This is a genomic window from Luteibacter sp. OK325 (assembly GCF_003050935.1).
GTDB lineage: Bacteria > Pseudomonadota > Gammaproteobacteria > Xanthomonadales > Rhodanobacteraceae > Luteibacter.
Genome location: NZ_QAOX01000004.1, coordinates 285,596 through 400,938 on the forward strand (window position 1 = coordinate 285,596; position 115,343 = coordinate 400,938).

At 63.4% G+C, this 115,343-nt stretch carries 86 protein-coding genes, 2 tRNA genes and 3 pseudogenes (2 of these 91 running past the window's edge); 37 read left to right on the plus strand and 54 right to left on the minus strand.

Annotation, left to right across the window (positions count from 1 at the left end; all coding sequences use genetic code 11):
- Positions 1 to 29, minus strand: partial view of a LysR family transcriptional regulator gene (locus C8J98_RS11330; protein WP_233260197.1) — the 5' portion only. It extends 937 nt beyond the left edge of the window; only the first 29 of its 966 coding nucleotides appear in the window; its start codon is at positions 27 to 29; the stop codon falls past the left edge of the window.
- A gap of 187 nt (positions 30 to 216) precedes the next feature.
- On the opposite strand from C8J98_RS11330, the gene acnA reads away from it, so the two are divergent.
- A complete protein-coding gene (gene acnA / locus C8J98_RS11335; protein WP_107913297.1) occupies positions 217 to 2,967 on the plus strand; it encodes an aconitate hydratase AcnA in 2,751 nt (916 codons plus the stop codon).
- Between the two features lie 269 nt (positions 2,968 to 3,236).
- On the opposite strand, the gene C8J98_RS11340 is transcribed toward acnA, so the two are convergent.
- Positions 3,237 to 3,668, minus strand: coding sequence for a hypothetical protein (locus C8J98_RS11340; RefSeq protein ID WP_107913298.1), 432 nt, complete (start codon positions 3,666 to 3,668; stop codon positions 3,237 to 3,239).
- Between the two features lie 124 nt (positions 3,669 to 3,792).
- Here C8J98_RS11340 and C8J98_RS11345 point away from each other — a divergent pair, with 124 nt between their 5' ends.
- Positions 3,793 to 5,490: an AMP-binding protein gene (locus C8J98_RS11345; RefSeq protein WP_107913299.1), complete on the plus strand. Its 1,698-nt coding sequence runs from the start codon at positions 3,793 to 3,795 to the stop codon at positions 5,488 to 5,490.
- A gap of 170 nt (positions 5,491 to 5,660) precedes the next feature.
- On the opposite strand, the gene C8J98_RS11350 is transcribed toward C8J98_RS11345, so the two are convergent.
- Positions 5,661 to 5,990 carry a PilZ domain-containing protein gene (locus tag C8J98_RS11350; protein ID WP_343125722.1) on the minus strand — a complete coding sequence of 110 codons (330 nt, stop codon included), beginning with the start codon at positions 5,988 to 5,990 and terminating at the stop codon, positions 5,661 to 5,663.
- A gap of 132 nt (positions 5,991 to 6,122) precedes the next feature.
- The gene (dinB, locus tag C8J98_RS11355; RefSeq protein ID WP_107913300.1) at positions 6,123 to 7,310 is read right to left on the minus strand and encodes a DNA polymerase IV; all 1,188 of its coding nucleotides are present in this window, start codon (positions 7,308 to 7,310) and stop codon (positions 6,123 to 6,125) included.
- A 393-nt stretch (positions 7,311 to 7,703) separates the two neighbouring features.
- On the opposite strand from dinB, the gene C8J98_RS11360 reads away from it, so the two are divergent.
- From C8J98_RS11360 to C8J98_RS11370, 3 genes are read left to right on the plus strand one after another with little or no spacing between them, the layout of a single operon-like run.
- The gene (locus C8J98_RS11360) at positions 7,704 to 8,510 is read left to right on the plus strand and encodes a ScpA family protein (RefSeq protein WP_199229897.1); all 807 of its coding nucleotides are present in this window, start codon (positions 7,704 to 7,706) and stop codon (positions 8,508 to 8,510) included.
- A gap of 40 nt (positions 8,511 to 8,550) precedes the next feature.
- Positions 8,551 to 9,402 carry an SMC-Scp complex subunit ScpB gene (gene scpB / locus C8J98_RS11365; RefSeq protein ID WP_107913302.1) on the plus strand — a complete coding sequence of 284 codons (852 nt, stop codon included), beginning with the start codon at positions 8,551 to 8,553 and terminating at the stop codon, positions 9,400 to 9,402.
- On the plus strand, positions 9,399 to 11,030 hold the full coding sequence (locus C8J98_RS11370; protein ID WP_107913303.1) for a pseudouridine synthase: 1,632 nt from the start codon (positions 9,399 to 9,401) through the stop codon (positions 11,028 to 11,030). Before scpB ends, C8J98_RS11370 begins: the two co-directional genes overlap by 4 nt.
- Positions 11,031 to 11,161: 131 nt before the next feature.
- On the opposite strand, the gene hisIE is transcribed toward C8J98_RS11370, so the two are convergent.
- Genes hisIE through C8J98_RS11415 form a run of 9 tightly spaced genes read right to left on the minus strand, consistent with a single transcriptional unit; the run spans position 11,162 to position 18,503 of the window.
- Entirely contained in the window at positions 11,162 to 11,770 is a 609-nt protein-coding gene (hisIE, locus tag C8J98_RS11375) for a bifunctional phosphoribosyl-AMP cyclohydrolase/phosphoribosyl-ATP diphosphatase HisIE (protein WP_107913304.1), read from the minus strand.
- On the minus strand, positions 11,767 to 12,537 hold the full coding sequence (gene hisF / locus C8J98_RS11380) for an imidazole glycerol phosphate synthase subunit HisF (RefSeq protein ID WP_107913305.1): 771 nt from the start codon (positions 12,535 to 12,537) through the stop codon (positions 11,767 to 11,769). Before hisF ends, hisIE begins: the two co-directional genes overlap by 4 nt.
- A complete protein-coding gene (locus C8J98_RS11385) occupies positions 12,531 to 13,283 on the minus strand; it encodes a 1-(5-phosphoribosyl)-5-[(5-phosphoribosylamino)methylideneamino] imidazole-4-carboxamide isomerase (RefSeq protein WP_107913306.1) in 753 nt (250 codons plus the stop codon). Before C8J98_RS11385 ends, hisF begins: the two co-directional genes overlap by 7 nt.
- Positions 13,280 to 13,870, minus strand: coding sequence for an imidazole glycerol phosphate synthase subunit HisH (gene hisH, locus C8J98_RS11390; RefSeq protein ID WP_107913307.1), 591 nt, complete (start codon positions 13,868 to 13,870; stop codon positions 13,280 to 13,282). The genes C8J98_RS11385 and hisH overlap by 4 nt, the downstream gene beginning before the upstream one ends.
- Positions 13,870 to 14,934, minus strand: a complete 1,065-nt coding sequence (hisB, locus tag C8J98_RS11395; RefSeq protein WP_107913308.1) for a bifunctional histidinol-phosphatase/imidazoleglycerol-phosphate dehydratase HisB — start codon at positions 14,932 to 14,934, stop codon at positions 13,870 to 13,872. The genes hisH and hisB overlap by 1 nt, the downstream gene beginning before the upstream one ends.
- Positions 14,931 to 15,995, minus strand: a complete 1,065-nt coding sequence (hisC, locus tag C8J98_RS11400; protein ID WP_107913309.1) for a histidinol-phosphate transaminase — start codon at positions 15,993 to 15,995, stop codon at positions 14,931 to 14,933. The genes hisB and hisC overlap by 4 nt, the downstream gene beginning before the upstream one ends.
- Entirely contained in the window at positions 15,992 to 17,299 is a 1,308-nt protein-coding gene (gene hisD, locus C8J98_RS11405; protein ID WP_107913310.1) for a histidinol dehydrogenase, read from the minus strand. Before hisD ends, hisC begins: the two co-directional genes overlap by 4 nt.
- The gene (hisG, locus tag C8J98_RS11410; RefSeq protein WP_107913311.1) at positions 17,296 to 18,189 is read right to left on the minus strand and encodes an ATP phosphoribosyltransferase; all 894 of its coding nucleotides are present in this window, start codon (positions 18,187 to 18,189) and stop codon (positions 17,296 to 17,298) included. Before hisG ends, hisD begins: the two co-directional genes overlap by 4 nt.
- Entirely contained in the window at positions 18,186 to 18,503 is a 318-nt protein-coding gene (locus tag C8J98_RS11415; RefSeq protein ID WP_107913312.1) for a YerC/YecD family TrpR-related protein, read from the minus strand. The genes hisG and C8J98_RS11415 overlap by 4 nt, the downstream gene beginning before the upstream one ends.
- A 148-nt stretch (positions 18,504 to 18,651) precedes the next feature.
- On the opposite strand from C8J98_RS11415, the gene C8J98_RS11420 reads away from it, so the two are divergent.
- Positions 18,652 to 19,350: a response regulator gene (locus C8J98_RS11420; RefSeq protein WP_158272682.1), complete on the plus strand. Its 699-nt coding sequence runs from the start codon at positions 18,652 to 18,654 to the stop codon at positions 19,348 to 19,350.
- A gap of 7 nt (positions 19,351 to 19,357) precedes the next feature.
- On the opposite strand, the gene C8J98_RS11425 is transcribed toward C8J98_RS11420, so the two are convergent.
- The gene (locus tag C8J98_RS11425; protein ID WP_107913314.1) at positions 19,358 to 21,247 is read right to left on the minus strand and encodes an aromatic amino acid lyase; all 1,890 of its coding nucleotides are present in this window, start codon (positions 21,245 to 21,247) and stop codon (positions 19,358 to 19,360) included.
- A gap of 43 nt (positions 21,248 to 21,290) precedes the next feature.
- The gene (gene hisS, locus C8J98_RS11430; protein WP_107913315.1) at positions 21,291 to 22,676 is read right to left on the minus strand and encodes a histidine--tRNA ligase; all 1,386 of its coding nucleotides are present in this window, start codon (positions 22,674 to 22,676) and stop codon (positions 21,291 to 21,293) included.
- Between the two features lie 170 nt (positions 22,677 to 22,846).
- On the opposite strand from hisS, the gene C8J98_RS11435 reads away from it, so the two are divergent.
- Positions 22,847 to 22,923, plus strand: a tRNA-Pro gene (locus C8J98_RS11435).
- 196 nt (positions 22,924 to 23,119) lie between these two features.
- Here C8J98_RS11435 and C8J98_RS11440 read toward each other — a convergent pair.
- The 4 genes from C8J98_RS11440 to C8J98_RS11465 all read right to left on the minus strand — a co-directional run bounded on the left by C8J98_RS11440 (position 23,120) and on the right by C8J98_RS11465 (position 27,899).
- On the minus strand, positions 23,120 to 23,422 hold the full coding sequence (locus C8J98_RS11440) for an antibiotic biosynthesis monooxygenase (RefSeq protein WP_107913316.1): 303 nt from the start codon (positions 23,420 to 23,422) through the stop codon (positions 23,120 to 23,122).
- A gap of 412 nt (positions 23,423 to 23,834) precedes the next feature.
- Complete coding sequence (locus C8J98_RS11450; RefSeq protein WP_107913318.1) at positions 23,835 to 24,251, minus strand: hypothetical protein; 417 nt, start codon at positions 24,249 to 24,251, stop codon at positions 23,835 to 23,837.
- 344 nt (positions 24,252 to 24,595) lie between these two features.
- Positions 24,596 to 27,136 carry a 7TM-DISM domain-containing protein gene (locus C8J98_RS11460; RefSeq protein WP_107913320.1) on the minus strand — a complete coding sequence of 847 codons (2,541 nt, stop codon included), beginning with the start codon at positions 27,134 to 27,136 and terminating at the stop codon, positions 24,596 to 24,598.
- Entirely contained in the window at positions 27,123 to 27,899 is a 777-nt protein-coding gene (locus tag C8J98_RS11465; protein WP_107913321.1) for a response regulator, read from the minus strand. The genes C8J98_RS11460 and C8J98_RS11465 overlap by 14 nt, the downstream gene beginning before the upstream one ends.
- 433 nt (positions 27,900 to 28,332) lie before the next feature.
- On the opposite strand from C8J98_RS11465, the gene C8J98_RS11470 reads away from it, so the two are divergent.
- Entirely contained in the window at positions 28,333 to 31,908 is a 3,576-nt protein-coding gene (locus tag C8J98_RS11470; RefSeq protein ID WP_233260198.1) for an autotransporter outer membrane beta-barrel domain-containing protein, read from the plus strand.
- Between the two features lie 652 nt (positions 31,909 to 32,560).
- Here the strand turns inward: C8J98_RS11470 and C8J98_RS11475 are convergent.
- The 7 genes from C8J98_RS11475 to C8J98_RS11505 form a co-directional block, all read right to left on the minus strand.
- The gene (locus C8J98_RS11475) at positions 32,561 to 33,595 is read right to left on the minus strand and encodes a site-specific integrase (protein ID WP_107913439.1); all 1,035 of its coding nucleotides are present in this window, start codon (positions 33,593 to 33,595) and stop codon (positions 32,561 to 32,563) included.
- Between the two features lie 367 nt (positions 33,596 to 33,962).
- Positions 33,963 to 34,055 (minus strand) — tRNA-Ser (locus C8J98_RS11480).
- Positions 34,056 to 34,128: 73 nt separating this feature from the next.
- Positions 34,129 to 34,350, minus strand: a complete 222-nt coding sequence (csrA, locus tag C8J98_RS11485; protein WP_107913323.1) for a carbon storage regulator CsrA — start codon at positions 34,348 to 34,350, stop codon at positions 34,129 to 34,131.
- Between the two features lie 301 nt (positions 34,351 to 34,651).
- Positions 34,652 to 37,285, minus strand: coding sequence for an alanine--tRNA ligase (gene alaS / locus C8J98_RS11490; RefSeq protein ID WP_107913324.1), 2,634 nt, complete (start codon positions 37,283 to 37,285; stop codon positions 34,652 to 34,654).
- 71 nt (positions 37,286 to 37,356) lie between these two features.
- Positions 37,357 to 37,863, minus strand: coding sequence for a regulatory protein RecX (locus C8J98_RS11495; protein WP_107913325.1), 507 nt, complete (start codon positions 37,861 to 37,863; stop codon positions 37,357 to 37,359).
- Positions 37,850 to 38,890 carry a recombinase RecA gene (gene recA / locus C8J98_RS11500; RefSeq protein ID WP_107913440.1) on the minus strand — a complete coding sequence of 347 codons (1,041 nt, stop codon included), beginning with the start codon at positions 38,888 to 38,890 and terminating at the stop codon, positions 37,850 to 37,852. The genes C8J98_RS11495 and recA overlap by 14 nt, the downstream gene beginning before the upstream one ends.
- Positions 38,891 to 38,988: 98 nt before the next feature.
- On the minus strand, positions 38,989 to 39,498 hold the full coding sequence (locus tag C8J98_RS11505; protein ID WP_107913326.1) for a CinA family protein: 510 nt from the start codon (positions 39,496 to 39,498) through the stop codon (positions 38,989 to 38,991).
- 1,098 nt (positions 39,499 to 40,596) lie between these two features.
- Between C8J98_RS11505 and C8J98_RS11510 the strand changes: the two are divergent.
- The 26 genes and pseudogenes from C8J98_RS11510 to mutS form a co-directional block, all read left to right on the plus strand.
- Positions 40,597 to 40,941, plus strand: a pseudogene (locus C8J98_RS11510) (hypothetical protein); the annotation flags it as partial.
- A 155-nt stretch (positions 40,942 to 41,096) separates the two neighbouring features.
- Positions 41,097 to 42,107: a type IV secretion system protein gene (locus tag C8J98_RS11515; RefSeq protein WP_107913327.1), complete on the plus strand. Its 1,011-nt coding sequence runs from the start codon at positions 41,097 to 41,099 to the stop codon at positions 42,105 to 42,107.
- 98 nt (positions 42,108 to 42,205) lie between these two features.
- Positions 42,206 to 42,925 carry a TrbG/VirB9 family P-type conjugative transfer protein gene (locus C8J98_RS11520; RefSeq protein WP_233260209.1) on the plus strand — a complete coding sequence of 240 codons (720 nt, stop codon included), beginning with the start codon at positions 42,206 to 42,208 and terminating at the stop codon, positions 42,923 to 42,925.
- The gene (locus tag C8J98_RS11525) at positions 42,922 to 44,190 is read left to right on the plus strand and encodes a TrbI/VirB10 family protein (protein ID WP_107913328.1); all 1,269 of its coding nucleotides are present in this window, start codon (positions 42,922 to 42,924) and stop codon (positions 44,188 to 44,190) included. The genes C8J98_RS11520 and C8J98_RS11525 overlap by 4 nt, the downstream gene beginning before the upstream one ends.
- Positions 44,191 to 44,197: 7 nt before the next feature.
- The gene (virB11, locus tag C8J98_RS11530) at positions 44,198 to 45,238 is read left to right on the plus strand and encodes a P-type DNA transfer ATPase VirB11 (protein WP_107913329.1); all 1,041 of its coding nucleotides are present in this window, start codon (positions 44,198 to 44,200) and stop codon (positions 45,236 to 45,238) included.
- A 49-nt stretch (positions 45,239 to 45,287) separates the two neighbouring features.
- A pseudogene (locus tag C8J98_RS22325) lies at positions 45,288 to 45,722 on the plus strand (lytic transglycosylase domain-containing protein); the annotation flags it as partial.
- A 772-nt stretch (positions 45,723 to 46,494) separates the two neighbouring features.
- The gene (locus C8J98_RS11540; protein WP_107913331.1) at positions 46,495 to 46,926 is read left to right on the plus strand and encodes a TrbC/VirB2 family protein; all 432 of its coding nucleotides are present in this window, start codon (positions 46,495 to 46,497) and stop codon (positions 46,924 to 46,926) included.
- Complete coding sequence (locus tag C8J98_RS11545; RefSeq protein ID WP_107913332.1) at positions 46,919 to 47,233, plus strand: VirB3 family type IV secretion system protein; 315 nt, start codon at positions 46,919 to 46,921, stop codon at positions 47,231 to 47,233. The genes C8J98_RS11540 and C8J98_RS11545 overlap by 8 nt, the downstream gene beginning before the upstream one ends.
- Before the next feature lie 57 nt (positions 47,234 to 47,290).
- Positions 47,291 to 49,756, plus strand: a complete 2,466-nt coding sequence (locus C8J98_RS11550; protein ID WP_107913333.1) for a VirB4 family type IV secretion/conjugal transfer ATPase — start codon at positions 47,291 to 47,293, stop codon at positions 49,754 to 49,756.
- Entirely contained in the window at positions 49,746 to 50,591 is an 846-nt protein-coding gene (locus C8J98_RS11555; protein WP_146171632.1) for a hypothetical protein, read from the plus strand. The genes C8J98_RS11550 and C8J98_RS11555 overlap by 11 nt, the downstream gene beginning before the upstream one ends.
- 75 nt (positions 50,592 to 50,666) lie before the next feature.
- On the plus strand, positions 50,667 to 51,737 hold the full coding sequence (locus tag C8J98_RS11560) for a type IV secretion system protein (RefSeq protein WP_107913335.1): 1,071 nt from the start codon (positions 50,667 to 50,669) through the stop codon (positions 51,735 to 51,737).
- A gap of 1,817 nt (positions 51,738 to 53,554) precedes the next feature.
- A complete protein-coding gene (locus tag C8J98_RS11580) occupies positions 53,555 to 54,064 on the plus strand; it encodes a hypothetical protein (protein ID WP_107913338.1) in 510 nt (169 codons plus the stop codon).
- 84 nt (positions 54,065 to 54,148) lie between these two features.
- Positions 54,149 to 54,817, plus strand: coding sequence for a hypothetical protein (locus tag C8J98_RS11585; protein WP_107913339.1), 669 nt, complete (start codon positions 54,149 to 54,151; stop codon positions 54,815 to 54,817).
- 17 nt (positions 54,818 to 54,834) lie between these two features.
- Positions 54,835 to 56,040, plus strand: coding sequence for an XVIPCD domain-containing protein (locus C8J98_RS11590; RefSeq protein ID WP_107913340.1), 1,206 nt, complete (start codon positions 54,835 to 54,837; stop codon positions 56,038 to 56,040).
- A gap of 86 nt (positions 56,041 to 56,126) precedes the next feature.
- Complete coding sequence (locus tag C8J98_RS22040) at positions 56,127 to 57,437, plus strand: XVIPCD domain-containing protein (RefSeq protein ID WP_158272685.1); 1,311 nt, start codon at positions 56,127 to 56,129, stop codon at positions 57,435 to 57,437.
- A gap of 66 nt (positions 57,438 to 57,503) precedes the next feature.
- Positions 57,504 to 58,817, plus strand: a complete 1,314-nt coding sequence (locus tag C8J98_RS11600; RefSeq protein ID WP_107913341.1) for an XVIPCD domain-containing protein — start codon at positions 57,504 to 57,506, stop codon at positions 58,815 to 58,817.
- Between the two features lie 32 nt (positions 58,818 to 58,849).
- Positions 58,850 to 59,461, plus strand: a complete 612-nt coding sequence (locus C8J98_RS11605; protein ID WP_107913342.1) for a hypothetical protein — start codon at positions 58,850 to 58,852, stop codon at positions 59,459 to 59,461.
- A 156-nt stretch (positions 59,462 to 59,617) separates the two neighbouring features.
- Positions 59,618 to 60,136 (plus strand): hypothetical protein, encoded by a 519-nt coding sequence (locus tag C8J98_RS11610; RefSeq protein ID WP_107913343.1) that lies wholly within the window; start codon positions 59,618 to 59,620, stop codon positions 60,134 to 60,136.
- Positions 60,133 to 61,626, plus strand: a complete 1,494-nt coding sequence (locus tag C8J98_RS11615; protein ID WP_107913344.1) for an XVIPCD domain-containing protein — start codon at positions 60,133 to 60,135, stop codon at positions 61,624 to 61,626. The genes C8J98_RS11610 and C8J98_RS11615 overlap by 4 nt, the downstream gene beginning before the upstream one ends.
- Before the next feature lie 15 nt (positions 61,627 to 61,641).
- Entirely contained in the window at positions 61,642 to 62,235 is a 594-nt protein-coding gene (locus C8J98_RS11620) for a hypothetical protein (RefSeq protein WP_107913345.1), read from the plus strand.
- Positions 62,232 to 63,704 (plus strand): XVIPCD domain-containing protein, encoded by a 1,473-nt coding sequence (locus C8J98_RS11625; protein ID WP_107913346.1) that lies wholly within the window; start codon positions 62,232 to 62,234, stop codon positions 63,702 to 63,704. Before C8J98_RS11620 ends, C8J98_RS11625 begins: the two co-directional genes overlap by 4 nt.
- A gap of 31 nt (positions 63,705 to 63,735) precedes the next feature.
- Positions 63,736 to 65,418, plus strand: coding sequence for a type IV secretory system conjugative DNA transfer family protein (locus C8J98_RS11630; protein WP_107913347.1), 1,683 nt, complete (start codon positions 63,736 to 63,738; stop codon positions 65,416 to 65,418).
- Positions 65,419 to 65,499: 81 nt separating this feature from the next.
- A complete protein-coding gene (locus tag C8J98_RS11635) occupies positions 65,500 to 65,757 on the plus strand; it encodes a hypothetical protein (protein ID WP_107913348.1) in 258 nt (85 codons plus the stop codon).
- Positions 65,758 to 65,986: 229 nt separating this feature from the next.
- A complete protein-coding gene (locus C8J98_RS11640; protein WP_107913349.1) occupies positions 65,987 to 67,339 on the plus strand; it encodes a HipA domain-containing protein in 1,353 nt (450 codons plus the stop codon).
- A gap of 532 nt (positions 67,340 to 67,871) precedes the next feature.
- Complete coding sequence (locus C8J98_RS11645; protein ID WP_107913350.1) at positions 67,872 to 68,099, plus strand: hypothetical protein; 228 nt, start codon at positions 67,872 to 67,874, stop codon at positions 68,097 to 68,099.
- Positions 68,100 to 68,220: 121 nt separating this feature from the next.
- A complete protein-coding gene (mutS, locus tag C8J98_RS11650; protein ID WP_233260201.1) occupies positions 68,221 to 70,806 on the plus strand; it encodes a DNA mismatch repair protein MutS in 2,586 nt (861 codons plus the stop codon).
- Between the two features lie 109 nt (positions 70,807 to 70,915).
- Here the strand turns inward: mutS and C8J98_RS11655 are convergent, their stop codons facing one another.
- The 5 genes from C8J98_RS11655 to htpX all read right to left on the minus strand — a co-directional run bounded on the left by C8J98_RS11655 (position 70,916) and on the right by htpX (position 76,338).
- Complete coding sequence (locus C8J98_RS11655; RefSeq protein ID WP_107913351.1) at positions 70,916 to 71,830, minus strand: hypothetical protein; 915 nt, start codon at positions 71,828 to 71,830, stop codon at positions 70,916 to 70,918.
- Positions 71,831 to 71,832: 2 nt separating this feature from the next.
- Entirely contained in the window at positions 71,833 to 72,231 is a 399-nt protein-coding gene (locus C8J98_RS11660) for a S4 domain-containing protein (protein ID WP_107913352.1), read from the minus strand.
- A 38-nt stretch (positions 72,232 to 72,269) separates the two neighbouring features.
- Positions 72,270 to 73,175, minus strand: a complete 906-nt coding sequence (locus C8J98_RS11665; protein ID WP_107913353.1) for an AEC family transporter — start codon at positions 73,173 to 73,175, stop codon at positions 72,270 to 72,272.
- Between the two features lie 135 nt (positions 73,176 to 73,310).
- Positions 73,311 to 75,176 carry a molecular chaperone HtpG gene (gene htpG, locus C8J98_RS11670; protein ID WP_107913354.1) on the minus strand — a complete coding sequence of 622 codons (1,866 nt, stop codon included), beginning with the start codon at positions 75,174 to 75,176 and terminating at the stop codon, positions 73,311 to 73,313.
- Between the two features lie 271 nt (positions 75,177 to 75,447).
- Complete coding sequence (gene htpX, locus C8J98_RS11675; protein ID WP_107913355.1) at positions 75,448 to 76,338, minus strand: protease HtpX; 891 nt, start codon at positions 76,336 to 76,338, stop codon at positions 75,448 to 75,450.
- Between the two features lie 204 nt (positions 76,339 to 76,542).
- Here htpX and gluQRS point away from each other — a divergent pair, with 204 nt between their 5' ends.
- Both gluQRS and phbB read left to right on the plus strand, forming a co-directional pair.
- Positions 76,543 to 77,415, plus strand: coding sequence for a tRNA glutamyl-Q(34) synthetase GluQRS (gluQRS, locus tag C8J98_RS11680; RefSeq protein ID WP_107913356.1), 873 nt, complete (start codon positions 76,543 to 76,545; stop codon positions 77,413 to 77,415).
- 57 nt (positions 77,416 to 77,472) lie between these two features.
- Complete coding sequence (gene phbB / locus C8J98_RS11685; RefSeq protein WP_107913443.1) at positions 77,473 to 78,213, plus strand: acetoacetyl-CoA reductase; 741 nt, start codon at positions 77,473 to 77,475, stop codon at positions 78,211 to 78,213.
- Positions 78,214 to 78,220: 7 nt separating this feature from the next.
- Here phbB and C8J98_RS11690 read toward each other — a convergent pair whose 3' ends face one another.
- The 14 genes from C8J98_RS11690 to C8J98_RS11755 all read right to left on the minus strand — a co-directional run bounded on the left by C8J98_RS11690 (position 78,221) and on the right by C8J98_RS11755 (position 93,069).
- A complete protein-coding gene (locus C8J98_RS11690) occupies positions 78,221 to 79,327 on the minus strand; it encodes a catalase family protein (protein WP_107913357.1) in 1,107 nt (368 codons plus the stop codon).
- A gap of 82 nt (positions 79,328 to 79,409) precedes the next feature.
- Positions 79,410 to 81,077 carry a POTRA domain-containing protein gene (locus tag C8J98_RS11695; RefSeq protein WP_107913358.1) on the minus strand — a complete coding sequence of 556 codons (1,668 nt, stop codon included), beginning with the start codon at positions 81,075 to 81,077 and terminating at the stop codon, positions 79,410 to 79,412.
- A gap of 80 nt (positions 81,078 to 81,157) precedes the next feature.
- Entirely contained in the window at positions 81,158 to 82,669 is a 1,512-nt protein-coding gene (locus C8J98_RS11700) for a collagen-like triple helix repeat-containing protein (RefSeq protein ID WP_107913359.1), read from the minus strand.
- A gap of 454 nt (positions 82,670 to 83,123) precedes the next feature.
- Positions 83,124 to 83,429, minus strand: a complete 306-nt coding sequence (locus tag C8J98_RS11705; protein WP_233260202.1) for an STAS domain-containing protein — start codon at positions 83,427 to 83,429, stop codon at positions 83,124 to 83,126.
- A gap of 11 nt (positions 83,430 to 83,440) precedes the next feature.
- Positions 83,441 to 84,619 (minus strand): methyl-accepting chemotaxis protein, encoded by a 1,179-nt coding sequence (locus tag C8J98_RS11710; protein WP_107913360.1) that lies wholly within the window; start codon positions 84,617 to 84,619, stop codon positions 83,441 to 83,443.
- 15 nt (positions 84,620 to 84,634) lie between these two features.
- Entirely contained in the window at positions 84,635 to 85,735 is a 1,101-nt protein-coding gene (locus tag C8J98_RS11715) for a chemotaxis response regulator protein-glutamate methylesterase (RefSeq protein WP_107913361.1), read from the minus strand.
- 56 nt (positions 85,736 to 85,791) lie between these two features.
- Positions 85,792 to 86,451, minus strand: coding sequence for a chemoreceptor glutamine deamidase CheD (gene cheD, locus C8J98_RS11720; RefSeq protein WP_107913362.1), 660 nt, complete (start codon positions 86,449 to 86,451; stop codon positions 85,792 to 85,794).
- Complete coding sequence (locus C8J98_RS11725; protein WP_107913363.1) at positions 86,448 to 87,323, minus strand: protein-glutamate O-methyltransferase CheR; 876 nt, start codon at positions 87,321 to 87,323, stop codon at positions 86,448 to 86,450. The genes cheD and C8J98_RS11725 overlap by 4 nt, the downstream gene beginning before the upstream one ends.
- A 3-nt stretch (positions 87,324 to 87,326) precedes the next feature.
- Positions 87,327 to 89,042, minus strand: a complete 1,716-nt coding sequence (locus C8J98_RS11730) for a methyl-accepting chemotaxis protein (RefSeq protein ID WP_107913364.1) — start codon at positions 89,040 to 89,042, stop codon at positions 87,327 to 87,329.
- Between the two features lie 48 nt (positions 89,043 to 89,090).
- Entirely contained in the window at positions 89,091 to 89,606 is a 516-nt protein-coding gene (locus C8J98_RS11735; RefSeq protein WP_107913365.1) for a chemotaxis protein CheW, read from the minus strand.
- A 214-nt stretch (positions 89,607 to 89,820) separates the two neighbouring features.
- Entirely contained in the window at positions 89,821 to 91,800 is a 1,980-nt protein-coding gene (locus C8J98_RS11740; RefSeq protein WP_107913366.1) for a chemotaxis protein CheA, read from the minus strand.
- 52 nt (positions 91,801 to 91,852) lie between these two features.
- The gene (locus C8J98_RS11745) at positions 91,853 to 92,215 is read right to left on the minus strand and encodes a response regulator (RefSeq protein ID WP_046968490.1); all 363 of its coding nucleotides are present in this window, start codon (positions 92,213 to 92,215) and stop codon (positions 91,853 to 91,855) included.
- Between the two features lie 10 nt (positions 92,216 to 92,225).
- Positions 92,226 to 92,543 (minus strand): STAS domain-containing protein, encoded by a 318-nt coding sequence (locus tag C8J98_RS11750; protein ID WP_107913367.1) that lies wholly within the window; start codon positions 92,541 to 92,543, stop codon positions 92,226 to 92,228.
- A 295-nt stretch (positions 92,544 to 92,838) separates the two neighbouring features.
- Entirely contained in the window at positions 92,839 to 93,069 is a 231-nt protein-coding gene (locus C8J98_RS11755; RefSeq protein WP_107913368.1) for a hypothetical protein, read from the minus strand.
- 166 nt (positions 93,070 to 93,235) lie between these two features.
- Between C8J98_RS11755 and C8J98_RS11760 the strand changes: the two are divergent.
- Positions 93,236 to 93,589 (plus strand): annotated as a pseudogene (locus tag C8J98_RS11760) (RNA 2'-phosphotransferase); the annotation flags it as partial.
- A 584-nt stretch (positions 93,590 to 94,173) separates the two neighbouring features.
- Here the strand turns inward: C8J98_RS11760 and C8J98_RS11765 are convergent.
- The 9 genes from C8J98_RS11765 to C8J98_RS11815 all read right to left on the minus strand — a co-directional run.
- Positions 94,174 to 94,467 (minus strand): hypothetical protein, encoded by a 294-nt coding sequence (locus C8J98_RS11765; RefSeq protein ID WP_146171633.1) that lies wholly within the window; start codon positions 94,465 to 94,467, stop codon positions 94,174 to 94,176.
- Between the two features lie 1,133 nt (positions 94,468 to 95,600).
- Positions 95,601 to 106,550, minus strand: coding sequence for a hemagglutinin repeat-containing protein (locus C8J98_RS11780; RefSeq protein ID WP_158272686.1), 10,950 nt, complete (start codon positions 106,548 to 106,550; stop codon positions 95,601 to 95,603).
- 46 nt (positions 106,551 to 106,596) lie between these two features.
- Complete coding sequence (locus C8J98_RS11785; protein ID WP_233260203.1) at positions 106,597 to 108,255, minus strand: ShlB/FhaC/HecB family hemolysin secretion/activation protein; 1,659 nt, start codon at positions 108,253 to 108,255, stop codon at positions 106,597 to 106,599.
- Positions 108,256 to 108,455: 200 nt separating this feature from the next.
- Positions 108,456 to 109,490, minus strand: a complete 1,035-nt coding sequence (queA, locus tag C8J98_RS11790; RefSeq protein WP_107913374.1) for a tRNA preQ1(34) S-adenosylmethionine ribosyltransferase-isomerase QueA — start codon at positions 109,488 to 109,490, stop codon at positions 108,456 to 108,458.
- Between the two features lie 141 nt (positions 109,491 to 109,631).
- Positions 109,632 to 112,094 (minus strand): hypothetical protein, encoded by a 2,463-nt coding sequence (locus tag C8J98_RS11795; RefSeq protein WP_107913375.1) that lies wholly within the window; start codon positions 112,092 to 112,094, stop codon positions 109,632 to 109,634.
- Positions 112,091 to 113,311 carry a DUF3142 domain-containing protein gene (locus tag C8J98_RS11800; protein WP_233260204.1) on the minus strand — a complete coding sequence of 407 codons (1,221 nt, stop codon included), beginning with the start codon at positions 113,309 to 113,311 and terminating at the stop codon, positions 112,091 to 112,093. The genes C8J98_RS11795 and C8J98_RS11800 overlap by 4 nt, the downstream gene beginning before the upstream one ends.
- Positions 113,312 to 113,366: 55 nt before the next feature.
- On the minus strand, positions 113,367 to 113,969 hold the full coding sequence (locus C8J98_RS11805) for a response regulator transcription factor (RefSeq protein ID WP_107913377.1): 603 nt from the start codon (positions 113,967 to 113,969) through the stop codon (positions 113,367 to 113,369).
- Positions 113,966 to 115,102, minus strand: coding sequence for a sensor histidine kinase (locus tag C8J98_RS11810; RefSeq protein WP_107913378.1), 1,137 nt, complete (start codon positions 115,100 to 115,102; stop codon positions 113,966 to 113,968). Before C8J98_RS11810 ends, C8J98_RS11805 begins: the two co-directional genes overlap by 4 nt.
- Positions 115,099 to 115,343, minus strand: the 3' end of a protein-coding gene (locus tag C8J98_RS11815; RefSeq protein ID WP_233260205.1) for a sensor histidine kinase. It continues 973 nt past the right edge of the window; only the last 245 of its 1,218 coding nucleotides appear in the window; its start codon lies beyond the right edge, outside the window; its stop codon occupies positions 115,099 to 115,101. Before C8J98_RS11815 ends, C8J98_RS11810 begins: the two co-directional genes overlap by 4 nt.

Consider the following 115,343-nt stretch of genomic DNA (forward strand, 5'->3'; position numbering starts at 1 on the left):
TGCGTGCCATCAAATACGTTTGCGCCCATCGTCCGCCCGCTCCATCCTTTCGCCGCCGAATTCGCGCGGCATGCTGCGCCACGAACCCGCCATTCTAGCCGGACACCGGTCTCATGGCGGTCGCAAGTGGAGGCCAGACTGCGCGATAATCGACGCTTTGGCGTCCCCCAGGGGGCGTCAGGCCTCCCCAGCTTAAGAACACGCCAGGAGTACAGCATGAAAGACTCGTTCTCAGTCCGAGACAGCATCGAAGTCAACGGCAAGCGCCACACCATCGCCAGCCTGGCCAAGTTCGGCGAAAAGTTCGACATCAAGCGCCTGCCCTACTCGATGAAGATCCTGCTGGAGAACCTCCTCCGCCAGGAAGACGGCCTGAACGTCACCTCGAAGGAAATCGAGGCGGTGGCCAGGTGGGACGCCAAGGCCGAGCCGGAGATCGAAATCTCCTTCATGCCTGCCCGCGTGGTCCTGCAGGATTTCACCGGTGTGCCCTGCGTGGTCGACCTGGCCGCCATGCGCGATGCCGTCGCCAAGCTCGGCGGTGACCCGAACAAGATCAACCCGCTGGCGCCGGCCGAACTGGTCATCGACCACTCGGTGCAGGTCGACGCGTTCGGTTCGGAAGGCGCGCTGGAACAGAACGTCGAGATCGAGTTCGAGCGTAACCAGGAGCGTTACTCGTTCCTGCGCTGGGGCCAGAAGGCGTTCAACAACTTCAAGGTCGTGCCGCCGCGCACGGGTATCGTCCACCAGGTGAACCTGGAGAACCTCGCGCGCGTCGTCTTCACGGCCGACGTCGACGGTGAATCCTTCGCCTATCCGGATACCGTCTTCGGTACCGATTCGCACACCACCATGATCAACGGCCTGGGCGTACTGGGCTGGGGCGTGGGTGGTATCGAGGCCGAAGCGGCCATGCTCGGCCAGCCGTCGTCCATGCTGATCCCGCAGGTCGTCGGCTTCCGCCTCACCGGCAAGCTGAGCGAAGGCGTGACCGCGACCGACCTCGTCCTCACGGTCACCCAGATGCTGCGCAAGCTCGGCGTCGTCGGCAAGTTCGTCGAGTTCTTCGGCGAAGGCCTGCCGAACCTGCCGCTCGCCGACCGCGCGACCATCGCCAACATGGCTCCGGAATACGGCGCCACCTGCGGCATCTTCCCGATCGACCAGGAGTCGCTGAACTACATGCGCCTGTCCGGTCGCGACGAGGCCCTGATTTCCCTGGTCGAAACCTACGCCAAGGCACAGGGCCTCTGGTACGACGCGAATACCCCGGAAGCCGAGTTCACCACCACGCTCGAGCTCAACCTCGCCGACGTGCGTCCGTCCATGGCCGGCCCGAAGCGTCCGCAGGACCGCGTGCTGCTCGAAGGCGTGCAGGAAAGCTTCCTCGACGCCGTCGGTCCGCTCACGGCGAACCGCAAGCGCAAGAACGGCGACGACGTCGACAGCTTCAGCAATGAAGGTGGCGCCACCGCCGTCGGCAACCCGGCCAACACCGTCAGCAAGAGCGAAGGCGTGCTGGTCGAGAAGGACGGCAAGCAGTTCCATATCAACGACGGCTCGGTCGTGATCGCCGCGATCACCTCGTGCACCAACACCTCCAACCCGGCCGTCATGCTCGCCGCCGGCCTCGTCGCGAAGAAGGCGGCCGCGCGTGGCCTCACCTCCAAGCCGTGGGTCAAGCCCTCGCTCGGACCAGGCTCGCTGGTCGTCACCGAATACCTGAAGAAGACGGGCCTGCTCGAGGAACTGGAGAAGGTGAACTTCTTCGTCGTCGGCTACGGCTGCACCACCTGCATCGGCAACTCCGGCCCGCTGCCCGCTGAAATCAGCAAGGGCATCGCCGAGGGCGACCTCGCCGTGGCGTCGGTGCTTTCGGGCAACCGTAACTTCGAAGGCCGCGTGCACCCCGAAGTGAAGATGAACTACCTGGCGTCGCCGCCGCTGGTCGTCGCTTACGCGCTGGCCGGTACGCTCGACATCGATCTCACGAAGGATCCCATCGCCAACGGTAGCGATGGCCAGCCGGTGTACCTCAAGGACATCTGGCCGACCAACAAGGAAGTCTCCGATGCGATCGCCGGTGCGATCAATCCGCAGATGTTCAAGGACAGCTACGCCGACGTGTTCAAGGGCGACAGCCGCTGGAACGCCATCGCTTCGCCGGATGGCCAGACCTACGCCTGGGACGACTCCACGTACATCAAGAACCCGCCCTACTTCGACAACATGACCGCCGAAGCCGGCACCATCGAGGACATCCACGGTGCGCGCGCCATGGGCATCTTCGGTGACTCGATCACCACCGACCACATTTCGCCGGCCGGCTCGATCAAGAAGGACTCCCCGGCGGGTCGCTTCCTGATCTCCAAGGGCGTCGAGCCGAAGGACTTCAACTCCTACGGTTCGCGTCGCGGCAACGACGACGTCATGGTCCGCGGCACGTTCGCCAACATCCGCATCAAGAACCTGATGCTCGACGGCGTCGAGGGTGGCTTCACGAAGTACATCCCGACCGGCGAAGAAATGGCGATCTACGACGCCGCCATGAAGTACAAGGCCGACGGCACGCCGCTGGTGGTCCTGGCCGGCAAGGAATACGGCACCGGCTCGTCGCGTGACTGGGCTGCCAAGGGCACCCTGCTGCTCGGCGTCAAGGCCGTGATCACCGAGAGCTTCGAGCGCATCCACCGCTCCAACCTGGTCGGCATGGGCGTGCTGCCCTGCCAGTTCCAGGAAGGCGAGAACGCGCAGACGCTCGGCCTGAAGGGCGACGAAGTGTTCGACATCACCGGCCTCAACGGCGGCGAGTCGAAGACGGCGACGGTCAAGGCCACGCGTCTGGACGGTTCGGTCAAGGAGTTCACCGTGAAGGTGCTCCTGCTGACCCCGAAGGAGCGCGAGTTCTTCCGCCACGGCGGCATCCTGCAGTATGTGCTTCGCCAGCTGGCGAAGGCTGCTTAAGCAGCCCTGAAAAACGCCCCGGGAAACCGGGGCGTTTTTTTGTGCCTGTCTGTGTGGGCCAGGTGGGCCCGCTTTTTGTGGGAGCCGCTTCAGCGGCGATGGATCTTGCGACAACCTGGCCATCGCCGCTGAAGCGGCTCCCACACAGGACCTGCTTACCCCTGTGGGACCCGCTTCCCCCCTGTGGGACCTGCTTACCCCCTGTGGGACCTGCTTCCCCCTGTGGAGCCGCTAACCCCTCTGTGGGAGCCGCTTCAGCGGCGATGCTCTTAAAGTGCTTTTTTCCAGGAAGCGGTAAAGCAGCGCCACTCGCCGCTCTCCTTCCGCCAGCCCGTCTCCACCTGGTACGCCCCGGCGTCATCCGGCAGCACCCCCGCACCCGCCGCCAGCGTCACGGTGAATGTCGCGACCATCCGATCGCCACGCGGCTCGAGGGTCGTGGGCCCCATCAGGACGCGGATCGATTGCCCCCGTAGCGCATAAGCGCGCACGAGGTTGCCCAGCGACCGTTTGTCGAGCTGACCCGCGTCGCCATCGAAGTCGTCCGTGAGCGCTTCGACGGTGTCGCTCGCCTTGCCCGCTTCCGCCCCCGCGACCGTCGTCGCGATGGCTTTGCGCACCTGCTCCTCATCCGGCGTGTGCCGGCAGCCGGCGACCGCCGCCGTCAGCAGAAATGCCAGCGCTATCCAGGCTTTCGACATCGTGTTATCCCTTGTGCTGTCTCGTTGCGTTGCGGCTTGCCGCTATACGCGCGCGTATGCTCCAATGCCGCGATCGTACGACAGGCCGCCGTACGACGGCCCTTTGAAGGAGTTCGTCCGATCCATGAGCATTGAGCGTCCGTGGCTTGACCACTATCCGGCCGGCATTCCCGCCGACATCGACGTCAACGCGTACCGCTCCGTGGCGGCCGTCTTCGAAGAGTCCTTTCAGAAATTTCGTGACCGCCCTGCCTACAAGAACTTCGGCAAGGTCCTTACCTATGGGCAGATCGACGAACTGTCGACGGCTTTCGCAGGTTACCTGTCCGGCGAACTCGGCCTGAAGAAGGGCGACCGCCTCGCCATCATGCTGCCGAACCTGCTGCAGTATCCGATCGTGCTGTTCGGCGCCCTGCGCCTCGGCCTGACCGTAGTGAACACCAATCCGCTGTACACCACGCGCGAACTGCATCACCAACTGGAAGATTCCGGTGCGAAGGCGCTCGTCGTCCTCGACAACTTCGCCGCCACCGCCGAGAAGGCGCTGGACGGCACCCAGGTGAAGAACGTCATCACCACCGCGGTGGGCGACATGATCGGGTTCCCCAAGGGGAACATCATCAACTTCGTGGTGAAGTCTGTTCGCAAGGAAGTGCCGGCCTACAAGCTTCCGATGGCCGTCCGCTTCAAGGACGCCCTCGCCCGCGGCAAGTCGCACCCGATGCCGAAGACCGACGTCGGCCACGACGATATCGCCTTCCTGCAGTACACCGGTGGCACCACCGGCGTCGCCAAGGGCGCGATGCTCACCCATCGCAACATGGTCGCCAACATGCTCCAGGCCGACGCATGGATCAGCGGCTCGGCCAAGCCCGGTGAGGAAATCATCGTCACCGCGCTGCCGCTGTATCACATCTTCTCATTGACGGCGAACGGCCTGGTCTTCACGCGCATGGGCGCGCTGAACCTGCTGATCACCAACCCGCGCGACATGAAGGGCTTCGTCAAGGAGCTCTCGAAGGAGCGCTTTACGGCCATCACCGGCGTGAACACGCTTTTCAACGGCTTGCTCAATACACCGGGCTTCGCGGATCTCGACTTCTCCGCCCTGCACCTCTCGCTCGGTGGCGGCATGGCCGTGCAGCGCAGCGTGGCGGAGCGCTGGAAGAAGACCACGGGTATCACGCTTGCCGAGGCTTATGGCCTCACCGAGACCTCGCCGGCAGCCTGCATCAACCCGCTGGACCTGAAGGAATACAACGGCTCGATCGGCCTGCCGATTCCCTCGACGTATGTACAGATCTGGACGGACGACGGCCAGGTGCTACCCATCGGCGAGGTGGGCGAGCTGTGCATCAAGGGCCCGCAGGTGATGAAGGGTTACTGGAACCGTCCCGAAGAAACCGCACAGGTACTCGACGCCAACGGCTGGCTGCGTACGGGTGACATCGCCCGCATGGACGAAAACGGTTACGTCTACATCGTCGACCGCAAGAAGGACATGATCCTGGTGTCGGGTTTCAACGTGTACCCGAACGAGATCGAAGACATTGTCATGGCCCACCCCGGTGTGGCCGAAGTCGCCGCGGTCGGCGTCGATGACGAGCACTCGGGCGAAGTGGTGAAGATCTTCGTCGTCCGCAAGGATCCGGCGCTTACCGAAGAGATCCTCCGCGAGTACTGCCGCGAAAACCTCACCGGCTACAAGCGGCCGAAGCAGATCGAGTTCCGCGACACGCTGCCGAAGACCAATGTGGGCAAGATTCTTCGACGCGAGTTGCGTGATGAGGACCGGGCGAAGCGGAAGGCTGCACAGGTTTGATCAGGGCTGCGATGGCCTGATCAAAGGAAAAACCCCGCCTTGAGCGGGGTTTTTCTTGGACACCCATCGCCGATGAATCGGCTCCCACATCGCCGATGAATCGGCTCCCACAAAAAGCGCCTGCGCAGGCCTTGTGTGGGAGCCGCTTCAGCGGCGATGGGTGCTGGCGATCACTCGTCCGTCCACGCCTCAAGCGTATCCGCGTACCCACCAAGCAGCTCCCATAACGGCGCCTGCTTGTCCTCGGGAATCAGCGTATAGGCCATCCCGATCTGACGCGCGGAAACGCGCGCCACCATCGCTTCCATATGAATATGCAGGTCATGGCCAAACACCATGTCCAGAATCCAGGTCTGGCCGGGTTCGCCGCGCCAGCCGAGCGGGCGGCGCAACATGGCACCGGTCGCCGAGATGTCGACCAGGTCGGTGGGGTGTGCCTCGCCGCCACGGCTCATCAGCACCGCGGTCTGTACTTTCATTCGCGCGTGGCGATAGCGCATGTTTGGACTCTCCTTGTCAGACATCTGCATTCCCATCCATTCCGATTCCTGCTGGACCTTATACGTCGAGTTCGGCACGACCGCACCCCGCACGACTTACCCTACGTGTCACAAACGGACACATTAGCGCAGTCACTCGCTGCCGCGCGTCTTCAGTACACCCGCGCGGACCAGGGCTCCGGCGCCGAAGCGCTCGTTGATCCGGTCCTGCACGCCATCGGAGCGTTTTTCCGAGACCGGAGCGGCGAACATGTCCTGTTGTTCATCACCGTGCCGGGCATCGAACCCCGAAAGCGTCACGCCGAGCAGTCGAAGCCTCGGCCGTGGATGCTGATTCCACCAGACGTGAAGCAAGCGACGTGCCACCGCATAAATATCGGGCGTAGCGTTGCCGGGAACGGGCAATTGCGCCTGGCGGCTGTGGGTGACGAAAGGAGGCTCGCGCAGTTTTACGGACACCGTGCGCGCGTCGACGCCACGCGACCTGGCCCTCGCGCCGACCCGCTCGCACTGGCGCAGGAGCCACGCCTCGGCGATCGGCAGCTCTTCCACGTCGATGTCGAAAGTCCATTCCGAACCGATCGATACCTCCGGCGCGTCCGTCACCACGGCACGCCGGTCCTCACCGAGACACAACTGCCGCAGCTGGGCGGCATGACGTTCACCCACGGACTTGTTCAGCCGCCAGGCATCCGCGCGGATCAGGTCGCCGATGGTCCGGACGCCAACCTTGTGCAAGGCCTCCTCGGCCACCTTGCCCACGGTCCACATGCGCCCGATCGGCAGGGGATCCAGGTAGCCCTGCACTTCCTCGGGATGGATGTGCAGGAAGCCGTCCGGCTTGGACAGCTCACTGGCTAGCTTGGCCAGCAGCTTGTTATGCGCCATGCCGACCGAGGCATTCAGGCCGGTGCGCTCACGGATGGCCTCCTTGACCCTGCGGCCAATGGCCTCGATCGAATCGAACAGGCGGAGGCTGGCGGTGACATCGAGAAAGGCTTCGTCCAGCGAGAGGCCCTCGATCATCGGCGTGACCTCGCCGAACACCGTAAAGACGATCTCCGAAATTTCTGCGTAGCGCGCGTGCCGGGGGAAGATATAGATGCCGTCCGGACAGCGGCGGCGCGCTTCCGAGGTGGGCATGGCCGAACGGACCCCGTACGTGCGGGCCACGTAGTTGCACGTGGAAACCACCCCCCGACGCCCCAGTCCGGCCACGATCACCGGCTTACCGACCAGGCTGGGATCGTCCAGTTCCTCCACGGACGCATAAAAAGCGTCCATGTCGACATGGATGATCGCGCGGGGGGCCTGCTGCATGAGCGATATTGTGCCGGAACCGCAGGGCGCCCGGCAGGCGGGCCGCTGGACTTGGGCGGGCGCAGGCGATACCCTGTGCTCAATCGGGTGAACTTATTCGGGCGTCGCGCCCTCACCGGTCCGTGGTTTGGGACCGGCAGCGGACCGCTCCCGACGATCTTTCACAGGCGGTGACCCTCCTGGGGTGTCCAGCGGCAATGCCCTTCGCTCGTCGGCGACGATGCGTGGCATGCCGGGCGAGGTGGCGGTATAGCCGCCGGACGGCATCGATTGTTACGTTCCTGGTCGCACTCGCGACCCTTCTGACGTGTGCCGATGACTAACGAGACAACCGAAGTTCAGGTAGTCGAAAAAGCCCAGGGTGCCTTCGCAGGTGTCCCGCAGCAGCAGGAAATGCCCCTCGCGCTCGTGCGCGGGCAGCCTGTGCTGCAAATGCCGCAGGATCTGTACATCCCGCCGGACGCACTCGAGGTCATCCTCGAATCGTTCGAAGGGCCGCTCGACCTGCTGCTCTACCTGATTCGTCGGCAAAACCTGGACATCCTCGACATCCCTGTCGCCGAAATCACCCGGCAGTACATGGACTACATCGACATGATGCGCGAGGTCATGCGACTGGAGCTCGCGGCGGAATACCTGCTGATGGCCGCAATCCTCGCGGAGATCAAGTCCAGGTTGCTGCTGCCCCGGCCGCCGACCGAGGAAGGATTAGAGGACGACCCGCGCGCGGAGCTGGTTCGCCGCCTGCAGGAGTACGAACGGTTCAAGCGGGCCGCGGCCGATATCGAAGAGATGCCGCGCCTGGAACGCGATACCACCGTGGTGCATGCCTTCGTCGGCGAACACAACGTGGTGCGCGTGCCGCCGCCGCTGGATCTCAAGGAGATGCTGCTCGCGCTCAAGGACGTGCTCGGTCGTGCCGACCTGTTCACGCACCATGCGATCCAGCGCGAACCGCTCAGTGTGCGCCAGCGCATGGGCGACCTGCTCGAATCCCTGGGTCGCGGCGGGTTCCACCGTTTTGAAACACTGTTCGACGTGACGGAAGGTCGACTCGGGGTCGTTGTCACCTTCCTTGCCATGCTCGAACTGGCCAAGGAAATGCTCGTCGAGATCGTCCAGGAAGAAGCCCTCGGGCCGATTTATCTGAAGACGAAGGTACTCAGTAGTGATGCCGAGCCCGAAGAGGCGCTCGCCTGAAGGCCCTTGAGGGCCGCGAACATCGAACCACCGAAGGCCTATGCAACCCGAACAACTGAAACCCATCGTGGAAGCGGCGCTGTTGGCGTCGACCCAGCCGATGACGATCGCGCAGTTGATGGCGATCTTCGGCGACGAGGACGAGGTCACCACGGACGACATCGTGGTCGCGCTTGCCTCCCTGACGCATGACTGCGACGGTCGCGGCGTCGAATTGATTGAAGTCGCTTCGGGCTGGCGTTACCAGGTCCGTCGGGGCGTGCATGGCTGGGTGTCGCGAATGTGGGCAGAAAAGCCCAGCCGCTATTCCCGCGCCCTGCTCGAAACGCTGGCACTCATCGCGTACCGCCAGCCCATTACCCGCCCGGAGATCGAACAGATCCGCGGCGTCGTGGTTTCCTCGAACATCATCAAGACGCTCGAGGAACGCGAATGGATCCGCGTCGTCGGCCATCGCGATGTACCGGGCAAACCGGCCCTGTTCGGCACCACGAGGGGGTTCCTCGACTACTTCAGCCTGAAGTCGCTGGACGCCCTGCCCCCACTTTCCGAGATCCGCGACCTCGAGGACATCAACCCGCAGATGCGGTTCGATGGTGACGGCATCCCCGCGCACGCCCGCGTCGGCCTGACCCTGTCGACCGATCCGGACAACGAAAGCCCCGCGAATACCGAAGACACCGATGATGTCGTGGCCGAGGCCATGACGATCGAAGAGACACCCGCCACCGAGACCCCGTCCGCAGAGGACGACACGGTCGAGGTCGCGAACCAGCTGCCTGCCGGCGACGACGTCGCCGCGGCTTCCGCCACTGCCGAAGAGGCAGAGAACCCCGAAAGCGACGTCAATAAAGACGACGCCGAAGAAGATACCGAGGAGTCACGCGCATGAGTGCGCCGCAACGTTCCGTTCTATCCCTTAAGCGCGGCGAAGGCCGTCCCGACGATGGTGCCGTGCTCGAAGAGCGCCTGCACAAGGTCCTGGCCAACGCCGGCCTCGGCTCGCGCCGCATGCTCGAGCAGCGCATCCAGGCAGGCGAGGTCGAAGTCAACGGCACCGTCGCCACCATCGGCGCCAGCGTGCATGCCGGTGATCGCGTGGTGCTCGACGGCAAGCAGTTCGTCGTCGCCACCGACAACCGCAACGACGCCGAGGTGATCGTCTACCACAAGCCGGAAGGCGTGGTGACCACCCGCGAAGACACCGAAGGCCGTCCCACCGTGTTCGAACAGCTGCCGCGCCTGAAGGGTGCGCGCTGGGTCGCCGTGGGTCGCCTGGATATCAACACCACCGGCCTGCTCCTGCTCACCACCGATGGCGAACTCGCCAACGCGCTGATGCATCCGAAGAGCGGCCTCGAACGCGAATACCTCTGCCGCGTCCACGGCGAAGTGCCCGACGAAACCATCGAACGCCTCAAGGCCGGTGTCGAACTCGAAGACGGCCCCGCCCGCTTCGACGAGATCGCCACCATCAGCCGCGGCGGCAGCCACAGCTGGTTCCGCGTCACCATTCGCGAGGGCCGCAATCGCGAAGTCCGTCGCCTGTGGGACTCGCAGGGCTTCCTGGTCAGCCGCCTCAAGCGCATTCGCTATGGCACCGTGGAACTGCCGCGCGCCCTGCGCCGCGGCGACAGCGACAACCTCGACGAAGCCGCGATCAAGGAGCTGCGCACGCGCGCAGGTCTCGGCGCCCCGGGCGCGGTACTCACCCTGAGTGCCGTCGTGCACCAGCGTCGCGCCCCGCGTCATGTGACCGAATACAAGCCGGACGGCCGTCCGGCGGGAGCCTGGAGTTCGGGTCGCCACGACGAAGCACGTGAGCTCACTGCCTTCGATCGCCTGCGTGACGACAACCCGCGTGGCGGCCGTGGTGGCGCCGGCGGTGGTCGTGGTCGCGCCGGTGGTGGTGGTGGTGGCCAGGGCGCTCCGCGTCGCGAAGTGAACGGCAACGTCGCCCGTCCCGAGCGGGGCGGTGGCGGCGCGGCCGGTGGCCAGCGCTCGCGTCGTGTCGCGCCGGGCCAGGAACTGCCGTCGCCACGCACCTGGTTTGCCGGCGACAGCCGCACCGGAGGCGGGAACGCAGCGGGCGGCGCACCGGGCAACCGTGGTCCGCGTCCAGCCGGCCGCAGCGGCGGCCCGGGTGCCGGCGGCGGCAATCGCGCGTCGGGCCAGGGTGGTCCGGGCCGGGCCGAAGGAAATCGCGGTCCTCGCACGGGCGGCGCGCCCGGTGGTGGCGGCAACCGCGCCCCGGGTGGCGGTGGCGGCTTCGGCGGCAACCGCGCAGCCGGTGGTGGCGGTGGCAACCGCGCAGCCGGTGGTGGCGGTGGCAACCGCGCCAGCGGTGGTGGCGCCAACGGCAACCGTAGCGGCGGCGGTGGCAATCGCGCGCCGGGCGGCGGCGGCGGCGGCGGTGCGCGTCCGGGCGGTCGTCCCGGTGGCCGTCCCGGCGGCGGTGGCGGTGGCGGTAATCGCAGCGGTGGCGGTGGCGGTGGCGGAAACCGCGGCGGCAACCGATAACAAAAAATGTAGGAGTCGATTCATCGGCGAATGGGTGCTGGCCGCGCGCTTGCACCCTGCCCCGCTGGTCCGCTGCCCCGCTGGTCCGCTGCCCCGCTGCCGCGGGATCGCCGATGAATCGGCTCCTACTCTTAGCCGCTTGTGTGCCGGGCGGCTAGCTTCCCGGCAACGGCATCGAATCCGATGCCGCGCGCGCGCAGCACCACCATCAGATGAAAGACCAGATCGGCGGCCTCGCCGATCAGGGCATCGTCGTCTTCGGCGACCGCGGCAAGTGCCGCCTCGACACCCTCCTCTCCCACTTTCTGTGCCATGCGGCGAATGCCGCCTTCGAACAGCTTCGTCGTGTAGCTGCCGTCCGGGCGTTCGGCATAGCGGGAGGCGACCAGCGCATCGAGTTCGGCGAGAAAACCCATCGACGGCTTGACGTCATCACCGAAGCAGCTCGACGTACCGGTATGGCAGGTCGGTCCCGCCGGAACCGCACGCACGAGGAAGGTATCGGCGTCGCAGTCCAGGCGAATGTCGACCAGGGCGAGCGAATCGCCGGAGGTCTCGCCCTTCGTCCACAAGCGCTGCTTGCTGCGGCTGAAGAATGTCACCAGGCCGCTCGCGCGCGTCTTCGCCAGCGCGGCTTCGTCCATGTAGCCGAGCATCAGCACTTCGCCCGAGCGGGCATGCTGCACGATCGCCGGCAACAGGCCATCGCCCTTGGCGAAATCCGGAATCGCGTCGTTCATAGCCTTACCTCGATACCCTGCGTGCGCAGTTCGCGCTTCAGCGCGGGAATGCCGATGTCACCGGTGTGGAAGACACTCGCGGCGAGCGCCGCGTCCACGTCGGCTTCGCGAAACACTTCGGCGAAATGCATCGGTGTGCCGGCGCCGCCGGAAGCCACCAGCGGCACGTGGCTGATCGCGCGCGCCGCCTTTAGTTGCTCGATGTCGTAGCCGCGACGCACGCCATCGGTGCCCATGCAGTTCAGTACGATTTCACCTGCACCCAGCGCCTGCACTTCTTCGATCCATTCGAGCGTGCCTTTGCGCAGGGCTTTCGTGCGGGAAGGATCGCCGGTGTACTGGCGCACGCGCCACTCACCGTCGTCGTCGCGCAGGCTGTCGACGCCGACGACGACACACTGCACGCCGAAGGCATCGGCAATTTCACTGACGAGCGCCGGGCGCTCGAGGGCAGGCGAGTTGATCGAGATTTTGTCGGCGCCTGCATGCAGCACCTCGCGTGCATCGTCCACGCTGCGGATGCCGCCGGCCACGCAGAAGGGGATGTCGATCTCGCGTGCCACGCGCTCCACCCAGTCACGGTCCACGCGCCGCCCTTCCGGACTTGCCGTGATGTCGTAGAACACCAGCTCGTCGGCGCCCTCGTCGCGATAGCGAAGGGCCAGTTCGACAATCTCGCCGACGACGACGTGGTCGCGAAAGCGAACGCCCTTGACGACCTGCCCATCGCGGACATCCAGGCAGGGAACGATACGACGGCTCAGCATGTCGCGTTGGCCTTCTCGGCAGTGGCGATGGCTTCGGGCAAGGCAAACGCACCTTCGAGCAGCGAACGCCCGAGAATGATGCCGGCCACGCCTTGCAGGGAGAGATCGGTCACGTCGCTGAGGGACTTCACCCCGCCCGAGGCCTGGACATCCAGGCCGGGTGCCAACGTTGCCAGGTGGCGATAAAGCGCAAGGTTGGGACCGCTCATGGTGCCGTCGCGGTCGATGTCGGTGCACAGCAGGTGGCGCGCACCGGCCGCTTCGTACCAGGGCACGAGATCGTCGAGCGTATGAAGTTCATCAGCCGTCCAACCCGCGCTGGGTAGCTTCCACAAGCCGTCGCGAAAACGGGTATCCAGGGCGAGCACGACGCGGTCGCAGCCGTAGCGGCCGATCCACGCGGCAACCGCTTCCGGGTCGCGGATAGCCACGCTGCCGACGACGACGCGCTCCACACCTGCATCGAGAAGTCGGCGCACCCCTTCTTCGTCGCGAATACCGCCACCTGCCTGCACGCGAAGGCGACCGCTCGATGCGATGCCGGCGATGGTGGACAGGTTCTCAAAATGGCCCGAACGCGCGCCATCGAGATCGACGACATGCAGCCATGTCGCACCTTCGTCGGCGTAGCGCGCGGCCAGCACCTCGGGCTCGAAAGCGAAGGTGGTCTGTTGCGCGTAATCGCCCTTGAACAGGCGGACGACCTTTCCTTCGCGCAGGTCGATGGCTGGGATCGGTAGGGTCATAAGGAAAGGAAATTCCGCAGGAGCTGCGCACCCACGCCGGCCGAGCGCTCGGGGTGGAACTGCATGCCCATGAAGTTACCGGAGGCGACCACGGCCGAGAACGCTTCACCGTGCTCGCTCGCGGCCAACGTGTAGTCGCCTGTAGGGACGGCGAAGCTGTGGACGAAGTACGCCGCGTCGCCCTGACGCAGCCCCGCGGTGAGGCGATGCGCGGTGGTCACCTCAAGCGTGTTCCAGCCCATGTGCGGCACGCGCAGGCCGGGCATGTCGACGAAACGTCGTACCATGGCCGGAATGACGCCCAGGCACTCGGTGTCGCTTTCTTCCGAGCGGTCGCACAGCAGTTGCATGCCCAGGCACACCCCAAGCACGGGTTGCTTCAGCTCACGCAGCACGTCGACCAACCCGGCCTCGCGCAGCATCCGCATGCCGGGTGCGGCAGCACCGACGCCGGGAAGGATCACGTGGCTGGCCGCGCGAATGCGCGCCGCGTCCGACGTGAGTTCGGCATCGGTGCCCAGGCGCTGCAGCGCGTAGCGTACCGAACCGATATTGGTGCCGCCCGCATCGACGAGAACCACCTTCATCAGAGGCTTCCCTTGGTGCTCGGCAATTCGGCGCCCTCGCGGCGAATGGCCTGGCGCAGCGTACGGGCGACGACCTTGAAGCAACCCTCGACCATGTGATGGGCATTCTCACCGTGCACCGTGAGGTGCAGGTTGGCGCCCAGGGTTTCGCAAAGCGAGCGGAAGAAGTGCGGCACGAGTTCGGTCGGTACGTCACCCACACGGTCGCGGGGGAAATGGCCATCGAAGACGAAATACGGCCGTCCCGAGAGGTCCAGCTCGGCACGTGCCGCACTTTCGTCCATCGGCAGGGCAAAGCCGTAGCGGCCGATGCCACGCTTGTCGCCCAGCGCCTGGCGCAGCGCCTGGCCGAGGGCGAGCGCGGAGTCCTCAATGGTGTGGTGCTCGTCGATGTGAGTGTCGCCGTCGCAGGTGAGGCTCAGCGCAAAGCCGCCGTGCTTGCCGATCTGCTCCAGCATGTGATCGAAGAATCCCAAACCCGTATGCACGTTCGGCTCGGCTACGCGGTCGAGATCCACGGACACGCGAATCGACGTTTCCTTCGTCTTGCGCAGTACCTCGGCGGTGCGCGGCGCATCGAGCAACGCGTGCGCGACCTCGGTCCAGCTCGCGCCTTCGGCACCCACGCGGAATCCGCGTACGCCGAGGTTTGCGGCGAAAGCGAGGTCGGTCTCGCGATCGCCGATCATGGCGGACTGCGCGCGGCTCCAGCCATCGTCGGCCAGCCAGTGCCTTGCGAGACCTGTCGCCGGCTTGCGCGTGTCCCGGCTCTCATGCGCGAAACTGCGATCGATCAGCTGTTCGCGGAAGGTGATGCCCTGCGAGGCGAGGATGTTCAACAACAAGGCGTGCGGACCGTCGAACGATGCCTGCGGAAACGAAGGCGTGCCGAGGCCGTCCTGGTTGGAGACCATGACCAGTTCATAGCCTGCGGCCACGCAGCGCTGCAACGCGGCGATCACCCCCGGCATCAGGGCCAGCTTCTCGTAGCTGTCGATCTGCTGGTCGGCCGGTTCTTCGATGAGACAACCGTCGCGATCGACGAAGAGGATCTTCCGACTCATGCGGGCGCTCCCGCGCGCAGCACGGACAGCACGCGATCGTTCTCGTTGCCGGTGCCGATGGTAATGCGCAGCGCGTCTTCCAGTCCCGGATACTTCGATACGTCGCGAACCACCACGCCGGCGGCAAGCAGGCGACGGTAGGTGCCTGCGGCATCGTCGAAACGCACCGCAAGGAAGTTGGCATACGAAGGCATCACTTCCCTCACCCCGGGCAGCTCCCGCAGGGCGACGACCATGCGAGCGCGCTCGTTGAGGATCTCGTGCAGGTGGTGACGCTGCAGGCGGCGGCCTTCATACGAAAGCGCGCCCATGGCGGCATCCACGCACGGCGACGGCAACGGATACGGCGGAATGATCCGGCGAAGCAGGCCGATGACCTCGGCACGCGCGATGCAGGCACCGACGCGCGCGCCAGCTAGCGACCAGGCCTTGGACAGCGTGCGCAGTACCGCGACATTGTCGTAGGTGTCGATCAGTGAAGCGGCGCTGTGAAGGCCGCTGAATTCCGCGTAAGCCTCGTCGATGACCAGCAGCGCACGCCCTTCGAGTGCCTTCGCGATGCGCTCGAGGTCGCTGCGATCGACCAGGTTGCCCGTGGGGTTGTTCGGCGTACAGACGAAGACGATCCGCGTGGCGGGTGTCACCGCGCCGAGCAAGGCGTCGATATCGAGCACCCCCTGGCGGCTGAGCGGCGACTCGATCACCGCCGCGCCCTGGATGCGCGCGCAGACCGCATACATGCCAAACGTCGGCGGCGATATGAGAACGGCATCCTGGCCGGCGCGGCAGAAGGCGCGCACGAGAAGATCGATCGACTCGTCGCTTCCCCGCGTTACAAGGACGCGATCGGGCGTGCTGCCGTAAAGCTCGGCCAGCGTTTCCACCAGGGCGGGCGGCTGCGGATCGGGATAGCGGTTGAGTCCCTCCCCGCCCGGAATATTCGGCGGCCGCGACGCCTCGTTCGCGTTGAGCAGCACGGTGCCGCCCTGGGCCTCCATGCGGGCACTGGAGTACGGCGCGAGCGCGCGGATATCGGGGCGTGCAAGATCGAGGATGCTCATGCGGCGGCGTCCATGGCGGCCAGTCGCAAGGTGACGGCGCGGCGGTGGGCTTCGAGCTGCTCGGCTTCGGCAAGAATGGCCGCGCAGGGACCGATGTTGCGCAGGCCCTGCGCCGAAAGCTCCTGCACCGTGACCTGCTTCTGGAAACTGGCGACCGAGACGCCGCTGTAGCTGCGCGCATAGCCATAGGTAGGCAGCACGTGGTTGCTGCCGCTGCAGTAGTCGCCGACCGACTCCGGCGTCCATTCACCGAGGAAGACCGAACCGGCGGATGCCACGGCGTCGAGCAAGCCTCGTGGATTGGCTGTCTGGATGATGAGGTGTTCGGGGGCATAACGGTTGCTGACGTCGACCGCTTCGTCGAGATCGGCGACGAGGATCAGGCGGCTTTCGCTCAACGCTTTGGCTGCCACCTCGGCGCGCGGAAGTGCGCGGCGCTGTTGCTCGACCTCGGTTGCCACGCTATCGAGCTGCTGCGCCGAAGGGCTGACCAGGAGCACCTGCGAATCCGGACCGTGCTCGGCCTGCGACAGCAGATCGGCTGCGATGAACCGTGGATTCGCCTCGGCATCGGCGATAACGAGCACCTCGGAAGGGCCAGCCGGCATGTCGATCGCGGCACCCGCCGGATCGCCAGCGACCTGCAGCTTGGCTTCGGTGACCCAGGCATTGCCTGGGCCAAAGATCTTGTCGCAGCGTGGGACGGAAGCGGTGCCATAGGCCATCGCGGCAATCGCCTGAGCACCGCCGAGCTTGAAGACACGGTGCACGCCGGTGGCCTTCGCCGCGAACAGGACGGCGTCGTCGCAACGGCCGTTGGCCTGTACCGGGGTGCAAAGCACCACCTCGCGGCAGCCGGCGATGGCCGCGGGGACGCCGAGCATGATCGCGGTCGAGGGCAACGGCGCGCCGCCGGCAGGTACATAGAGACCGACGCGGCCGATCGGCCGCAGCACGCGCTCGACGGTGACACCGGGCGCTGTCTCGACACTCACCGGTGTCGGCGCGGCGGCGCGATGAAAGCGTTCGATACGGGCCGCCGCTTCGAGGACGGCGGCTTTGAGTTCGAGCGGCAGGCGTGCTTCGGCGGCCGTGAATTCCGCTTCCGTCACCGCCAGGGCGTCGAGTGCACTGCCGTCGTAGCGAGTTGTAAGTTCGATGAGGGCGACATCGCCGCGGCTGCGCACGTCCGCGACGATCGATGCGACGCCTTCGCGCAAGCTGCTTGCCCGCGATTGGGTCGGTCGTGCGAGCGCCGCGTCGCGACCGGCCTCGTCGAGGCTTTTCCAGTCGATTCGTTTCATGCCAGCATCTTCTCCACCGGCAACACCAGCATGTCGCGGGCACCGGCGCGTTTCATGTCTTCGAGCTGGCGCCAGCTCACCGAGCCGGCACACAGGGCCTGCAGCACGACCTGGTCAGGGGAACCATCCACCGGGGTAAGCGTAGGCACAGGCAGCCCCGGCAGCAGACGCGTGATCGCCGCGAGTGCGTCGCGCGGCGCCTGCATGAGGATCAGCCGTGAGTCACGCACCTGGATGACGCCGTCGAGGCGACGCAGGAGCAGTTCGGCGATCTCGCCACGCTCGTCCAGCGGGAGTTCGCGGCGACCGGCCAGCACCGCTTCGCTCTCGACCACGACAACCGCTTCGCGCAACTGGTTGGCGACGAGGGTCGCGCCGCTGGAGACCAGGTCGCAGATCGCGTCGGCCGTGCCAAGACGAGGCGCGATTTCGACCGAACCGGCGAGCATGACCACCTTCGCGTCGACGCCGTTACTCCTCAGCCATTCGCCGAGGAGACCGGGGTACGACGTGGCGATGCGCTGACCGTGAAGCTGCGCCGGACCGTCGTAGGCGTCTTCCTGGGGCACCGCGATGGACAGGCGGCAGTGACCGAAGCCGAGCGGACGCAGCTCGTCCATGCCGTCGCCCGTCTCCGGATTGGAGAGCTGGAACTCGCGCAGCACGTTGCGGCCAACGATGCCGAGGTCACAGACGCCTTCGGCGATCAATCCCGGGATATCGTCGTCGCGAACCAGCAGGAGGTCCACCGGCTCGCCCTCGCCGAAGCAAAACAGCTTGTCGCGGCTCTGGCGAAATTTCAGGCCGCAGCGCGCGAGCAATTCCTGAGCCGGCTCCGTCAGCCGACCGGACTTCTGCATGGCGATGCGCAGGCGATCGCGCGGCTTCATACGGCACCTGCGGGGGCGCGGCGGGCCGCGGCAGCCATGTAACCGCCACTGCCCTGGTTGAGATAGCGCGCCACGCGGCCGATGGTGGTGATGCTTACCGAGGTGCGCTCGTGAATCTCACGGTAGGACTTCCCTTCCAGCAGGTAAGGCACCACCCGCCAGCGGTCGACCATCACCTCGATCTCCGCCGGCGTGCAGAGATCATGCAGGAAGGCCCGCATCTCATCGACGCCTGAGAGCCCCAGGAGGGCCTCACAGAGACTGGTTTCGGCCGAGTCGGCCGGCATTTCGGGATCGAGCGTGCGACGCTTCATAGTGTACTAACGCGTTAATACGATAGTTCATCGTAACGCGGCAACTTCGGCGTGGCAAGCACCGACACGCAATTGCGCTTTTCTTCCATATACCCCGCCCGGGCCGGTCGACAAGATGGCGGCATTTCCACCGTCGCGAGCCCCTGCCATGTCGAGCACCGTGATCATTGCCGACGATCATCCGGTCGTTGTCGCGGGCGTCGAGACCATCCTGAAGTCGCACCGCTACCAGGTGGTCGCGCGCGCCCACGATACCGACGCCCTCTTCGACGCCCTCGCGGATCACCCCTGCGACGTCGTCGTCACCGATTTCTCCATGCCCGAGGGAAGCCAGCCGGACGGCATGCCGATGATTCGCCGCATCCGCGCGCTCCGGCCGGACACCGGCATCGTCGTGCTCACCATGCTGTCCAACCCGGCCATCCTGCGCACCCTGCTCGACATGGGCGTAGCGGCCATCTTCGACAAACGGACCAGCCTGCGCGATATCCCGGTAGCCGTGCACGCGGCGGATGTCGGCCGCACGTATCTCAGCCCGGCCATTCGCCGGCTGTTCCACCAGACGGATTGCGCTCACAGCGCCGACGAACTCGCCACACGGCTCTCACCGCGCGAAGTGGAGGTCCTGCGCGCCTACGCCCAGGGCTATGGACTGGTGGACATCGCCGCCTCGATGGGGCGCAGCCTGAAGACAATCAGCCGGCAGAAGCGCTCGGCCATGGTCAAGCTGGGCCTCGTCAACGACGCCCAGCTTTACCAGTATCTGGCCGGCATACGGGCCGGCACGCTCGACGACTGGTCGCCTGCCATCGAGGCGGCGGCCAGTCTGCGCTTCTTCGCGCTCTAGCGCCTGCTCAGGCGACCAGGCGGCCGGAGGCCACCAGTTCGCATATCAGGCGCACCTCGCCATCCATAGCGCGGTCACGCTGCATGAAGGCGATGTGCTCGCGCAACGTGGCCAGGGCGGCACGGACAGCGACACCACCGTGGAAATCCTCGGCGCGCGCCAGCGCATCCATGAGCGCACGCACTTCGGTCTCGAAGCGGGCGTAATGCGGAGAATCGCTGCGCGGCGCGCCATTGATCTTGGCCGCCAAAGCTTCCCAGTCGCCACGGTGAGCCAGCGCGCGCGCGGCATTGAGCATGTCCTGGCGGTATTCCAGGGCCTGAGCGGCCGTGTAAAGCTCCATCGCCAGCACGTGGCCGAGGTCCTCGGTCATCTCGAGCACGTGGCGTGCCTCGTTGGCGCCCATGGACACGTGGTCCTCGGCGTTGGCGCTGGTCGGCACGGAGTAAACCGAAGCCGGGTGCGCGCGCGTGGCGAGGTCGTTGACCAGGGCCGCAGCGGTGTACTGCACGATCATGAAACCGGAATCGGTCGCGTCCTCGTTGCCGATAAGGAAGGCCGGCAGGCCGTCGTTATTGGCCGGGTCGACCAGCTTCGCCGTGCGACGCTCGGAAATCGAGGCGAGCACAGGAATCGCCGCCTTCACGTAGCTCATCGCCAGCGCCAGCGGCATGCCGTGGAAGTGGCCGGCCGAGATCACCTGGTCTTCGATCACCTGGGCGTTCTCGGCGTCCGGGAAGACCAGCGGATTGTCGGTAACCGCATTCAGTTCGATGTCGAACACGCGGCAGGCCTGTTCCCAGGCATCGCGCACGGCGCCGTGCACCTGCGGCGCGCAACGCAGGCAATAGGCGTCCTGCGGCTGATGCTTCTTGCCGCCCTTGAACGGCAGGAAGCGCGAATAGAACGCTTCCTTGCCATGGCGCTGCGTCGCCGGCACCCAGTCCCAGCTGATGTCGAAGCGGTACGCCTGGTCGGAGGGCTCGGACCAGGAATCCGCCAGCCACGGCTTGAAACGCGGGACCATGTGGTAGGCGATATCCGCCAGCGTCGAGCCTTCGAGGAGGCTACTGATCTGCTTCGCCGTCTCGACCTGCCCCGGATGCGGACGCAAGGCATGAACCTGCTCGGCGTAGGCACCGGTACGGCCGGCGAAGGCGTCCAGCGTCATCGCGGCGGCGAGGTCGGCCGTGCGGATCAGCATGTCCATCGTGTCCAGCGCGAGCACGCCCGTGGCGAGCATCTGCGTGGTGCCGTTGTTCAGGGCGAGGCCTTCCTTGAAGGACAGGCGCACCGGCTCGAGGCCGGCCTTGGCCAGCGCCTGGGCGCCGGGCATGCGCACGCCCTCGTAGAACGCTTCGCCGCCACCGAGCAGGACGATGGCCAGGTGCGAGAGCGGCGCGAGATCGCCACTGGCGCCGACCGAACCCTTCTCCGGAATGACCGGGATGACGTTGCGGTTGAGCAGCTCGGCCAGGGCGCGCAGGGTCTCCACGCGGATACCCGAATGCCCCTTCATCAGCGTGTTCACGCGAATGGCGAGCATCGCGCGCACGACGTCCTCGCCGAACGGCTTACCCACGCACACGGCATGGGTGATGATCAGGTTGTGCTGCAGCTCTTCCAGCAGCGTGCCTTCGCGCGGCTCCGGGTTGCCACCCGGCAGCTCGTCGCGCACGCGATGCGCGCCGAGCAGCTTGTCGGCGTTGCTGCCGAAGCCGGTAGTTACACCGTAGATCGGCTCACCACTGCCGACCTTCTCGGCGAGGAAGTCCGCGGCGCGCTTCACCTTGACGAGCTGCGCCTCGTCCAGACGGATGGTGAAGCCCTTGCGAGCGATAGCGGCGACCTGGCCGCGTGTGAGGCTACGCCCGTCGAGGAGAATGCTGCTGGTCATGGGGACTTAGGCCGTGCAAAAGGAAGGTGGGGGATGGAACGGCTCAGCGACCGATGTCGGCCTGGGCCAGTTCGACGCGCAGGGTCTTGACCAGCTCCGTGCGGGCGACTTCAAACTGGTCTTCGCGGCGAAGATCTTTTACCGTGACGACGCCCTTGGCGATCTCGTCTTCGCCCAGGACGATGACGAAGCGGATACCCGCGCGATCGGCGTACTTGAACTGCTTGCCCAGCTTGCTGCCTTCGAGAACGACCTCGGTGGCGATGCCGGCATTACGCAGTTCGGTGGCGAGTGTCAGGTAGGCCGGCAGCTGGGCGGCATCCATCTGGGTGACCAGCACGTCCACGGTGCTCTGTGCGGTGGAGATCAGGCCGGCGTCGCGCAACTGCCAATACAGCCGCGTCAGGCCGATCGAAATGCCCACGCCCGGCAGGTGCGACTTGGTGTACTGGCCGGCCAGGTTCTCGTAGCGGCCGCCCGAGCAGATCGAGCCGATGCCCGGGTGATCGTTCAGCGTCGTCTCGTAGACCGTGCCGGTGTAGTAATCGAGGCCGCGGGCGATGGAAAGGTTCAGGGCGAAATGCGTCTCCGGTACGTCGAAGTCGCGAATCATCGCCAGCACTTCCTTGAGCTCGGCACGACCCTGTTCGAAGGTCTCCGAACCGCTGCCCAGGGCGTCAAGCTTGGCGAATGCGTCGTCCACCGTGGCCGAACGCACCTGGACGAACGCGAGGATCTTCTCGGCCACATCTGCCGACAGGCCAAAGGCCTCGCCCGTGAGCGTCTCGCGCACGTAATCGGCGCCGCGCTTGTCGAGCTTGTCCACTTCGCGCAGCACCAGCATCTGCTGCTCGGCATCGCTCACGCCGAGGTTCTCGAAGTAGCCGCGCATCAGCTTGCGGTTATTGAGCTGGATGGTGAACGCGCCGATGTTCAGTTCGCGGAACACGCTGTAGATGACGGCCGGGATCTCGGCGTCGTAACGCACCGACAGCGAATCCTTTCCGATCACGTCGATGTCGCACTGGTAAAACTCACGGAAGCGACCGCGCTGCGCGCGCTCACCGCGATAGACGCGCTGCATCTGGTAACGGCGGAACGGGAAGCTGAGATCGTGCTCGTGCTCGGCCACGTAACGCGCCAGCGGCACGGTAAGGTCGAAACGCAGGGCCAGCTCGGGCACGCCGCCCTTCTCCGCCGCCGCGCCGAGGGCGCCGGTCGACTGGACGAAGTACACCTGGCGCTCGGTCTCACCGCCGCTCTTGGTCAGAAGCACATCGCTATACTCGATCACCGGCGTTTCGATCGGCAGGAAGCCGAATCGCTCATAGTTGCGGCGAATCGTGTCCAGCATGCGCTGGAAGGCGATCTGGTCGAGCGGAAGAAGCTCGAGGACACCGGGCATGGTGCGGGCCGGGGTGAGTGCCATGCAATTCCTCTTCGGACAGGCTAGTCGGGCGCCGCCACGCGGCAGCCGCATAGATTAGCAGATGGCCGCCGGCCGCCCCTCGCTCATGGCGCCCTGTCAGGCATTTGTAAAAAAGATGCGACGACCTGTTGCGAATCGGCAGGGTCATGGCTAATATACGCGGCTCCCGTCGGGGTGTAGCTCAGCCTGGTAGAGCGCTACGTTCGGGACGTAGAAGTCGCAGGTTCGAATCCTGTCTCCCCGACCAATATTCAAGTAGTTACCTCGCTTGACGATGAAAGGTCCGCCCTCAAAGCGGACCTTTTTTCGTTCTATATGGCCGGAAAATGGCCGGGGAACATCTCGGCGATATCTCCGGCATGTCTACGCGTTCGGACGAAATTTGGACGGGCTCGCCTTTGACTCCAGGTCGGCCGGCGCGCGTGTTCCACACCGTGGAGTAGTCAGCCCGGCAGCTTGTCGGCCAGTACGTCGGCCTTGCGGATCTGGGGCACACTGGCGAGCAGCTCGCTCGCATTGGCCATCAACGCCGCGGCGACCTTGCCGTTCAGATGGGCGTCGCGGCCTACGTCGTCGCCGAATGCATCGAAAATCGCAAACGTGCTCTTGTCGAAACGCACGGCGAACCAAGCGGTGGTGCAGGGTTCGGCATCGACAAGACCCCTGGCGCTTTCGAGGAACGCTGCGACGTCTTCTTCGCGGCCGGGCTTCGCGTGCAGTTCGACGTAAAGGCTCTTGGTGGTCATGGCTATCTCCGATGGCGGGTGCGGAACGATCGGATACTGCGCCGAGGACCGGCAGGGCAATGTTAAGGCGGGAAGACCGTCGCGTTGCGCGTGAGGCCGATGCCCTCTCGGTCGTTAGCAGGACCCTCTAAAGATCAATCCTCCCCGGGCCAGGCTGTACTCGACATAGCCCAAATCCAGCCACAAATCCTTTTCCACAATGTCAGCCGTATCAAAGATGAAGCCAGGGTGCGCCACGTCCCCCCTCCTATCGAATGTGATCGGGATTTCAAGCTCGACTTCCTCCTCGCCCTCAACCGACATACCCGGGAGATCCACATAGTCACGATCGATTGGATCTCGAATACTCACGCTGAGATTCGCGTCGTAATGGATCTTAGCCTGAGCCGTCCAGCTTACGACCAAGCTCCCGTCAGTGATTCGAATGGCCCTGAAGTCGGACCCATCGGCTGCTGGCTCGGGGAGATATGTCCTTATCTTCGGATACCACAAGGATGCAACGCTGCATCTCATCACCGAACGCCTCCAGCGCTAAGAGCGTCAAGGCATCAGGGAACTCGGATTTCTTCTTGCTAATGGCTGCAAAGGGCGGCAGAGAGGAAAAGTAGTCGTCTTCCGTTTTGCTCGGGAGATGAGCTCGCACCTCCCGCTCGACGACGTCAACCATGAGGAGTCGAAGTCCCGACTCCCGTATGCCTGGGCACTGAGCCAATAAGCTCTTGTCGAACGCAAAGGCGTTCTTCTCGTACGTGCTCGTGTCAATACAAATAGCGCCGATGCCATGAGCCAGCATTTGACCGGCGAGGTCGTTACCGTCGATGAGGGGCATTGCCGGTGTCCTGCGAAGTCTTACAGATGCAGAGGATGCCCGATGACCGAGTTCGGCAACTAGAAAACGCTATAAGCGGAGAGGCGAGCGTCGTATGTACATAGTAGGCGCGAGACGCTCCGCGATAGCTTACTCAGCGCTTACTTTCTGGCCGTTGGGCATAGTAGACACGTCACCCAGCTTCCGAGACCAACGCTGCTCGTCTTCGACATCCCCTTTCGTGTCCCCGACGACGAGGCGTGGCGCATTGCGCTCCCCTCGGGTGAACAGCACATGTTTCCAACGCGCCATGATGCCATCCACTCTCATGTCGCCGTACGAGGTGGATGCCTTGTGAAAAAAGCTCAAGCGTGAGTTTCCCCCCGCTCTCGTGCATCGCGGTATTGGCGATCGACAGGATGATCTCCCGCCGGAAGCCTGCCGGCCATGACGCACATCTTGAGTAGCCGCTCGACCATGGCGAGCAGCTCCCCGCTGCCGGCCGGCTTCAACAGAGTGGTGGTGAATGCCAGCGTCGGATCCAATGCTGTCGGACGACGTGGCGGCAGTGCCGAATAGAGCAGCACGGGCAGTTCTGGGTGCTGCACACGTATTGCCTGCAGCAGACCCCAGCCATCCATGCCGGGCATGCTCTGGTCGGTCATTACCAGCTCTACAGACCTTCGCTGCAGCAGTGTCAGTGCCTCATGGCCGTCCGCGGCGGCAATGCTGTGGAAGCCGCTGCCATCGAGCAGGTCGCATAGCAATTCGCGACTCTGCAACTGGTCGTCCACCACCAGGATGACGCGGCCGGCGCCATCCACCGCGACACTGGCGAGAGCGCCGATCTCGGGCTCCAGGTCCTCTTCGGTGGCCAGCGGCAACGGCAGCGTGAAGCTGACGCGGCAACCTCCGAGTTTGGTATCGTCGATCTGCAACTGGCTGTCCATCAATTGTAGAAGCTGGGTAACAATGGACAGACCCAGTCCACTGCCGTCGTGGCGCATCGCATTGGTGCCGCGGGTATAGGGCATCAAGAGTTGCTCGCGCTCGGCCGGCACGATGCCGATACCGCTGTCGTCCACCACGACGTGCAGGCAGACGTGGCCCGGCGGCGGCGATGCCAGCGCGGACACCGTGAATACGATATGGCCGTCATGAGTGAACTTGGCCGCATTGCCGAACAGGTTCATCAGCACCTGACGCAGGTGGCGGAAATCCGCACTGACGATCGCCGGAAGGTCCGCAGCAAGGTGGCAGGAAAGCTGGTTGCCGTTCCGCTCAGCCAGCAGTGCGGCATGCTCCACGATATCCATCAGGAAGGCATGCAGGTAGCCGGGTGCCGAGCTGAGTTCAAGGTCGGCCAGTTCTTCGCGCGAAAACTCCAGCAACTCGTCGATCAGTTCTATCTGCTGATGTACGTTGCGCTCGATCAGGTGCGCATAGTCGTGGCGGCTTTCACCCGCCTGCCACTGTCGCGCGGCGTCGACAATGCCCGTCAGTGGCGAGCGCAGGTCGTGACTGATGCGCGCCAGCAGCGTACGGCGGCCCTGTAGCGCGCGATTCAACTGCTCCGTGCGCTGCGCAACGACCTTTTCCAGACGTTCATGCTCGGAGGCTCGCTGCTGATCGAGTTCGGTGCGCGCCTGCATCTCCTGCCGGCGGCCCTTTCCGACTTCCACGACGAGAGTCACGGACAGCATCAGAAGGTCGGGCAGCACGGTGGTCGAAAACAACCGGTTGTTGACCGAATAGCCAAACAGGTAGCTCGCGAAATGCAACAGGAGATCCGACCATGCAAAGGCAACCAGCAGCAGTGGAAACCACGAACGCACGATCCCACGAAGCAGGCTGTGTATCGCGGCAATGGCAAGAAGCGCTTCACCGACCAGGCACAACGATAGGGCTATCCTTATGTAGTGCAGGTCGCCCAAGAGCGGGTTGAATAAGCCGACCAGCACATAACCCGCGCCGATCACCCGAAACACCCAGCGCCACCACGCTCCGAGCCGATCCACCCCGATCGCGGCGCAACAGTAGATGTTTGTCATGAACAGCGTCATGCATGTCATCAGGCACATGGCCCAGGTGTTCAGCGCCGAACCTTCCGGCCAAAGATAAACGAAGGCGTAGTTGTCCACGATGCCCGCGTAGATACTGTGGCATAGCATGCCCAGCGCCATGTACGTGAGGACACGGCGGTGAAAGATGCGTCCCAGCACCATACCGAAGATCGCCAGCAGCACCACGCCGCCGAACATCGCGCCGTCGAGCACGCTCGTGCGGACATACATGTGCTGGAAAGCCAGCGGTGACCACAGCTGTGGCGCAAGAATTACCAGGGTCCTCGGGGTGCTCACGCGCAGCAGTAGCGTGGTCGAAGTGCCTGGCGCCAATGTCAACGGAAACATCGGCTGACGGGGCGGCAGCGCCCATTCGCGCAGCGGGTAGTTGACGCCTGCGTGCATCGCCTGCCATTGACCGGGACTTCCGATGTACAGCTGCACATCGCGCAATCGCGCCGGGCCCGCTTGTAGCCAAGTCTCGCAGGACGTAGCGCTCGCGTTGCGCAAGGTCAAACGCAACCACCAGGCCGAGTCGCTATAGCCGGGCTCCAGCGTGCGCCGGTTTGCCGGCATGAAACGTTGTGGCGAAAGGCGCATCAACTGGTCCGGATCGAGCGTGCCACCCGAGTCTTCCACGATCTGCGCCGAGGATGCCAGGTTCAGCATGCCGGTCGGGCAGGCAGGCAGCACGACCTCTGCCGCGCGCACTGCAGACAACGAAAATAGCCAGATGGCTGCGATGCACAGCGCGAGGCGCATGCACCATCCCTGCGTGCGCGCACGATACTCACGCGCACGCGACATGGACGAGGGCATCAGCATCCGGCTAATCCACGGCATGTGCCGCGCCTTCCCGCAGGCCACGCCGAAAAGCGCTCGGTGTGACACCCATGCGCTCGCGGAATGCGGTCGTGAAGTTGCAGGCACTGCGAAAGCCGATGTGCTCGGCGATGTCCTGCATGCTCAGGTCGGTGCCGGCGAGCAGCTGGCGGCCGCGCTGAAGCCGCTCTTCGCGGATCCAGGCGAACACGGTTGTGCCCAGGTGCTGGCGGAAGATCGCGGAGAGCTTTTTATCATGGGTGCCGACCTTGTTGGCGATCACCTCCAGCGACGGCAGTCCGCCAAGCTGATGGCTGATCAGCCGCACCGCCGCACGCAGGATGACCTCGTCCTGTGACAGCCGTGTGTCCTGGTCTTCCGCTGTCGCCGGCTCAGCGCGGCGCATCAGCCGCAGATGAATCTGCACACGTGCCAGCAACTCGGCTGGCTCGCACGACTTCATGATGAAATCGACCGCGCCGTGGGTGAGCCCCTCCAGCCGCTCGTCAGCTTCGCCGGCAGAGGTGAGAAACAACACGGGGATGTCCCGTGTGTGGGGTGACTCCTGCAGCAAGCGGCATACCGCGAAGCCATCCATACCCGGCATGCGCACATCCAGCAGGATCAGGTCCGGACTCAACAACTGCGCACGTTGGTAGCCCTGGCGACCATCACTGGCCAGCGTCACCTTCCATGACTTCGCGCGCAATGCGAGCAACAGCGAGCGGATCATCTCCGGCGCATCGTCAATCACCAGGATATGTGGTGATTCCTTGGCGAGCATGCAGTTCCCCCTGCGATGAATGACGACGGCTCCAGACGCCCGGCCAGCCGTTTCACTTTATCAGACCCGGACGCCCCCCTGCCGTCAGGGCAAAAGAATTCGGCCCTCGCGCAAAGCCGCTCCTTGCGCGCCAACCGGATACTGCGCGTTGCGCGTAATCCTCACGGTGAGGTTGCACCCGCAAGGCAATTTCACTGCAGCCGGAAGAATTTACGAATCTCTATCGAGACTCGCCTGAAACAGGGGATAACTTGTGAATACGGTTTTTCGCATCGTATGGAATGCTGCCCGGCATTGCTGGGTCGTCGCCTCGGAGATCGCCAGGGGCAGAACCAAGTCGGGTCGACGCGTGCGCGATCAAGCTCGATCCTTCGGATCGAAGAGCCGACACGCTCGGCTACTGACGGGCGGAGCACTGCTATGGCTTGCCGTTGTGTTGTCACCGCAGGCGCACGCGGCTGATTTCGCGGTCGCGACCGAACAGCAACTTATCGACGCGATCAACTCCGCCAACGCGAGCGGTGATGCAAGTTCGACCATCACCCTGAACGGCAACTTCACGATCACGGGCGGCGGACTGCCATCGGTTGCCAAGACGCTGACCATCGACACGGGCGGCTTTACGCTCACGTCGTCAAGCGACCTCACCTTCGGCGTGAACACCGGCGCGGAGCTGACGGTGAACGGCGCGGTAAAGATCAACGGCAACCCCGGTTTCAGCGGTGGTCGCCTAATCAAGAACGGCGACGGAACGCTCAACGTGACCGGCGGCCCCAGTTCCTACGTGTGGTACATCCAGAGCAACGACGGTGCGCTCGTCTTCAAGGATGGTGCTCAGGTCACGACCAACAGCACGGTAGGCCCGCCCTCCTCCCTGAGCTCAGGCGCGAGCAGCGTCACCGTGACGGGTACAGGCACCGTACTCACAGACCTGTCAGCTGGTTTTTTGGGAACCGCAACCGGCGGCACGCTGAATATCGAAGATGGCGGTACCTACAAAGCCAGCACCAGTTTATTCGGATTGAGTGCTTCAGCCGGCAGTCGGGGTACGGTGAACGTCACTGGCAGTGGCTCGTTGTTCCAGGGGTCGATCGAAGTGCTGCGCGGCGTGGGCAATGTCAATGTGCTCGATGGTGGCCAGATATCGAGTACAACGGTTCAGATCGGCGGAGTGGCACCCACAATTAACGGTGGTGGCATCGGAAACCTGCTGGTGTCGGACCTCGGATCGCGGTGGGACAACAGCGGCGCGTTCTTTTTGAGCAACGGTTCGCTATCGATTCTTGCGGGCGGCGTTGTCCAGACATCCACCATGGGTGTCGCGTTGATCAACACGACCACACCGGTGCCAACCGCCAGCGTTCTGGTTTCTGGAGCAGGCTCGCAGCTCATCACCACCAGTACCGCCGCCACGGCGTTTCAGCTTGGTGGTGGAAGCGGTGCGAAGAACGCCATCCTCACCATCGCCGATGGGGGCGAGGTGATGCTAAACGGCGGTGCGGGCACACTCAACATCGCGAACTCGGCGACCAGCAATGCCGTGCTCAACATCGGTGGCGCGGTCGGTGACGCCGCCACCGGCGCAGGCATCCTCGATGCGGCACTGGTCCAGTTCGGTCCCGGCACGGGCGCGGTCAATTTCAACGAGACAGATAGCGCCTACCAGTTCGACGCCCTGATCGCGGGCAACGGCACGGTCAACCAGACCGGTCCTGGCACGACGATGTTGACGGCGAACAGTACGTATACCGGCGACACCACCATCGCCGAAGGCACGCTACAGCTTGGCAATGGCGGCGGCACGGGCAGTATCACCGGTGACATTGCCGACGACGGCACGCTGGCCTTCGATCGCAACGATACGGCGCTGACGCTGGCCGGCGTGATTTCCGGCACCGGCGTGGTCGACCAGATCGGCAGCGGCACGAGCACCCTGACCGGTGCCAGCAGCTACACCGGCATCACCACCATCAGCGCCGGTACGCTAGCACTGGCTGGCAACGGCTCGATCGCCGCATCCAGCGGCGTGGTGGACAACGCCACGTTCGACATTTCCGCGATCACCACACCCAGCACCTCCATCACCACCTTGTCGGGCAACGGCCTGGTGCAGTTGGGCAGCGCCACTCTGAACCTGAGCGCCGCGCAGGACACCTTTACCGGCACCATTGAGGGGCCGGGCGGGCTAACGGTGTCCGCTGGCACCGAAATCCTGACCGGCAGCAACACCTATACGGGCATGACGACCATCGGCGCCGGCACGTTGCAGCTGGGTGATGGCGGCATGACCGGCAGCGTGACCAGCCCGATCATCGACAACGGCACGCTGGCCATCGATCGTATCAATGCCGCATCGCTTGGCGCCATTTCCGGCACGGGCGGGTTAAACCAGATCGGCAGCGGCACCACCACCCTGACCGGACCCAATACCTACACCGGTGCGACCAACGTCGATGCCGGCACGCTGGTGGCAGGTGCCGATCATGTGTTAAGTGCAGCCTCGAACACTACCGTCGCGGCCGGCGCCACGCTGGATCTGGCCGGTCATGACCAGGAAACCGGTTCGCTGGACAACAGCGGCACCGTGGCTTTGTCGGGCACGGTCGCGGGAACCACGCTGACCGTGCACGGCGACTACACCGGCCATAATGGCGTGCTGCGGATGGGCACGGCATTGGGCGCCGACGCCAGCGTGAGCGATCGCCTGATCATCGATGGTGGCACGGCCAGTGGGCATACCGCGATCCAGCTTGCCAATCTGGGCGGGCTGGGTGCATTGACCAAGGGCGACGGGATTGAACTGGTTGGCGCGATCAACGGTGCTACCACCACCGTGCATACCACGGCCGATGCGTTCGCCCTGGCCGGCGGGCACGTCGATGCCGGCGCGTTCGAATACCGCCTGTATGCGGGCGATGCCAGCGGTGCCGGCGAGAACTGGTATCTGCGCTCGACCGTCGATGCGCCGCCGGTCAATCCGCCGCCGGATGGTGGCGGTACACTGCCATCGAATGCGGGTGGTACCCCACCGACGAGTGGCGGTGGCGTGGTGACCTACCGGCCGGAGGTGGCGTTGTATTCCGCACTTCCCGATGTGTTGCGGCAAGCGGATCTGAGCATGCTGGGCAACCTGCACCGACGCCAGGGTGACGAGAGCCAGCCGGACAATGCCGATGGACAGCGCGCCTGGGCCCGGCTGGTCAGCGAGAATCTGCAGACCCGGCAAAACGGTACCGTCGCACCGTCCACCGATGGCTCGCTGCAAGGCGTTCAGGCCGGCGTGGATCTGCTGCAGAACAGCGGGTTCAGGGCCGGTGTGTATGTCGGCCATCTGCAAGGATCCTCCCGAACCGAAGGTTTCGTCGGTGGCGTCGAGCAAAGCCGGGCCGGTGATCTCGATGTGCGCAATACCTACAGTGGCGCATACGGCACGTATATGAGTCCTGGCGGCTGGTACGCCGATGCCGTGCTCCAATACGGCTGGTACAACGGACGCATTGATGTCGGTGCGGGTCAGCGCGACGATGCCTCGGGCACCGGTGTGCAGGGCTCGCTGGAGCTGGGCAAGGACTATCCGCTGAGCACGCACTGGAGCGTGGAGCCGCAAGCACAGATCAATGTCGACCACATGAATCTGGATAGTCAGACGATTTCGGGCTCCTCCGTGGGCATGCCGTCCGGCAGTACCGTCACGTCGCGCCTGGGTATCCGCCTCAAGGGGGCGTACGCCACCGAACACGGGGAGTTGCAGCAATATGCCCGCGTCAACATCTGGCATGGATCGGCGGGCAGCGACGAGGTGATGTTCGCAGGCCCTGCGGGCAGCACTGACGTGGTGGCGGAGCATGGCTATACCTCCGGAGAGGTCGCTGTGGGTGCCACCTGGACGATCAACCCGCGCTTGAGTGTCTACGGCGAACTGGGCCATATTTTCTCGATGGACAAGATCATCGGCGAGCAGGTCAAGAGCAACCTCACCGGTTCCGCTGGCGTCCGCGTCAACTGGTAAGCAGCGAGGCGAACCGCACCAAAGCAGGTAAAAGGGGGCCGGTAAAAGGGGCGGAGGTTCCCCGGCCCTTTTCCTCGTAAAGCTTGAGTAACTGGCTAATCGTCCGGGTCGAATTGGCAGACAAGTTGAGGGTCTGCCGATCGGGTTCAGCTCGGTGGGAAGGTTCCCGCCCCAAACCATCGCATTGCTTCACGCCTGTACCCCCGCTCGTGTTCGGATCGGGACCTCGTTAAGTACGGAGAACTACGCTAGCACCTGCGCTGCCAGGTCGACGCGGTCAAAGCGCTGCCGAGTTCATCGAAAGGGGCTTGGTGGGTCGCATGGTGGCCGGCGACCGCGCTGCATTAGGGACGTTTTTCCGTCGCCATCACGCTTCGTTTTGTCGTTTCATTTCGCCCTGACGTTGGACCACGACCTCATAGAGGGCGTCATCAATGACACCTTCTGGACCGCATGGCAGCGCGCCGCCGAGTTTCCCGGTGGCTCCCGGGTACCTGAGCACCCCCCGACATCACCGCAAGGGCGTAGAGCGCCTCCTGTTTCGTCGTCGGCCGGTCCATATCACCACCTGAGTCGATTAACTGTATCCCTGCCCTCACCGCCTTCCTACCGGACATCAAGTGTGGCCTTGCCCATGTTGAGACGGGCTAGTTCAACCTAGTTTCTTCGCCAAGTCCTCAGCGCGCGGGTGGTAGTAGCGTTTGAGCTGCCGCAGATCCTTGTGACCGGTGACGCTTGCCAGTTCTATGAGGTTGGGCAGCTTTTCCGCGAGCCGTGAAGTCGCTTCATGCCGCTGGTCGTGGAGGCGCAGGTCGCCGAGATTCGCGCGCGTTCTAGCGCGACGCCACGCCTGCTGAAGTGCGCTCTTGGTGATCGGAAATACCCTGGGCTCATCTTCTTGCCGTGGCAACGATTTCAAAATCGCAACGGCCCGGGACGACAACGGTACAGCGCGAGACTCGCCATTTTTCGTTTCGGGCAAGAAAGCGGTCTGCTGCTTCAGGTCAACGTTTTGCCATAGTAATCGGGAAAACTCCCCTAGGCGCATCGCCGTTTCGATGGCGAACTGAACAGCCGGTTTCACCCACGGATTTCGCGTACCCACACGGTAGTTTCCTGCACGCTTGTCGCCCTTGGTCGGAGCTGCGTGGTCGACCAGTGCCTCCAGCAAGCGCTCTTCCTCGCCCTCTTCCAGTCGCCTGTCCCGTGCCTTGCTAGCGGCCGGCAATCGAATGGCGCTCACCGGGTTCTCTGGTAGCGCGATCAGTAGGTTCTTGCGGACCCACGTAATGAACGAGCTTAGGGTTTGCAACTCGCGCCGTACCGTCCCCGACTGGACGGACTTCAGACGCCCATCACGCCAGCGAATCAGTTCCTCAGCGGTGAGCCCTGACAGCCGAAGGTGACCGAAGTCGGTGATGAAGCGCGCCAGGTGGTAGTGCAGGACCGCCGCCGACTTCATCTTGGCGGCGACCTCACCTTCGTAGCGCGTCAACAGCTCTTTGACCGTTGTGCGTTCGGCTACTCGGAAGTCGCGATGCACGCGGCGGTGAATATTGTTCTCAGTTTGCGCCGCCCATGCCGTGGCCTCTGCTTTGGTACGGAAGGTTGCAGAGCTCTGGCGGCCCCCAGTACGGCGGACCCGTACGCGATAGGTGCCTTCATCGGTCTTTGAGATCGACGCCATTGCAACCCCAGTTGGACGGAATTTGGACGGAATGGCGTACATAATATCCGCAAACCCGCATGGCAGCTACATTATCTTTGACGTTTAGGACGTAGAAGTCGCAGGTTTGAATCCTGTCTCCCCGCCCAACGAATTCTGTTCGTTACAAAAACGCCGGCCTAGCGCCGGCGTTCTTGTGTGTGCGTTTTGTGAGGTTTTTTTGTGGGAGCCGCTTCAGCGGCGATGGGTGCTCGCGGCAACCTGGCCCGCTAGCGCGGGATCGCCGATGAATCGGCTCCTACATGGCTGGGGAAAATTGATACCACGGCTGTAGAAAATCGATGCGGCCAAAACGCAAAACGCCCCAAAAAGGGGCGTCTTGCGTAACTGGCGGAGAGTGAGGGATTCGAACCCTCGATAAGGCTTTTGACCCTATACTCCCTTAGCAGGGGAGCCCCTTCGGCCACTCGGGCAACTCTCCGTGAACGTTCGTTGAGGAACGTGCCTTAACGAGCGAGCAAGGATACTGGTCCTTGCTTCAGCCGTAAAGAGCCTTACTGGTCGTGGTCGTCCCCGGTGTGGCCGGCATGACCGGCATCGCCGCTGGAATCGCCCTCATTCTTGATGCGCTGGTAAATCTCTTCGCGGTGAACCGCGACGTTTTTAGGTGCATTGATACCGATGCGCACCTGGTTACCCTTCACACCCAGAACAGTGACGGTCACCTCGTCGCCGATCATTAGGGTTTCACCGACCCGGCGGGTCAGAATCAGCATGATTGATACTCCATAAAATCAGGTATTGGCTTCCCCACCAACGACAACTCACCCCGAGTGCTTGCCGTCAATGGATCGACGTTTCGACCATCGAAGGCCGAACTGCCTTCCCCGGCTCTAGTTGTGTGTGTCGCTGACCAGCTGTCCTGCCTCTACGATCACGAGGATCGATGCCGAAGAATGCATTCGGCATTCGGATCATACTAGCCGAGCCAAACCAGCGGGCGCAACGCACGGCACCAAAAAAACGCGTGGCGGAGCGCCTTTACAGCATGCCGCCGTTCACGCTGGCTGGTTTCGTTCAGTGCAGCCGGGCTTCGATCCAGCCCGGAATGCCCGCAAGGATCTGCGGGAGCGCCGGCGAGTCCACGCCGCCACCCTGTGCCATGTCCGGGCGACCGCCGCCCTTGCCGTCGATCTGCGACGCGACTTCGGCGACCAGATCGCCCGCCTTGACGCGCCCCAGCGCCGCACCGCCGACGCCCGCCACCAGCGAAACGCGGCCGTCCAGCGCGCCTGCGAGGATGATGGCGCAATCGCCCAGCTGTTGCTTGAGGACGTCTACGCTATCGCGCAGCGACTTGGCGTCGAGACCTTCAAGACGCGCGGCCACAACTTTGATACCGGCAACGTCGACGGCCGAAGTAGCAAGATCCGCCGAGGCGGAACTGGCCGCCTTCGCCTTGAACGATTCGATCTCGCGTTCGAGCTTCTTCTGCTTGTCGAACAGCTGACGAAGTTTCTCGACCACGTCGTCGCCACTGGCTGCGAGCAAACCGGATACCTCACCCAGAACGCGCTCTTCATCGGCGACCCGAGCCAGCGCACCCGCACCCGTCACGGCTTCGATACGGCGCACGCCGGCGGCAACGCCGGACTCCGAGACGATCTTGAACAGGCCGATATCGCCCGTGCGCGACACGTGCGTGCCGCCGCAGAGCTCGGTGGAGAAGTCGCCCATTTTCAGGACACGCACTTCGGCACCGTACTTCTCGCCGAACAGCGCCATCGCGCCGAACTCGATCGCTTCGTCGTAGCCCATGTTGTGGATTTCGGCCTGGTCGTTATGACGCACTTCGTCGTTGACCATGCGCTCGATCAGCGCGAGTTCTTCCGCAGTGACCGGCTTGAAATGCGAGAAGTCGAAACGCAAGCGCTCAGGTGCCACCAGCGAGCCCTTCTGCGAAACGTGGTCACCCAGCACGGTGCGCAGCGCGGCATGCAGCAGATGCGTCGCGGAGTGGTTGAGTACGGTCGCCTGACGCTGCGAGGCATCCACCAAAGCACCCACCACATCACCCTTGTTCAGCGGCGCCGAACCTTGCCAGCTGCCGAAGTGTGCGAAGAACGCGCCACCGACCTTCTGCGTGTCCTGCACCGCGAGGGCACCCGATGTATTGCGGATCATGCCAGTGTCACCCACCTGACCGCCGGATTCCGCGTAGAACGGCGTGCGATCGAGCAGGAGGAAAGCTTCCTCGCCATCGGCGAGATGGTCGACGGCCTTACCATCGCGCACGATGGCGACGACTTTCGCGTCGGCCAACTCGAGCGAGTCGTAACCCGTGAAGACGGTCGGGGACACGGCGCTGGCCACGTCCGCCGGAAGCTGGGCCTTGCTGCCGAAATTACTGGCCGCACGGGCACGCGCGCGCTGCTCGCCCATGGACTGCTCGAAGCCGTCCATGTCCACGCTCATGCCACGCTCACGGGCGATGTCGGCCGTGAGGTCGACCGGGAATCCGTAGGTGTCGTACAGGCGGAAGGCATCGGCACCGGGAATGACATGGCCCGACTTCGCAGCGATGTCGTCGAACAGACGCATGCCGTGCTCGAGGGTCTCGCCGAAGCGGTCTTCCTCGGTCTTCAGCGCCTGCTCCACGAAGGACTGCTTCTTCGCGATATCCGGATAGGCGTCGCCCATCTCGGAAACCAGCGGCGCGACCATCTTCCAGAAGAAATCACCGCGCACGCCCAGCATCCAGCCGTGACGAAGTGCGCGACGGATAATGCGACGGAGCACGTAGCCACGGCCCTCGTTCGACGGCAGCACGCCGTCGACGATGAGGAACGAACAGGCACGGATGTGATCGGCGATGACGCGCAGCGACTTGTTCGAGATATCCGCCGTGCTGGTGAGACGCGAGGCCTCGGCGATCAGGTGGGCGAACAGGTCGATCTCGTAGTTGGAATGCACGTGCTGGAGCACGGCAGCGAGACGCTCCAGGCCCATGCCCGTGTCGACACAGGGCGCGGGAAGCGGCGACAGCGTGCCGTCCGGCGCGCGGTCGAACTGCATGAACACCAGGTTCCAGATCTCGATGTAGCGGTCGCCGTCTTCGTCGGGCGAGCCCGGCGGGCCACCGGCGACGTCCGGACCGTGATCGAAGAAGATTTCCGTACACGGGCCACACGGGCCGGTATCGGCCATCTGCCAGAAGTTGTCGGAAGCAAACGGCGCGCCCTTGTTGTCACCGATGCGGACGATACGGTCCGCCGGCACGCCGACTTCCTTGTTCCAGATGTCGTAGGCCTCGTCGTCCGTGTGATACACGGTGACCCACAGGCGCTCGGCCGGCAGTTTGTAAACCCCGGTGAGCAGTTCCCACGCGTAGCGGATGGCATCGCGCTTGAAGTAGTCACCGAACGACCAGTTGCCCAGCATCTCGAAGAAGGTGTGATGGCGGGCGGTATAGCCCACGGCATCCAGGTCGTTGTGCTTGCCGCCCGCACGCAGGCAGCGCTGGACGTCGGCCGCACGAACGTAACCCGGCTTTTCGCTGCCGAGGAAGACGTTCTTGAAGGGAACCATGCCCGAGTTGGTGAACAACAGGGTGGGATCGTTCGACGGCACCAGCGATGCCGACGGCACGATGGTGTGGTCCTTGGAACGGAAGAAGTCGAGGAAGGTCGAACGGATTTCGGCGGTTTTCATGAGCTATCGTGGCTTGGGAGCTGCGAGACATGTCGCGGAGACGCTCCGTCCAGAATCAAGGCTCGCTGCCTTCAATCGTCGTCGGTGTCTTCCGCATCGGCGTGGGTTAGAACACGTACTGTGGCGGCGGCGAAGCCTCGACGCAAGAGGAATTGCGCCCGTCGCACCCGCTCCGCGGGGTCGGCGGAGGGCCCGCCGTAACGTCGACGCAGCTGACTTGAGGCCAGATCATGCCAATCCACGTCGGCGGACTCGATCAGCCGGCGTATCACGGCGTCGGCAATGCCCTGGCTGCGGAGTTCGGCGCGGATGCGGACTGGCCCGTAACCCTGCCCTATCCGGCTACGCATGAGGGATGCGGCGAAGCGGTCGTCATCCTGATAGCCCTGGTCACCGAGCTGCGCGACGGCATCCGTGGTCTCCTCACGAGCAAAACCGCCACGATCAAGCTTCTGCTTGAGTTCGCGGCGGGAGTGCTCGCGCCGGGCCAGGAGCCCAAGCGCCTTGTCGTACGCGGTACGGGTGGGGCGATCGGCCTTGCCGTCGCCCTGCCCCGTGCCTTTATCAGACTTCCTCAAGCTCGTCTGCCTCGGTCGAGGCTTCGGCCTTCGGACCCGCCTTGACCAGCAGGCGCAAACGCAGCTCGGCGTCCACTTCGTTGGCGATGGCCGGGTTGTCACGCAGGAACTGGCGGACGTTTTCCTTGCCCTGGCCGATGCGGTCGCCCTTGTAGCTGTACCAGGCGCCGGACTTGTCGATCAGGTTCTCGCGCACGCCCAGCTCGATGATCTCGCCTTCGCGCGAAGTACCTTCGCCGTAGAGGATCTCGAATTCGGCCTGGCGGAACGGCGGCGCCACCTTGTTCTTCACGACCTTGACGCGGGTCTCCGAACCGATGACTTCGTCGCCCTTCTTGACCGCGCCGATACGGCGGATGTCGAGACGGACCGAGGCGTAGAACTTCAGCGCGTTACCACCGGTGGTGGTTTCCGGGCTGCCGAACATCACGCCGATTTTCATGCGGATCTGGTTGATGAAGATGACCAGGCAGTTCGTCTTCTTGATGTTGGCGGTGAGCTTGCGCAGTGCCTGGCTCATCAGACGGGCATGCAGGCCGACGTGGGAGTCGCCCATTTCGCCTTCGATTTCCGCCTTGGGGGTGAGCGCGGCGACCGAGTCGATCACGACCATGTCCACGGCGCCGGAGCGCACCAGCATGTCGGCGATCTCGAGGGCCTGCTCACCGGTATCCGGCTGGCTGACCAGCAGGTCGGCCACGTTCACGCCGAGCTTTTCGGCGTAGCTCGGGTCCAGTGCGTGCTCGGCGTCGACGAAGGCGGCCGTGCCGCCCGCGCGCTGGCAGGACGCGATGGCCTGCAGGGTCAGCGTGGTCTTACCCGAGGATTCCGGACCGTAGATTTCGACAACGCGACCACGCGGCAGGCCGCCGATACCGAGAGCGATATCCAGGCCGAGCGAACCGGTCGAGACGGTATCGATCGTATCGTCGGCGCGATCGCCAAGACGCATGACGGCACCCTTGCCGAACTGCTTTTCAATCTGGCCGAGGGCACTCGCCAGCGCCTTGCGCTTATTGTCGTCCATCGTCATATCCGGGTCTCGTGTGTAGGTAAGTATCTTGCCCGACCGTGGTCTCAGGGACTGCGATCCGCAATCACCAAGTGTGCCACAGGGGACGCAGCTCAGCCCCTGAGCTCGGAGGCCATTCCAGCAAGTGCGCGGGCCACCGTCTGTCGGCGAACTGCCTCGCGATCACCCGAAAAGTGGAAGAGTTCGGCACGGGCGTACCCGCCCCGGCGCTTCCAACCAATCCAGACCGTCCCGACCGGTTTATCCGGCGTCCCGCCGGACGGGCCCGCGATACCGGTGACCGCCACGGCGACGCCGGCGCCGTACCTGGCCAGGGCACCCGAGACCATCTCAAGGACGGTCTCCTCGCTGACCGCGCCGGTCCTCTCGAGGGTGCGCGGATTGACTCCGAGCAGGGACTCCTTCGCGCTGTAGCTATAAGTAACGACTCCCGCCTCGAACCACGCCGAGCTGCCGGCCAGATCGGTGAGGGTCTTGGCGATCCAGCCACCGGTGCACGACTCAGCCGTCGCCACCATGACCCGGCGCTCCTGGGCGGCGGTGGCGACGTCCTGGGCCAGCGCCATGAGGTCGGCGTCGGAGGGAATGGTTGCGGAATCCATGGGGGGGGCCTGTGGGGAAAGGGAGAGGTTCTACTCCCGACGATTTGCGATGTCGATGCGATAGCGGTCGTGGCTGAGAATTTTTGAGAAAACTTCTATGCGTGCCTGCGTTGTTGCAGCGGCGCTTCACGGCTATCATGACAACCTACTGGTGCCAATTTAATGCCACTTATAGATTGCCATACATAACTGTCACCGCCTCATCCCACAGCTCGCTTTCACTTCGCGGGAAAAGCACGCGGGCGAAGCCGCGGTCAGGTGGCGATAGGCCCCTACAGCTCGCCATGAGCGAGGGCGACTCATCCGTTGTGGTTCGTTCAGTCACCATCTCTCCGCTCGAGTCACTGGCGCGCCGACCGATGTTCGATCGTCGCTCGCAACACACTGAAAACATCGAGGTGACGCACGCCTGACACGGAGGGATGACAACTTACGGACCGTGGAGCCGTTGCCGAAAATGGTTTCAACGGCAACATTCACGAGCCTTACACAATTACGGCAATTGAGTGCGCCAATGCACACTTGTGCAGTGACGTACGTCGCGCCGAAACGCGTTTCACGCATGTTACATGCCAGAAATGTGTGACAAAGGCCACAAAAACACGCACATGGACCACTAGTCAGAAAATTCTTGTTGCGTTATGTTTACGTCGCGGACCGAGTTCCGCCAAAAGGGGTGGGGATACATAGTCGGTAAGACGCAACTATAAGTGGGCGATGTGCTTATCGCTCCTGAGGCACACGACCATTCTTCGCTGGCACGTTATGCAAGGGCGCATCTGCGCTCGTACAGGATGTTGTATGGATGATTTGCATGTCGCTCGGGGCCGGTTGGCCCGCCGTTCCAGTCAGTTCCAGGGGTATCGCTCAAGCCGCGCGTCTCGCGTGGTGGCACGTCGACAGGCCGCAGCCGATCCGCTCCCCCGGCTCAGCGTCCCTGCCCATTTCGTAGCGCCGTAAACGCGTTCCAGCTTCGCCTTCGGCGATAAGCCGTGATGCCTGCTGCCTACGTTTTCACTTTGCCTTTCGATGACTTACGAGCCAAGCGTGAATAGAACCCTGAATCCCCTCGCCCTCGGCCTTGTTTCCGCACTCGCCATGCTCCTTTCCGCTTGCAGCACGCCCGCGGCGAAGGACTTCGGCGGCAGCTGGAAGCCGGTCAATCGCTACGACGACAAGACCGTCGAGATTCCCCTCGCCGTGCCTTACACCTATTACGCGGCGCCGATGGATGCCACGTTGAAAACAATGCTGACGCGGTGGACCAGTGACACCGGCATGAAGCTGTCGTATCGCCTAAGGTCGGATTTCACCCTTTCGAAGGGTACGTCACAGATTCACACCTCCGAGCTTCGCGACGCAGCTGCGCAGCTGAGCAAGACGTACGCACAGCAAGGCGTGGCGGTCATCGTCGATGGACCTACGCTCGTGATCGAAGAAGTGAGTGCCGTCACAACTGCGCCGCCGGTGGCGAACGGGGGACCGGGACCGGCCCCCACCACGCCAGCACCTGCTTCGGCCGAGAACACCGCCGCGAGTGCGGATACGAAGTAACAACCGCACTTTCGTGCCGCGACAATCAAGGCAGCCTTTCGCACATGCTCAAGAAAAAACAGTCGCCAAAGATCGACGCTACCGTTTCGCAGTCGGTGAGCTTCGAGGTAACAGTCATGGATCAGGCGCGACTAAGCGCTCGCCGGGCATGGATCGTCACCTATTGCTCGGTGGCCCTGACAATCATGATGGGCGGCATTATTTTCTACATGATGCCGCTCAAGGAAAAGATTCCGTTCGTCGTCCTTGTCGATCCCTACTCCGGCACGAGTTCCATTTCACGACTGCGCGATGACGTGCTTGATCAGCGCATCACTTCGAGCGAATCGGTGAATCGCAGCAATATCGCACACTTCGTTCTTGCCCGCGAAGCATACGACCTTGCTATCACGAACATGCGGGACTGGCCGACGGTGATGACGATGGCAGCACCCGATGTCGCCGGCCCCTATATGCGGCTTCACTCCGCAGGCAACGAAAACAGTCCGTTCAAGACGTACGGCAAAGTTAAGGCAATCCGCGTAAAGATTCTCAGCATCGTACTGATCGGCGGTGGCCAGGGGGGAACGCCGAAGGGTGCGACGGTGCGTTTCCAACGCACGGTTTACGACAAGACCACCGGTGCGGCGACCCCGCTGGATAGCAAGATCGCCACGATGGAATTTGTCTACAAGGCGAACCTCCGCATGGACGACCAGAGTCGTGTAGAGAATCCGCTGGGCTTCCAGGTCACTAGCTACCGCGTCGACAACGACTTCGGATCAGCGCCTCCGGTGGAAGTACCCACCAATGTGGATCCTGCCGCGCCACCAGCGGCCGCTGCGCCGACGGCAACGCTGGATCCGGACGACATGCCCGCTCCCGTCAACGGCCAGGCAGTTCCTCCCGTGCAGCCTTCGGCGGTCATCCAAAGCTCGGCCATCCCCGCATCACCCATACCGCTGGAATCCTCGTATCCGGCACCCCAGCCCGCGGGCGCCACCGGCCCCGCGTCAACCAACGCCGCACCTGCGGCCCGTTCCGCCCGTAGCGCCGCCAATGGAGGGCGCCGTTGATGAACCGATCAAGCAAGCTGAGGCTCCTAACCGCGATCAGCGCGACCGTTTTCTGCGCAATGCCGTTTGCGATGGCCGAGAGTGCACCAACCGCGGCAATGCCCTCGCAGGGCATCCCATCTGGGCAGGCGACGGTACAGCCCTACGAATATCAGCCTGACCACATCTACCAAGTGCGTACCGGCCTGGGCATCACGACGCAGATCGAATTGAGTCCCAATGAGAAAATTCTCGACTACAGCACCGGTTTCAGCACAGGCTGGGATTTAACGCGCAGAGACAACGTTTTCTACGTCAAACCGAAGAACGTCGACGTTGATACGAACATGATGATTCGTACCGCAACGCACTCATACATCTTCGAATTGAAAGTGGTCGCCACCGACTGGAAAACGCTGGACCAGGCCCGTCGAGCAGGTGTCCAGTACAAGGTCACCTTCACCTATCCATCCGACACCAGCTTCATGGCCGAGACGAAGAAGGTCGAGGAAACGCCGGCACTGGACACCGCACTGGTAAAGGGACGCGACTACAACTTCGACTACGACTACGCGAAGCAGAGAAAGACGGCCCCCTGGCTGGTTCCTGTCAACGTCTACGACGATGGCCGCTTCACCTACATCAAGATGCCTGACCTGAAGCAGTTTCCGACAGGCAACTTCCCAACGGTCTACATGCGAGAAAAGGAACACGGAGAGGATTCGGTCGTAAATACGACGGTCGAGGGCAACACGATCATCGTCCACGGCACGTACGCCTATCTTGTAATTCGTCACGACAACAATGTCGTGGGCCTGCGAAGGAACACCAAGAAGTGAGCCCGAACACTCCTCATCATCCGGACGACGAGTCCGCTGGCGACCACACTCCGCCGCAGGATTATCGTGCCGACCAGCGCGATCCATTGGCGGGCAATCCTTATGCTTCGCAGGCTCGCCAGCCGCAGCCTGATCTCGACAGAGATGCTCCGCAACTGACTTCGAGCGACATGCGACGCATGAATCGTCGAGCACTCGGCCTGCTTGCGAGCATCGCGCTACTGCTGGTCGTCATTGGCGTCTGGGCCTTCAGTGGACTGGGCGGCGAAAAGCAGAAGCCCAAAGTACGGGAAGAAACGGTGACCGTTCCCGATGCGCCGATGACGCAGGGACCGCCGGCACCTTCTGTCCCAACTGCGCAACCACGAGTGGCAGCACCGATCGCACTGGCGGCGCCACCGGTTCCACGTGAACCCGACCGAGAGACGACTGAACCCGCGCGCCCACAGGGCCCCACCCTCCTCGAACGCCGGATCGCCGCATCGGGCCAGGGAGCCACTGGTGTTGCGAGTGGCGGATACGGTGGCCCAGGGAATCCCGCGAATCCAATGAGCGGCTACATTTTGCCGGACCCCAACGGCAATGCACCGGCGCTCCAGCCCCGGATGAGCAGCAACAACAATCTCGCCTACACGGCGGGCGCCCTTCCGGACGTGTCCAGCGCTTCGCCGCTGACGCACCCGGATACGCTCATGCTACGTGGCACCTTCATTCGCTGCGTGCTGGAGACCCGCATCATCACCGACATACCAGGTTTTACGTCCTGCGTCGTGACGGAGCCGGTCTATTCATTTACTGGTAAGCGCCTACTCCTGCCCAAGGGCTCGAAGGTCATGGGCAAGTACGACATGGAACCGGATGGCCCGCGCGTGGCGGTGATCTGGGATCGCATCGTCACGCCGACCGGTATCGACGTGAACATGGCCAGCCCTGGTATCGACACTCTCGGCGGCGCCGGTCATCCGGGTTACTACAACGCTCACTGGGGTAGCCGCATTGGCTCGGCTTTGCTCATCAGCCTCCTCAGCGATGCCTTCAAGTACGAAGCCGCCGAGCACGGGCCGAAGTCGACGACGATATCCAACGGCGTCGTCACCCAGACCCCGTTTGAGAGCAACACAGCAGCTACCATCCAGCAGCTGGCCAACCAGGCTGTGCAGCGAGCGGCAAATCGCCCCGCCACCGTGACGATCAATCAGGGCACAGTGCTTGCCATCTACGTGGCGAAAGACGTGGACTTCGCCGGCGTCGTGGCGAGGTATTGAGAACAGCATGAGCGAGAGCGCACTGGCCGCCGTCGGCAATGACTTCCTGGACTACCAGTACGAAGTACTGGGCGTGAAGGATTTCCTTGCGGCACCGGACGTCACCGAGATCTGCATCAACCGCCCCGGCGAGCTCTATCTCGAGCGCCGCGGCGGTTGGCAGCGCGTGGATGTTCCATCGCTCACCTATGAACGCGCTCGCCAGTTTTGTACGGCCGTGGTCAACGAGAGCAACACTGGCCAGCGCATCACGGATACGGATCCTGTTGTATCGCTGACGTTCCCAACGGGTCAGCGTGCACAGTTCGTCATTCCTCCGGCATGTGAGGCTGGTCGCGTCTCCATCACGATTCGCCTGCCGTCGAAGCAGACGCGCACTCTGGCGCAATACGGTGCAGACGGCTTCTTCGACGAGATCCTCGAAGGCGCGAACACTATCTCACAGGCCGACAAGGAACTTCTCGAGCTACGCGCGGAGCGCCGCTATGCGGATTTCTTCCGCCATGCCGTGCTCAACAAGAAGAACATCGTTGTCGCAGGCGCGACCGGCAGCGGCAAGACCACGTTTATGAAATCACTCGTTCACCACATCCCAGAGGACGAGCGCCTGGTCACGATCGAAGACGCGCGGGAACTGTTCATCGATCAGCCGAATGTTGTCCATCTGCTCTATTCCAAGGGTGGGCAAAGCATGAGCAACGTCACGGCCAAGAGCTGCATGGAGGCCTGCCTCCGCATGAAGCCCGACCGGATCATCCTGGCTGAGCTACGCGGCGACGAGTCGTTCTACTTCATCCGTAATTGCGCATCAGGGCACCCGGGTTCGATCACAAGCTGCCATGCGGGCAGTGTTGAACAGACCTGGGACCAGCTCGCGCTCATGGTCAAGGCATCCACGGAAGGCGCCGGACTGGAGTTCGCCACGATCAAACGGCTCTTGATGCTGACGATCGACATCGTTGTCCACATCAAGGCGCACGCAGGCCGGCGGTACATCACCGGCATCGATTTCGATCCCGCTCGCGTCCTAGGCGCGAGCGGAGGGTAACTCTCGAGCGCATCGGTCATCAGACAGGAGTTGTAAGGTGGTACCAGGATTGGAAATGATGAGTTGCCCGAACCTTGCCGTCCCGGCGGAGGTGATGCAACACGTCGTCAATGTCGAATCGAGCCGCAACCCCTATGCCATCGGCGTCGTAGGTGGCCAGCTGGTGCGCCAACCGCAGAACCTCCCCGAGGCGGTGGCCACGGTGCACATGCTCGAAGACAAGGGCTACAACTACTCACTCGGCATCGCCCAGATCAACCGGACGAACTTCGGCCGTTATGGCCTGGACACCTTTGAGAAGGCGTTCGAGTACTGCCCAAATATGGTCGCGGGATCGCGAATCCTCGCTCAGTGCTATGCAAGTGCTGGCAAGGACTGGGGAAAGGCATTCAGTTGCTATTACTCCGGCAACTTCACCACTGGCTACCAGCACGGGTATGTGCAGCGCGTGTTCGACTCGATGACACGAAGCGGATCGACCGCTGCAGTGCGTGCCATTCCCCTGATGGCGCGCGCGCCCGTCCGGATCATAAGCGTTGGTAAGGGCGTCACCAGTGTCACCGCGGATAGCCCCGCCTACCGGGTAGCGATGCGCAGCATCCTGGACGCCACCGTTGGTGCAGCGGTTACCCCCATCGTCGCTGCAGCGACGGGCGGCGGTGGTGCGTACAGCCAGACGGCCTTTGCGACGCAGGATTCGCAGCCCCCGAATCCCTACGCGCAGGGCGCCCTGCCCGGCGCCGTGCCCGGCACAAATCCCGCCTTGGTCAACACGCCGCAACCGCTTCCCGGTCCGATCCCGACTGACCCGGCCACCGCTGCCTTGATGCGACAGATCGGTGCGCAACTCCCGCAGAACGTCCCACAACCGTCGGGGCGGATCCGGACCGATCCCGGTACGGCGGCCGTGATGTCACAGATAGGTGTGTCAGCGTCGTCTCCAGGCGGCAACGAACCACTACCCCAGCCCACGGGGACCAACGACGTCTTCGTTCCCCAGGTTCGTGGCCCAAACGATCCGGTACAAGGCGTCGCCCCGCAGGCAACCCCGGCGCCGCAGCGACCAGTAACGGACAACGCCGACCTACGCAACGGAGGTACCGACGGTGCCTTCGTATTCTGACTTGCAGGCTCGTGCCGGAAGGATACCGGGCGGCGCCACAGCACCGTTGGCTGCGCGGACCGCAGCTTTCCAAACATGGACGGCACGTGATGGCCGTCTGTTTTCGATTCAACCGTAACGAAGGAACCGAAAGATGTCCCTGTCTACCCTCAGCACCACCATCGCGAAGTCCAGGCACCCGCTCCTGAATACGGTCGCCCTCTTTGCGGTGCTCACCCTCTGCCTCATGCCCGAGCTAGCGTTCGCCCAGAACACGCAAGACAAGGTCTGCGGGTTCTTCTCGAGCATCAAGGGCATCCTCAATGCCGCATCCATCGTCGTCGTCACTGTCGCGGTGATCTTCTCCGGATACCAGATCGCCTTCGCGCACAAGCGGATCTCCGACGTAACGCCGGCCCTGATCGGTGGCGTACTCATCGGAGCAGCTGCCCAGATCGCCAAGACGGTTGTCGGCAACGACACCACCCAGACGAGCGGATCCTGCCAGGACACAGGCAGCACCGGCGTCAGCATGGCCATCGACGCCATGAATGCCGCCATGCACTTTCTGCACTTCCATGCATAGGAATGCATTGTTCCGCGGTTGCACGCGCCCGCCCATGTTCATGGGCGTGCCCTACGTCCCGTTCTTCATGGGTGCGGGCTCGTGCCTCCTTCTGGCCATGTATTTCAACTATTTTTTCCTTCTCCTGATCCCCGTTGTCATTTTCATCATGCGCATAATGGCGAAGCGCGACGAGATGATCTTCCGTCTTCTCGGGCTTCGTTTTCAGTTCAAGACGCGGGTCAGGAACGTCCCGGACCACGACGGCATGTGGGTCTTCACGCCCAATAACTATCGAGACCCTTCACGGGGCAAACGCAAGAAATAGGTATCCCGCCCTGGCATCCATGCCAGGGCCTTTTGAGCTTCCAACGGTATCGCCAACATGTTCACGCCCGACGCACCCATCTCCGCCCACATCACGCTTTCGAGCCACGTCTCGCCGACCGTCGTCAAGACGACCGGCGGTGATTACCTGCTCGTATGGCGGCTGGATGGTCTGCCCTTCGTCGGGCGTGAAGAATGGGAGATCGAACACCGCCACAACAGCTTCAACCGAATGCTGCAGACGCTACGAGCGCCCGACTACACCAACGTGGCGTTCTGGGTCCACGATATTCGTCGCCGTCGCCCGATCCGCGACAGCTCGAAGTTCGACCAGGCTTTCAACCAGAGCCTCTCAAATGACTATTACACGTCGTTGTCGGGCCAGAAGCTGATGCAGAACGAGCTCTATCTGACGATGATCTATCGTCCCGTGGTCGAAGGTAAGCGCTGGGTAGAAAAAAGCGCCGATATCGAACGCCTTGAGCAGGAACAGGCTCAGGCGATTACGAAGATCCTCGAACTCGCAGGTAACGTCGAAGCCGTCCTAAAGGACTACGCCCCTTATCGACTTGGTCTGTACGAGGCGTCGAATGGCGTTGTCTTCTCTGAAATCCTCGAAGTCTTCGGCTACATCCTGAATCGCCTCGATGAGCCCGTGCCGGCTTTGAAAGCGCCCATCTACGACTATCTCCCTGTCAGCCGGCAGCGCTTCTCGGCCAAGACCGGGGACTTTGTCCTAACGACGCCCGACGGGAAAAATCACTTTGGCGCCATCTTGAATCTGAAGGAGTATGTCGAAAGCACGTACCCCGGCATCCTGAACGGTCTGAAGTACCTCGATTTCGAGTACGTCATCACTCACTCATTTACGCCCATGGGAAGGCAGGTCGCGTTGACCGCGCTGGACCGGACCAAGGGCATGATGGTTTCGTCAGGCGACAAAGCGGTCAGCCAGATTATCGAACTCGACCACGCCATGGACCAACTTGCCTCGGGCAACTTCGTTCTGGGCGAGTATCACTTCACCATCGCGATCTACGCACAAAGCCAGGAAGCCCTCTCCCAGCAAATTGCCTCCACCCGTGCGGAGCTGTCCAATGCCGGCTTTGTCACGGTAAAGGAAGACCTCGCTGTTACCGCCGCGTTCTACGCACAGTTCCCCTGCAACTGGAAGTACCGCACCCGACTGGCCAATGTCAGCTCCCTGAACTTCCTTGGCCTGAGCCCGCTGCACAACTTCGCGACAGGCAAGAAGGAGAATAACCCGTGGGGAAACTGCGTCACCACGCTCCAGACGACCAATGGCCAGCCGTACTACTTCAACTTCCATGCCACGCATCCAGCGGAGAACTCACTCGGTGAGAAAGCCATCGCAAACACGATGGTGATCGGTAAGTCGGGTACGGGCAAGACGGCGCTCATCAACTTTCTGCTCAGCCAGGTACAGAAGCTCGATCCGTCGCCGACCATCTTCTTCTTCGATAAAGATCGCGGCGCGGAGATCTTCGTACGTGCTTGCGGCGGGAATTACCTGGCCTTGGAGAACGGCAAGCCCACGGGCTTCAACCCCTTCCAGTGCGAACGAAACGAAGAGAACGTCCAGTTCCTCGGAAACCTGATCAAGGTGCTTGCGGGAAAGAGTGTCTACAGCTCGCGCGAGGAGGAAGACATCTTCCGCGCCGTTGAGAACATGTTGGATACTCCGATGCACCTTCGAAGCATGACCAACTTTCAGAAGGGCCTACCCAACCTGGGGGACGACGGCCTTTTCATACGCATGCGCAAGTGGACGTCCGGAAATTCGCTCGGCTGGGTCTTCGATAACCCGCGCGACACCGTGGACCTCACGAAGGCCAATATCATCGGCTTCGACTACACAGACATCATCGACAACCCAGAGGTGCGTGCGCCGGTCATCAACTATCTCCTGCATCGTCTGGAGTATCTGATCGACGGCCGTCGCCTGATCTACGTCATGGACGAGTTCTGGAAGATCCTCGATGGCAAGGGTGGTCTCAAGGAATTCGCCAAGAACAAACAGAAGACCATTCGTAAGCAGAACGGCATGGGCATTTTCGCGACACAAAGTCCCGAGGATGCCCTGGCGAGCGACATCTCGGCCGCTCTCATCGAGCAGACGGCCACGATGATTCTCTTGCCGAACCCGAATGCCAGCCGCGAAGACTACGTTGACGGCCTCAAGCTGACGGAAGCGGAATACCAGGTCGTCGTCAGCCTGGACGAGCGCTCACGCTGCTTTCTTGTGAAGCAAGGCCACGCGTCTGCGGTCTGCCAACTCAATCTCCGCGGCCTTGATAACGCTCTGGCCGTGATCTCTGCGTCCACCGACAACATCGAGATCATGCACGAGATTCTCCAGGCGACCGCCGAGACCGAAGGTGTCTCTACCGATGACCTTCGCCCTGAGCAGTGGCTCGAAGCATTCTACGAAAACCGAAAGGGGAGCGGCAAAGGAAATCCGTCGCCCCGACCCACACCCACGTCATCCAAGCGTGTTGCGTGACCCCCAGCCGACCGCATCTGGAAGAAACCTCATGAAGATAGAGTCAAACACCGCGAAGCTCCGCCATCACGCCTTAAGGGCGATCATCGCTGCGGCTCTCACGGTCGCATCGGCGACTCATGTCGAGCCCGCGCGGGCCACCGGGTTTCCCGTCATCGACATCGCGGCAATCACCAACGCCCTGCAGAACTATGGCGAGCAAATCGCTCGTTGGGGCGAGACCGTGAAGCATTACACGGATGTCATGGATCATTACGCCGCTCAGGCCGCCTTCTGGCAGCAGCAGCTTAACAAGCTAAGGGCGCTCGACCTCGATCTATTCACCATCGAACAAGATTTCAAAGTCGTCGACGCCGACTACGGCGTGGAAGAGATGTGTCCTGGCGCTTCGCCGACGAGCATCGTCGACAGTGTCACCTCTGCCCTTGCGTCGGCCATCAACCCGGATGGCGACGTGGTGGGCGAACAGCAGAAGATCTGCGTAAAAATGGTCCGAACGAAGAACAGAAAGTACAACGACACGGTTGCCTATCTCGGGTCGCTTCGGATGGACACGGATAATTTCCTGCAGATCACCGCCAAGCGACTCGCGGAGCTCGGAAACTCCCCCGGGAACACCCAGGGCCTCACCCTCGAGACCCAACGCTACTCCAGCAACATGCAGCTGGCAAAAGACAAATGGCAGACCGCCATGGCGCAGTACGACATACAGCTGGGCCTGCTCGCGCAGCAACAGACGGTACTTAGCAAGCGCGCGATGAGCGGCAAGCCGAGCATCTGGGGCACCTTGGTCAACACTGCCGCGCTCCAGGGCGCGCTGAGCATCAACAAATAACGAACGGAACCATAGCGCGTGTGACATCGCGCATTACCACGACGCGCTACCAGTGCGTCAACGGGATAAGGGAACATGCAGGACGTTACCGCGTATCTTTACTATCGACTCATATACAACTTTCTTAGCAATAAGATTGAGACGTTCGGTTTGGCGATGATGGGTCGAGTTGCCGGATGGGTTAGCGCTGTAGCGCTGATCCTTGTCACGATTTGGATCCTTGTTCAGGGGTATCGCGTACTCACAGGTCAGATGCGCGAGCCGCTTATGGGCCTCGTGATTAGCATGGGACGAATCGTCGTGATCGTCGGTGCTGCGACGACCATGGGATTTGCCGGAACCGACCTGCACACGTTCCTAACCAATACCCTCGACAAGCAGGTGCATCAGCTATTCACGGGTACTGAGAATGAAACGACCTCCGATGCTATCGACAAGAACCTAGCCTGGACGCAGCTTGCGCTCGGCGCCATCAGTGCCGTTCAGGTCGTACCGGGCGACCAGGAATCACAGGACGCCAAGTCCCGTGCCGAGCTTCTTGCCGCCTTTGGCACCGCCAGCCCGCCGATGGCTGCGGGCGCAATGCTGCTGCTCTATCAGTTCGCGATCGCCCTCTTTATCGGCCTTGGGCCACTATTCATCCTGTGCTTGATATTCGAACAGACTAAGAGCCTGTTCAGTCGCTGGCTCATGTATGGCATAGGTACGATCTTCTCCATGGCGTTACTCAGTGTTGTGGCCAGCATGGTCCTCGATCTGATGATTGCGGTGAACGAAGCTATCTGGGGCGCGAAGATTGCGAATAAGCTCTTGGGGACCGACGCTGAGGGCCTCAGTACGCTCGCACTGCAGCAGGGTGGCATTGGCCTCCTACTTACTACCCTTATTATTTCCGTGCCGCCTATGGCTGCCATGTTCTTCCAGGGCACGTTGGGCGGCTTCTCGCCGTACTCGGTGTTTTCTGGGGGAGCCCAACGACCCGGACCGCAGGGGCAGCCACCGGGATCGTGGGGAACACACACGCTTCCTGCGACAACCCCAACCGGCGACACGGGCATGACTCGAGTGCAAAACTTCGCTGCGAGAGGGCCGACGGCAAGCCAAGCCTCAACGCGGGATGAAATCAAGCCAGCGCCCGCTCCGTAGTAAAGGAAGCAACATGATTCAAGTAATTCGGTCCATTTCGCTATTGCTGTTACTCGTCGCCTCGATCGCAGCGCGCGCTCAAGCTGGCTGCCCGCCTGGCCAATACCCAATCTCCGGCCCAGGGTGGAGCTATTGCGCACCCGTACCAGGATACGACTCGGCGAATGGCCAATCAGCAGCACCCCGCGCGCAGAACAAGTGGCTCTCGCTAGCAATCGATCCCGCGAAGGGAATTCTTGGCGCCGCGGTTAGCACCGTTTCCCAAAGCGAATCTGAAAGGGCCGCGACGAAGGAGTGCGCTCGTCAAGGCGGCACCGCGTGTACCGTCGACATCACGCAGATAAATGGGTGTGTGGCGATGGTCACCGGTAAGGATTTCTTGAATACAAGAGGAGGCGCGACTAAGAACGAAGCGGTTCAAAAGTCGATGGCTGCATGTGAAGCCAAGGACAGTCAGTGCACTGTTTACTATTCTGCGTGTGAGCTGCCGACCCAAGTCAAATGAAAAATCTCGCAGACAACGTTGATCATCTCGGTGCCGATGGCTGCGATGTTCTTCGAGGGCACGCTGGGCGGCTTCTCGTCGTACTCGGTGTTCTCTGGTGGCGCTCAGCGGCCTGGGCCGCAAGGGCAGCCGCCTGGGTCTTGGGGTGGTGGTGCCTCGCCGATTGTTGCCGCCCCCAACGGTCAGCGGATTACCGAGGGCGGTGGCGGGGGATTTAACGGCCGGACATCGTCTAGTCCGCACGTCCCGCAGCCCGATGTAACGAAACGCTAGCTAGGAGGAATTGACTACAGCCATGAAGAATGTATTGCTAGCTCTGTCCCTACTCATTTCTTGCGCGATGCCGCTTTCGCTGTTCGCCCAGGGCTGCCCTCCTGGACAGTATCCGGTCGTCGGCCAAGGCTGGAATTATTGCGCCCCCGTCCCTGGTGATGAACAAGAGCAGGCCCCGACGCCGCAACAGACAGGCCCCATTGGAAGAACGTTTGGCAGTCGACTGCCGTCGACAACGGTACCGGAACGCTAGGTACAGCGACCGGACGGCGCTCTGCAAAGGATACCGAGCGAGGTGCCCTCGAAGACTGCAAAGACAAGGGAGGAGTCGACTGTAAAGTCTAGGTTTCGATGGTTAACGGATGTATCGCGATGGTCGTGGGAGACAAGTTGTTCAACGTCACGGGAGGTGCGACCGAGCCACAAGCAGTCAGCGAGGCAACGGCGAAATGCAAGGCGAAAAACAGTACGTGCCGTGTGTACTACTCCCACTGCGACTATCCGATTCGCATTCAGTAACTTGATGGTTCACCTTGCCATATGCCCGATGTCGTCTGGGACCGCAGGGGCAACCTCCGGGATCTTGGAGTGGAGGGTCGCTGCCCGACGTGTCCGGCACTCGCCATCAAAATGCGGCCGACATTGGCAACGGCGCCTAGCCGAGATTATGAATTTCAGGGCCGGAAAGACGCAGGAGGAGACAAGAAAGCTATGGATCTCTGTAACAACAAGGGCACAAACTGTGCCGTGTAATAAGCAGCGTGGAGTACAGCTGTTCGTGCGCTTTGGAATGCTTGAAAGTCTCGTCGCACCACGGCGCGCTCGCTTGCGAGCGACCCGGGGAATGCATGTCTGTAAAGATAAACGCACGGGAGTCTTTGATTGCAGGCATGGCAGGTCCGTCGCGATGCGTAACGCACTCCGCTTGCTCGTCCTCGCCTGTCTTGGCTGCACTGCGACTGCGCGTGCGCAGAGCTCCAACCCCTATGCGATACCCCATAGCCACCCAGCTGCCATCGCTGATGTCAAAGCAGACGCCATGGACGACCTGACAGCTTTTGCGACCGATGGCGCAAAGGTCCTCGAGTCGATCAGGGGCGATCTGACCGCGGAGGGACGCTCCGACGTGTTGCTCGTGCTGGATCCTCCGGCGACGGCCACGGAGAAACTGGGCGAGGGCCCATCTCGCCGCGTCGTTCTCCTCGTGCGGGACGCGGCAGGTCAGCTCCACAGGGCGTCCGAGAACGACCGCATTGTCCCCTGCTCGCGCTGCGGCGGCCTGGCTGGTGACCCCTATGCGTACTCACGCATCGGCAAGGGGCAGTTCACGATCGTCATCGGCGGCGGCAGCCGCGAACGCTGGACGGATGAGTACACCTTCACATACGTAGGTGCTAAAAATGACTGGTTCGTCTCGTCTGTGGTGCGCAAGGTCATGGATACGGACACCGACAAGGAAAAATACGTCCACCTGACCGCGAAGGAGCTCGGCACGGTGTCGTTCGCGGATTTCGATCCGGGCAAGGTCCCGGAAGTGACACTACCCTGAGGCACAGCTAGCAACACCCCGCCCGGATGGCGGGATCGGCCAGCAGGAGGCAAAGCCACCCCGAAAATCAAACAGGAGTTACACATGACGATTGACCGTTCCAAGCCGGTGCATGCCAGCGACGCGCCCCTGCGCGCATCTCGCCGAATGAGCAAGCTCCTGCTCGCGGGTGTCCTGGCTACTCAGTTGGCTGTCCTACCCCTCCTCGGGCACGCGTCCGAGGCCGTCCCTGTTGCGACCAAGCTGCCGGCCGCGGCGAAGCTACCGAAGGGTTTCACCGCATACGGCTCGACGCCGATCGAGGGCGGCGAATGTGTCGCCGGAGACGCCACCAGGGAAGGCCTTGACGGTCGCGCCTTCGTCTACTTCAAGGATGCCAAGACACAGCAGCCGCGCTGGATCACGGCCATTCCGCTGCCCTCGGACTGGTACCAGAATCGCGCCACGCACTGTTTCGCGATGGGTGGCTCGCTATTCGTTCTTGTGCAGAGCGATACCAGCCAGCGAACATCGATCTCGCAGACGCTGCTCAACGTGGTGGAGCTTTCCCCCACGACCGGGAAGATCGTCGCGAACCAGGATGCGGACGTTCCCGGCGTGGACGCTGGTTACTCGTCGTGGGTCGACAAGGGTAACGAGGGTTTTCATGAGGAAAAAGGTCAGATCAAGATCTCCGGCCAGTACTTCCTCATGAGCGATCCCAATAAGCGGATTCCGTTCACGGTGACCCTCCCCGCTCATGCGTCGAAGTAACCACAAGGACCGTAGCCATGACGACACCACAACAACAATTCATTGCCGACATCTATCCTGCCGTACGTAAGGTTGCCGACGAAACCGGCGTCTCGGCGGAACTCCTTCTCGCACAAGCCGCGGCGGAGACGGGTTGGGGCCAGAAGGTTCTGCACGGCACGAACAACCTCTACAACATCAAGGCTGACTCCGGCTGGCACGGCGAGTCGAAGACATTCGAAGTGCCGGAATTCAGGAACCGGCACAAGGTCATGGAGGACGCGAAATTCCGCGTCTACGACTCGTACGAGGACTCGATCAAGGATCGGATCAAGTTCGTCCAGGAGAATCCCACGTACGCCAAGCACGGGCTTCTCGATCCCGGCGTGAAAGGCGACCTTGTCAAGGAAGCTCAGGCTCTGCAGGCCGCCGGCTACGCCACCGACCCGGACTACGCCAAGAATCTAATCGACATTGCTAACGGGCCGACCATGCGCAAGGGCATCGCCCTGGCAGAAGGTCGCGCGGAGCCCGAACACGTCCAGGGTCGAGGCAAGGCGCATGGGCCGACTCATGGACAGACACAGCTGCAGGGCGACCATCTCCGCAAGGGTGGCGAAGGCACCCACGTGACTGAACTCCAGACGTCACTGCAGAAGCTAGGCTACACCAGTCCCGACGGTACGCCCTTGGGCACCGACGGCAAGTTCGGCGGGAACACCGAACTAGCGCTGAGAGCCTTCCAGCGCGACCACCAACTCAAGGACGATGGCGTCGCCGGCCCCAAGACGCTGGACGCCCTGAAGGAAGCCCAACAGAGGCCAACGACTACCACCCTTGCCGATCCAAAACACCAGGCACACGGCATGTATTCGCAGGCGGAGGCTGGCGTGCACCGCATAGATCGCGAGCATGGCCGGGAGCCGACGCTACAGAGCGGCCAGCTGGCAGGTTCGTTGACGGCATCCGCGGTGACCGCACAGATGAGCCGCATCGATCACGTGGTGCTCAACGACGATGCCAGCAAACTCTATGCGGTGCAGGGGGATCTGAACTCCCCGTTCAAGTCGTTCGCCGAAGTCGATGTGCTACGCGGATTGAATACCCCGTTGGCGCAGAGCACACAGGTCGCCGATGAGCAGCTTTCCCGCACCGCTGTGCAGGAACAGTCGCAGCAGGTGGCGCAGCCCGCACAACAGCAGCCACAGCCCCACGCGCCGCACGTCGCAGGACCAAGCCACTGATCCATCTTTAACGGCTTCCGCCACGGACGGCGGATTTGCCAAGCCAGGGGACGCATCAAAGCAAGTGAGTCAACCAGGAGCTACACATGGCGATTGATCGTGAAACCCAGGTATTGACCGACGCTACGGCGGCGGGCATGACCAACCCGAGGGAGCTGGCCAACTTCATGGCCCAGGTCACTCATGAATCCAACGGGCTCAACCGGCTCGAGGAGAGCTTTCGCTATACGCGAAATATCTCGCAGATTCCCGTCCAGTCGGCGTGGCGCGAAGGCCCCGACACGCTGGACGCAGCGCGCAAGCAGGCCCTGATGGGCAAGCCCGAACAGCTCGCGGAACTGATGTATGGCGGCCGCAACGGCAACAACGAACCGGGTGACGGCTGGAAGTACCACGGCCGTGGCTACATTCAACTCACCGGCAAGGATAACTATCGCGCCGCCGGCGAAGCGCTCGACCTGGATCTGGTCAAGCATCCGGAGCTGGCGGCCGACCCGCAGCACGCATCGAAGATCGCCGTCTGGTACTGGGAGAACCGTGTACCGGAAAGCGCCAGGGACGACGTCCGTGCGGCGACCAAAGCCGTCAACGGCAAGTACAACGGCCTGGAAGATCGCGAGCACCGTTTCGAGGACTGGAAGCAACGCCTCACACCCGAGGTGATGCATCGCCTCGCCGAGGGCCATGTCGGCCAGCCGCAGCCCGTGCATCCGACACACGACGCGGACAAGGCCGCCCTGCTCAAGGAGGGCGCTAGCGGCGAAGACGTCCGCCTGCTCCAGGGTAGCCTCGCCCGACTTGGCTACACCGATGGACATCACGGCGAACTCCACACCGACGGCACGTTCGGTCCAGGCACGCGTGCCGCGGTCGAAGCGTTCCAGCGCGATCATCACCTGCCAGCCGACGGCGTGGCAGGCCCACGCACGATGGAGGCCATCGCTCAGGCCAAGCACCAGGACGCCATCCAGCGTGCTGCGCAGTCGGGACGGTTGGACAGTCCCATGCACCCGGACCACGCGATGTACGAACAGGCGCGTACCGCTGTGCACGCGCTGGATGCGCAGGTCGGCCGCACACCCGACAAGCAGAGCGACCAGCTCGCCGGCGCCGTCACCGCCGAAGCGAAACGCCAGGGTCTGACGAAGATTGATCACGTCGTGCTGAGTGACGACGGGAGTCGCGCTTACGCCGTGCAAGGCGACCTCAACTCCCCCCTCAAACGCACGGCCGAGGTGGATACGGCGAAGGCCGTCAGTACGCCGATCGAACAGAGCGGAGCCGAGATCGCGAAAGTGGCAGCCCCCTCCCCCGCCCCTGCCGAAGCAAGCCAACGACAGACCCAGGATGCCGCTCCGCCACCGCACGCGCCCGACACACCGGCGCAGGGTCGCTAAGCGCATGGACGCCGTGACTTCTCGCTATACGCAGCGCCACCTGGCGCTCCTCGACGGAGACACCGTATGAGCCGCGACATCTACACCGAAGCCAACGAACATTTCCTCAAGTCCGGCCGCCAGTACGAGTACGGCCGCCCAGACATGTCGCTGCGCAACCATGGCGGCGATGGCCATACGGATAGCAGCCGTACCGAGCAGGACAACGACCATGACGGCCGTCTCGGGGTCGACTGCTCGTCCTTCGTCTGGCGCGGCATGCATGACGCAGGCTATGGCGTTCCCGCCGCGCCGTTCGGCACCCACGACCTGTTTCAGGGCAACACGCCGACGGATTACGCGCACAAACACTTCGACGTCATTCCTGGTGCCGACGCCCACCAGAAGAGCGGATCGCTGCAACCCGGTGATGTGCTGATGTTCCGCGACAAGCACGGCTCGGGCCAGCATGTCGCCATTTTCAAGGGCTATGACGCCGAGGGTCATATCCATTTCATCGGCTCACAGGTCGGCTCAGGACCCGCCGAGGTGAACGTCACCCCCGGCGGTTACTGGGATGGCAAGAACATGGAGATCGTCGGCGCGCTGCGTGCGAAGCCGGCGTTTCGCGTGCGTGAGCCACTGCATGGTCAGGCTTCAGATGCCCCGACCGCGTCGGCCCCTGCCGTGGCGCATTCCAGTGCGACGCACGCGACACCCTCGACACAAACGCCCGACCACTCGACGCCGACGCATGCCACACCGACGCATGCCACGCCCGCTCATGAAGCCGCACTCCGCCAAGGCGACAAGGGTGATGCTGTCCGCAACCTGCAGACGTCGCTGCAGCACCTCGGCTACCAGGACGAAAAAGGCCATAAGATCCAGCCAGACGGTGACTTCGGCGCGCACACCAGGGCGGCAGTCGAGCGCTTCCAGCGTGCGCATGGCTTGCAGCCCGACGGCGTCGTAGGCCCTGCGACCAAGGAAGCCTTGCACGCGGCCACGCCTCGACTCGACGGCACAGGCCATCCGCACAACGCGCTATACCAGCAAAGCCGCGACGCCGTGCATCGCCTGGATGCACAGCATCAACGGACATCCGACCAGCGCAGCGACCAGATCGCCGGCGTCCTGACCACTAAAGCGGTTGGCGAGGGTATGACTCGCGTCGATCACGCCGTGCTCAACGATGACGCCAGCAAGGTCTACGCGGTACAAGGCGAGCTCAACTCGCCCTTCAAGAAGGTCGCGGAAGCGTCCACGCAGGAGGCTGCAAACACGTCGCTGGAAGAAAGCGGTCGGCAGTCCCTCCAGATCGCGGCGCAACAGGCTCCGCAGCCTGCAGCGACCGCGCCGACGCAGGTACCGCCGGCGCAGGCCGCGAGTCCGACCGTCTGATGCGCTCCCCGAATCTGAAAGTGGATCACCCGATGACCATCACAAAGAACCACTCCTTCTGCTGGGCGGCCACCGTACAAGGCCTGATCGCGGTCTTGCTTATCGCCTCAGCCCCCGCCTTCGCGGCGACGCCGGATGCCCACGTCTACCAGTCCCTGCTACAGACCTCGTCACCGGGCTCAAAGGTGGCGTGTGGAAAGGACAAGTACGGCAATGTCGCCTGCACCATCGACAACACTGCCGTGGACGTCAACGACGACTGCACATCGAACATGGCCTTCGGCGGTGTCACCGGTGCGAAGGGTGCAACGCTCGAGGACAACTTCCAGGCAGCCTCGGCCAGGCCCGTCGCCCGTGTCGGCGAGCACCAGTTGCTTTGCATCCAGGCGACTCAGCGTCGGGAAGGTGTACTCGTTCGCGCGTTGGTCAAGGCGGTTCCCACCAAAACCGTGAAGAACTGCAAGGCGAACGAAATCTGCAAGGGAGCCGACACACCCGTCGAGTGGAAACGCCCCGCCACCGGCACCGCCTGCACGCTCAAGCCCGACGACCACTACACCGGCGACTGCGCGACCGGCTGGGTCGACGGTAAGGATATCGAGGAGTACTCGATGGGCCTGAATCCCGAGGACACGGGTGCCTGACCCGGCTTCGCCCCTATGAACACCAACCGCTTCAAACCTATCGCGCGATTCGTCCCTAGCGCCTCTTCTTGGAAAGCCCGTTCGACTGGCCTCCGAAAGATCGTGCAGGTCGCCGTCCCCGGCCTGTGTCTCTTACTGACTGCATGTGGTGGAAACATGGAAGACCCAAAGATCGAACTCAATCCGCATCCGAAGATGCATTACGCGATTACCGTGACTTTTGCGAACGCTCCTGGTCCGTTCGACAGCATTCGCGTTGCGGCACAGTACGAAGTCACCAACCGCGACTGCGTTCCTGAGCAACCTGTGTCTGGCGCGACGATCCTACCCAGTAAGCGTATCGAACTAAAACTGCAACGTATCACCGATGCGACGTATGAAGCCGATGTCTACGTCGACCGGATCAAAGAGGAGGACTACTTCTCGAAGGGTATATGCCACTGGTCGCTGGTGGCTGTCAGCGCCAAGGCCAGCCGCGGCACGATGGACTTCGTCACTCCGCTATTCAATCCTGAGTTCTTCAACGCAGCGGGGGCAACGCGTTACTTCTCGTTCTCGTCGTATAACGATACGCGGACGCGAATGCTCAATACGGGCAACCTGGACCGCAACGCGTATCCCGATCCGCCCAAGACCTTCTCCGTCAACGTCATTGCCAGGGAGATCAGGCAATGAGCGGAAGGACCAGTGAGTACGCACTCCTCGCCATCGACAGCTACACCCCCAGCCCGATCGGAAAAGAGCTGATACGAGGTGGTCACCCGTACGAAGTCGTGGATACTGCCGGCGATCCATTTACGGGCTTCTACGCCACGGCTTATCGCGATATGCAGAACAGCAGGATAATCATTGCCTATCGTGGCACCGATGATCTGTTGGACGGCGCCATCGATCTGGGCATGGCCGCATCTCGATTCGACCTACAGCAGTATGAATCGGAAATGTTCACGCGTGACGTCCTGGACCGTGCCAAGGCGTTTTCCGAAGCGTCAGGCAATCCCGTGGACGTGACCGTCACCGGGCACTCCCTGGGCGGAGGCCTTGCGGAGGCAAATGCTGCACGGTTCGGATTACGTGGAGAAACGTTCAACGCATACGGCGCCACCGGCCTGATCAGGGGCGCGCCAGAAGGCGGCAACCAAGTCATCAACCATGTTCGGGCAGGTGATCCGGTAAGCGCGGCCAATCGGCATTTCGGCGAAGTGAAAATCTATGCAACACCCGATGACGTTACCGCGCTGAAGCATGCCGGCTACGGTGGAGTCGAACCGACTGTCTTTGGTACGACCGTCAAATCGATAGCGCTGAGCTCCCATTCCATGAGCAACTTCATCCCGAGGAATGGCGAGACGCCGCTGATCGGTCCTGAAGGCGAAGCTCGTTACCGGTCCAACCGCGACATCATCGACCAGTACCGATCAGATGTCCTCTCCTCGCGCGAGGTTGTCACGCACTCCGTTCAGTCCCCCGCCATGATTGTGCCTACCCTTGCCGTCCGCGGCAGCCAGCTCTACGCGGAGCAGGCAAGGCACGATCTCCACGAGCTCGCGGAGCGTTCTGCGCCCGCCGCACAGGCGGCCGGGCGTGGCGCACTTGAGGCGTCCCACGCTGTTGTCGCCGGCGCGAGCCGCCTTGGACGAGATGCCGTCACCGGAGCCCGTGCCCTGGCTATGGTCCCGGAATACGGCGCCGACGCGGTGTGGGGATCCCGCACGGGTTCGTCCCAACTCGATTGCCTGCTTCATCCTCCCAGGCTCACAGAGGCAAGTCATCCCGATCACGCCATGTTTCAGCAGGCGCTCAAGGGCGTTCACACGGTCGACGCGTCCACAGGACGCAAGCCCGATCAGATGAGCGAAAACCTGGCAAGCGCACTAACGGTCGAAGCCCGACGCACTGGTATGAATCGCATCGACCAGGTCGTCATGAATGACGATTTCAGCCGTTCGTATGCCGTGCAGGGTGAGGCCAACTCCCCGTTCAAGAAGTTCGCCGAGGTCCCCACTGAGGTAGGCATCGCCACATCCATCGAACGCAGCAGTGCGGATTGGCATCAAGCCGTCACGCAGAACACGTCCCAGCAGGCTGACATCAGTCAGACGATAGCACCGCCGTCTCAGACCGAGGCGCCACCCGCCCATTCCCCACACGCCCTGAGCCGCTAGGAGCACATGCGACCCATGATCTCCCTTCGCACCACGGCCGCCCTCGCGGCACTCTCCCTCTCTGCCTACTCCGCTTACGGTGCCGCCATGAACAAGCCTGATGTCAAGCTCAACCCCCAGCCGCGGATGCGCTATGAAATCACCATCAAGGTGGACAATGCGCCCGGCCCCTTTGACCGCGTGGAAGGTGTGATCGACTACCGCGTCAGCAACGAGAACTGTGTGCCGCTCACGCCTGTCACCGGTGCCACCGTTGCGCCCGAGAAGCGGGTACCTATCGTGCTCACCCACTCGGGCGGAAACGTCTACAAGGGTGAGATCTACGCGGACCTTCTTCAGGACGAGGACTACTACGGCAAGGGCGTCTGTCATTGGTCGGTTGTCGCTGCCAGCGCAAATCTGTACGTCAAGCAAGTGGACTTCAGCGCACCTCTGTTCCATGACGACTTGCTGAAGGGCAAGCCGGTCACCCGTTACTACTCCAACCGCTCCTACGCGACGACACAGATGGAGCGCGTGGATACCGGCGAGACCGACCGCACGCAGTACCAGGACGAGGCAGACGCGACCTTCTCCATCACCGTCCAAGCCGAGGAGAAGCATCCATGACACTCTCCTCTACCGATTACGCCTTACTGGCCCAGGACTCTTATCACGATCCGGTCCTGAATAAGCCCAAGCAACTGGGCGGCATCACTTATGAGGCCATCGACGTGGAGAACAATCCGCGGACGGGGTTTCAGGCCACCGCTTACAAGCGCATGGACACGGGTGAAATCGTCATTGCCTACCGCGGCACCGAGTTCGACCGCGAACCTGTCCAGGACGGGGGCGTTGACGCAGGTATGGTCCTGGCTGGGGTGAACCTTCAGACGGCGAACTCCGAGGCATTCACCGAGCGAGTCCTGGAGAAAGCCCGTGTGGACGCCGATCTCCACCATCGCCCATTGCAGGTGACGGTGACCGGCCATTCGCTTGGGGGGACGCTCGCAGAGATCAACGCATCGAAATACGGGCTTAAAGGCGAGACGTTCAATGCCTATGGCGCCGCTGGCCTGCGCGAGGGAGTACCCGAGGGCGGATCTCAGGTAATCGACCATGTCCGCGCAGGCGATGTCGTCAGTGCAGCGAGTCCGCATTTTGGCGAGGTTCGCATCTACGCGGCTCAGAAAGACATTGATACGCTCTCGCATGCCGGTTATCGCGACGACGGCGGCATCCTAAGCGCGCGCAATCCAATCAAGGCGATCGACTTCGACTCCCACGCCATCGATAACTTCGTGCCAAACAGCAAACTGCTTGGCGAGTCCATCATAAATCCGGAGAACCAGGCGCGGTACAAGGCGCACGAAGGCATGGTCGACCGCTATCGCAATGATGTTGCGGGCATCCGCATGGGCCTGTCTGCCGCGTGGGAGATTCCCAAAGCAATCGGAGAGCTGAAAGACGCCGTCGAGCATCGCGCAGCGGAAGCCATCGGTGCGGGCGTTCTCGCCGTCGAGCACGGCGTGCAGAAAGTGGCCCATGAAGCGAAAGAGGGCTTCGACCACCTCAAGCAAGGTGTCCAGCACGTTGGTCACGAGATCGGCGAGGGCATTCACGCGGTCGAGCACAAGGCCCAGGGCGCCTGGAATACCCTGACCCACCCTGGCACCTGGTTCGAACACGACAAGCCTGGCGTATCGCTCGATCACACTGCACACCCCGACCACCCGCTCTTCAAGCAGGCGCGAGAGGCGGTTCACGAGCTGGACCGAGCCCACGGCCGCCACCCTGACGTCGCGAGCGAGAACGTCGCCGGCAGCCTCGTGGTCAAGGCAAGACAGGATGGTCTCGAACGGATCGACAAAGCCGTGCTCAGCGACGATGCCTCACGTATCTATGCCGTGCAGGGAGTCCCTGATTCGCCGTTGAAGCGCATGGCCGAGATGCCGACCGAACAGGCTGCCAGTACGTCGGTCGCCGAAAGCAGCATGCAGTGGCAGCAAGCCGCCCAACAGGCGCAGCAGCAGGCCCAGGTGGCCAGCCAGCAAATGCCAACCCACCAGGAAAGGACACAGCCCTCGCACGGCTTGTGATTCCCAGAAGCAAAGGAAAGGTAGATAGCGCATGAGTAAGACAAGGGGATATTGGGCGATCGGCCTTTTCGTGGTCGCTCTCGTCGCGGGTGAGTTGCTTTCGGGTTATCTCACCCTGCTGTTCCTCCGCCTCGGACAGATTCCGTTGCGGCTGGCGACGTATTACGAATACGTACGGGCACTCAACCTGCCCCAGGTCCGGCCCTTCGCGTGGAAAATCGAGACGGCCGGCGCGCTTGGTTTCGCGATCCCACTGATCCTCTGGTTCGTGGTGCTGCACTTCCTCGCGAAGAAGCCGAAGCAGGCCATCCACGGCGATGCCCGCTTCGCCAACGGCGGCGACCTGCGCAAGCAGAAGATGCTCTCACCCGCTCCCAACGGCATCCTGGTCGGCAAGTACAAAGGCGACCTGGTCCGCCTCCCCGGCCAGCAGTTCGTCATCCTCGCCGCCCCGACCCGCTCGGGCAAAGGCGTGGGGGTGGTAATCCCGAACCTGCTCGACTACCAGGAATCGATCGTCGTACTCGACATCAAACAGGAGAACTTCGACCTGACCAGCGGCTGGCGCAAGTCGCAAGGACAGGAGATCTACCTGTTCAATCCGTTCGCCGAAGACCGCCGCACGCACCGCTGGAACCCACTGAGCTATGTCTCGAAGGATCCTGCCTTCCGTGTCTCCGATCTCATGAGCATTGCCTCGATGCTCTACCCCAACGGCTCGGACGACCAGAAGTTCTGGGTCAGCCAGGCCCGCAACGCCTTCATGGCTTTCTCGCTGTATCTCTGCGAGAAGTGGGAATACGACAATATGAGGGAGCGCCCGCTTGCCGTCCGAAGCAAGCCGACACTTGGCATGATTTATCGCCTCTCGTCCGGCGATGGCACTGACCTGCGTGAGCTGTACACCGCCTTGTCGAAGGAATCCTTCCTGAGCGCGAACGCGCAGTCCGCCTTCGCCAACATGCTGTCCCAGGCCAACGAAACCTTTGCTTCGATCCTTGGCACATTCAAGGAACCGCTGAACGCCTGGATCAACCCAGTGCTGGATGCCGCGACCAGCGAGGACGACTTCCTTCTGACCGATGTCCGCAAGAAACGCATGACGATCTACATCGGTATCCAGCCGAACAAGCTGGCCGAAAGCCGCCTGATCGTGAACCTGTTCTTCAGCCAGTTGATCAACCTCAACACCAAGGAACTGCCGCAGAACAATCCGGAGCTCAAGCACCAGTGCCTGTTGCTCATGGATGAGTTCACGTCCATCGGCAAGGTGGAGATCATCGCTTCGGCGGTGTCGTACATGGCCGGCTACAACATCCGCCTGCTCCCGATCATCCAGAGCATGGCGCAGCTGGATGCGACGTACGGCAAGGACGTGTCGCGTACGGTGATTACCAACCATGCACTGCAGATCGTCTTCGCACCGCGCGAGCAGCAGGATGCGAACGACTACTCCGACATGCTCGGCTACACCACGGTACGCCGCGAGAACATCACCAAGAGCAAGAAGGGTGATGTTTCGAAGAGCCACTCGGAAGAGAAGCGTGCGCTGATGCTCCCGCAGGAACTTAAGGCGATGGGTACGGACAAGGAAGTGTTCCTCTACGAGGGCATTCCGCATCCGGTGATGTGCGAGAAGATCCGGTATTACGAAGACAAGTACTTCACCGCCCGGTTGCTGAAGAAGGTCGACGTCCCCGCGCTCTCGGTCTGATGACAGAGCGACAACTCTCAGCGTGCTGCCGACAACGTCGCACGCTGTTCAACCCCAAGCATCAGCTCGCCAGGAATTGACATGGCAGTCTCTATCGGTCCCCAACTCGTCGCTATCATTGGCCTCGCGCTGGCCGCGACCGTGCCGGCGATCACGAAGGCACAGACAGCCGCTGCACCCACGCCTGACATCGCTGCCACGATCAAGGCCGTCATGGACGACCCGTACGGCCAGACCTACGGCGCGAGGCACAGCTGCTGGGCATACAGCTACAGCGACGGCGAAGCGGACGCGGCGGACTCCGCCTGGGTGGCAAGCAAAGCTGCGGTTCCCTCCTGAGCTAACAGACCCATACGCCCAAGCTTCGCAACAGCAAGGCGCTGCAGGCGGGGATGCTTGCCGGTTCGCCCGCGCGAACATCGGGAACGGTGTATTTCGCGAGCCCAAAAATATAAACATAAGCTGAATAAAACAGCATAGTAAAAATCGTCTTCCGACAAATAACCCGTAGACTGCTGACTCACAAAGCTTTTTCCGCACCTGTCTTCCGACAAAGGTGGCAGTCTCAATGTCAGCAATCACCCGGGTATTGGCGAGATGGGGGGCCCTGCCTTCAGCAGATCTCTTCGCCCGCCTGGCGGACGAATTCGGCACCGAACGGAGCATCCAGCGCGCCCTGAAGGCCGAGCCAGATGTGCTTGCGATGGGGAAAACGACGAGGCGCACTTACGCCCTCCGCCGTCCGGAGATTGCCCCTGTATCCATCATGCTCCGCCGCGAAGATGGGAGCGACCGCGCCGTCGCGACCCTTACCGGATTAGCCGCCGGACAATGGCGAGTGGCTCCCGAGCCAGCTGCGCCGACGTGGATAACGCTAGGGCAGCGCGAGGAAACGCCGGGGATCTTCCAAGGCCTGCCCTGGTACCTGGAGCCGTTCCGCCCAGCCGGATTCGTCGGCCGCGCGTGGGTGCGTGAACACGCCGCCGCACACGGCTGGACGGTGGACGTCAACGCATGGAGCGAAGATCAGGTCATCCAGGCCGCGTTGGAGCAACCGTGGGATACGCGCGGCAACCTGGGCCTTGCGCGTATCGCGGTGGCCGCCGATGCAGCCGTGCCTGCAGCTCAACGTCAGCACCTCTATGCCGAGCGAGCCGGCAAGGTACTCAATGGCGAAATGGTGGGCGCCTCGGCGGACGGCGAGCAACCCAAGTTTACGGCCGTCGTCGACGATGGCCAGGAGCGACCGCTGCGACCGGTGTTGGTCAAGTTCTCGCCCTACCTCACAGACGATCCGGCCGCACAGCGCTGGGGCGACATCATGGTTACTGAAGCCGTGGCTGCCCAGGTAATGACCCTCAACGGCATGAGCGCCGCCTCGACGATGGTGTGGCGTTACGACGACCGCATCTGGTTGGAAACGACTCGCTTCGACAGGATCGGCACGTGTGGACGCCGAGGCATGGCGTCCCTGCGCGCGCTGGCGCAAACCTTCGGATACACCGGGCCACAGAATGGATGGGTGACTGCGGTGGAACATCTGCAGCGACGTGGTGCAGTCGGCGATGAACAGGTTGAACATGCTCGCCACCTCGCCGCCATTGGCCATCTACTGGCGAACACCGATATGCACATGGGCAACCTCTCCTTCCTGCTGTCCGACGACGCAGAGCCACTGCTCTCGATTGCGCCCGCCTATGACATGGCGCCCATGCGCTGGGTGCCGGGTGCAACGAGTGGACGGGCCCCAGCTCTGGAATCTGAGGCAATTCCTAATACGGATGATCGCGAAGCGCTAGTCGTCGCTCGCGAGATCTGGGAGGAAACAGCGCGACACCCACTGGTCACGCAGGCATGGGCAGCGTGGTCGAACGACCGCGCGCGCCAACTGAAAGAGCGGCTAGAGCGCAGCGAGAACTAACAGCGCAACCATGTCGTTGTCGCGATCCTACAGACAACCCTAAATTGTTTTGCTAGGGTCACATCGTTGCCCGCGTCATCGACAAGAACACGTCGCGGGCAACCATCGCTCGATGCGGTGAGAAGCGCGGGCCAAGGGTGCGTTAGGAACACCCCTGACCCGCTAACCAAACCAACTACTCTAGGAGTTGATAATGGCTGCCCACCATTCTACGGCACTCGCTCGCCCGCCAAACCCCCACGGCGACACCCCCAGCGGAAACCGGGCCGTCTGCGCCTCACGTAGACACGATTGAAGAACCGCGGCGTTCGCCGTCTACATCAGATTTTTCTTGGCCGTAGCACCCGGCGCGTAGCCGGCTGGGCCAGGAAAACGCGCTGACGCCGCCACCCACTTCATCAATCAGCCGCCCGGCGTCCGGTCACGGACAGCCGGCGAAACCGCGGGTCCGATGGGCCGCGGCACGCCGCGCTCTTGCACGGCGTGCCGCGTTTGGAACGCGCGGCGAATAGACAAGGAGCAGGCAGTGCTTATGGAAACCGATGCCAATGCGCATGAGCTTTTGAACGAGGCCACCGAGTGGTTGCAGTACTCGCGTGGGGTGACCCAGTTGTTGGCTGAGTTGGTGCATGAATCCGAGGAGCTGGATTGCGCGCAGATGTCGTTGGCGCTGGATGCGATCGGGGCGATGACGCAGCGGGGGCTTTGGTGTTTGGCTGAGGGGCGTGCGGGGTTGGTTGGGGTTGCTGCGCAGAGGTAGCGCCGGATCGCCGATGAATCGGCTCCTACAGAAGTGCCCCGACCAGGCCAGTCCAAGGGCGGTATCATGGGCGATCGGTGCGTCGGGTTGGCGCGCCCTCGGCATTGAACCTCGGAAAATCATGGCTTTAGCAGAAGACACCTCGATTGGCGCCGGGCATACGCCCTTCATGCGCCAGTACCTGGCGGCGAAGGCCGAGCACCCGGACATCCTGCTGTTTTTCCGGATGGGCGACTTCTACGAGCTCTTCTACGACGACGCCCGTAAAGCGGCCCGCCTGCTCGATATCACGCTGACCCAACGCGGCCAGTCGGCCGGCGCGCCGATTCCCATGGCCGGCGTGCCGTACCACGCCGTCGAGAATTACCTGGCCCGTCTGGTGAAGCTGGGCGAGTCCGTGGCGCTGTGCGAGCAGATCGGCGATCCCGCTCTGTCCAAGGGCCCGGTGAAGCGCGAAGTCGTACGCATCGTCACCCCCGGCACCGTGACCGATGCCGCATTGATGGAAGAGCGCCGCGACAACCTGCTGCTTTCCATTGCCGCGGGCCAGACGGGTTACGGCCTGGCCTGGGTAGACCTCTCCACCGGCCGCTTCCTGCTGACCGAAGTAGGTAGCGCCGAAGGGCTCGCGGCCGAACTCGCACGCCTGCAGCCGGCGGAAACCCTCGTCGGCGAAGACGTCGCGTGGCCCAAGCTCGTCTCGACGCTGCCCGGCCTGCGCAAGCGCCAGCCCTGGCACTTCGACGGCGACGCGGCGCGGCGCGAGCTTTGCCGCTTCTTCAAAACCCGCGATCTGCTTGGCTTCGGTGTCGACGGCATGCCGCTGGCGGTAGCCGCTGCCGGCTGTCTGCTCGGCTACGTCGAGGAGACCCAGAAAGCCGCCCTACCCCATCTCACCGGCATGGCCGTGGAGAACGCGGGCGAGACGATCGCGATGGATGCCGCCACCCGGCGCAACCTCGAGATCGACACGCACCAGAGTGGCCGCGTGGAGAACACGCTCCTGGGCGTGCTCGACGAGACGGTGACGCCGATGGGTGCGCGCCTGCTGCGCCGCTGGCTCAACCGACCGTTACGCGACCGTCAGGTGCTGCGTGGCCGCCACCAGGCCATCGGCAGCCTGATCGACGCACGCCGCCACGCTACGCTGCGCGAACGCCTGCGCGGTATTGGCGACCTTGAACGCATACTTGCGCGTGTCGCGCTTCGCTCGGCGCGCCCGCGTGACCTTTCCACCTTGCGCGATGGTCTTGCGGCAGCCCCAGCCCTGCGCGAAGACATCGCCGGTCTTGATAGCCCCTTGTTGCACAGCCTCGTCGAGCGCATCGGCGATCACGCGGACACTGCCGCCCTGCTCGCCCGCGCCGTGATCGTGCAGCCGCCCGCGCTGCTGCGCGACGGTGGTGTCCTGGCCGAAGGCTACGACGAAGAACTCGACGAGCTACGCCAGCTCTCCACCAACGCCGATCAGTTCCTGGTCGACATGGAAGAGCGCGAAAAGGCGGCCAGCGGCATCTCAACGCTGAAGGTCGGCTACAACCGCGTGCATGGCTACTACATCGAAATCACCAAGGCGCATTCTGAGAAAGCGCCACAACACTACACGCGTCGCCAGACCACGAAGAACGCCGAGCGCTACATCACCGAAGAGCTCAAGCAGTTCGAGGACAAGGTGCTCTCGGCGAAAGAACGCTCACTGATGCGCGAGCGCGCGCTGTACGAGTTGCTGCTCGACAAACTTACCGATCGCCTTGCCGAACTGAAGATCGCGGCCACCGCGATGGCCGAGCTCGATGTGCTCGCGAACCTCGCCGAGCGCGCCGAAACGCTGGACTGGGCGGCCCCGGCACTCACCGACGAACAAGGCATCCACATCGAACGAGGCCGCCACCCGGTGGTCGAGAAAGTGCGCGACGAACCGTTCGAGCCGAACGACCTCGTGCTGGACCAGAGCCGCCGCATGCTGGTCATCACCGGCCCGAACATGGGTGGTAAGTCCACCTATATGCGCCAGAACGCGCTGATCGTGCTGCTGGCTCACGTCGGCAGCTACGTGCCGGCGTCCGCCGCGACGATCGGACCGATCGATCGCATCTTCACGCGCATCGGTGCGGGCGATGACCTCTCGCGCGGCCAGTCGACCTTCATGGTCGAGATGAGCGAGACGGCGAATATCCTGCACAACGCCACCGAATGCAGCCTCGTGCTGATGGACGAGGTTGGCCGTGGCACCAGTACCTACGACGGTCTGTCGCTCGCGCGTGCGGCAGCGGTGCATCTTGCTGCTACCAGCTGCGCGTACACGTTGTTCGCCACACACTACTTCGAGTTGACCGAACTGGCGCAGGACTTTCCGACCATCGCCAACGTGCACCTGGATGCCGTCGAGTACGGCGAGCAGCTGGTCTTCATGCATACGGTGAAGGATGGCCCGGCCAACCGCAGCTTCGGCCTGCAGGTGGCGGCCCTGGCTGGTTTGCCCAAGGCGGTGATCGCTGATGCGCGCCGTTATCTCGCGGCTCTCGAACAGGGACATGAGGTAACCGTGGCGGTCGCCACACCGCCTGCCGCGACGCCGCAAATGGGGCTGTTCGCGCCTTCCCTGCCCTCGCCGGTCGAGGAGGCGCTCCGCGCTATGGATCCGGACGCTCTCTCGCCGCGTGACGCGCTGGACCGCCTCTACAAGCTCAAGAAAATGCTGCAGTGAACCATTGAGACACCCTATCAGGGCGATCTGAACAATCGAATTCCCCTCTGGGTGTCTGCTTCTTATAGTGAACCTGCGGTCTGGGCCTTCGGCTCACCCGCAACGGGGCTTACGACTCTCCATCTTCCCGCCCCGTCGCGTCCCCCGCCCCACCCACGTCAGCAGCCTGGGTGTGGATCTCCGGGGGACGGTTTTTTTGCGTGATGCCGTACTGGTGCGCTTCGATCATCGTGCGCATCAGCACGATGAACAGATCAGCGCTGAACAGCGACAGGGTATGGACGCTCCATAGCGTGTGTCCGTAGGCATCGAACAATCGCAGCGAACCGTTCGGGCCACCTTCGTCAAGCTTTGCGATATCCGCGATGGGAATGCGCTGTCCACCGACGTCGAGCCCCGCGCTACTCAATTGAAGCGGTCTCGCCTCGGCCGACAACATGCCGCCCATCACGCGCTTTGCCAGGCGATCCGCGTCGGTGATGCTGTGGAACGTCAACGCGTGACCTGCCTCCAGCGAGCGCAATGCCAGTGGCCCCCGCTCACGCAACTGACCTTCGATGATTTCACCACGCAAGCGGAAGGCATCACCTCGGTCGTCGAGCACGTCGACCCATGCGTCCGCCGGACTTCGGCGAAATGCGAGCGCGTTGGCCGGGCCGAACAGGCTGCGACCGGTGCGGTATAGGTAGAGATCGGACATCGCCATGAACGGCGCGAACGTTTCTTTTCGTGGCGAGGTGTGGCGGACGACAATGCCGTGGAGATGCAGGTCAAGCGTCGTCTTCGGCCGGATCGCCCGCCACGCGACGGTCAGCACGAGGCCGATAGCGAGCAGTAAACCGGCCGTTCCGAGAATCAATGGTCGCCCCTCGGGTGCGAACCTGGCGCCTGTGGTCAACAACAAAGGCAAACCGGCGCCGACTACGAGGAACATCAGGGCAACGGCAAGCACGAAGCGATGCGCACGCGTGCGCCCGTGTCGACTGAGCAGTCGACCCGGCACGATATCGTTGGGAACCTGCATGCTCAGAGCGTCTTCTTCAGATCCTGGATCAAGCGGCGCGCATGCTTGTCCGGTTTGCCCTGCGGTCGCAGCAACGCGCCGCCTGTGAGGCGACGGTCTTCGCGCTGGCGTTCGCGCTCGGCCACACTCTCGTCGGTTTCGGTATAGAGCTTGCGCGCTTCCGGTGCAGGCCCACGCTTCTCGGACAACGCGGCAACGACCGCAACGAAGCGTTCCTCGCCACGTGTGACCTTCAGGCGATCGCCAATCTGCACCGTCTTCGCCGGCTTGCAGGTGGCATCGTTGAGCTCGACCTTGCCGCCGACGATCGCTTCCTTAGCCAACGCGCGGGTCTTGAAGAAGCGTGCAGCCCAGAGCCATATATCGGCGCGTACGCCTGGAGTCGTCGGGATGTCGGTCATGTCAAAAGTGTGAGGTCGCAGGGTCGCAAAGCCAAGCCTCAGCCCGCAGGGAGCAGCAAGTTGCCCAACGGCACCGTGACCAGGCAAAGCAGGATGCCCGCACCAAGCACCGTATTCGCCAGACGCGGTTCGAGGTCGTACTGGTCGGCCAGGATCGCCGCCGAGATCATCGGCGCCATGGCAGCCTGGAGGACGCCGACGGTGAGGGTCAGGCCGCCGATGCCGGCTGCGATGCCTATGCCGAACACCACCAACGGTGCGAACAGCAACTTCCATCCAAGCCCGGTGATGAGCGCGCCCAGCTGATCGCGCTGCAAATGCAGGCGGAACTGCAGACCCACCGAGAACAACGCCAGTGGTGTCAGGGTCGCGCCAATCTGCAACATCACCTTTTCGACGGCCTCTGGCCAGCCACCGAGCAGACCGACGACCACGCCGATCACCAGGCAGATGAAAGCCGGAAAGGTCAGCACACGGCGCACGATGGCCGCCACGCTCGCTCCCCTGCCCGAGTACATCGACGCGACGACGATGCCGCCAGCCGCAAGCATGGGGAAGCAACCGAGCTGGTCCGCGATGACGGCGACCGAGAGCCCCGCCTTGCCATGCAGGGCTTCCATCATCGGATAGCCCATGAAGGACGTATTGCCCAGGCCACAGACGAGGGTGAGGCAACCGACGCGCGCCGGCGACCAGGCGAAGATACGGCCCAGCGTGGCGAAGAGCGCCCACGCCCCGAAGAAGGTTACGTACATGCCGACCACGGGGAACCACAGGCGCACGTCGATCGTCACGTGTGGCACCAGCGCCAGCACGAGCGCCGGCAAGGCGATGTTGAGCACCCACCAGTTGATGCCGGGGACGATGCCCTCAGGGAGCGTGGCGAAGCGCTTGCAGAAGATGCCAAGGGCAAGGCAGGCGAAGAGGATTAAAAGGGCGGACATGGGGGACGACGATAGCAGGCTCCGTGTGGGAGCCGCTTCAGCGGCGATAGCCAGATTGCCTCAGGCCCATCGCCGATGAATCGGCTCCTACAGACAGCATCGCCGCTGAAGCGGCTCCCACAGGGAGCGCGCCTCTTAGCCGAGGAGGACCCGGTTCATGCGCTGGACGAAGGCGGCGGGATCGGCCAGCTGTGCGCCGGCGGTGATCTCGGCTTGCTCGAGGAGCAGACCAGCGATGTCGCCGGCTTTCGCATCGTCGGTTTCGGCGGCGAGGCGCTTGACCAGAGGATGCTCCGGGTTGAGCTCGAGCACCGCCTTCGATTCCGGCACGTCCTGGCCCGCTTCACGCAACAACCGGGCAAGATGCGGAGCTAGGTCGAAGTCGGCCAATGCGAGGCACGAGGGCGAGTCGGTCAGGCGCGCGGAGACGCGAACGTCGCCGACGCGATCGCCGAGCAGGCTCTTCGTGCGCTCGATCAGCGGAGCGGCTTCGGCGCTGGCCGCTTCCTGCTTCGCCTTGTCGGCTTCGTCAAGCGGGAACTCGCCCTTCGCTACGTTACGAAGGCGCTTGCCGTCGTATTCAGTGAGGTAGCCAAGCATCCATTCGTCGACGCGGTCGGACATCAGAAGCACTTCGATGCCCTTGGCCTTCAACGCTTCCAGCTGCGGGCTGCCGGCGGCAGCGGCGTAGCTGTCTGCCGTGACGTACCAGATGGTGTCCTTGCCTTCGCCCATGCGGCCGATGTAGTCGTCGAACGAAACCGTCTTGGCCGCACCCTCGCCCTTGGTCGACGCGAAACGCAGCAACTTGGCGATGCGATCGCGGTTGGCGGTGTCTTCGACAATGCCTTCCTTCAGCGTATTGCCGAAGCCGGCCAGGAACGTGGCGAACTTCTCCGGCTCGTCGCGTGAGACCTTCTCGAGCAGGTCAAGCACGCGCTTGGTGCACGCAGCCTTGATACGCTCGAGCTGGCGGTTCTGCTGGAGGATTTCGCGGCTGACATTCAGCGGCAGGTCGTCGGCGTCGACCACGCCACGCGCGAAGCGCAGGTAGTTCGGCAGCAGCTCTTCCGCGGCGTCCATGATGAAGACACGCTTGATGTAGAGCTTGAGGCCCTTGCGCTCTTCCCGACCGCCCATCATCAGGTCGAACGGCGGCTGTTCCGGCACATAGAGCAGCGTGGTGAAGCTCTGGCTGCCTTCGACACGGTTGTGCGTCCAGGCCAGGGCGTCGTTGAAGTCGTGGCCAAGTGCCTTGTAGAAGTTCTGGTATTCCTCGTCCGTGATCTCGCTCTTCGGGCGGCTCCACAGGGCCGAGGCCGAGTTGATCGTCTGCCAGTCGGTCGGATCGGGCTTACCGTCCTTCTCGACCGGCATGCGGATCGGGAAGGCGACGTGGTCGGAGTACTTGGTCACGGCCGCGCGCAGCGTCCAGAACTTCAGGAACTCGTCCTCGTCCGCCTTCATGTGCAGCACGACGGTGGTGCCACGCTCGGTGACATTCATGTCCTCGAGGGTGTACTCACCCTTGCCATCGCTTTCCCAACGCACGCCAGCCTCGGTCGGCTCGCCGGCACGACGCGTGATGACGGTGACCTTGTCGGCGACGACGAAGGCCGAATAGAAGCCCACGCCGAACTGACCGATCAGGCGCGCGTCGGCCTTCTGTTCGCCGGACAAGGCTTCGAGGTAACGGCGGGTGCCCGAGCTGGCGATCGTGCCGATGTTGGCGACGACTTCGTCCTTGCTCATGCCGATGCCGTTGTCGCGCACGCTCACGGTGCGCGCTTCCGGATCCCAGGTGATCTGGATGCGGAGTTCCGGGTCGTCGGAGGTCAGGTCGGGCTTGCCGACGGCCTCGAAGCGCAGCTTGTCGCAGGCATCGGAGGCGTTGGAAATGAGCTCGCGAAGGAAGATTTCCTTGTGCGAGTAGAGGGAATGGGTGACCAGGTGCAGGACCTGGGCGACCTCGGCTTCGAACTTACGTGTTTCCTGGCTCACGGTGCCGTTCCTTCAAGATAGGACAACACCGGATTATGGGGGCGAGGGAACCGCGAAGGAAGGTTGGCCGGCCCTGGCTGGCCTCCGTAGGAGCCGATTCATCGGCGATGCTCTCTGTGGGAGCCGATTCATCGGCGAATGGGTGCTCGCGACACCCTGCCCGCTGCCGCGGCATCGCCGCTGAAGCGGCTCCCACATCGCCGCTGAAGCGGCTCCCACATCGCCCCGCTGAAGCGGCTCCCACAAGGGGCATTCTCCAGGAACAATCAAGTTACTGGGCGGCCTGGAGGGCCGCGATGCGCTGTTCGATCGGGGGATGGCTCATGAACAGGCGCTTGAAGCCGCTGGCCAGGTGGCCGGAGATGCCGAAGGCCTGGATGGTCTGCGGCAGGCTGGTGTCGCCGTGGTTGGCGGACAGGCGCTGGAGGGCCGAGATCATGGAGGCCCGGCCGGCCAGGTTGGCGCCGGCCGCATCGGCACGGAACTCGCGCCAGCGGGAGAACCACGACACGATGATCGAGGCGAACAGGCCGAAGACGATCTGCAGCACCATGACCACGACGAAGTAGCCGATGCCGCCTTCACCGTCACGCTCGCGGCCGCCGCTCATCCAGCTGTCGACGACGCGGCCGACCACACGGGCCAGCACGATCACCAGCGTATTGAGCACGCCCTGGATCAGGGTCAGCGTGACCATGTCGCCGTTGGCGACGTGGCCGATCTCATGGCCGAGGACAGCCGACACCTGTTCCCGGTCCATCTGCTGGAGCAGGCCGCTGCTGACCGCCACGAGCGCGTTGTTGCGCGACATGCCGGTAGCGAAGGCGTTCATTTCCGGGGCGTCGTATACCGCCACCTCGGGCATGCCGATGCCGGCCTTCTCGGCGTGGCGGCGCACGGTCTCGACCAGCCAGCGCTCGGTCTCGTTGGCCGGCGAGGTGATCACCTTGGCACCGGTGGTCCACTTGGCCATCCACTTGGAAATGGCCAGTGAGATAAACGCACCGCCCATACCGAAGACCGAGGCGAAGACGATCAGCCCCGACAGGCCCATGCCCCGCTGGGCGGCCCATTGGTCGATGCCAAGGACGCGACAGACGATGGTGAGAAGGAGGATGACCGCGAGATTGGTCGCGATGAAAAGGCCGATGCGCTTGAACATGGTTTTCTCTCTTGGCGGATGGCGTGCGGCGCCGCCTTATGCGGAGTTTTCGGGGCGAACGCTGAATGATTCAATCCCTGCAGCCCGCACCGTTCATGGGATGGCGGCCCAGCGCGCTTTCTCGCCCCGAGGCATCACCTACACTGTCCTCTTCGCGTCATGTACGCCGTGAGAAACGCCTCAATCCGTGTTTGGTTACAGCCCATGAGCTATCGCGGCCGGTTCGCCCCGTCGCCCACCGGCGCCCTGCACTTCGGCTCACTGGTCGCCGCGGTCGGCAGCTGGCTGGTAGCACGCCATGCGGGCGGCGAATGGGTGGTACGCATCGAAGACATCGATCCGCCCCGCGAGGTTCCCGGCTCCGCGGCCAGCATCCTGGCCACACTCGATGCCTTCGGCCTGTCGCCGGACGGCCCGGTGATGTACCAGTCCACGCGCGGCGACGCCTACCAGACGGCCTTCGAACGGCTCCGGACGGAAGGCCATGTCTTCCCTTGCTGGTGCAGCCGGGCCGACCTGGCCGTCCATGGCGGCATGCACCGCCACGGCCAGTGTGTCGCCGCACCGGAGCCCGACCGCTCGCCGGCCTGGCGTCTGCGTACACCCGACGAAACCCTCCGCTGGCACGACGACCTTCAAGGCCCCCAGTCGGAAAACCTGATGGAAGTGGCCGGGGATTTCGTGATCCGCCGGGTCGAAGGCTTCTGGGCCTACCAACTGGCCTGCGTGGTCGACGACGGCGAACAGGGCATCACGCACGTGGTCCGCGGTGCCGACCTGCTCGATTCGACGGGCCGCCAGATATACCTGCAACGGCTGCTCGGCCTGAACACGCCCGGCTACCTGCACCTTCCCCTGGTCCTGGATGCCGAAGGCCGAAAGCTCTCCAAGTCTGACGCCGCCCCGCCCGTGGACACGACCGATCCCCTGCCCGCCCTTCGCCTGGCCCTCGAACGCCTGGGTGTGACAGCCCCCATCGGCCCCGGCACGCCGCGTGATCTGCTTCACGCCGCGCTGAACGAGTTCAAGCCTGCGTCGCTCCGCCGCAGTAGTCTTGGCGGCATGGGGGAGCTATAACAATCGTTTGCCCGCGCAGCGGGCCTCTACGGGAAACGGGCGAGGATGAGTCAGGGCATTACGCAACGCACGGCACTGGTGACCGGCGGCACGGGCGGCATCGGTACTGCAATCGTGCGCTACCTTGCGCGCCAGGGCCATCGGGTGGCGACCAACTACCGCGACGAGGCCAAGGCGGCCGCCTGGCGCGAAGACATGATCCGCGACGGTATCGACGTGGTCATGGTCCCGGGCGACGTGGCCGATCCGGCCTCCGCCGCCGCGATGGTGCACGGCATCGAGGAACGTGCCGGCCCGATCGAAATCCTGATCAACAATGCCGGCATCACCCGCGACACCACCTTCCACAAGATGGACTTCCAGCAGTGGACGGACGTGGTGAACACCAACCTGAACGCCGTCTTCAACGTTACCCGCCCGGTGATCGAAGGCATGCGCCTGCGCCAGTGGGGTCGCATCGTGCAGATCAGTTCGATTAACGGCCAGAAGGGCCAGTACGGTCAGGCGAACTACGCGGCGGCCAAGGCCGGCATGCATGGTTTCACCATCTCGCTGGCCCAGGAAAACGCGCGCTTCGGCATCACCGTCAACACGGTATCACCGGGCTATGTCGGCACCGACCTGGTAATGGCGGTGCCCGATGACATCCGCCAGAAGATCATCGCGCAGATTCCGGTGGGCCGGCTTGGGCGTCCGGAAGAGATCGCCCACGCGGTGGCCTTCCTGACCAGCGAGGATTCGAGCTGGATCACCGGCTCGAACCTTGCCATCAACGGTGGCCACTACATGGGTTGGTGAGTCGGCCTCAGAGCCGGAGCTCGTCGACCGACTTCGGCTCGTGGATGTTTACCTTGTTGTGATGTGCGCGGAACTTCGCCATCACCTTGTACGCCAGGCGGCGCGCGCGCATCACCGAGCCCAGGGGGCGGTGCGCAACAACACCATGCCATGGACTGAAAGCCAGGCCATCGTCGATGGCTGCGCGTCGCGCCTCGTTCCAGGCCGGCTGCGGCAGGATGACGATGCGCGCCACGTCGATATACGGGCTCTTCTCTTCCGGCCACGGCACCGAGGCATCCTCGATCGGCATGGTTTCCAGGTCCGTGCAGAACTGCACCCGCACATCCCACTCGCCACCTTCGGCTGAGAAGTGCTCGATCATTGCGTCGCGCAGGCCGTTCGGCTTGCCGTTGACGTTGAGATCCGCATCCGTCAGTGCGGTGAGGTTAGGCGAGCGCGGCGCGACCGATACCTTCACGACATACTCGCCGAAACGCAGCGGCGCCTGGCTGTAATAGCTGTCGCCCAGCGGATTCGTCTCCGGCTGACCGCCGAGTGCGAGCAAGGTGGCGCTCTTGCCACCGAACGCTTCGACAAGACGCTCAGTGCCACGAAGCACAGCGGAAAGGGCTTTTTTCGCACCTTCCGCGCGATCGGTGGTCGCTGCCACGAGCTTCAGCGTACCCGCGAATTTCTTCGCCGTCGGCGCCCCGAAGGCGGGGCCGTTCACCAACACGAAATCCTGCGTTGCATCGCCTTCGCTGCCCGGCAGGCGGTCGCCCTCCACGCCGAAGATTTTCACGGCCATGCCGCGAGGGGTGGAAACACTGTCGTCGAGGATGTCGCCCGGCACGGTAGATAGACGCATGGCGATGCCGTACCGCCCTGCCCTGGCGAAAATCCCCTGCGCCAGTTCCCGGGGCAGGTCGTCGGGGATGATCAGCTCACCGATGAGAAGCGCGTGGCTCTTGGCATGGACTGGCCGATACGCGTGCTTTTCGTGCTCCAGGGTGGTCTGGTTAATTCCCGTCAGGGTTTCGATCAGCTGCTCGGTCGTCTCCCCCTCATCGGGCTCGACATGCTCGAGGGATTCGTCGAAGCGAATCGGCGGAGGAGAGAGGGAGAGAGGCATGGCGATCTCGAGCGGTCGGGTGACGCTTTATCGTGCGGCCGCTGTCGTGAAGGGGGCGTCCCTCCCCCCTGTATCGCCAGTGTTACATCAGCTTGTAACTGAACGTCAGGTTCCACCGCACATCGCGGTCGCGACTCTCCGGCGGCTTGTCGCCGGTCGGCTCCGCCAACGCGAAGTCCACGGTGTAGTGCTTGCTGTCCGAGACCCGTACACCGATCGCCGCCGAATCGAGCTTGTCGATCAGGGGCCGGGCGCCGTTGAGGTAAACGCGGGCCGTTTGATAGGCCACGTAAGGCACGATCGACTTGACCCACGTCGTCCCGGAGACAAATGCCCGATTCACTTCAAGCGACGCCGCCCAACCGCTGTCCCCCGCAGCATCACCCGGATCATAGGCATAGGCGAAACTCGGGCCGCCGAAGTTGATCTGCTCGGTCGATGGCAGGGCGTCGTTGCTGTACTGGCCGGTGGCACGGACGACGGTGCCGATCTTGTGCGTCCACTCCTGCGACCAGGCCAGGCTCATCGTGTAACGCGTGAAGTCGATGTCGGGCATGGCAACGGAAAGCGGACCGGCCACGTTGGTCGATGCTCGCGAACTGGCACCGAAACCGTCAAAGCCATGCGCGACCGCGAAGCTGAACTTTTCCGAATGTTTCGCGGCAGCCTTCAACCACGACAGTTCCGCGTCGAGCACACGCACGCTCGAACGCAGGGAGATCATCGCGCCGGAGTCGACATTGCGGTACCGATCGTCCTGGGTGGACGCGTAGGCGCTCATGGTGAAGTTCAGGCGCTTGCTGTTGGTCAGCACGAGTGGATAGATAGCCGTAAGCGCAACGCGTTCCTGCGAGAGGCGATGATCCAGATACGAAGGCAATTCGTCGTCGGAGTCCGGACTACCCCAATAGTGGCTGCCATCGACTCGGCCTTGCCAGCCCCGCGAACCGATCGGCTCGACCCAGGCCACGGAGTACAGTCGCTGACCGCCGCCATTGGGAAAAAGCGTGGAGACGCTTAGCTGTTCACCCAAGGGTGTGGCACCGTTTTCCAACGCGGTGAAGACGCCCTGCGCGCCGGGATGGTTGAGGTCCATGCCGTAGCTGGCGTCGTAGCGCTGCCGCGTGATGTTCAGATCGAGCGTGGTCGCACCGTCCGTCGTCGTCGGTGGGGGCACGTTCGCCGCGACTTTCGCGCCCGGCAACTCGCCGAGCAACTGTGTGTAGCGTTCGAAGGTTTCCTGGCGTAGCGGACGCTCGTCGACGATGTGCGCGGCCATGGCACGAATGCGACTTTCGAGATTGCCCGCATCGCCACGAATGGTCAGGCCAGACACATAGCCTTCGACAATCGTCACCTGGACCACGCCGCCAGCGAAGGTCTGGCCCGGCACGAAGGCGAACGACAACGCATAGCCATGCGCCTTGTACATCGCCGTCACCTTGTCCGCAGCGGCGACGAGTTGGCGCACGCTCGTGTCCTTGCCTCGCATGGGTGCGAAGACAGCGGCGACATCGGCAAAGGGAACGGAGCGCACGCCGGTGACATCGAAGCGCGTTGGCGTGAGGTGACTGGCAAGCAGCGCTTCCAGTGCCTGATTGGGCGCCTGCACGTTCACCGTGACCGAAGGCGCCTCTTTCGGCGTCTCCGTTCGCGGCAGGGTCTGGAGTGGATTGGCCGGCGCGCGGACCTGCGCCTGGGTGGAACACACAACGGTCATGCCTAAAAGGCAGCCGAGCCATCGATTCATGCAAAGCCCCCTACGAACGATGACTTACACGACGAGCAACGCAACGCGGGCGGCGTTAACCACCGCCCGCGTCAATCGCATTACAGCCCGTGATTACCCTTGCCCAGATCCTTGAGCCTGCCAAGGAGGCTGCTCACCGGATCCGCACCTGCACCGCTGTTGCTTGCACCCGTACCCGTGGTCGACGACAGGCCCGTGGCGGAGGCCACGTTGTTGACCACGGTGTTGAGCGTGGTCGTCACCGGCGCGATGGCCGGGCTACTGACAACGCTACCCACGCCAGCACCGACATTGGTCACGGTGGAAGCCACGGCGTTCGTCACGGGGGCTAGGCCGCTCAGGCCGCCGGTACCCAGGGCACCGACAGGCGCCGCCACGCTGGTAACGAGCGAAGCGGTACCGCTGAGCGTCGTCGAAACAGGCGTTGCGCCTGGCGAACCCGCCGTGCCTAGACCTTGGCCGAACGTGGTGCTCGTCGCCTGCAGGGTGCCTGCCGTACCGGCCAGGGCACCACTCACCGGCTGTGCCAGCCCACCCAGGGCACCCGGTGCCTGAATGCTGCCGACATTGCCCGCGAGGGAGTTCACACCCGTGCTCAGCCCACCCGAGATGCCGCTCGCGGCCAAGCCGGTCGCAGCCACGAGATTGGTGGATGCCGTCGGGGACGCGCTACTGCCCAGGGACGCCGCCACCGGAGTCACGAGGTCGCTCACCGTCTGTGTCAGCGTGTTCACCTGCGACGAGCCGAGCACACCGCCGAGGTTTGTGCCGATCTGCTCCACACCCGTACCAGCCTTCGACACCACATCACCCAGGCCTGAGGTGATCGGCGCGATCGGCGTGTTTGCCGCGATGTCACCGACGCCGACACCGAGGTTATTTACCGCGCCACCGGCGTTCTGGACGACATCGTCGAGGCTGCCAGTGGTGACGCCGACCGGGTTGGCGATATTGCCGATCTGTCCGAGGCCGCTGGAGGTGCCATCACCCAACGCCGTAACGGCTTTACCCAGGTCACCCACCGTATTGCCGAGCGACGTGGAGAGGCCACTACCGCTGCCAAGCAAGGTGACGGCTGGCAGCTGCGCGCCAATGCCGGACACCGTGCCGCCCAAGGAAGAAACGATGTTGCCGGCGCCGGTGGATATCGCACCGACCGCGTTGCTGGGTGCCGGAGTGCCCGTACCGCCGGTGCCGCCGCCGGTACCGCCACCACCCGTGCCGCCGCCACCCGTACCGCCACCGCCCGTGCCACCGCCACCTGTACCGCCACCGCCGGTGCCACCGCCATCACCGCCACCACCTGTGCCTCCGGTACCGCCGCCTGTACCACCGGTCCCGCCACCATCGCCGCCACCTGCGCCGCCCGTACCGCCGCCGGTTCCACCAGTACCACCGCCATCGCCGCCTCCGGTGCCGCCGCCCGAGTCACCGCCGCCGCCTGCGCCGCCGGGATTGACCGTGCCGCCGGATCCTCCGCCTGATCGCGTCGAGCCGTGACCACTGCATGCAGTGATCGAAACCGATGCGGCCAGGATGCAAGTGGCCAGAAGGGTGCGCGTAAAGACCTTGCCGAACTTGAGTTCGCTCACGACTCACTCCTCGAACGCATAGCGTTCTGGGTAGTGCCCCCTGCCTGTGGGAGCGATACATCGAATGTGACCCACGTCACAACCGTGGATCAATCAGACGCCTCGCAACCCATGTACCGGTACGCAAAAGTGGCAGGTCAGTAGGAATACGTAGAGCGAATTCGGCCATCTGTTCAGGCCCGTTGGCGGGCCGTGGATATGGATCGAACGAATTGCGAAAAGTGCGTGAATCCCCTGTGGGAGCAACTGTCTTTTTCAGACAGCAGCCGTTTTATTGTGGGAGCCGCTTCAGCGGCGATAGCCAGGCTGCCTCAACGCCATCGCCGGCGTAGCCGGCTCCCACAAAATAGCCGGCTCCCACAAATGGCCGACTCCCACAAAATGGCCGGCTCCCACACAAAGAAAAAAACCCCGGCATGCCGGGGTCTTTTCGCGAAGCCATCGCCTCGGTGAATCAGTGCACGGTGAAGAGCTTGTCGAAGCCGGCGATGCGCAGGGTGTTACGCAGGTCCGCACTGGCATTGACGATGCGGATCTCGGCGCGGTCGCCGCCGGCGTGCTCGCGCAGGAGCATCAGCATGCCCAGCGCGGAGCTGTCCATGCCGATGACCTGTTCCAGGTCGAGCACGTAGCTTCGTGCGACGGCCATGTCGCCCAGGCAGGCATCGTGGAAAGCGCGGTGGATGGAGAAATCGAAGCGCTCGCCCAGGTGAAGGGTCAGGCAACCGTGCTCGGTGTCGTGGTGAACGTTGATGGCCATGGTGGCTTCCCTTAAAACAGGTCGATGTCGCCAGCAGCCATGGACTGCTGGAGGGCGGGGCCACGCGAACGCAGGCGGGCACGCTCACGCTGCTCGGCCAGACGCGAGCGGACGCGCTGGGCACGGGCGCCAAGCTCGGCCGGATTGGCCGGAGCGCAGGCCAGCTCTTCGATATCGCGCGTGCAGTCGGCGGTGATCTCCTGCAGCTCGACCAGGCGCGAACGCGTCTGGTGCAGCAACTGGCTGAGGATGTCTTCGAACTGCAGCGAGCGGATGGTGGTGGAGACGTCGTTGCCGAGGCCGCGGTTGATCGAGGCGGCTTCGTCGGCGGCGGCGCTGGTGCGGGCGTTGGATTCGGTGATGGTCGACATCATGCGGTCGATGTCGCCCTTGGCCGAAAGCGCCACGTTCATGTCCTGCGAGGCCATGTGGCCGACCAGCTCGCGAAGCTGTTCCATCGCGGTGCGCGAACGCTCCACGTGGGTACCGATCTTCTCGTTGAACTGGTTGCTGTGCTGCGCGAGGTTGCGGATTTCACCGGCGACCACGGCAAAGCCACGACCGGATTCACCGGCACGGGCCGCTTCGATCGCCGCGTTCAGCGCGAGCAGGTTGGTTTCTTCAGCGATGGTGTTGACGTTCTTCAGCAGCGCGAAGACGGCGTCCATTTCCTTGGCCATGCCATCGATGCGGTAGACGATGCGCAGGCTTTCACGCGACAGCTGGACGATGAGGCCGACGAAGTGTTCGAGCAAACCCGCGGTGCGCGAGGCGAAATCCTGCACCGAGATGCCGTTACCGCCGCTCTCGATGATCTCGCTGAGCAGCTTCTGCTGCTTGCCGGTCTTGTGCGACAGACCGTTGAAGCCGCCGCCGAGTTCGGCCACGGCATCACGCAGCAGATCGAGCGCCTGGTGCAGTTCGCGGCTGGCGTGGCCGAGTTCGTCGACGATGGCGCTGCGCACGTCTTCCATCGCCTCGCGCACCGAGGCCTCGTCCGACGACGGGGAATGCAGCACCACTTCTACATCCGGAAGTGCGGCCGGGCGCAGGCTGATCGCGATCCAGGTCGAGGTCAGCAGGGCCACCACGATCGGGGCGAGCCAGGGCGAGTGGAACACCAGCACCAGGATCAGGGCGATGGCACTCGCGGCAAAGCCGATGCTTCGTGCGTTCTTAGGGATGAGCATGATGACGTCTCGCTATCAGGTGCCGACGCGCGAGGCGGCGACGGAAACAGGTGTATGGGCGAGCGCGAGCAAACGCGCTGCGATCGCGTCGAGCGGAAGCATTTCGTTGGCGGCACCGGCTTTCCAGGCGGCGCCGGGCATGCCCCAGACGACGGAGCTGGCTTCGTCCTGGACCAGGGTCGGCGCGCCGATCTCCTTGAGCTCACCCAGCCCGCGCGCGCCATCGTCGCCCATGCCGGTGAGCAGCACACCGATCGCGGCAGCGCCGACGCTGGCGACCATGGAGCGGAACAGCACGTCGACGGCAGGCTTGTGGCGGTTGACCGGCGGGCCGTCGTGCAGGCGGCAGACGTGTTTCGCGCCGTCCCACATGACCAGCAGGTGCTGGCTGCCCGGGGCGATATATGCGTGACCGGCCTGGATGGGCTGGCCGTCGCGGGCTTCCATCACACGCATGGCCGAGCAGGAATCCATGCGCGCGGCGAACGGACCGCTGAAGGCCGCGGGAATGTGCTGGGTGATGACGATCGGTGGCGCCGTGGGTGGCATCGCCTCGAGCACCACGCGAATCGCCTCGGTGCCGCCCGTGGAGGCGCCAATCGCGATGATGCGGGTGCCACCGCGCGTGCCGGGGGTCTGCGCGAGCGGCAGCACGGCGTCGGCAGAGAGACGCGGGGCGACGTCCAGCTTGCTCACTGAAGCTCGCTCACGCGGCTTGGCACCGGCGGCTAGACGCACCTTCGCGCAGATCTCCGGCGCGTGGTCCATGAAGGTGTTGGCGAGGTCGGCGGGCGGCTTGGTGAAGAAATCCACCGCACCCAGCTCGAGCGCACGCAGGGTGACGTCCGCGCCACGTTCGGTCAGCGTCGAAACCATCACCACCGGCATCGGGCGCAGGCGCATCAGGTTGTCGAGGAAAGTCAGGCCGTCCATGCGCGGCATCTCGACGTCCAGCGTGAGCACGTCGGGATTGAGCAGCTTGATCTTATCGCGGGCGATCAGCGGATCCGCGGCCGTGCCGACCACCTCGATGCCCGGATCGGACTCGAGCATGGTCGTCAGCACCTTTCGGACCAGGGCCGAATCGTCGACGATGAGGACGCGTACTTTCTGCATGGGCTCTAGCGACTCGGGTGGCGGAATGAATAGGGAGGAACCACGGACGACGGGCGTCAGAACAGTTCCACCTCTCCCTTTATCGGATCGTCAGCCAATCGCTTGAGGTATCGTTTCTCGCGATCGGCCAGATTGTTGTCGTGCGTGGCGCGCAACTGGCGCACGCGCACCTTGCCGCTGACCGGGAAGAACTGCACCTGGCGGGGGTAGATATCGCCCACGTCGGCCGCGCAGAGCTTCAGATTCTCGGTGGCGATGTACCGCTGGACGAAGGTGATGTTGCGCTGGCCGATATCGGTCATCGTCGCCAGCACACGGCCACCGCCGAAAATCTTCACTTCCAGATCGTCGCGACGGCCACCGGCCTTGAGAATCGCGTTGATCAGCTGCTCCATCGCATCGTTGCCATAACGCGCCGCGCGGCCGACCGTAGAGGTCCAGCTGTCGCGGTCGCCGGCGGGCTCGGGCAACATGAAGTGATTCATGCCACCGATACGCCGGCGTGCATCGCGCACGCAGGCGGAGACGCAGGAACCCAATACGGTCGAGATCATCTCTTCCTGAGTGCTCACGTAGAACTCGCCCGGGAGAATCTTTACCGTGACCACTTCCTGGGCAGGATCCCAGAAGCGGCGGACGTGCTCGAACCCAGGCAGCACGCTTTTCGGATCGAAGCCGATGAATGTTCTCGGCTGCGCGACGAACGTGTCGCTCATGTGCGTTTCCGGTAGACCGTTCGGCCGATCAGATCGAAGTCCTCGGACAGTCCGTACATGGACTCCGAGTGCCCCAGGAAAAGGTAGCCGCGGCTTTCCAGCATGCCGGCATAACGGGAGAACAGCCGCTGCTTGGTCGGCTTGTCGAAATAGATGACGACGTTGCGGCAGAAGATCGCGTCGAACTTGCCGTGCATTGGCCACTCGTGCAGCAGGTTGAGCGGCTGGATGGCAACCAGCTCGCGCAGACGCGGGTGCACCTGGACATAGCCGTCGAACGAGCCTTCGCCGCGCAGGAACCAGCGCTTGCGTCGTGCGTCGCTCACGCCACCCAGACGATCCACCGGGTACACGCCCTTACGCGCGGCTTCGAGCGCCTGCGGAGACAGATCGGTGGCGAGGATCTTCGCGTCGATCTGGAAACCCGTGCGCTCGATAGCCTCGGCCAGCACCATCGCGATGGCGTACGGCTCTTCGCCGGTGGAACAACCTGCCGACCAGATGCGCAGCCGACCGCTGCCACGCTTCTCCGCCAGCCAACGCGGCAGGAGTTCGTCGACGAGCATGTCGTAGTGGTGCATCTCGCGGAAGAACGAGGTGACATTGGTGCTGATGCAGCTGGCCAGTTCGCCGAGCTCCGCTTCCGGATCGCGGCGTAGCAGGTCGCAGTAGGCCTCGAAGCCTGAGAGATTCAGTGCGCGCAGCCGGCGGAGCAGACGCCCCTGGACCAGCTGCCGCTTGTGATCGCCCAGCGAGATGCCGCAGTGCTGCAGCACGAACTCACGCAGGAAACCGAATTCCTTTTCGCCGAGATTCGGTCCCGTCGCGCCCGCCAGCCCGACGGCATCGCCGTTGTTGACGAGCGCATTCATCGATCAGAACTCCTTCCACACACCGGCGTCGGCCGAAGACTCGGCCGGGCGCTGCGCACGCGGTGCCGGCGTGCTGCGCACGGCGGCAAACACGGTTTCCATCTCTTCGCGGGCGGCATCCTTGCGCGTCGCCTTGGCGGCCGGTGCGTTGGACGCCTGGCCAGCGATCTGGAAGAACGACACCTGGCGGCTGAGCTCGGTGGCCTGCTCGTGCATGGCACGGGCGGCGGCTGCCGATTCCTCGACCAGCGCGGCGTTCTGCTGGGTCATCTCGTCCATCTGCAGCACAGCGTGGTTGACCTGGTCGATACCGGCCGACTGCTCGGAGCTGGCGGCGGCGATCTCGGCGACGATGTCCGTCACCTTCTTCACGCTTTCGACAATCTCAGCGAGGGCCTTGCCCGACTGGTCGACCAGCTCGGAGCCGGCCTTGACCTTGCTCGCGCTGTCGTTGATGAGGCCCTTGATCTCCTTCGCGGCACCGGCCGAACGCTGGGCCAGGTTGCGCACTTCGGTAGCGACCACGGCGAAGCCGCGGCCCTGCTCACCCGCACGCGCCGCTTCCACCGCTGCATTGAGCGCGAGCAGGTTGGTCTGGAAGGCGATTTCGTCGATGAGGCTGACGATGTCGGAAATCTTCTTGCTGGAGCTGTTGATCTCGCGCATGGCGACGACCGTCTGTGCGACGACTTCGCCACCGCGCTCGGCCTGCTCGCGGGCACCGCGGGCCAGCTGGTTGGCGTGGCTCGCGTTCTCGGCGTTCTGCTTCACGGTGGAGGTCATTTCCTCCATGGACGAAGCGGTTTCTTCCAGGCTGGAGGCCTGTTCCTGCGTGCGCTGCGAGAGATCGTCGTTGCCGCGCGAGATCTGCTGCGCGGCGGTGCTGACCGAGCCCGAACCGTGGCGCACTTCGCTGACGATCGCGCCGAGGCGCTCGTCCATGACGCGGAAGGCCTCCTGCAGCTGACCGAGTTCGTCGGTCCGCGTGACCTGGATATCGTGGCCAAGCTTGCCCTCGGCAATCTGGTGCGCCACGGACACGGTGTGCGACAGCGTGCGGATGATCGAGCGGACGACGAGGACGCCGATAAGCAGACAGATGAACAGGCCGATGGCCAGTGAACCGATGCTGAGCGCGCGGACCATCTTGTACTGCGAGGTCTCCTTCTCGTAGATCGCCGCGGCTTCGTCACGCTTGGCTTCGATGAGCTTGCCGAGCTGGGTCTGGCGATCCATCAGCAGCGGGCGAACCTGCAGTTCGAGCACGTCGCTGGAGCCTTCGTCACCCTGGTTCAGGGCGTCGACCATGTCCGACTTGGCCTGGTCGTAATCGGCGGTCGTCGACTGCCACTTGTCGTAGAGCTTCTTGACGTCGGCGGACATCGGGACCTTGATGAAGTCGGCCTTCAGCTTGGTCATTTCACCGTCGTACTTCTGGAACTCCGCGACCTTCTGCTTCACCTGGTCCTTGTTGCTGACCTTGGCGGCGGCTTCGCCCAGCACGACGAAGGACAGCAGCGAATCGGTGTTGAGGCGGCTCAGGGTCTCCGAGGGAGCGAGCTCTTCCTCGTAAATCTGACGCATGCCTTCGTTCTGGAAGTGCATCGCACCCAGGCCGACGGCCGCGCCACCCAGAAGCATGAGGGTGAGCAGGCCGAGCACGCCGTAGAGGCGGCCGCGAACGGTCAGGGCGGGTACTTTGAACTTGAACTTCTTCATCACGGTTCCAATCGGCAAAGTGCGGCAAGAACTAACCAGGCATTACGCTCAGGCGACGGCTTTGACATCCGTGGAGGCCAGCGCGGCCTCCAGCATCTGTGCGTCCTGCGGCTGAAGCAGGCGATCCACGTCGAGCAGGAGGACCATGCGCTCGGCGACGGTCGTGAGTCCTTTCAGGTATTCGGTATCGACGGTGGTACCCATGTCGGGCACCGGGCGAACGTCGCCAGGGGCGACCTCGACCACGTCGGAGACAGCGTCGACCACGACGCCGAACTGGCGGCCGTTGACCATCACGATGACCGTGACGGTGGTAGCCGTGTATTCCTCGCGGGCCAGGCCGAAGCGCAGGCGCAGGTCCAGCACCGGCACGATGGCGCCGCGCAGGTTGAGCACGCCGAGCACATAGCCGGGCGCCTGCGGAATGCGGGTCACCGGTGTCCAGCCGCGGATCTCGCGGACGGCGAGGATATCGACGCCGTATTCCTCGTTACCGAGGTTCACGGTGAGGTACTGCGCGGCCTCTTCAGGCTGGGCGGTGGCGGAGTTGGCTTGCTGGTTCATGTCGTTCCCACGGCGGATCGGTTCGGCGGTTCGGGACCCCTTCCCTTGGGGTATCGGCCGTCGCGGTGGGTTCTTGAGGGTGAATCTGCACCCTGCAGGGCAAATTCGGCAGGCCGTTGTAGGAGCCGATTCATCGGCGGTCCCGCGGCAGCGGGCCGGGTCACGGCCAGCACCCCATCGCCGATGAATCGGCTCCTACAAGAGCCAGGCCCTATCAGGCGGCTTTGCGGCGCGCCTGCATGCGGACCAGACCAGTGACATCGGCGATCAGCGCCACCGAGCCATCGGCGAGGATCGTCGCACCGGAAATACCGGTAACGCGCCGGTAATTCGCCTCGAGCGACTTCACGACCGCCTGCTGCTGGCCGATCAGTTCGTCGACGAACAGCCCGATGCGGGTCCCCTCGCCTTCCACCACGATGACGATCCCCTCATCCACCGCGCGACGCTGCCCGGCACAGCCGAACACATCGAACAGGCGCACGATCGGCATCCAGTTATCCCGGAAGCGGAACAGCTCGCCGCCGCCGGCCACGCTGCGGACGGTGTCCGGCTTGACCTGGACCGACTCGATGATGGACACGAGCGGCACGATGTAGATTTCCTCACCCACCGCGGCGGTGAGGCCGTCGATGATGGCCAGCGTCAGCGGCAAGGTGATGGTGAAGGTGGTGCCACTGCCCTGCACGCTGCGAATGGCGACCGTGCCGCCAAGATCCATGACGTTGCGACGGACCACGTCCATGCCCACGCCACGGCCGGAAAGGTCAGTGGTCGCGGCGGCGGTGGAGAAGCCCGCTTCGAAGATCAGATCGGATACGGCCTCGTCGGACATGCCCTCGCCCGTGGCGATGATGCCGCGCTGGATGGCCTTGGCGACGATGGCTTCGCGATTGAGGCCGGCGCCGTTGTCGGCCACTTCGACGACGATGCTACCGCCGCGATGGAAAGCTTCGAGACGCAGGGTGCCGGTGTCGCCCTTGCCTGCGGCAAGGCGCTTGTCCGGCATTTCCAGGCCATGATCGATCGCGTTGCGGACCAGGTGGACCAGCGGATCGCCGATCTTCTCGAGCACGGTCTTGTCGAGCTCGGTGGTTTCGCCGCGCATGTCGAGCACGACCTTCTTGTCGAGCTTCTGCGCCAGGTCGCGGACCAGGCGCGGGAAGCGGTTGAACACCGTGCTGATCGGCAGCATGCGGATGCTCATGACGCTTTCCTGCAGCTCGCGCGTGTGGCGCCCCAGCTGGGCCAGGCCATGGCGCAACATTTCCAGCTGCGAGGCATCCACGCCGTCGTTGAACTGGCTGAGCATCGACTGGGTGATGACCAGCTCGCCGACGAGGTTGATCAGGGTGTCGATCTTTTCGATACCGACGCGGACCGAACTGGACTCGCTGTTCGCGGCAGGATCACGCACGGTGCGCGGGGCGGCGGCGGCCACCGGCGCGGCGGCAACTGCTGCTGCAACCGGTGCGGGCGCGGCGATGCGAGGTGTCACGGTGAGGTCGCAGTCGCCATCGACCCAGTCGAACACGCCTTCGACAGCGGCGCGCTTCGCACCGGCGTCGAGGCTGAGCGTCCAGCCGAGGTAGGACGACTCGGCGTCCATGTCGGCCAGCGCGGGAAGCTTGCTGGCGTCGCAGGTGACCGCGAGCGGGCCCAGGGCCTCGAGCTCGCGGAACATGCGCGCCGGATCGTTACCGGACTTCAGCAGGTAGTCGAAGGGACGGAAGGCGATGTCCCAGCCTTCGATCGCCTCGGCCGGCGCGGCAGCCTTGGCAGCCGCCACGGGTGCCACCGCGACGCCGGAGACCATCGCCGACAGCTCGGCCAGCAGGGCCTGGCTTTCCGCGGTAGCGGCCGGCTGGCCGGTCATCGATAGGGAAAGCATGTCGCGCACGGTGTCACCCGAGCGCAGCAGCAGTTCCACCACGGCCTTTTCCATCGGACGGCGGCCGCTGCGGACCTCGTCCATCAGGTTCTCGGCCACATGGGTGAATGCGGCGACGTCGGTGAAACCGAACGTGGCCGCACCGCCCTTGATCGAATGGGCGGCGCGGAACACCACATTGATCAGCTCCGGATCCTCGGCGCCCTCGTCCAGGGCGAGCAGGGCCTGCTCCATGGCGTCGAGGCCATCGAGGCTCTCCTCGTAAAACGCCTTGTGGAATTGCGCCAGATCGACTTTGGACATGGGAGACCCTGGAATTACCGGAACACTAAGGTGGAAACAGACGCGGCTGGGATCAGCCGAGGACGCGGTTGACCGTAGCCAGCAGCTGGTCCGGATCGAACGGCTTGACCAGCCAGCCGGTCGCGCCGGCCGCCTTGCCTTCCATCTTCTTTTCCGGGTTCGACTCGGTGGTGAGCATGAGGATGGGGATACCGCGGTAGTCCGCACGAGTGCGGATCTCGCGAACCATCGTGATGCCATCCATCACCGGCATGTTCACGTCGGCCAGGATCAGGTCGAACTTGTGCACGGCTGCCGAATCGAGTGCCGCCTGGCCGTTGTCGGCCTCTTCGACATCGTGGCCCGCGCCGCGAAGGGTGAAGGCCACCATGCTGCGCATGGAAGCCGAATCGTCTACCGCAAGAATCTTAGCCATCGAAGCACCTTCAGTTCACGCCGGCGCGAGCCGGCAGTTCAATCAATGAGTTAAGGCCGAGCACGGCCACGCCGCGCTGCAGGCTGTCGCTGACGCCAGTCCAGGTCACGGGAAGCCCGGCCGCACGCGCGTCGCGCGAGAACGCCGCGAGCAGCTGCAGGGCCGCCGTATCCACCTGGGCCACCGCGGCACCGTCGAGTTCGACGGCATCGCCGGCGGCCAGCGCCTTGAGCAGGGTATCGCGCAAGGCCGGAGCCGCGGCAATACGCAGGTCCGCGTCGAGCGCCAGGGGCGCCCGCGTTGCGTCTTTGGAGGATTTCTTCGCCATCGTCCGATACCGGTTCGGCCCTGGGCGCGTGTCGCCCGGGGGTTCGTTCGATGGTCTTATCGGCCTTGGGGGGAAAAGCTTTAGGGGGTGGTGCTGCAGGCGTCGAGGCGGTGCGAAGCTAGGAAGTCGAGGCCCCCGGCCTCAGACGCGGACCGCCGCCGTCGCCGTCGCCGACCGCATAGATATCAGAGTACCGGAATGAAAGGACGAAACTTTCGGAGCGCGCGGACGTGCCGGCATCCTCGGCCGTGGCCCGGGCAACGCCTCGTGCCCTAAGTTCACGTGGAAAATATCGCTAGGGCTGAGGCAGTGCAAAAATCCACACGTTGTTCGACGCCTCGATGGCCGCGAACTTCTTACGTGTACCGCCGAACGAGGCTTCCCACACGGCAAGCGCCATCGCGGCCCCACGATGATCAACGAGCTCGACCTTCTCGTCGACTACTCTCTCCCAGTCTTTGCTCCACACATTCTCCCCTTCGAAATACTGAACAAGTTGGCTGTCGTCCGACATCTTCCAGTTCACAAGGCACCTCCGATGAGCGCATCTCTTCAACAGACTTAGAGCTTGCCCAAGAGCGAAGCGACAGATCGAGGACGACGTAGCTTATCCTCTGCCCGCAACGGAACATGACGAGGTAATTAGGTTAGAAAGGATCCAGGATGGCTAACGACAACTCACTGATACAAGCAAGTTTCTCAGCTATCTCCCCCGCCACGAGCCCGGAGCAATCGGCGTCAAATTCGACTGTGAGGGCTGGCTCAGCCTCCAGGCTTTGATCGACGGCGCTGCAGCCATAGGACGGAATCTTGACCTCGGTCCTATTGGGGAAGTGGTCCGCGAGAGCGATAATAAGCGCTTCTCGCTGTCCGAAGACAGAACACGCATCCGGGCCGTCCAAGACCACTCGACCGCTACGGTAGCTCTGACGCACATCGAGGCAGCACCGCCGGCCGTGCTTTACCACGGCACCGCCGCACGCTTTCTGGAATCCATGCATCAGCAGGCCTTACTCCAGGATCGAGGCGTTCAGCAATCCACCTGACCTCTTCGTACTGATTATAACCGCTCATATATCAGTCCTCGCGCATCGTCGCGCGCATGAGCTGGTGAAACGGATCCCAATCAAGCTTTCGGCAAATTTAAGAGCGGACATGGGTGACCAATTCTGTCGACGTTCCGGTGACGGGCTTATGCCCCCTCGCTAATCTCGACAGTCGCATCGCGAGCCGCACAACGAACAACGGCACTGCGCGCACAAACTACGACGATTCGACGTACACCCTAAAGATGTTGAAGCCTCATAGAGAAACTCTGCCGACCTCCGCGTCTACGACGATGTTTCGGCAGCCACATGCGATTGCATGCTTCGGCATGGAGGAGAGCGTGTCTCCACACACTCCGCACCCATAAAAGAGGGTCGAGCCAGCAGGATAGCCTCTCGACAAATCAGGCGTCAGATAGGTTTTACTGACAAGTGCCCCACGGATGAAGAAGCGGGAGCGCGGTATCGAGCCCGCACTCTAGACAATGTCAGACTCCGAGAGAGAGATTCATGGTGAGACAGGCCCAGCCACCAAGGTCGAGCTCCACGCGAAATGTTCGCTCGCAAGAAACCTTGAAATCGAACTACGCCGGTACAAATTTGAACCGTCCATCGCTGAAATCCTCTCTTACGCCAAAAGATGCAAGCCCATTGAGACTGCCGTCTCTATCGCGAAAAACCTTCATAAATTTGGCGGTTCGCTCCGACGAATAAGGCATGACGCCGTCGATGACGTCCCGCATGTTTGCGCCAATCTTCGCAGCCGCATAGCTGACAAGGATTAAGTGACGAAAATTCTCGCGGTAGTCATCGCTAAAATCCTCAATGAGGTGAAGCAAGACCGAAGCCCGTATCCATTTAGGATCGTTCGTGTTCATCGCCTCTTCGGCCATGAACGAGCCAAGTGAGCGAGCAACTTCTTTCCAATCTTTGATGATGTTTCGCCAGAAATAGCTCGACGATCGTACTCAGGCGCTCCAAGGTAGAGCTCCACTAGGCGAAGACCGGTGTCGATCAGTTTCGAGCTCTTAGGACGAAAGCGAGTGCTCGCGGCTCCCAGCGATTGGAGCAAATGCTCGAGGGACTCTTCGGGGCTCATCGGCGCACAGCTCTTACCCAAGGCATAAGCCCTACGGGATCGGCTGCGAACTGGGCGACCATATCTGCGTCCATCTTAATTTTGCGCACCCACATCGCCATCCCACCGGTTAACACATGTAAGTACAGCTCGCCGTCGTCGCCTGTCTCGACGGAGTACATCTCAGCAGGATTTTTGTATCGCACGTTCATGAGGAAGAAGACCGTTCTTAAACCATCGGAGACAAGGAAGCGGCCTTGACCACGGCCGCCAGCTGTTCCGCCTCCACGAGCGACCACTCACGTAGCTGCCCCAATCGGCGAACGTAGCCAGCTTGACTAAGGTATTCCTGGGGCGACGAAAGGACGAACTTCGGAAGGGGCGCTCCTAGCTCATCGTCCGCCCACGCCGAAATGAACTCGTCCAAGCTTATCGAACCATAGACCGGGTCGTCATACTGTTCTCTCAGCAAGCACGTCAGGTGCTCGCACCACCCTGACCGCTCGCTCTCTCACTTCCGGGGAATATTTCGTCTTTGCCATGGCTCCATCCTCTCAAGAGTGGGAGCCTCCGACAAAGCCGGGGCGGTTCAACACCAATGACCACTGGATTCTAGATTGAAAGATAAGCCGTTGAACCCGAGCATCTCTCGCTAGTACCTGTTTCCGGGAAACCAAAAGATCGAAGTTCCCATCACTCCTCCCAAGAGCGGCACTCCTAGCCCCATCGGTGAGACGAACTTCACAACCATGAGCGAGAGTGCCTTACCGAATCCCACCGACGAACCGATCATGAAGAACACGATCAGATCTGCCGTTACGGCTCCTAGAACGAAGCTGAGAATATAAGCAAGCGGAGTCGGATGCCTTGCACCGCCCGCTAGCCCGAGGGCTCCGAATACTGTTGTCAAAAAGTCGAACATACTGCCCTCGCTCAATCTTTGGTGGAGCCCAAGTAAGCCTGTGTGGCTTTGCCAGCGACATTGCCGGTAACCATACTATTGACTCGTAGCACTGCCCCGGCAGGCGTGAGCCATCCCGCTCCCGATGCTGGAAGACCCGCCCATCGAAACATTTGGCCCAAGTAAGCGCTCCCGGTGCCACCCACCACTGCGGAGCCTATGAGACCTTTCTCACTGAAGTGAGTGGAAAGCGCGGAGCCAAATGTTAGGGAACCATCACTCAAGTACATGTCCTTCAATGCCATTGCAGCAGATGAACCTGTGTAGGTAGCTGCCGACCTTGCCGCACCCTGAGCCGCTATAGCACCCAACTCGCCGGTCGCTGCCAAGCCAGCCCCCGCACCGCCAGCAAGGGCAAGCTTTCCGTTAAAGGCGAGAAAAGACGCCGCATCATCATTAGCCCATCCATGGAACTCCTCGTCAAAACTCGCTGCCTGAAAATAGTCTCGCAGCGCTTTGTCCTGCGCAGGATCGCCTCCCGGATTCATAGCCTGAAGCACGTCCGCATACGCTCCTGGGTCGTTTACCAAGTCAGCAGCACCGAGGCCGCTGTTTAGATATTGAGAAGGGGAAGCCCCAAGGTCAAGCTTCGGACCGGATGGCGTAACCGCATTGTTCTGCGCAAGAAACTGAACTGCGGATGCGCGGTCCTCAGGTGCATCCATCCCGCTGACATATCGGGCCGCGAAGCCGTCGCTGTCGGTCATGGCTGCGCGCAACAAGAGACCTTTTGCGTCCTCCACAGAAATTCCGGTAGCCCCGGCATACCGCACCGCTAGGTCGTCGCTGATTGCCTTGATAACCGGGACATGAAGCTGTCGGTTGAATTTATCTCCATTCAATGCCGCGCTCGCGCCGGAAGCGCCACCCCCCGCCATGCCTATTGCTGCGCTTGCGGCCTCCATCAGCGCATTGAACTCAGGATTTTCTGGATCCACACCATGGGAGACCAGGTAATATTGAACGGCCGCGCTCGCCGCCTGTGAAGAGGCCGCCCCCACGAAGCCGTCTATCGCGCTCCCTCCGCCAAGAGCCGATGCAGCCGCGCCGACCGCGCCATGTAACAACGTTCGCTCGTCACTTCCCTCTGGCCAGCCGAGCTTGTCGGCGACCGTGCCAGCAGATCTAAAGCCCACCTCTCCTGCCAGCCGCGCTAGCTCTTGCTGATCCGCGACCTTCTTGGCGTCATAGCTGTTCTTCAACGCCTGGTCGTCGAGCGTCGGGTTCCGATCAAGGCTGCTCAGATCCTTGCCCGGATCGTCACGAACGATGATAGTGCCTTCCGCAATACCTGACTTCGTATCGCTGCTGCTGTTGCCGTGAGGCGAATTCGCAGCCGAAACGGCAGCCCCTACCGCGCCGGCGATGTTGCTCGCTAACGTACTACCTCCACTCAGGCTCACCTGACTGACGTTGTACTTCGATTCATTATGCAAGTCCTCCCAGATCAGATCCCCGGTACTAAGCACATTCTTGGAAGAATCCGCTGCGCTCGCGATCTGCCCGCCCACGAGGTGTGTCGTTCCGCCGACATCGATCTGGAACCCACCATCACCGGCCTTAATGCCGCTAACCTCATTGACGCCCGTGTACTGACTGTCGACTTTGCTGGCGGCGTAATAGGCACTACCACTGACGAAGCCACTCTGGGTGATTCCCACCATGATCTTGCCGCCAGCCTGCATAGTCTTGCTGGCGTAGTCGTCCGTATCCTGCTCGCTGCGAATGGCCAGGTTGTTGCCGATGTCAGCGACAACCTGGTTGCCCTTCAGCTGAGCGCCTTCGATCGTCGTATCGTGGCCACTGACGATGGTGAGCTTGTCGTCGGCGTCGATCGTGGTTTCTGCGTGCGTCGTCCCATTACCGTGCGCCTTGCCGGACCCTACGCTGGCCGAAGCGTAAATGCCGAACCCGTCCGAGCCAAAACTCACGCCGACGCCGCCCGACGAGTTCTTCGAATCGTTCTTGAGACTGTGATCCTCCGACTGGCTCAGGAGATTGATGTCGTTGGTAGCTGCCAACGCCACATTCTTACCGGACACCTCCGCGCCGATCAGCGTCAGGTCACCTCCCGTCGCAGCGATCGTGATATTTCCTCCGCTGGTAACGTGGCCGCCGTACGAAGTCCCATCGTGCGTGCTGGTCTTGCTGCTGACACTGCTCCCACCGATGCCGACCTGGACGTTGATGCCGGTCGCCGCTGCAGCACTGCCGGCATCAGAGATGCCGCTGATACCCTGAACCGCCTGAATGCCATCCTTGACTTCATACGCCGCCTTGGCTGCGTAGAGCGCCTTCAGCCGGTCGTCGTCCGTGTTACTGGCGTGCATGGTGTCGCTTCGCGCGCTCATCGCCAGGTCATACAGACCGCCGCCGAGACCACCGGTGACGCCGCCCTCGCTGTGCTTCTGCGACTGCTGCGTATCCAGCGAGTCAAGATCAGCATCAATGGTGACGTTTTTACCGACGATGGTCGTGCCGGTCTTACTGATAACGTCCGTACCGGTCAGGTGTAGGTCGCCGCCAGCGGTGAGCGTCACGCTGCCATCGGTCGAACCGACAACGCTGCCTGTATGGGTCACCTGCTGGGAACTATCACTACGACTGTCCTTAGCCTGTCCGTAGAGCTCGTTCATTCCGCTCCGGGAATAGCCAGTCGTGGTGACGCTCTTGCTGTGGCTATCGTCGTAAGTATCTACAGCTGTGGTCAGGTGCAGGTCCTTACCCGCCGCGACGATCACATCGTGAGTACCGGCGATCTTCGCTCCTTCACCGAGCACATCGTGCCCAGCGGCGACAGAGATAGAGTCGCCACTGAGTAGCGTGCCGTTAGCGACGTGCTGTGCCGAGTCGTCGCTAGTGACGGTCTTTTTGCCTTGCTGGACGAGACCGCCACCACGGTTCATCACGAAACCGGACTTCTTTACAGTCTCGTCGTGAGTCGCGTTATACGTGTCCGTCGTGGCCAACAGGTTCACGTCGTGGCCTGCGGCCAGAGCGATATCACCCGTAGCCTTGACGGACGCACCCTCGGCGGTCAGGTCGTTCCCTGCCACCATATGGATGTTGTCGGCACTAAGCGAGGTGCCGTACGCGAGCGTCTGCTCGCTGGTGTCGTGCGTCGTGGTGGTCTTGCTACCGAGCAGGCCGCTCTTCTTTTTCTTGGTATCAGTAACGACCGTGTGCGCCTCGTCCTCGGCAGTAAGCGTCAGGTCATGCCCCGCCGCCAAAGTCAGATCGCCAGTCTTCGTACCAATCGTCGCTGCATCCAGCGTAGCGTCATGACCGGCAGCGATCTGCACGCCCGTCCCGGCATCCACCGTCACCCCACGCACCGTTTCATCGGTAGTCGTCTGGGTGATGTGCTTCTTCCCTTCCTTCCAGCTCGCCGTGGTCGTCTGGCTGTCCGTGACCGCCGTCATGGTCAGGTCGTTGCCGGCCTGCAGTGCTGCGGTGCCGCCTGCCTTGAGCTGGGTCCCTTCAAGCGTGGCGTCGTGACCCGCTGCCACCGCTAGGTTGCCGCCGGCGTCGAGGCTCGTGACGTCGTGCGTGGTCTTGGTGGACGTGCCGTTCGTCGTCGCCGTTAGCGACACGTCGTGACCGGCCAGCAGGGCCATGTCGCCGCCCGCACTGAGCGAACCCGCCTGCACGCCGAGATCGTGGCCCGCCTGGAGCATCAGCGAGCCGCCGGCATCGACGCTGCTGCCTTGCGTCTGCGTGCTCCAGTGGGTACCGCTCTGCACGGCGCCCAGCGTCAGGTCGTTACCGGCCTGCAGGGCAGCGTTGCCACCCGCCTTCAGGGTGGTCGCAGAAAGATTCAGGTTATTGCCTGCAACCAGCGAAAGATCCTTGCCCGCGCTGAGCGTGAGGCCCTCAGCCTGCGTCCCCGTGATCGAGCTGCTCCACTGATACGGATGCGTCGTCGTAAGGCTGGACTCCACCGACAGGTTGTTACCCGCTGCCAGCGCCAAACTCCCGCCCGCCGTGACACCCTGCCCGGCCAACGTCAGATCCTGGCCAGCCGAAAGCAGCGCATCGCCACCCGCCTTGACCGTCGTGTGATCGAGCGACAGGTTATTACCCGCGCTGATCTGCATCCCCTGCGTCGCCGTGATGCTGGACGCATCCATACCGCGACCGACAAGGCCACCCACGTTTTCCGAACGAATATCACCGCCCGCGATCAGGCTCACGCCCGCGCCGTCGATACGGCCGTTGACGTTGGTGATGTTGTTCGTAGCACTGATTGCGGTCAGACCATCGCTGGAAATACGACCGCTATTGAGCAGATCCTGCGCAGTAAGCAACGTGCTGCTCTGACCTTGGATGAGCCCACCATTGGACAACGAGCCCGACGCATCGATGCTCACATCCTTGCCCGCGATGACCGAGCCCTGAGCCGTGAGGCCGAGGTTTCCGTTCGCGAGGTAAACCACTGGCACCAGCACCTCGTGGCCATCCACGTTCTGCTGCACCATCCAGACCATGTCCTGCGTCAGCGCGCTGACCTGATCCGCGGTAAGTGCGACGCCGATACTCAGGTTCATCGCCTGAGCCACGTGCGTAGCATTGTTCATCAGCGACTGGTATTCCTGCAGGCCGCTGCTGTAGTCGGACAGGTAGGCGCGACCGGTGAGCTGGGTCACCTGATTGACCACCAGCTGCTGCTCGTAGAAGCCGTCGCCCAGGCGCATCATCGTCCGCGCCGGATCCAGTCCCAACTGGTCGAGCAAGTACTCGCTGCTGATGAACTGGCTGTAGTCGACGAAGCGAGAGTTGGTCTCGATCAGGTAGTTGCCGCTCGGCGCGTGGCCAAGCAAGGCGGCGAGGTACGCGTTGCCGCGAAGCCCGACGGCACGCGCGCCCGCCACGGTCGACAGCGCGCTGGCATCGACATTGGCCGTTTCGCCGCGTACGGAGTAGATGCCGCCCGTCGGCAAGGTCACACCCGCCAGCGGCTCGCCGGCGCCACCAAGCACCTGGGGCGCATGCCCCGTGGCCGGATCGACTTGTGCACCGATCGGCACACCCGTCGCACCCTGCGCATTACCCTTGTTCAACGAAGACAGGCCGATCGCCTGTGCATTCGGATCCAGGCGCGTATTACCCACCTGACGACCGTCGGGCGTGACGCCGCCGTTCGACACGTTGACGCCACCGATCGAAACACCTTGCGCGCCGGACATCACGGCACCAAGCGCCGTGTAGTTGTCGTGGATGTAGTCCGCTGGATTGGTATCCGGCGTGCGGGTATAGGATTCCTTGTCGTTCTCAGGATTGTTATTGCACAGGCTCTGGTCCGTGCCGCAGCCGATGTGATGCGTCACCGCTACCTTCTGGATCGTGCGTCCCGCGGCAAGCGAGTTGTTCGCCACGGTCTCGTTGCCGAAGACCATGCCCGTGCCGCCACCGGCACCTGACTGGTTCACGGCGAGGAAGCCACCGGCGGCAATGGTCGAAGTCGTGTTGTTGACCGATCCGTACAGCGAGATATTTCCACCCGCGACGATCTGCGACTGCGCGCTCGCCGCGGAGACCACGGTCTCGTCGATAGTGTGGTACTCGGTGTAGGTCTCGTACTCCTGCACCTTGTTGATCGCGTACTTATAGTCCGACCGCGGCAACGGCTGGGAAGCGTCGTACTCTGCCTGCGTCAACGTGTGGCTGGTGGAGTCCAGCACGCGTCGCACGTTGTTGATCTGGTTCGCCGCCAGCAGGATGCTGCCCTGCGCCTGGATCGAGCCGGAAAGGTTGTCGATCTGGCCCGCGCGCGTGTCGAACAGACCCTGACCGTTACGCGCCGCTCCCGCCACATTGATGTTGCCGAGGCTGAAGATCTGCGCGTCGCGGTTGAGCAGGTAGTTCGTGTAGATATCGATGCTGTTGGTCGCGGCGATCGTGCCGCTCTGGTACGTCGCGTTATCCGTGGCACGACCGAGATCGGCGCCGTTGATCACGGTACCGGCCTGGATCGTCACATCGCCGCCCATGATGCTGCCGGTGTTGTTCACCACGCCCGCATGCAGGCCGACGGTATTGCCCTGGATACTGCCCGCGTTGGTGATCGTGCCGCCGGTGTTGAGCTGCGTATTGGCCGAGTCGAGCAGCGCGCCGGCATTATTGGTGATATTGGCAGCGCTGATGGTCAGCCCGTTGACCGCCTGGATGCTGCCGTTGTTGACGAACTGGCCGTCCACGGCGAGGTTGAATCCGCCGTTGGCCTTGATGCTCGAGCCGGCGGTCTGGAGGTAATCGCCCGCCAGGTGCATGCCCAGCGTGTTGTTGGCGACGATGCTGCCCTGACCGACGAGGCTGCGGATGTCGAGCATCACGTTGCCGACGCCACCCACGCCATCGATACCCGCCTGCACCGTGCCGCCGCTGTTGTCGAGGCTTGCCAGCGTGAAGTTGAGCTGGCGGCCGGCGGTGATCTTGCCGTTGGCGTTGAACGCCGAAGCACCGGCGTTGACGAAGCTGAAGGTATTCCCGGCGTAGACGTTGCCGCTGGTGTTGTCGAGCTGACCCGCGCCGAGTGTCATATTGCCGGCCGCTACGAGCGTGCCGCCCTGCGCGTTGGAGATGGATGTGCCGGACAGACTGACGTCACCCTGCCCACCCAGCGTGCCACCACGATTGTCGATGCCACCGGTCGAGGTGACCTGGGTTAGCGCGGCACTCGCGTTAGCTATGCGCCCACCAACGTTCGAGATCGACGCCGAGTTCAGCGTAGTGGCACCGTTGGCCTCGATGGAGCCCGCATTGTTGTTGAAACCATTGGTGGCGCGCAGGTCGATGGCGCCTCGGCTTTGCAGGAGGCCGCCGGTGTTCGCAAGCGTGTCGGTAGCCTGCACGTTGAGCTGGCCGGCAGAGATGTTGCCGGCATTGATCAGTCGTACCGTAGTGAGCTTGGCGAGCCCACCTGCTGCGATGGTGCCGGTGCCGTTGTCCAGCGTGCCGCCGATGCCGAGCGTGACCGCGCCCGGTGCCGACTGAATCGTGCCCCCGCTGTTGGAGAGGCTGCCTGCCGTCAGTGACAGATCGCCACCCGTGGCCTGCATCAGGCCGCCAGTGTTGTTGACGCCACCTGTCACCACGACACCGAGTGTGCTGCCCGAGATCGCGCCGTTCGACAGGTTGCTCAGCGACGTGGCCGCAACGACCGTGGCGCCATGGGCATTGATCAGGCCGCCATCGTTGACGAGCGCCGTTCCCGCCGTGACGCGGGTAGCACCGTTACCGGCGAGAGTGCCCTGACGGTTGTCGATGTCCTGATCGGCGCTGACGTCGAGCTGACCCGTGCCAGCCAGCTGCACCGTGCCGGACGTGTTGATCACACGACCGCCATACAGGGTCAGATCGTTGCCGTTCGTGGCGAGGGTGCCGCCACTGTTGTCGAGCGTGCCCGCCGTGCGGACCGTCAGCGCGGAGGTGCCCGTCTGCAACAGCTTGCCGCGACCGTTATCGATCGACCCTGCCTGGAGCAGCAAGGCATTGGCCTGCATGCGCGCGTCGTGACCATCCGTGCCACGGTTGATCAAGGCACCGCTAACCTGCGCAGTCAACGTGCCACCTGCAGCGAGATCGCCTGCGGTGTGGTCGATGTTGCCGGCCCATGCGATCAGGGTAGCGTCGCCGCCGGCACGCTGCGTGCCCGCGGAAAGATCGAGCGCGTTTGCCTGCGCGTCGAGCGTGCGTCCGGCGAGAAGGCTGCCGTGCGCGGTGAGCGCGTTATCGGCGAGCACGTGCAGATCGCCTGTGGTGTCCAGCGTTCCGTCCGCCTTGACGCCAGCCGCCAGGACGCCGGCGACATCGACGGTACCGCCATGCACGGTCAGGTCACCCGACGACAACGTGCGACCGTCGTTCTTCACCGCGCTGCCGTTCAGCGCAATCGTGTCGGCCGCCAACGTGCCGGCCTGGTTGAGCGTCGCGCCACTGGTCAGCGTCGCCGTCTGGGCGGTGATATCGCCTTGCGTAGAGATGTCACCCACGGCGTTGAGATCGAGATGCGTTCCCGCCAACTGGCCGCTCTGGCGAATCGCACCGGATGCCGTCGCATCGACAGCCGCGGCCGACGAGACGATGCCGCCGAGCGTAAGGTCGCCCTGCCGGGCTTCGAGATGAAGGTCGCCTTGTTGTGTGCCGAGCGTACCGGTCGAAGAGACGCTGCCGCCGCGAAGATCGACGCTTCGGGCGACTATCTTGCCTGCGTTGTCCAGCGCCCCGGTCACGTCGATCGTGATGTCGTTCGCACTGGAGAGGGATGCCGCCGCCCCCAGCGTGAAGGTATCGGCGGCGATATTGAATGCCTGTCCGGTGTAGAGGCTGCCCTGGTTGTCCAGGGTGGTGCGTGCGTGCAGGTCGAACGCACCGTCGGTGGCGATCGCGCCGGTGTTGCCGATGCGGTTGGCCGTGATCGACAGGGCCGACGAGGCCAGGAGCGAGCCCGAGTTGCGAACGTCACCCGATGTGTCGATCGTCAGCGCGCCGCCGGCCTGCGTCGCGCCGGAGAGCGCCAGGTCGCCCTGCGCCTTGAGCGCGAGGTTCGTCGTGCTGGCGAGCGTGCCTGCGCTGTCGATCCGGCCGGCCGTGACCGAGAGGTCGCCGTTGCTCTGTAGCTTGCCGTCGCCGGTCTGGACCAGCGCGCCGTCCACACGGACGTCGCCACCCTCCTCCGTGGCAATACTGCCGCGGTTGTCCAGATCTCCCGTCGTATGGAGGTCGAGGGTGCTCCCGGCGCGCAAGCTGCCGGTGTTGTGCAGGTCATGGCCCGCATCGAGCGCCAGAGCGCCTGCGACCGAGGTATCACCGGTGAGGGAAAGATCGCCCGCGGAAGTAAGCTTCGCCGCGGCGGCGTTCATCGAGCCGGATTGCGCGAGCACACCAGCGGAATAAGCATCCAGACGACCGGCCGATACGGTGGTTCCGTCGAGGGCGAGATCGCCCGCCGTCGTGACGAGAGAGACATCGCCCGCCGTGGTGCCTAGCTGGCCGCTGCTGCGCAAGCTGCCGGCACGCACGTCGAGACCCTGACTACCGACAACGCTGCCCTGGTTATCCAGCAGGCCAGCGCTTGTGAGCCCGAGCGTCCCGGAGGCGTTGATCTGACCGCTTGCTGCCTGGTTGATGCCTGAAGCGTTGAGCGCGAGGGCCCTTTCAGCATGAATGCTGCCGCTATTGACGAGAGTGCCATCAGCGCTCAGCGCGAGCCCGCCGTCACTATGCAGCGAGCCCGTGTTGGATAGGTCGCCGCGGGTATGCAGCTGTGCGTCGCCGCGCGCGTAGAGCTCGCCGCTGTTGTCGAGCGATTGCGTATCGGCATTCAGGCCATTGACGGTCAGTTGACCTTGCTGCCGCAACGCGCCTTGCGCGCGCAGGTTCAGCGTACCCGCCACCACGGTGTTTCCGGCAAGCACCATGTCGGCCGTGCTGGCAACCGTAGCATCACCCTGCTGGGTGCCCAGCTCGCCATGACTGACCATGCCCGATGCATTGACCGTCAGGTTGCGATTGGCGACCAGGCTGCCATCGTTCACGACATCTCCGGTGGTAGACACCGCAAGGTCGCTACCGGCGAATGCAACAGCGCCCGCCTGATTGGCAAGTCGCGCTGCCTGGATATCGAGACGGCCGCCCGAGAGCATGGTCGCTGCATTGCTCAACTGATTGGCCGCGCGCACGGCGACATCACCCCCGCCCTGCACGGCGCCCGCTAGGTTCAGGTCGCCCAGGCTGGAGATGCCCAGCGCGCCACCGGCATCAACGACGCCGCTGCTGTTCACCGTCGCCGCATTGAGCGTCAGGCCGTTACCCGCATGCAGCGTGCTTGCCGCCGTCGTTTCCAGCAGGCCCTGCGTCGAGACGTTGCCGCTTCCGCCGAGACCATAGATCGTCCCCTCGTTACGCAATGTTCCCGTACGCAGATCGAACGACTGGCCGGCATACAACTGGCCGGTATTGCTCAACGCGCCCGGCGTGGAGATGGAAACGTTGTTCGAAGCGACCGTGGTGCCACCAAGGCGCACTTCACCCGCACTGGTCAGCTCCAGGTCGCCGGCCTGCGCAGCGATGGCGCCACTGCTGACCACGCCCACACCCGCTTCCGTACCGACAAGGCGGATCTTCTCCGCATACATGCCGCCGAGTGCCGCCACGTCGATCGCCACGGCCGGGCGGGATGCATCGGCCGCATTCGCGCGCACGCCGGCATCGGCATAGTTGGCGTCATTGCTACCGGTGACGACGTTGAGATCCTTCGCCCAGAGCTCGCCATTCACTTGCACCGCACGAGCGATGAGGTCGGTGCGATCGACGACGGAGCCGTCGAGGCCACCACTGCCGATGGTGATGCTGCCGCCGGTGACATGGAACGCGTCGAGGCTGCCGCTGCCACCGAAAACGGGCGTGCCAGTGGTGAGCGTGAAGCGCTGGCTGTTGATCACGCCGCAGCCGTCGCAGGTGATGCCGTACGGGTTGGCGATCACTACCGGTGCGGCCTGGCCGCCCACTTCGATGTAGCCACGAAGGCTGCTGGGAAGCGCCGACGTCACCTCGTTGAGGATCAGCGAAGCTGGGCCGCCCTTGAGGTTGTCGTTGCCGGCGATGTAGCCACCGAGCTGCGTGCGGACGATACCGGCACTGTTGTTGAGGATGACGCCCCGCTGGTCGACATCGAAGCGTTGATACTTGTTGTGCGACACGCCTTGCGCGTTGGGCGCGACGATATCCACCACCGGCACGCCGTTCGCCGCCGAATCCATCTTCGGTCGGTGCAAGCCAGCCGCGGCATCGGGCACTTGTTGCGCCCAAGACACCACCGGAATGCCGACCGTGGCCAGGGCGATCGCGAGCACCAGGCTGCGCAATGCCACCATCGTCAGCGCGCCCCGGGGGCGCAGCATCGTTTCCTTGATCGTCGTCATGACTATCCTCGTATCGGACGCCCGCCTGGGCGCCCCTGCCCGTGTTTCAGTACTGGTAGATGAGCTGGAAGCCCGTCGTCGGTTGCGCGCTGTCGAAGCCGCGGGGCGCATGAATGCGTCTGCCCGCGAAGAGATCCCAGCTCAGGCCGCCATAGCTGCCGCGCAGTCCGAGGACCGCGCCAGCGAGCTGGCGGTGACCTGCCTGCGTCGAAGGGCCAGCGACACGGCCGATGTCCGCGCCCACGTAGGGCGCGACCATGCCGAGCGGCAAGGTGAGCGTGTTGCGCAGATAGGCGCCACGTTCACCGGCCAGCGTCTGTTCGCCATCGAAACCGCGCACGGAATAGCGCCCCCCGATAGTGAGGAGCTCCGCCGCGGGAAGATGGTCGGTGGACCGCTGCATGCGCAGGCTGCTGTCCCAGATCGCCTGCCGTCCGCCCAGGGTCAGCGGCTTACTCAGCGACAGGTCGAGCGTGGTCAGGCCATAGCGATTGCTCGGATAACCCACCTGAGGGTCGTAACCGATCCACTGGCTGCCGAACCACGGGGTTCCGCGCTGATAGCCGAGGCGCGCATCGATCTGCGCCTGGCCGATGTAATGGCGGTGCACTAGCGCGAGTTCGGCGCTAGCCACGCGCTGTCTCTGAATGCCGACTTCGACACCCTGGATATAGCTGTGTGCACTGCGCGCGGCCAGATGCATTTCGAGCGAGGTCTTGCTTGAGGTGCCTCGCGTGAGCAGACGCTGCACGGTGATGTCGCTGGAGGTGGAACTGCCGGTCGAACGGAAACGGCTGTCGAAGCCTTCGATCCACTGCTGGTAGCGATACGTCGACACCGAACCGCTGAACGTCCACCAACCCAACGGAACGCTGTAGGTGGCGTTCTCGCTGAAGGTGCTGCCGCCATACGGATGGGTGAACAGCGCATGGCCCGCGCCGATCGAGAACAGGTCGTTCCAGCCGAGCGGGTTGTCGAGCGAGAAGTTGAGGTTGCCCTGATAGCGGCCTGTGCCCTTGAGCCCGGCGTCACCTGTGTCGACCACGACGTGCCAGCGGCGTGTGGTGTGCACCGTGAGGACAACGTCGGATTCGCCGACCTGTTCGCCCGGAGCAATGTCCATGGTCACGTCCTGCGACGGCACCCGCTTGAGCTGCTCGAGACCCTGCTCGATAGCGTGCAGGTTGAGCAGGTCGCCCTCGTGAATCGGGAACGCCGTGCGCCAGTCGAGCTCGGGGGAGCCTTCGGCGAAACGCACATGCCGCAGCGTGCCAGGCACCAGAAGCATGCGCAGGTGACCCTGGGAAATGTCCTGTGCAGGCACGCCCACGCGTGTCGTCACGTAACCACGTGCGATCAGCAGGTTGGAAAGGCGACGTTGAAGGGCTTCCAGGCCGTTACGGCCGACGCACTGGCCGACGAAACGGTCGAGGTAGCGCTGCGCCCACGGGAAGTCGGCAAGCCGCTCGCCTTCCAGCCGCAGGCTCTGCAGCGGGAAACAAGGCGTTTCCTTCGGCAACGGCGCGTCCAGCCGCTCGACCTGGGTCGGCGGCGGTGTGGTCTGGAACGGCGACTCCTGGCGCTCCGTTTCCTTCTGTTCGAGTTGCTGCGCGCGACGCAGCTGCTCTTGCTTGTCCAGCGTGCTTTGCTGCGCCGCCACCGTACCGCTGGCGCCGCTTGCAAGCAGGTAAATCAGCCCGTACACCGTTGTGCGCCAACGGTCATCCCCTGCAACCCGCATCTTGCTACTACTCCAAACCGTCCTGGTTCATCGCACGCGGGCACCCCTTCGGGTGGCCGCGCACGGCTCTTCAATGAGCCGTTTCGGCAGGGAAGGTAAGAACTTTAGGGTTTATTTCGCAATATGTGGCGGACGCGATGCAGCCGCGACACGGGTTGCGGCCCTCAGACAGCCTTCGCCGGAATGATCAGCATCGCGTCGCCGTATGAGAAAAAGCGGTAACGTTGAAGCACCGCGTAGCGATACGACTCGAGGATCGCCTCCTTGCCCGCCAGCGCCGAGACCAGCATCAGCAAGGTCGACTGCGGCAGGTGGAAGTTGGTGATCAGCGCATCGACGCTGGTGATCTTGTAGCCCGGAAAGATGAAGATCTGGGTCTCGCCCGCGAAGGGGCGCAATACGCCTTCGACGGTCGCGCTTTCGAGTGCCCGCACCACCGTAGTTCCGACGGCGACGACACGACCGCCGGCTGCACGTGTTTCGCGAATCTTCTCCACCAGGCCGGCACCGACATTGAGCCACTCGCGATGCATCACGTGGTCGCGAACATCCTCGGCGCGCATCGGCTGGAAGGTACCCGCACCCACATGCAAGGTGACGTAGCCCATCTCGACACCGCGAGCGCGGAGCTTGCCGAGCAGTTCCTCGTCGAAGTGAAGGCCCGCGGTCGGCGCGGCGACCGCACCCGGCTCACGCGCGAAAACGGTCTGGTAGCGCTCATTGTCGGCGGGCTCGGCGCCGCGCTCGATGTACGGCGGCAGCGGCATTTCGCCCAGGCGCGAAAGCAGGCGCTCGAGCGGCTCCTGGCTCTCGAAGCGCAGCAGGAAGAACTCACCCTCGCGACCAAGCACGGTGACCATGCTGCCGTCGGCCAGCTCGATCCGGCCGCCTTCCTTGGGCTTCTTGCTCACGCCCAGCTGGGCCCGGGCCTCGTGCGGGCCGGTGACCCGTTCGATCAGGATCTCCACCGCACCGCCGGATTCCTTGCGACCGTAAAGGCGCGCGGGGAGGACCCTGGTGTCGTTGAAGATCAGCAGGTCGCCCGGCTGGAGCATCTCCGGCAGCTCGTAGAACTTCCGGTCCTTCTTGGTGTGAGCGCCGATATCGACCACGAGCAGCCGGCTCCCGGAGCGCCGGACCAGCGGGGTCTGGGCGATCAGGTCGGGGGGCAGGTCGAAGTTGAAGTCGGATTTCTTCACGAGTGGGGGTTTTCAGGAGGCGGGTTAGGCATTATCGCCCATCCCGGCAGGTCAGGCGTTTTCTGTGGGAGCCGCGTCAGCGGCGACGGGGTGCTGGCGGTAGCCTGGCCCGCTGGCGCGGGATCGCCGATGAATCGGCTCCTACCGAGCAGTTTGTCGTCGCCTGCGGCGGCGGAAGATCACGACCAGGCCAGCCACCACCAGCACCAACACCGCGATCTCAACGGCCAGGTACTTGCGGACGAAGTGCTTCACCGCCCTTACCTGCTCCGCGCGCTTCAGCTTGCGGGCGCCGGCGAAATCGGGCTCTTCGCAGCTGCGGCCAAAGTCGGCGGCCCATGCCACGTAGGGACCCTTTTTCACGTAGCGGGCGTAATAGGCCCGGACGCGGCGCTGGCGCTCGTTCAGGGGTTTGGTCGTGTCTCCGTCGCTGGCTTCGTTGTAATCCGGCGGACCTTCGAGCATCCAGTTCGTCGCCTTGCACAACGTGGCGGCGAAAGCCTGCGAGCGCGGCGGCAGTAACTCGGCGGCGGAGACGGCCCGGTCAGCGGCGAGATAGCGGTAGTGATAGCGCCGATCCGGCTGGGCTGCGCTGTCGTTGAAGCGCTGGCGCTCGCCGGCCGTGACCAGGTCGCCCTTCAGCGTCTCGGCGCTTTGTCCGCTACCACCCTGGTACATGCCGCCGTTGTCACCGTAATCGGGGCCCTGCTCGTAGCCCAGCAGCTCCATGCCCTGTTCGCGGGCGATTTTCGCCGCCGCGTAACGCGCTTCGGCCTTGCCGATGCCGGTCCAGGCGGTGTCGCCGTCGTGCACGGCGTTCGCATAGGCCTTCGCCGTGGCGCGAAGGTCGATATCCGCGGGGTGCGACGGGGCACCCGAATCCGGATCCGAATACAATTCGGGCTCCGGCGGGAACGACTGACGGGTCGCACCGGACGGAAAATACGCATAGGCGTCGTCGAAACGACCGACCCGCATGAGTCGACGTGCAAGCAGCCAGCGCAGCCGATCGTTGAGCTCCAACGGATCGGTGGACGCAGCCTTTTGCGGCGTAGCCGCGGGCAGCGATGCCGGCACGTTGGCATCGACGAAGGTCTTCAGCTCGTCGACGGTCAGCACGCGCTCGGCGATGTAGTTCATGTCGTTGCCGAAGCCGGTCCCCGAGTCGCTGCTCCCGTTATTGCCGTACCCCGCGTCCTGGTCGCCCAGGTCGCGCTCATAGCCGTTGCCGTCGCCACCGACCGACGACGCGACCTGGTACATCCGCGCCATCGCCTCGACGTATTCGCCGCGCGCCAGTGCCAGCACGCCGCTTTCGCCGACGAGCCGATGCGCACTGTCGCGCCCTAGCGCGGCCGTCGGGTCATCCGCCTTCGGGAAGGCCTTCGCCGCTTCGGCGTAGAAACGAGCCGCGCCTTCGCGGTCACCCTTGCGCAAGGCGAGCTTTGCGCGCACCCAGCTTGCCAGCGGCCCGTCAGCCTTGGTCAGCACGGCCTCGGCTTCGTCGTACCGTCCCATCGAGTACAGCAGTGAGGCGAGCCGATCACCGGCGGCGACCTTGCCAGGACCTGCCGCCCGGATCGCATCGACCACCCCGGTCACCGCGACCTGGTTGCCGTCGGGATCACCCGCGCTGAATGACGCGATGGCATAGACCACCAACAGCCGCTGCGACACCGGGCCGTCGATCAGAGCCGCGACCTGGTCATCGTTGGCAAGCACAGCGCTGGCAATGGATGCCAACGATTGCACCGCATTCGCCGAACCGTGGCCCGCCTGCGCGGAGTAAAGCGCGATCGCGTGTTTAAGGTCGGCGGGTGACAGTGCCTGCGTGCAGGAGGCCGTGTTGTAGAGGTCCACCCAGACACACGGCTTCCCGTCGGCGTAGAGACTCAACCGAGCTTCCTCGCCGAAGCTCGCCACAGCCAGTCCCTGGGCGTCGGACGCTCCCGCGAGTACCCGTGTCCGGGCCTGCTGGAATGCCTTGGCCGCCGCATCGCGATGCGACGCGAAGGCGGGTGTGCCGGCGGCTTTCGCGGCACGCAAGGCATGCACTTCCCCAAGCATGTAAGCGGCCCAGGCGCCGCGGCGCGGAGCCTGATCGGGTGACAGCGCAAGCACCTGTTCGAAGCGCGCCTGCGCCGCATCGAGCGCGGCCGCATCGAACACGGCGCAAGGTGGTTTGCTTAGACTTTCGCCGTACTGACTTTCCGGCGCGCCGGGACACGCCGCGATCGCCAGCTTCCAGTCGACCGCACCGGCGGCATAAGCACGTACGTCGGGCGGAAGATCCGAACCAGCGTCGAACGCTTTCGCTCCGGACTCCGAAGCGGCGAGCGTCTTCACACGCTCAGCCTGCTCCGGCGTAAGGTCGGGCCTGACCTTGGCGGCATCGTCGTACGGATCGCTCTCGACCGCTTGCAGCCCGTCGGTCGCCGGCAGGAGATGCGACGCTTCGAAGGCGAACGTATTCTGCGGCACGACATTCAATGTGGCCGCGCGATCATCTAGCATCTGCGTCGGGAAATCCGGACCACAGGCCCAGGCCACGGCGCCGACAGCGGCCATCGCCAGTCCGATCGCGAGCGACTTGTGCTTCATCATGAAACGGGCGTTCCTTCTGAGGGTGTGGGTGAAAGCGTGAGGGGCGTACCGGCCTTGCAACGGGCCCAACCGATCGAGCGCCGTGTTTGCGCCTTCAGCGGACGAGCGCCGTCGGCAATCAGTTCGAGTGCGTTGTCGGTGCGACGCAGCCGGTAGCCATCGATGCCGTCGGCCACGTCACAGGATGAAGGCAACGCGATGCGCTGTGGCGGTACCGCATCGGTCACCGCAGCGTTATCCAGCATCACCTCGAACGGTGCGTCCGCGGTCACGCCCGGCTGCAGCGTGATGAGCAAGGGGCGCGTATCCAGCTGACCACGGACGACACCCCGCCAGGTGGCGAGACTCCATGCGCGCGTATCGTCCACGGTCGGCAAACGAAACCACACCACGCCGACGAAACCGCGCGGACGGTCCTTGGTCAGATGCGCCACGAACGCCATGAGCGTATCGGGCGCCGCATACAGTTCCGCTGACATCGCGCCGGCGGCCAGCGCGGCTCGCTCGCTTTCGACGGCAAGCAGGCTGCCATCTTCGTTCCAGCTCACGCGCGAACCATACGTAGGCAGCGCAACGCGAAACGGTTTGCGGGTATGCGTGGCGAACTCGTCCACCCAACGGTCGGCAATCACCGGATCGAACAGACCCGCTTGCGGCGCCTGCACGGCATGCACCTGCAACACGGACTCATCCGGCACAGCCAGCAACGCATCGAGGTCGCGTGAGCCGATCCACGTCGGCAACGCGGTGATCGAGAGCGGAAGCGCAGCGAGTCGCGGGCGCAATGCTGCCAGGAAGTCCGTATACGCCGGCAGGCGTGAGGTCGGGCAGTCGTAATCGATCTCGATGCCGGCAAGCTGAGTGGAAGGCCAGCCAGCCGTGAGCCCCGCGATGCGCTCGGCGAGCACACCGGCATCGAAACGCGCCAGCCTCCCGTCGATACGCACGACCAGCACGACAGGCCGCCCGCTACGAACCAGCGCTTCCCTGTCCGGCGCAAACGTGTGGAACGCGCCGTTGCGATCGGCCTGGGCGACAAGCACCCGCCAGTCGCGAACGAGATCGGTGGAGCTCGACATGGCCTCGCGCAAGGCCGGCGTCCATTGCCGCTGCCACACATAAGCGTCGTGGGTCAGCGGTGCGGGCGCGCGACCGCAGGCAGCGACGAGCAGCGCCACGAACGCAGTGATCGCCAGGTTCCGCAGGACATGGGCCACTCCGATGGCTCCCCAAACTCGCCGGAAGCGGCGGGCTACCTGCCCATTGTAGCTGTCAGAGCCAGCCTTTCTGACGCGCCAGCCGGAAGGCTTCGATGCGGTTCCCGGCGCCCAGCTTGCCGATGGCTTCGGAGAGGTAATTGCGCACCGTGCCATGCGAAAGATTCAGCTGCGTGCCGATATCGCTGGCCGAGAGCCCCTCCCCGGCCAGGCGCAACACCTGCCGCTCGCGGTCGTTCAGGGGATCGGCTTCGGACCATGCTTCAAGCGCCAGCTGCGGATCGATGGCGCGGCCACCACGGTGGACCATGCGCAGGGCCTCGGCCAGATTCTCCGCCGGCGCATCCTTGAGCAGGTAACCACTCACCCCGGCATCCAGCGCGCGGCGGAGAAAGCCCGGCCGGGCGAAGGTCGTCACGATGATCACCTTCATCGGCAACTCGTGGCGATGAATGCGCTGGGCGATTTCCAGGCCGGTAAGGCCGGGCATCTCGATGTCGGTCACCAGCACGTCGGGCTTGAGGCGCTGGAGTTCGCGCCAGGCGCTCTCGCCGTCGGCCGCCGAGCCGAGCACTTCGATGTCGGATTCCAGGTTGAGCAGGGCCGACAGGGCTCCCCGCACCATGGCCTGGTCTTCGGCAATCAGGACGCGGATCATGCCACGCTCCCTTGCAGCGCCTGCGGCAAGGCCAGGCCGATCTCGAGCGCCGTGCCCTGCTTCGCCGGCGAGTCGATGGCCAGCCGGCCGCCGACCTGCCGCACACGCTCGCGCATGCCGGAAACCCCATTGCCGTGCGCGGCGAGTCCGCCACAACCGTTGTCCGTGATGCGCATCGAAAAATCCTGTCCGTTACGGGTAATGACCACGCGCGCTTCGGTAGCGCGCGAGTGTCGGTGGATATTGGTGATTGCTTCGCGAAGCACCAGCGAGAGCGCCGCTTCCGTCGGCTCGGGCAACGCCAGACGTTCGGGCATGACCACATCCAGCGCGATGCCGGAGGCTTCGAGCATGAGGCGGGCGGAGACCAGTTCGCTGCCGAGATCGCCCGCGCGCATACCGGTGACCGCGCTACGCACTTCGGCCAGGGTATGACGGGCGACGCGCTCGACCTCTTCCATCTCCTGCTGGGCACGCGCGGGATCGGCTAGCGCCAGCCGCTTGGCGAGCTCGGACTTCAGCGTGATCAGCGACAGCGTGTGGCCGAGCAGGTCGTGCAGATCGCGACCGATGCGCTCGCGTTCGGCCAGCGTCGCCAAGCGCCGCACTTCACCCTGAGACAGGCGCAATTCCGCATCGCGACGCGCACCACGCACGTAGAGGAAGTTGCTGAAACCGGCGGCGAGGCCTGCGCCGAAAACGATGGCCACATGGATCAATGGCACGCCGAAGGCATAAACCCAGGCCAGTGTGAGGAGTGCGGAAACGCCCACGCCGATAAGCCAGTACCGCGCCTTCGGTGCATAAGCCAGCAACGTCACGCCGATGATCACGTAACCGAGCGACAGCGGATTGACCGGCCAGAGAACGAAGCCCACCACGACGATGCTCACGGCATGAAACGGCAAACGCCGCAGCGGCGCGATATACACGCCGAGATAGCAGACCAGATAAACGAGGATCGACAGCAGCGTCGGGCCAAACCAGGCCCAGTCGAATGCCTTCAGCGCGAGTGGCCCCTGGATCAGCGCGATCAGCCAGAACACCTGCAAGCCGGCCTGCCAGCGCAGATAAGTCGGCGAGCGCAGGCTGCCGAGCAGGGAGTCCGCGCTGGCGGACGGCAGTCGCATCATGACGTCGGCCGTGTCTCGAGCCCGAGGGTGCCGGGCTCCGTGGTGGGCGCGAGGCGACGATCCGCCGCGGTCAGCGGCACGACGATGCGCACGCGCGTGCCCTTGCCGCGCTCGGATTCGAAGGCCAGTGTGCCGCCCAGCGCACGGACTCGTTCACGCATGCCGCAAATCCCGTTGCCTTCGGCACTGACGCCGCCACTGCCGTTGTCGGCGATGCACAGCGTGAGCTCACCCCCCTTCA

What these genes read in the sequence shown, in the direction of transcription:
- C8J98_RS11450 (WP_107913318.1), bottom strand. Translation starts at nt 24,251, where the DNA reads ATGCCCCTCATCGACGGTAACGACCTCGCCGGTCAAATGCTGGCTCAT.
- C8J98_RS11415 (WP_107913312.1), bottom strand. Translation starts at nt 18,503, where the DNA reads ATGAAGCGTCGCACGCTCGATCCCGAAATGCCGGCCGACTCGGCCGAA.
- C8J98_RS11765 (WP_146171633.1), bottom strand. Translation starts at nt 94,467, where the DNA reads ATGAACACGAACGATCCTAAATGGATACGGGCTTCGGTCTTGCTTCAC.
- C8J98_RS11625 (WP_107913346.1), top strand. Translation starts at nt 62,232, where the DNA reads ATGACACTCTCCTCTACCGATTACGCCTTACTGGCCCAGGACTCTTAT.
- C8J98_RS11540 (WP_107913331.1), top strand. Translation starts at nt 46,495, where the DNA reads ATGTCCCTGTCTACCCTCAGCACCACCATCGCGAAGTCCAGGCACCCG.
- C8J98_RS11805 (WP_107913377.1), bottom strand. Translation starts at nt 113,969, where the DNA reads ATGATCCGCGTCCTGATTGCCGAAGACCAGGCCATGGTGCGGGGAGCC.
- C8J98_RS11810 (WP_107913378.1), bottom strand. Translation starts at nt 115,102, where the DNA reads ATGATGCGACTGCCGTCCGCCAGCGCGGACTCCCTGCTCGGCAGCCTG.
- C8J98_RS11515 (WP_107913327.1), top strand. Translation starts at nt 41,097, where the DNA reads ATGCTCAAGAAAAAACAGTCGCCAAAGATCGACGCTACCGTTTCGCAG.
- C8J98_RS11665 (WP_107913353.1), bottom strand. Translation starts at nt 73,175, where the DNA reads ATGTCCGCCCTTTTAATCCTCTTCGCCTGCCTTGCCCTTGGCATCTTC.
- C8J98_RS11370 (WP_107913303.1), top strand. Translation starts at nt 9,399, where the DNA reads ATGAGTGCGCCGCAACGTTCCGTTCTATCCCTTAAGCGCGGCGAAGGC.
- C8J98_RS11350 (WP_343125722.1), bottom strand. Translation starts at nt 5,990, where the DNA reads ATGCGCTATCGCCACGCGCGAATGAAAGTACAGACCGCGGTGCTGATG.
- hisG (WP_107913311.1), bottom strand. Translation starts at nt 18,189, where the DNA reads ATGAAGCCGCGCGATCGCCTGCGCATCGCCATGCAGAAGTCCGGTCGG.
- virB11 (WP_107913329.1), top strand. Translation starts at nt 44,198, where the DNA reads ATGAGCGAGAGCGCACTGGCCGCCGTCGGCAATGACTTCCTGGACTAC.
- C8J98_RS11795 (WP_107913375.1), bottom strand. Translation starts at nt 112,094, where the DNA reads ATGATGAAGCACAAGTCGCTCGCGATCGGACTGGCGATGGCCGCTGTC.
- hisIE (WP_107913304.1), bottom strand. Translation starts at nt 11,770, where the DNA reads ATGAACGACGCGATTCCGGATTTCGCCAAGGGCGATGGCCTGTTGCCG.
- C8J98_RS11610 (WP_107913343.1), top strand. Translation starts at nt 59,618, where the DNA reads ATGGAAGACCCAAAGATCGAACTCAATCCGCATCCGAAGATGCATTAC.
- C8J98_RS11600 (WP_107913341.1), top strand. Translation starts at nt 57,504, where the DNA reads ATGAGCCGCGACATCTACACCGAAGCCAACGAACATTTCCTCAAGTCC.
- C8J98_RS11585 (WP_107913339.1), top strand. Translation starts at nt 54,149, where the DNA reads ATGACGATTGACCGTTCCAAGCCGGTGCATGCCAGCGACGCGCCCCTG.
- C8J98_RS11645 (WP_107913350.1), top strand. Translation starts at nt 67,872, where the DNA reads ATGGAAACCGATGCCAATGCGCATGAGCTTTTGAACGAGGCCACCGAG.
- C8J98_RS11475 (WP_107913439.1), bottom strand. Translation starts at nt 33,595, where the DNA reads ATGGCGTCGATCTCAAAGACCGATGAAGGCACCTATCGCGTACGGGTC.
- C8J98_RS11590 (WP_107913340.1), top strand. Translation starts at nt 54,835, where the DNA reads ATGACGACACCACAACAACAATTCATTGCCGACATCTATCCTGCCGTA.
- C8J98_RS11730 (WP_107913364.1), bottom strand. Translation starts at nt 89,042, where the DNA reads ATGAAGAAGTTCAAGTTCAAAGTACCCGCCCTGACCGTTCGCGGCCGC.
- C8J98_RS11440 (WP_107913316.1), bottom strand. Translation starts at nt 23,422, where the DNA reads ATGACCACCAAGAGCCTTTACGTCGAACTGCACGCGAAGCCCGGCCGC.
- C8J98_RS11420 (WP_158272682.1), top strand. Translation starts at nt 18,652, where the DNA reads ATGTCGAGCACCGTGATCATTGCCGACGATCATCCGGTCGTTGTCGCG.
- C8J98_RS11745 (WP_046968490.1), bottom strand. Translation starts at nt 92,215, where the DNA reads ATGGCTAAGATTCTTGCGGTAGACGATTCGGCTTCCATGCGCAGCATG.
- C8J98_RS11640 (WP_107913349.1), top strand. Translation starts at nt 65,987, where the DNA reads ATGTCAGCAATCACCCGGGTATTGGCGAGATGGGGGGCCCTGCCTTCA.
- C8J98_RS11465 (WP_107913321.1), bottom strand. Translation starts at nt 27,899, where the DNA reads ATGCTCGCCAAGGAATCACCACATATCCTGGTGATTGACGATGCGCCG.
- C8J98_RS11715 (WP_107913361.1), bottom strand. Translation starts at nt 85,735, where the DNA reads ATGCAGAAAGTACGCGTCCTCATCGTCGACGATTCGGCCCTGGTCCGA.
- C8J98_RS11750 (WP_107913367.1), bottom strand. Translation starts at nt 92,543, where the DNA reads ATGGCGAAGAAATCCTCCAAAGACGCAACGCGGGCGCCCCTGGCGCTC.
- C8J98_RS11695 (WP_107913358.1), bottom strand. Translation starts at nt 81,077, where the DNA reads ATGAATCGATGGCTCGGCTGCCTTTTAGGCATGACCGTTGTGTGTTCC.
- C8J98_RS11635 (WP_107913348.1), top strand. Translation starts at nt 65,500, where the DNA reads ATGGCAGTCTCTATCGGTCCCCAACTCGTCGCTATCATTGGCCTCGCG.
- C8J98_RS11710 (WP_107913360.1), bottom strand. Translation starts at nt 84,619, where the DNA reads ATGCTCATCCCTAAGAACGCACGAAGCATCGGCTTTGCCGCGAGTGCC.
- hisS (WP_107913315.1), bottom strand. Translation starts at nt 22,676, where the DNA reads ATGGCACTCACCCCGGCCCGCACCATGCCCGGTGTCCTCGAGCTTCTT.
- C8J98_RS11545 (WP_107913332.1), top strand. Translation starts at nt 46,919, where the DNA reads ATGCATAGGAATGCATTGTTCCGCGGTTGCACGCGCCCGCCCATGTTC.
- C8J98_RS11620 (WP_107913345.1), top strand. Translation starts at nt 61,642, where the DNA reads ATGATCTCCCTTCGCACCACGGCCGCCCTCGCGGCACTCTCCCTCTCT.
- C8J98_RS11425 (WP_107913314.1), bottom strand. Translation starts at nt 21,247, where the DNA reads ATGACCAGCAGCATTCTCCTCGACGGGCGTAGCCTCACACGCGGCCAG.
- hisD (WP_107913310.1), bottom strand. Translation starts at nt 17,299, where the DNA reads ATGAAACGAATCGACTGGAAAAGCCTCGACGAGGCCGGTCGCGACGCG.
- C8J98_RS11360 (WP_199229897.1), top strand. Translation starts at nt 7,704, where the DNA reads ATGCCCCTCGCGCTCGTGCGCGGGCAGCCTGTGCTGCAAATGCCGCAG.
- mutS (WP_233260201.1), top strand. Translation starts at nt 68,221, where the DNA reads ATGGCTTTAGCAGAAGACACCTCGATTGGCGCCGGGCATACGCCCTTC.
- C8J98_RS11660 (WP_107913352.1), bottom strand. Translation starts at nt 72,231, where the DNA reads ATGACCGACATCCCGACGACTCCAGGCGTACGCGCCGATATATGGCTC.
- scpB (WP_107913302.1), top strand. Translation starts at nt 8,551, where the DNA reads ATGCAACCCGAACAACTGAAACCCATCGTGGAAGCGGCGCTGTTGGCG.
- alaS (WP_107913324.1), bottom strand. Translation starts at nt 37,285, where the DNA reads ATGAAAACCGCCGAAATCCGTTCGACCTTCCTCGACTTCTTCCGTTCC.
- hisC (WP_107913309.1), bottom strand. Translation starts at nt 15,995, where the DNA reads ATGAGCATCCTCGATCTTGCACGCCCCGATATCCGCGCGCTCGCGCCG.
- C8J98_RS11655 (WP_107913351.1), bottom strand. Translation starts at nt 71,830, where the DNA reads ATGCAGGTTCCCAACGATATCGTGCCGGGTCGACTGCTCAGTCGACAC.
- C8J98_RS11740 (WP_107913366.1), bottom strand. Translation starts at nt 91,800, where the DNA reads ATGTCCAAAGTCGATCTGGCGCAATTCCACAAGGCGTTTTACGAGGAG.
- C8J98_RS11345 (WP_107913299.1), top strand. Translation starts at nt 3,793, where the DNA reads ATGAGCATTGAGCGTCCGTGGCTTGACCACTATCCGGCCGGCATTCCC.
- C8J98_RS11580 (WP_107913338.1), top strand. Translation starts at nt 53,555, where the DNA reads ATGGACGACCTGACAGCTTTTGCGACCGATGGCGCAAAGGTCCTCGAG.
- C8J98_RS11615 (WP_107913344.1), top strand. Translation starts at nt 60,133, where the DNA reads ATGAGCGGAAGGACCAGTGAGTACGCACTCCTCGCCATCGACAGCTAC.
- C8J98_RS11780 (WP_158272686.1), bottom strand. Translation starts at nt 106,550, where the DNA reads ATGACGACGATCAAGGAAACGATGCTGCGCCCCCGGGGCGCGCTGACG.
- htpX (WP_107913355.1), bottom strand. Translation starts at nt 76,338, where the DNA reads ATGTTCAAGCGCATCGGCCTTTTCATCGCGACCAATCTCGCGGTCATC.
- csrA (WP_107913323.1), bottom strand. Translation starts at nt 34,350, where the DNA reads ATGCTGATTCTGACCCGCCGGGTCGGTGAAACCCTAATGATCGGCGAC.
- hisF (WP_107913305.1), bottom strand. Translation starts at nt 12,537, where the DNA reads ATGCTGAGCCGTCGTATCGTTCCCTGCCTGGATGTCCGCGATGGGCAG.
- hisH (WP_107913307.1), bottom strand. Translation starts at nt 13,870, where the DNA reads ATGAAGGTGGTTCTCGTCGATGCGGGCGGCACCAATATCGGTTCGGTA.
- acnA (WP_107913297.1), top strand. Translation starts at nt 217, where the DNA reads ATGAAAGACTCGTTCTCAGTCCGAGACAGCATCGAAGTCAACGGCAAG.
- C8J98_RS11630 (WP_107913347.1), top strand. Translation starts at nt 63,736, where the DNA reads ATGAGTAAGACAAGGGGATATTGGGCGATCGGCCTTTTCGTGGTCGCT.
- C8J98_RS11340 (WP_107913298.1), bottom strand. Translation starts at nt 3,668, where the DNA reads ATGTCGAAAGCCTGGATAGCGCTGGCATTTCTGCTGACGGCGGCGGTC.
- C8J98_RS11505 (WP_107913326.1), bottom strand. Translation starts at nt 39,498, where the DNA reads ATGGATTCCGCAACCATTCCCTCCGACGCCGACCTCATGGCGCTGGCC.
- C8J98_RS11550 (WP_107913333.1), top strand. Translation starts at nt 47,291, where the DNA reads ATGTTCACGCCCGACGCACCCATCTCCGCCCACATCACGCTTTCGAGC.
- C8J98_RS11725 (WP_107913363.1), bottom strand. Translation starts at nt 87,323, where the DNA reads ATGAATGCGCTCGTCAACAACGGCGATGCCGTCGGGCTGGCGGGCGCG.
- cheD (WP_107913362.1), bottom strand. Translation starts at nt 86,451, where the DNA reads ATGAGCGACACGTTCGTCGCGCAGCCGAGAACATTCATCGGCTTCGAT.
- C8J98_RS11460 (WP_107913320.1), bottom strand. Translation starts at nt 27,136, where the DNA reads ATGCCGTGGATTAGCCGGATGCTGATGCCCTCGTCCATGTCGCGTGCG.
- C8J98_RS22040 (WP_158272685.1), top strand. Translation starts at nt 56,127, where the DNA reads ATGGCGATTGATCGTGAAACCCAGGTATTGACCGACGCTACGGCGGCG.
- C8J98_RS11735 (WP_107913365.1), bottom strand. Translation starts at nt 89,606, where the DNA reads ATGAACCAGCAAGCCAACTCCGCCACCGCCCAGCCTGAAGAGGCCGCG.
- C8J98_RS11385 (WP_107913306.1), bottom strand. Translation starts at nt 13,283, where the DNA reads ATGACCCTACCGATCCCAGCCATCGACCTGCGCGAAGGAAAGGTCGTC.
- gluQRS (WP_107913356.1), top strand. Translation starts at nt 76,543, where the DNA reads ATGAGCTATCGCGGCCGGTTCGCCCCGTCGCCCACCGGCGCCCTGCAC.
- C8J98_RS11690 (WP_107913357.1), bottom strand. Translation starts at nt 79,327, where the DNA reads ATGCCTCTCTCCCTCTCTCCTCCGCCGATTCGCTTCGACGAATCCCTC.
- C8J98_RS11605 (WP_107913342.1), top strand. Translation starts at nt 58,850, where the DNA reads ATGACCATCACAAAGAACCACTCCTTCTGCTGGGCGGCCACCGTACAA.
- hisB (WP_107913308.1), bottom strand. Translation starts at nt 14,934, where the DNA reads ATGAGTCGGAAGATCCTCTTCGTCGATCGCGACGGTTGTCTCATCGAA.
- C8J98_RS11520 (WP_233260209.1), top strand. Translation starts at nt 42,206, where the DNA reads ATGCCCTCGCAGGGCATCCCATCTGGGCAGGCGACGGTACAGCCCTAC.
- dinB (WP_107913300.1), bottom strand. Translation starts at nt 7,310, where the DNA reads ATGCAGCAGGCCCCCCGCGCGATCATCCATGTCGACATGGACGCTTTT.
- C8J98_RS11705 (WP_233260202.1), bottom strand. Translation starts at nt 83,429, where the DNA reads ATGGCCATCAACGTTCACCACGACACCGAGCACGGTTGCCTGACCCTT.
- C8J98_RS11560 (WP_107913335.1), top strand. Translation starts at nt 50,667, where the DNA reads ATGCAGGACGTTACCGCGTATCTTTACTATCGACTCATATACAACTTT.
- recA (WP_107913440.1), bottom strand. Translation starts at nt 38,890, where the DNA reads ATGGACGACAATAAGCGCAAGGCGCTGGCGAGTGCCCTCGGCCAGATT.